106 protein-coding genes, 1 tRNA gene, 5 pseudogenes and 1 other annotated feature (1 of these 113 running past the window's edge) are annotated in these 113926 nt (G+C 55.8%); of the genes and pseudogenes, 41 read left to right on the top strand and 71 right to left on the bottom strand.

From position 1 onward, the window contains the following. A protein-coding gene (locus ENTHG_RS18160) for a solute:sodium symporter family transporter (protein WP_044183004.1) crosses the window boundary here: on the bottom strand, window positions 1-580 show its 5' end (the start). The gene continues 1136 nt to the left of window position 1, outside the view; 580 of the gene's 1716 nt are visible here — the first part of the coding sequence; its start codon is at window positions 578-580; its stop codon lies beyond the left edge, outside the window. Between the two features lie 167 nt (window positions 581-747). On the opposite strand from ENTHG_RS18160, the gene ENTHG_RS18155 reads away from it, so the two are divergent. After that, window positions 748-1641, top strand: a complete 894-nt coding sequence (locus ENTHG_RS18155; protein WP_044183001.1) for a helix-turn-helix transcriptional regulator — start codon at window positions 748-750, stop codon at window positions 1639-1641. Window positions 1642-1643: 2 nt separating this feature from the next. On the opposite strand, the gene ENTHG_RS18150 is transcribed toward ENTHG_RS18155, so the two are convergent. The 3 genes from ENTHG_RS18150 to ibpA form a co-directional block, all read right to left on the bottom strand. Then, on the bottom strand, window positions 1644-3305 hold the full coding sequence (locus tag ENTHG_RS18150; protein ID WP_044182998.1) for a putative transporter: 1662 nt from the start codon (window positions 3303-3305) through the stop codon (window positions 1644-1646). A 158-nt stretch (window positions 3306-3463) separates the two neighbouring features. Further along, complete coding sequence (ibpB, locus tag ENTHG_RS18145) at window positions 3464-3892, bottom strand: small heat shock chaperone IbpB (RefSeq protein WP_044182995.1); 429 nt, start codon at window positions 3890-3892, stop codon at window positions 3464-3466. 162 nt (window positions 3893-4054) lie between these two features. Then, window positions 4055-4468 carry a small heat shock chaperone IbpA gene (gene ibpA / locus ENTHG_RS18140; RefSeq protein ID WP_044182992.1) on the bottom strand — a complete coding sequence of 138 codons (414 nt, stop codon included), beginning with the start codon at window positions 4466-4468 and terminating at the stop codon, window positions 4055-4057. Continuing rightward, window positions 4462-4535, bottom strand: a sequence feature (ROSE (Repression Of Heat Shock gene Expression) occurs in the 5'-region of heat shock genes and acts as an RNA thermometer to modulate expression.). (Overlaps the previous gene by 7 nt.) Window positions 4536-4771: 236 nt before the next feature. Between ibpA and ENTHG_RS18135 the strand changes: the two genes are divergently transcribed. Next, entirely contained in the window at window positions 4772-5101 is a 330-nt protein-coding gene (locus ENTHG_RS18135; protein ID WP_044182989.1) for a YceK/YidQ family lipoprotein, read from the top strand. Between the two features lies 1 nt (window position 5102). Here the strand turns inward: ENTHG_RS18135 and ENTHG_RS18130 are convergent, their stop codons facing one another. Then, window positions 5103-6329 (bottom strand): YidR family protein, encoded by a 1227-nt coding sequence (locus tag ENTHG_RS18130; protein WP_044182986.1) that lies wholly within the window; start codon window positions 6327-6329, stop codon window positions 5103-5105. Between the two features lie 123 nt (window positions 6330-6452). Between ENTHG_RS18130 and cbrA the strand changes: the two genes are divergently transcribed. Continuing rightward, complete coding sequence (gene cbrA, locus ENTHG_RS18125; RefSeq protein WP_044182983.1) at window positions 6453-7559, top strand: colicin M resistance lipid reductase CbrA; 1107 nt, start codon at window positions 6453-6455, stop codon at window positions 7557-7559. Here the strand turns inward: cbrA and ENTHG_RS18120 are convergent. From ENTHG_RS18120 to dgoR, 5 genes are all read right to left on the bottom strand, one after another. Next, window positions 7556-8893 (bottom strand): MFS transporter, encoded by a 1338-nt coding sequence (locus ENTHG_RS18120; protein WP_071825903.1) that lies wholly within the window; start codon window positions 8891-8893, stop codon window positions 7556-7558. The genes cbrA and ENTHG_RS18120 overlap by 4 nt on opposite strands. 169 nt (window positions 8894-9062) lie before the next feature. Further along, window positions 9063-10211: a galactonate dehydratase gene (gene dgoD, locus ENTHG_RS18115; protein ID WP_044182980.1), complete on the bottom strand. Its 1149-nt coding sequence runs from the start codon at window positions 10209-10211 to the stop codon at window positions 9063-9065. After that, window positions 10208-10825 (bottom strand): 2-dehydro-3-deoxy-6-phosphogalactonate aldolase, encoded by a 618-nt coding sequence (locus tag ENTHG_RS18110; RefSeq protein ID WP_044182977.1) that lies wholly within the window; start codon window positions 10823-10825, stop codon window positions 10208-10210. The genes dgoD and ENTHG_RS18110 overlap by 4 nt, the downstream gene beginning before the upstream one ends. Window positions 10826-10897: 72 nt before the next feature. Then, window positions 10898-11812: a 2-dehydro-3-deoxygalactonokinase gene (locus ENTHG_RS18105; RefSeq protein ID WP_044182974.1), complete on the bottom strand. Its 915-nt coding sequence runs from the start codon at window positions 11810-11812 to the stop codon at window positions 10898-10900. Then, entirely contained in the window at window positions 11809-12498 is a 690-nt protein-coding gene (gene dgoR / locus ENTHG_RS18100) for a D-galactonate utilization transcriptional regulator DgoR (RefSeq protein WP_044182971.1), read from the bottom strand. Before dgoR ends, ENTHG_RS18105 begins: the two co-directional genes overlap by 4 nt. 317 nt (window positions 12499-12815) lie before the next feature. Between dgoR and ENTHG_RS18095 the strand changes: the two genes are divergently transcribed. Further along, window positions 12816-13472 (top strand): YidX family protein, encoded by a 657-nt coding sequence (locus tag ENTHG_RS18095; protein WP_044182968.1) that lies wholly within the window; start codon window positions 12816-12818, stop codon window positions 13470-13472. Window positions 13473-13498: 26 nt separating this feature from the next. Here the strand turns inward: ENTHG_RS18095 and yidA are convergent, their stop codons facing one another. The 7 genes from yidA to ENTHG_RS18060 form a co-directional block, all read right to left on the bottom strand. Next, complete coding sequence (gene yidA, locus ENTHG_RS18090) at window positions 13499-14311, bottom strand: sugar-phosphatase (RefSeq protein ID WP_044182966.1); 813 nt, start codon at window positions 14309-14311, stop codon at window positions 13499-13501. Between the two features lie 194 nt (window positions 14312-14505). Continuing rightward, window positions 14506-15855: a GntP family permease gene (locus ENTHG_RS18085; protein ID WP_044182963.1), complete on the bottom strand. Its 1350-nt coding sequence runs from the start codon at window positions 15853-15855 to the stop codon at window positions 14506-14508. Window positions 15856-15945: 90 nt separating this feature from the next. Continuing rightward, window positions 15946-17910 carry a YjhG/YagF family D-xylonate dehydratase gene (locus tag ENTHG_RS18080; RefSeq protein WP_044182960.1) on the bottom strand — a complete coding sequence of 655 codons (1965 nt, stop codon included), beginning with the start codon at window positions 17908-17910 and terminating at the stop codon, window positions 15946-15948. Window positions 17911-17918: 8 nt separating this feature from the next. Next, on the bottom strand, window positions 17919-18824 hold the full coding sequence (locus ENTHG_RS18075) for a dihydrodipicolinate synthase family protein (protein ID WP_044182957.1): 906 nt from the start codon (window positions 18822-18824) through the stop codon (window positions 17919-17921). Window positions 18825-18828: 4 nt separating this feature from the next. Next, window positions 18829-19617, bottom strand: coding sequence for an IclR family transcriptional regulator (locus ENTHG_RS18070; protein WP_044182954.1), 789 nt, complete (start codon window positions 19615-19617; stop codon window positions 18829-18831). A gap of 280 nt (window positions 19618-19897) precedes the next feature. Beyond that, complete coding sequence (locus ENTHG_RS18065; protein WP_044182951.1) at window positions 19898-20158, bottom strand: type II toxin-antitoxin system Phd/YefM family antitoxin; 261 nt, start codon at window positions 20156-20158, stop codon at window positions 19898-19900. Between the two features lie 123 nt (window positions 20159-20281). Then, window positions 20282-20569 carry a SymE family type I addiction module toxin gene (locus ENTHG_RS18060; protein ID WP_044182948.1) on the bottom strand — a complete coding sequence of 96 codons (288 nt, stop codon included), beginning with the start codon at window positions 20567-20569 and terminating at the stop codon, window positions 20282-20284. A 136-nt stretch (window positions 20570-20705) separates the two neighbouring features. Between ENTHG_RS18060 and ENTHG_RS18055 the strand changes: the two genes are divergently transcribed. After that, complete coding sequence (locus tag ENTHG_RS18055; RefSeq protein ID WP_044182945.1) at window positions 20706-20897, top strand: toxin-antitoxin system HicB family antitoxin; 192 nt, start codon at window positions 20706-20708, stop codon at window positions 20895-20897. A gap of 352 nt (window positions 20898-21249) precedes the next feature. Here the strand turns inward: ENTHG_RS18055 and ENTHG_RS26120 are convergent, their stop codons facing one another. The 9 genes and pseudogenes from ENTHG_RS26120 to ENTHG_RS18005 all read right to left on the bottom strand — a co-directional run bounded on the left by ENTHG_RS26120 (window position 21250) and on the right by ENTHG_RS18005 (window position 29189). Continuing rightward, entirely contained in the window at window positions 21250-21867 is a 618-nt protein-coding gene (locus ENTHG_RS26120) for a DUF2441 domain-containing protein (protein WP_044183978.1), read from the bottom strand. Window positions 21868-22461: 594 nt separating this feature from the next. Continuing rightward, window positions 22462-22797 (bottom strand): annotated as a pseudogene (locus ENTHG_RS24820) (Arm DNA-binding domain-containing protein); the annotation flags it as partial. Between the two features lie 195 nt (window positions 22798-22992). Next, window positions 22993-23087 (bottom strand) — tRNA-Sec (locus ENTHG_RS18035). A 220-nt stretch (window positions 23088-23307) separates the two neighbouring features. After that, a complete protein-coding gene (locus ENTHG_RS18030) occupies window positions 23308-24213 on the bottom strand; it encodes an EamA family transporter (protein ID WP_044182938.1) in 906 nt (301 codons plus the stop codon). A 90-nt stretch (window positions 24214-24303) separates the two neighbouring features. Beyond that, window positions 24304-25683, bottom strand: a complete 1380-nt coding sequence (locus tag ENTHG_RS18025) for a carbohydrate porin (RefSeq protein WP_044182935.1) — start codon at window positions 25681-25683, stop codon at window positions 24304-24306. 138 nt (window positions 25684-25821) lie between these two features. Next, window positions 25822-26124 (bottom strand): PTS lactose/cellobiose transporter subunit IIA, encoded by a 303-nt coding sequence (locus ENTHG_RS18020; protein ID WP_044182933.1) that lies wholly within the window; start codon window positions 26122-26124, stop codon window positions 25822-25824. A gap of 6 nt (window positions 26125-26130) precedes the next feature. After that, a complete protein-coding gene (locus ENTHG_RS18015; protein WP_044182930.1) occupies window positions 26131-27519 on the bottom strand; it encodes a glycoside hydrolase family 1 protein in 1389 nt (462 codons plus the stop codon). Window positions 27520-27533: 14 nt separating this feature from the next. Then, window positions 27534-28862: a PTS sugar transporter subunit IIC gene (locus ENTHG_RS18010; protein ID WP_044182926.1), complete on the bottom strand. Its 1329-nt coding sequence runs from the start codon at window positions 28860-28862 to the stop codon at window positions 27534-27536. A gap of 12 nt (window positions 28863-28874) precedes the next feature. Beyond that, window positions 28875-29189 (bottom strand): PTS sugar transporter subunit IIB, encoded by a 315-nt coding sequence (locus tag ENTHG_RS18005; protein ID WP_044182924.1) that lies wholly within the window; start codon window positions 29187-29189, stop codon window positions 28875-28877. Window positions 29190-29480: 291 nt separating this feature from the next. Between ENTHG_RS18005 and ENTHG_RS18000 the strand changes: the two genes are divergently transcribed. Then, window positions 29481-30434 (top strand): LacI family DNA-binding transcriptional regulator, encoded by a 954-nt coding sequence (locus tag ENTHG_RS18000; RefSeq protein WP_044182921.1) that lies wholly within the window; start codon window positions 29481-29483, stop codon window positions 30432-30434. Window positions 30435-30525: 91 nt separating this feature from the next. Here ENTHG_RS18000 and ENTHG_RS17995 read toward each other — a convergent pair whose 3' ends face one another. Next, window positions 30526-31080, bottom strand: a complete 555-nt coding sequence (locus tag ENTHG_RS17995) for an RNA 2'-phosphotransferase (protein WP_044182918.1) — start codon at window positions 31078-31080, stop codon at window positions 30526-30528. Between the two features lie 147 nt (window positions 31081-31227). After that, entirely contained in the window at window positions 31228-31764 is a 537-nt protein-coding gene (locus tag ENTHG_RS17990; protein WP_044182915.1) for a carboxymuconolactone decarboxylase family protein, read from the bottom strand. 122 nt (window positions 31765-31886) lie between these two features. Between ENTHG_RS17990 and ENTHG_RS17985 the strand changes: the two genes are divergently transcribed. Next, window positions 31887-32792 (top strand): helix-turn-helix domain-containing protein, encoded by a 906-nt coding sequence (locus ENTHG_RS17985; RefSeq protein ID WP_044182913.1) that lies wholly within the window; start codon window positions 31887-31889, stop codon window positions 32790-32792. Between the two features lie 9 nt (window positions 32793-32801). On the opposite strand, the gene nfsB is transcribed toward ENTHG_RS17985, so the two are convergent. Further along, window positions 32802-33455 (bottom strand): oxygen-insensitive NAD(P)H nitroreductase, encoded by a 654-nt coding sequence (gene nfsB / locus ENTHG_RS17980; RefSeq protein WP_044182910.1) that lies wholly within the window; start codon window positions 33453-33455, stop codon window positions 32802-32804. Window positions 33456-33654: 199 nt separating this feature from the next. Here nfsB and ENTHG_RS17975 point away from each other — a divergent pair, with 199 nt between their 5' ends. The 9 genes from ENTHG_RS17975 to ENTHG_RS17935 all read left to right on the top strand — a co-directional run bounded on the left by ENTHG_RS17975 (window position 33655) and on the right by ENTHG_RS17935 (window position 43334). After that, window positions 33655-34587: a LysR family transcriptional regulator gene (locus ENTHG_RS17975; RefSeq protein ID WP_044182907.1), complete on the top strand. Its 933-nt coding sequence runs from the start codon at window positions 33655-33657 to the stop codon at window positions 34585-34587. A gap of 93 nt (window positions 34588-34680) precedes the next feature. After that, window positions 34681-35442, top strand: coding sequence for an SDR family oxidoreductase (locus ENTHG_RS17970; RefSeq protein WP_044182904.1), 762 nt, complete (start codon window positions 34681-34683; stop codon window positions 35440-35442). 20 nt (window positions 35443-35462) lie between these two features. Further along, window positions 35463-36671, top strand: a complete 1209-nt coding sequence (locus ENTHG_RS17965; RefSeq protein WP_044182901.1) for an MFS transporter — start codon at window positions 35463-35465, stop codon at window positions 36669-36671. Between the two features lie 4 nt (window positions 36672-36675). Continuing rightward, window positions 36676-37611, top strand: a complete 936-nt coding sequence (locus tag ENTHG_RS17960) for a GlxA family transcriptional regulator (RefSeq protein ID WP_044182898.1) — start codon at window positions 36676-36678, stop codon at window positions 37609-37611. Between the two features lie 131 nt (window positions 37612-37742). After that, the gene (locus tag ENTHG_RS17955; RefSeq protein WP_044183975.1) at window positions 37743-38696 is read left to right on the top strand and encodes an aldo/keto reductase; all 954 of its coding nucleotides are present in this window, start codon (window positions 37743-37745) and stop codon (window positions 38694-38696) included. A 372-nt stretch (window positions 38697-39068) separates the two neighbouring features. Further along, window positions 39069-39944, top strand: a complete 876-nt coding sequence (locus tag ENTHG_RS17950; protein WP_275404623.1) for an NAD(P)-dependent oxidoreductase — start codon at window positions 39069-39071, stop codon at window positions 39942-39944. 98 nt (window positions 39945-40042) lie between these two features. Beyond that, the gene (locus ENTHG_RS17945; protein WP_044182892.1) at window positions 40043-40888 is read left to right on the top strand and encodes a transketolase; all 846 of its coding nucleotides are present in this window, start codon (window positions 40043-40045) and stop codon (window positions 40886-40888) included. Further along, complete coding sequence (locus ENTHG_RS17940; protein WP_044182889.1) at window positions 40888-41889, top strand: transketolase family protein; 1002 nt, start codon at window positions 40888-40890, stop codon at window positions 41887-41889. Before ENTHG_RS17945 ends, ENTHG_RS17940 begins: the two co-directional genes overlap by 1 nt. A 5-nt stretch (window positions 41890-41894) precedes the next feature. Further along, the gene (locus ENTHG_RS17935) at window positions 41895-43334 is read left to right on the top strand and encodes an MFS transporter (protein WP_237567505.1); all 1440 of its coding nucleotides are present in this window, start codon (window positions 41895-41897) and stop codon (window positions 43332-43334) included. 56 nt (window positions 43335-43390) lie between these two features. Here ENTHG_RS17935 and ENTHG_RS17930 read toward each other — a convergent pair whose 3' ends face one another. After that, the gene (locus ENTHG_RS17930) at window positions 43391-44281 is read right to left on the bottom strand and encodes a LysR substrate-binding domain-containing protein (RefSeq protein ID WP_052332732.1); all 891 of its coding nucleotides are present in this window, start codon (window positions 44279-44281) and stop codon (window positions 43391-43393) included. Between the two features lie 321 nt (window positions 44282-44602). Between ENTHG_RS17930 and ENTHG_RS17925 the strand changes: the two genes are divergently transcribed. Next, window positions 44603-45502, top strand: a complete 900-nt coding sequence (locus ENTHG_RS17925; protein ID WP_237567504.1) for a helix-turn-helix transcriptional regulator — start codon at window positions 44603-44605, stop codon at window positions 45500-45502. Between the two features lie 10 nt (window positions 45503-45512). On the opposite strand, the gene ENTHG_RS17920 is transcribed toward ENTHG_RS17925, so the two are convergent. Next, the gene (locus tag ENTHG_RS17920) at window positions 45513-46412 is read right to left on the bottom strand and encodes a LysR family transcriptional regulator (protein ID WP_044182886.1); all 900 of its coding nucleotides are present in this window, start codon (window positions 46410-46412) and stop codon (window positions 45513-45515) included. A gap of 118 nt (window positions 46413-46530) precedes the next feature. Between ENTHG_RS17920 and ENTHG_RS17915 the strand changes: the two genes are divergently transcribed. Further along, complete coding sequence (locus tag ENTHG_RS17915; RefSeq protein WP_044182883.1) at window positions 46531-47280, top strand: SDR family NAD(P)-dependent oxidoreductase; 750 nt, start codon at window positions 46531-46533, stop codon at window positions 47278-47280. A 66-nt stretch (window positions 47281-47346) separates the two neighbouring features. Here ENTHG_RS17915 and ENTHG_RS17910 read toward each other — a convergent pair whose 3' ends face one another. From ENTHG_RS17910 to ENTHG_RS17895, 4 genes are all read right to left on the bottom strand, one after another. Continuing rightward, window positions 47347-48504: an MFS transporter gene (locus ENTHG_RS17910; RefSeq protein WP_044182880.1), complete on the bottom strand. Its 1158-nt coding sequence runs from the start codon at window positions 48502-48504 to the stop codon at window positions 47347-47349. Then, window positions 48501-49781: a hypothetical protein gene (locus tag ENTHG_RS17905; RefSeq protein WP_044182877.1), complete on the bottom strand. Its 1281-nt coding sequence runs from the start codon at window positions 49779-49781 to the stop codon at window positions 48501-48503. Before ENTHG_RS17905 ends, ENTHG_RS17910 begins: the two co-directional genes overlap by 4 nt. A gap of 27 nt (window positions 49782-49808) precedes the next feature. Then, on the bottom strand, window positions 49809-50996 hold the full coding sequence (locus ENTHG_RS17900) for an ROK family transcriptional regulator (RefSeq protein WP_044182874.1): 1188 nt from the start codon (window positions 50994-50996) through the stop codon (window positions 49809-49811). Between the two features lie 440 nt (window positions 50997-51436). Further along, window positions 51437-52486, bottom strand: a complete 1050-nt coding sequence (locus tag ENTHG_RS17895) for an NAD(P)-dependent alcohol dehydrogenase (protein WP_044182871.1) — start codon at window positions 52484-52486, stop codon at window positions 51437-51439. Between the two features lie 202 nt (window positions 52487-52688). On the opposite strand from ENTHG_RS17895, the gene ENTHG_RS17890 reads away from it, so the two are divergent. Next, the gene (locus ENTHG_RS17890) at window positions 52689-53576 is read left to right on the top strand and encodes a LysR family transcriptional regulator (RefSeq protein ID WP_044182869.1); all 888 of its coding nucleotides are present in this window, start codon (window positions 52689-52691) and stop codon (window positions 53574-53576) included. On the opposite strand, the gene coaD is transcribed toward ENTHG_RS17890, so the two are convergent. From coaD to ENTHG_RS17855, 7 genes are all read right to left on the bottom strand, one after another. Then, window positions 53563-54048, bottom strand: a complete 486-nt coding sequence (gene coaD, locus ENTHG_RS17885) for a pantetheine-phosphate adenylyltransferase (protein ID WP_044182865.1) — start codon at window positions 54046-54048, stop codon at window positions 53563-53565. The genes ENTHG_RS17890 and coaD overlap by 14 nt on opposite strands. A gap of 3 nt (window positions 54049-54051) precedes the next feature. Continuing rightward, window positions 54052-54822, bottom strand: a complete 771-nt coding sequence (locus ENTHG_RS17880; RefSeq protein WP_044182862.1) for a glycosyltransferase family 2 protein — start codon at window positions 54820-54822, stop codon at window positions 54052-54054. Continuing rightward, complete coding sequence (gene waaA / locus ENTHG_RS17875) at window positions 54822-56096, bottom strand: lipid IV(A) 3-deoxy-D-manno-octulosonic acid transferase (protein ID WP_044183964.1); 1275 nt, start codon at window positions 56094-56096, stop codon at window positions 54822-54824. The genes ENTHG_RS17880 and waaA overlap by 1 nt, the downstream gene beginning before the upstream one ends. A 181-nt stretch (window positions 56097-56277) precedes the next feature. Next, the gene (locus ENTHG_RS17870) at window positions 56278-57912 is read right to left on the bottom strand and encodes a sulfatase-like hydrolase/transferase (RefSeq protein WP_044182860.1); all 1635 of its coding nucleotides are present in this window, start codon (window positions 57910-57912) and stop codon (window positions 56278-56280) included. Window positions 57913-57926: 14 nt separating this feature from the next. Further along, on the bottom strand, window positions 57927-58898 hold the full coding sequence (locus ENTHG_RS17865; RefSeq protein WP_044182857.1) for a glycosyltransferase family protein: 972 nt from the start codon (window positions 58896-58898) through the stop codon (window positions 57927-57929). 8 nt (window positions 58899-58906) lie between these two features. Beyond that, window positions 58907-59890 carry a glycosyltransferase gene (locus ENTHG_RS17860; RefSeq protein WP_044182854.1) on the bottom strand — a complete coding sequence of 328 codons (984 nt, stop codon included), beginning with the start codon at window positions 59888-59890 and terminating at the stop codon, window positions 58907-58909. Window positions 59891-60017: 127 nt separating this feature from the next. After that, the gene (locus tag ENTHG_RS17855; protein WP_081653643.1) at window positions 60018-61388 is read right to left on the bottom strand and encodes an O-antigen ligase family protein; all 1371 of its coding nucleotides are present in this window, start codon (window positions 61386-61388) and stop codon (window positions 60018-60020) included. A 237-nt stretch (window positions 61389-61625) separates the two neighbouring features. On the opposite strand from ENTHG_RS17855, the gene ENTHG_RS17850 reads away from it, so the two are divergent. Then, entirely contained in the window at window positions 61626-62729 is a 1104-nt protein-coding gene (locus ENTHG_RS17850; RefSeq protein WP_044183959.1) for a glycosyltransferase family 4 protein, read from the top strand. Here the strand turns inward: ENTHG_RS17850 and ENTHG_RS17845 are convergent. The 5 genes from ENTHG_RS17845 to rfaD are packed head-to-tail and all read right to left on the bottom strand — an operon-like array spanning window position 62708 to window position 67885. Continuing rightward, the gene (locus ENTHG_RS17845; protein WP_044182850.1) at window positions 62708-63817 is read right to left on the bottom strand and encodes a glycosyltransferase family 4 protein; all 1110 of its coding nucleotides are present in this window, start codon (window positions 63815-63817) and stop codon (window positions 62708-62710) included. The genes ENTHG_RS17850 and ENTHG_RS17845 overlap by 22 nt on opposite strands. Beyond that, a complete protein-coding gene (rfaQ, locus tag ENTHG_RS17840; protein WP_044182848.1) occupies window positions 63814-64917 on the bottom strand; it encodes a putative lipopolysaccharide heptosyltransferase III in 1104 nt (367 codons plus the stop codon). Before rfaQ ends, ENTHG_RS17845 begins: the two co-directional genes overlap by 4 nt. Continuing rightward, on the bottom strand, window positions 64910-65893 hold the full coding sequence (gene rfaC, locus ENTHG_RS17835) for a lipopolysaccharide heptosyltransferase RfaC (RefSeq protein WP_044182844.1): 984 nt from the start codon (window positions 65891-65893) through the stop codon (window positions 64910-64912). The genes rfaQ and rfaC overlap by 8 nt, the downstream gene beginning before the upstream one ends. 3 nt (window positions 65894-65896) lie before the next feature. Further along, window positions 65897-66943 (bottom strand): ADP-heptose--LPS heptosyltransferase RfaF, encoded by a 1047-nt coding sequence (gene rfaF, locus ENTHG_RS17830; protein ID WP_044182841.1) that lies wholly within the window; start codon window positions 66941-66943, stop codon window positions 65897-65899. Between the two features lie 9 nt (window positions 66944-66952). Beyond that, on the bottom strand, window positions 66953-67885 hold the full coding sequence (rfaD, locus tag ENTHG_RS17825; RefSeq protein WP_044182837.1) for an ADP-glyceromanno-heptose 6-epimerase: 933 nt from the start codon (window positions 67883-67885) through the stop codon (window positions 66953-66955). Window positions 67886-68100: 215 nt separating this feature from the next. Here rfaD and kbl point away from each other — a divergent pair, with 215 nt between their 5' ends. From kbl to ENTHG_RS17810, 3 genes are all read left to right on the top strand, one after another. Beyond that, entirely contained in the window at window positions 68101-69297 is a 1197-nt protein-coding gene (kbl, locus tag ENTHG_RS17820) for a glycine C-acetyltransferase (protein WP_044182833.1), read from the top strand. A gap of 11 nt (window positions 69298-69308) precedes the next feature. Next, window positions 69309-70334, top strand: coding sequence for an L-threonine 3-dehydrogenase (tdh, locus tag ENTHG_RS17815; RefSeq protein ID WP_044182830.1), 1026 nt, complete (start codon window positions 69309-69311; stop codon window positions 70332-70334). Window positions 70335-70561: 227 nt separating this feature from the next. After that, window positions 70562-71359 (top strand): glycosyltransferase family 2 protein, encoded by a 798-nt coding sequence (locus tag ENTHG_RS17810; RefSeq protein WP_044182827.1) that lies wholly within the window; start codon window positions 70562-70564, stop codon window positions 71357-71359. On the opposite strand, the gene ENTHG_RS17805 is transcribed toward ENTHG_RS17810, so the two are convergent. Genes ENTHG_RS17805 through gpmM form a run of 3 tightly spaced genes read right to left on the bottom strand, consistent with a single transcriptional unit; the run spans window position 71356 to window position 75111 of the window. Continuing rightward, window positions 71356-72288, bottom strand: a complete 933-nt coding sequence (locus ENTHG_RS17805) for a divergent polysaccharide deacetylase family protein (protein ID WP_044182824.1) — start codon at window positions 72286-72288, stop codon at window positions 71356-71358. The genes ENTHG_RS17810 and ENTHG_RS17805 overlap by 4 nt on opposite strands. A gap of 3 nt (window positions 72289-72291) precedes the next feature. Further along, entirely contained in the window at window positions 72292-73557 is a 1266-nt protein-coding gene (envC, locus tag ENTHG_RS17800) for a murein hydrolase activator EnvC (RefSeq protein ID WP_044182821.1), read from the bottom strand. 9 nt (window positions 73558-73566) lie between these two features. Continuing rightward, window positions 73567-75111: a 2,3-bisphosphoglycerate-independent phosphoglycerate mutase gene (gene gpmM, locus ENTHG_RS17795; protein ID WP_044183957.1), complete on the bottom strand. Its 1545-nt coding sequence runs from the start codon at window positions 75109-75111 to the stop codon at window positions 73567-73569. Window positions 75112-75355: 244 nt separating this feature from the next. Between gpmM and ENTHG_RS17790 the strand changes: the two genes are divergently transcribed. The 5 genes from ENTHG_RS17790 (at window position 75356) to cysE (ending at window position 78585) form a co-directional block, all read left to right on the top strand. Continuing rightward, window positions 75356-75787: a rhodanese-like domain-containing protein gene (locus tag ENTHG_RS17790; protein WP_044182818.1), complete on the top strand. Its 432-nt coding sequence runs from the start codon at window positions 75356-75358 to the stop codon at window positions 75785-75787. A 72-nt stretch (window positions 75788-75859) separates the two neighbouring features. Further along, window positions 75860-76111, top strand: coding sequence for a glutaredoxin 3 (gene grxC / locus ENTHG_RS17785; RefSeq protein ID WP_039080134.1), 252 nt, complete (start codon window positions 75860-75862; stop codon window positions 76109-76111). A gap of 87 nt (window positions 76112-76198) precedes the next feature. Then, entirely contained in the window at window positions 76199-76666 is a 468-nt protein-coding gene (gene secB, locus ENTHG_RS17780) for a protein-export chaperone SecB (RefSeq protein ID WP_044182812.1), read from the top strand. Continuing rightward, a complete protein-coding gene (gene gpsA, locus ENTHG_RS17775; RefSeq protein WP_044182809.1) occupies window positions 76666-77685 on the top strand; it encodes an NAD(P)H-dependent glycerol-3-phosphate dehydrogenase in 1020 nt (339 codons plus the stop codon). The genes secB and gpsA overlap by 1 nt, the downstream gene beginning before the upstream one ends. A gap of 78 nt (window positions 77686-77763) precedes the next feature. Continuing rightward, window positions 77764-78585, top strand: a complete 822-nt coding sequence (cysE, locus tag ENTHG_RS17770; protein WP_044182806.1) for a serine O-acetyltransferase — start codon at window positions 77764-77766, stop codon at window positions 78583-78585. 42 nt (window positions 78586-78627) lie between these two features. On the opposite strand, the gene trmL is transcribed toward cysE, so the two are convergent. The 3 genes from trmL to ENTHG_RS17755 all read right to left on the bottom strand — a co-directional run bounded on the left by trmL (window position 78628) and on the right by ENTHG_RS17755 (window position 82405). Then, window positions 78628-79101: a tRNA (uridine(34)/cytosine(34)/5-carboxymethylaminomethyluridine(34)-2'-O)-methyltransferase TrmL gene (gene trmL, locus ENTHG_RS17765; protein WP_044182803.1), complete on the bottom strand. Its 474-nt coding sequence runs from the start codon at window positions 79099-79101 to the stop codon at window positions 78628-78630. A 65-nt stretch (window positions 79102-79166) separates the two neighbouring features. Continuing rightward, window positions 79167-80894, bottom strand: coding sequence for an AsmA family protein (locus ENTHG_RS17760; RefSeq protein WP_044182800.1), 1728 nt, complete (start codon window positions 80892-80894; stop codon window positions 79167-79169). 119 nt (window positions 80895-81013) lie between these two features. Next, window positions 81014-82405: a nucleobase:cation symporter-2 family protein gene (locus tag ENTHG_RS17755; protein WP_044182797.1), complete on the bottom strand. Its 1392-nt coding sequence runs from the start codon at window positions 82403-82405 to the stop codon at window positions 81014-81016. 222 nt (window positions 82406-82627) lie between these two features. Here ENTHG_RS17755 and gltS point away from each other — a divergent pair. Then, a pseudogene (gene gltS, locus ENTHG_RS17750) lies at window positions 82628-83832 on the top strand (sodium/glutamate symporter). A 17-nt stretch (window positions 83833-83849) separates the two neighbouring features. Here the strand turns inward: gltS and recG are convergent. The 5 genes from recG to gmk are packed head-to-tail and all read right to left on the bottom strand — an operon-like array spanning window position 83850 to window position 89721. After that, the gene (recG, locus tag ENTHG_RS17745) at window positions 83850-85931 is read right to left on the bottom strand and encodes an ATP-dependent DNA helicase RecG (protein ID WP_044182793.1); all 2082 of its coding nucleotides are present in this window, start codon (window positions 85929-85931) and stop codon (window positions 83850-83852) included. Window positions 85932-85934: 3 nt separating this feature from the next. Beyond that, the gene (trmH, locus tag ENTHG_RS17740) at window positions 85935-86624 is read right to left on the bottom strand and encodes a tRNA (guanosine(18)-2'-O)-methyltransferase TrmH (protein ID WP_044182790.1); all 690 of its coding nucleotides are present in this window, start codon (window positions 86622-86624) and stop codon (window positions 85935-85937) included. Between the two features lie 5 nt (window positions 86625-86629). Further along, window positions 86630-88750: a bifunctional GTP diphosphokinase/guanosine-3',5'-bis pyrophosphate 3'-pyrophosphohydrolase gene (gene spoT / locus ENTHG_RS17735; RefSeq protein ID WP_044182787.1), complete on the bottom strand. Its 2121-nt coding sequence runs from the start codon at window positions 88748-88750 to the stop codon at window positions 86630-86632. An 18-nt stretch (window positions 88751-88768) separates the two neighbouring features. Beyond that, window positions 88769-89044: a DNA-directed RNA polymerase subunit omega gene (gene rpoZ / locus ENTHG_RS17730; protein ID WP_000135058.1), complete on the bottom strand. Its 276-nt coding sequence runs from the start codon at window positions 89042-89044 to the stop codon at window positions 88769-88771. A gap of 53 nt (window positions 89045-89097) precedes the next feature. Continuing rightward, complete coding sequence (gmk, locus tag ENTHG_RS17725; RefSeq protein ID WP_044182784.1) at window positions 89098-89721, bottom strand: guanylate kinase; 624 nt, start codon at window positions 89719-89721, stop codon at window positions 89098-89100. Between the two features lie 241 nt (window positions 89722-89962). Here gmk and ligB point away from each other — a divergent pair, with 241 nt between their 5' ends. Next, on the top strand, window positions 89963-91657 hold the full coding sequence (ligB, locus tag ENTHG_RS17720) for an NAD-dependent DNA ligase LigB (protein ID WP_425325304.1): 1695 nt from the start codon (window positions 89963-89965) through the stop codon (window positions 91655-91657). A gap of 5 nt (window positions 91658-91662) precedes the next feature. Here the strand turns inward: ligB and ENTHG_RS17715 are convergent, their stop codons facing one another. From ENTHG_RS17715 to ENTHG_RS17695, 5 genes and pseudogenes are all read right to left on the bottom strand, one after another. Beyond that, window positions 91663-92835: a phosphoethanolamine transferase gene (locus ENTHG_RS17715; RefSeq protein WP_237567503.1), complete on the bottom strand. Its 1173-nt coding sequence runs from the start codon at window positions 92833-92835 to the stop codon at window positions 91663-91665. Next, window positions 92775-93314, bottom strand: a complete 540-nt coding sequence (locus ENTHG_RS26115) for a hypothetical protein (protein WP_044182778.1) — start codon at window positions 93312-93314, stop codon at window positions 92775-92777. The genes ENTHG_RS17715 and ENTHG_RS26115 overlap by 61 nt, the downstream gene beginning before the upstream one ends. Window positions 93315-93436: 122 nt before the next feature. Next, window positions 93437-94352 (bottom strand): annotated as a pseudogene (locus tag ENTHG_RS17705) (bifunctional transcriptional activator/DNA repair enzyme AdaA). Next, the gene (locus tag ENTHG_RS17700) at window positions 94339-95100 is read right to left on the bottom strand and encodes an isocitrate lyase/PEP mutase family protein (protein ID WP_044182775.1); all 762 of its coding nucleotides are present in this window, start codon (window positions 95098-95100) and stop codon (window positions 94339-94341) included. Before ENTHG_RS17700 ends, ENTHG_RS17705 begins: the two are co-directional and overlap by 14 nt. Before the next feature lie 168 nt (window positions 95101-95268). Next, a complete protein-coding gene (locus tag ENTHG_RS17695) occupies window positions 95269-96132 on the bottom strand; it encodes a YicC/YloC family endoribonuclease (RefSeq protein ID WP_044182772.1) in 864 nt (287 codons plus the stop codon). Between the two features lie 124 nt (window positions 96133-96256). Here ENTHG_RS17695 and rph point away from each other — a divergent pair, with 124 nt between their 5' ends. Both rph and pyrE read left to right on the top strand, forming a co-directional pair. Then, window positions 96257-96973 (top strand): ribonuclease PH, encoded by a 717-nt coding sequence (rph, locus tag ENTHG_RS17690; protein ID WP_044182769.1) that lies wholly within the window; start codon window positions 96257-96259, stop codon window positions 96971-96973. Between the two features lie 103 nt (window positions 96974-97076). Further along, window positions 97077-97718, top strand: coding sequence for an orotate phosphoribosyltransferase (gene pyrE / locus ENTHG_RS17685; RefSeq protein WP_044182766.1), 642 nt, complete (start codon window positions 97077-97079; stop codon window positions 97716-97718). Window positions 97719-97752: 34 nt separating this feature from the next. Here the strand turns inward: pyrE and ENTHG_RS17680 are convergent, their stop codons facing one another. The 4 genes and pseudogenes from ENTHG_RS17680 to coaBC form a co-directional block, all read right to left on the bottom strand. Continuing rightward, window positions 97753-98769 carry an SMP-30/gluconolactonase/LRE family protein gene (locus ENTHG_RS17680; RefSeq protein ID WP_044182761.1) on the bottom strand — a complete coding sequence of 339 codons (1017 nt, stop codon included), beginning with the start codon at window positions 98767-98769 and terminating at the stop codon, window positions 97753-97755. A 180-nt stretch (window positions 98770-98949) separates the two neighbouring features. Further along, window positions 98950-99546 carry a nucleoid occlusion factor SlmA gene (slmA, locus tag ENTHG_RS17675; RefSeq protein WP_044182758.1) on the bottom strand — a complete coding sequence of 199 codons (597 nt, stop codon included), beginning with the start codon at window positions 99544-99546 and terminating at the stop codon, window positions 98950-98952. A gap of 119 nt (window positions 99547-99665) precedes the next feature. Then, window positions 99666-100097: a dUTP diphosphatase gene (gene dut, locus ENTHG_RS26110; protein WP_275404632.1), complete on the bottom strand. Its 432-nt coding sequence runs from the start codon at window positions 100095-100097 to the stop codon at window positions 99666-99668. Window positions 100098-100112: 15 nt separating this feature from the next. Then, window positions 100113-101314: pseudogene (gene coaBC, locus ENTHG_RS17665) on the bottom strand (bifunctional phosphopantothenoylcysteine decarboxylase/phosphopantothenate--cysteine ligase CoaBC); the annotation flags it as partial. 167 nt (window positions 101315-101481) lie between these two features. Between coaBC and radC the strand changes: the two are divergent. The 4 genes from radC to mutM all read left to right on the top strand — a co-directional run bounded on the left by radC (window position 101482) and on the right by mutM (window position 103669). Beyond that, window positions 101482-102150, top strand: a complete 669-nt coding sequence (gene radC, locus ENTHG_RS17660; RefSeq protein ID WP_044182755.1) for a RadC family protein — start codon at window positions 101482-101484, stop codon at window positions 102148-102150. 215 nt (window positions 102151-102365) lie between these two features. Then, a complete protein-coding gene (gene rpmB, locus ENTHG_RS17655) occupies window positions 102366-102602 on the top strand; it encodes a 50S ribosomal protein L28 (protein ID WP_002436699.1) in 237 nt (78 codons plus the stop codon). A 20-nt stretch (window positions 102603-102622) separates the two neighbouring features. Then, window positions 102623-102790: a 50S ribosomal protein L33 gene (gene rpmG, locus ENTHG_RS17650; RefSeq protein WP_002436700.1), complete on the top strand. Its 168-nt coding sequence runs from the start codon at window positions 102623-102625 to the stop codon at window positions 102788-102790. A 69-nt stretch (window positions 102791-102859) separates the two neighbouring features. Then, complete coding sequence (gene mutM, locus ENTHG_RS17645; RefSeq protein ID WP_044182752.1) at window positions 102860-103669, top strand: bifunctional DNA-formamidopyrimidine glycosylase/DNA-(apurinic or apyrimidinic site) lyase; 810 nt, start codon at window positions 102860-102862, stop codon at window positions 103667-103669. Between the two features lie 60 nt (window positions 103670-103729). On the opposite strand, the gene gyrB is transcribed toward mutM, so the two are convergent. The 4 genes from gyrB to dnaA all read right to left on the bottom strand — a co-directional run bounded on the left by gyrB (window position 103730) and on the right by dnaA (window position 109896). Next, on the bottom strand, window positions 103730-106144 hold the full coding sequence (gene gyrB, locus ENTHG_RS17640; RefSeq protein ID WP_044182749.1) for a DNA topoisomerase (ATP-hydrolyzing) subunit B: 2415 nt from the start codon (window positions 106142-106144) through the stop codon (window positions 103730-103732). Window positions 106145-106172: 28 nt separating this feature from the next. Continuing rightward, window positions 106173-107246, bottom strand: coding sequence for a DNA replication/repair protein RecF (recF, locus tag ENTHG_RS17635; RefSeq protein WP_044182746.1), 1074 nt, complete (start codon window positions 107244-107246; stop codon window positions 106173-106175). Window positions 107247-107393: 147 nt separating this feature from the next. Then, window positions 107394-108494, bottom strand: coding sequence for a DNA polymerase III subunit beta (gene dnaN / locus ENTHG_RS17630; protein WP_044182743.1), 1101 nt, complete (start codon window positions 108492-108494; stop codon window positions 107394-107396). Between the two features lie 4 nt (window positions 108495-108498). Continuing rightward, window positions 108499-109896, bottom strand: coding sequence for a chromosomal replication initiator protein DnaA (gene dnaA, locus ENTHG_RS17625; protein ID WP_044182741.1), 1398 nt, complete (start codon window positions 109894-109896; stop codon window positions 108499-108501). A 604-nt stretch (window positions 109897-110500) separates the two neighbouring features. Here dnaA and rpmH point away from each other — a divergent pair. The 5 genes and pseudogenes from rpmH to mnmE all read left to right on the top strand — a co-directional run. After that, window positions 110501-110641 (top strand): 50S ribosomal protein L34, encoded by a 141-nt coding sequence (rpmH, locus tag ENTHG_RS17620; RefSeq protein WP_000831330.1) that lies wholly within the window; start codon window positions 110501-110503, stop codon window positions 110639-110641. A 16-nt stretch (window positions 110642-110657) separates the two neighbouring features. After that, window positions 110658-111016, top strand: a pseudogene (rnpA, locus tag ENTHG_RS24415) (ribonuclease P protein component). After that, on the top strand, window positions 110980-111237 hold the full coding sequence (gene yidD / locus ENTHG_RS17615; RefSeq protein ID WP_044182738.1) for a membrane protein insertion efficiency factor YidD: 258 nt from the start codon (window positions 110980-110982) through the stop codon (window positions 111235-111237). Before rnpA ends, yidD begins: the two are co-directional and overlap by 37 nt. Before the next feature lie 2 nt (window positions 111238-111239). Continuing rightward, complete coding sequence (gene yidC, locus ENTHG_RS17610) at window positions 111240-112883, top strand: membrane protein insertase YidC (protein WP_044182735.1); 1644 nt, start codon at window positions 111240-111242, stop codon at window positions 112881-112883. 105 nt (window positions 112884-112988) lie between these two features. Then, the coding region (mnmE, locus tag ENTHG_RS17605) for a tRNA uridine-5-carboxymethylaminomethyl(34) synthesis GTPase MnmE (RefSeq protein ID WP_044183948.1) at window positions 112989-113926 on the top strand (938 nt) is incomplete at its 3' end.

Genomic DNA, 113926 nt, shown 5'->3' with positions numbered 1-113926 from the left:
CGTTGATAGAGTCGGCCACCGCCATCGCCCGCAGGCCGCCGATGACCGCATAGATAATGCCCGCCAGCCCAAGCAGGATAACCAGCAGCCAGATAGCCGCGCCCTGTGAAATACCCAGCGATTCGCCAATATGAAACAGGCTGTTCAGCGCCAGCGCGCCGGAATAGAGAACGATCGGCAGAAAGCAGACGCCGGTGGCGATCAGAAAGCAGAAGTCGATGATAATACGGGTCGTTTTATCGTAACGCTCTTCCAGGAAGTCGGGGATAGTGGCGATACCGCGTTGCAGATAGCGCGGCAGAAAGATCAGCGCCAGGAAGATGAGCGTTACCGCCGAGGTCACCTCCCAGCCCATTACCGACATCCCGCTTTTATAGGCCTGGCCGGATAGCCCCACCAGTTGCTCGGTGGAGAGGTTAGTTAACATTAGCGAAGCGGCAATAACAGGCGCTTTTAGCGAACGCCCGGCAAGGAAATAGCCCTGCTGGGACCCGGTATCGGTTTTGCGTACTTTCCACCAGGTTATTGCGGCTACCAATAGGGTAAAACCGACAAAACTCAAAATTTGTAACGTATTCATCTCATAGCCCTTTTAGTCATTATGTCCCGGCGGCAAGAGGTACAGAGCGAGGAAAAGCATGCCGGGTCAGGCAGTCAGATTTCTTAAAATATAAATGAGATATCCCTGAACGGATTGTTATCTGTTAAGTTCAGGTTGTGAGCATCATTCTCCGGCGGGAAATTAAAATGAATGGAAATTTGCAAAGTTCGCATGTAAAAAACGAAACTACATACAATATTCCCCTGTTGATTAACGAAAATGTGATCTCCAGCGGAATTTCATTGATTTCGCTATGGCATACCTACGCCGATGAACACTACCGGGTGATCTGGCCGCGCGATAAAAAGAAGCCGCTGATCGCCAACTCATGGGTCGCCGTCTATACCGTACAGGGCTGTGGCAAGGTTTTATTGAAAGATGGCGAACAAATTACGCTGAATGGCAACTGTATTATCTTTTTAAAACCCACGGATATACAGTCATATCATTGTGAAGGTTTAGTCTGGGAACAATACTGGATGGAGTTCACCCCGACCAGCGTCATGGATATTCCCATCAGACAGCAAAGCCTTATTTATAATGGTGAAATATATAATCAGGAACTGATGCAGGTCGCCGAATTAATTACCGCGCCGGAGCCGATGAAAAATAACCTTGCGGTGGCATTTCTGACAAAAATTATATATCAATGGATTTGTCTGATTTACAGCGAAGGTAAAAAGGACCCGCAAAGACAACAGATTGAAAAATTAATTGCCGCCCTGCACGCCAGCCTGCAACGGCGCTGGAGCGTAGCGGAAATGGCCGCCGCCATTCCCTGCAGCGAGGCCTGGCTGCGCCGCCTGTTTATGCGCTACACCGGCAAAACGCCCAAAGAGTACGTGCTGGATGCCCGGCTGGAGCTGGCGCTCTCGCTGCTTAAACAGGAGGGGAACACGGTGGGACAGGTGGCGGACACCCTCAACTTCTTTGACAGCTTTCACTTTAGTAAGGCGTTCAAGCACAAGTTCGGCTATGCCCCCTCCGCCGTTCTCAAGCATGCGGACCGGCAGCACGCTACCGGCCCCGAAAGCGCATGAGACTAGCCTATTCCCCAGAACAGCACCGCCAGCAGTTGCGGGGTGATGATGCGCAGGAACATCACCAGCGGGTAGACCGTGGCATAAGAGAGCGCCGCCGCGCCGCTGGTGGCGTGCAGCCCGTTGGCAAACGCCAGCGCTGGCGGGTCGGTCATTGAGCCTGCCAGCATCCCGCACAGCGTCAGGTAGTTCATCTTCGCCAGCAGCCGCGCCAGAATTCCCACTGTCAGCAGCGGAACCGCTGTAATAAAGATGCCGTAGCACATCCATTTCACGCCGTCGCCCTCGGTCAGGGTAGCAATAAAATCGCCGCCCGATTTAAGGCCGACCACCGCCAGAAACAGCACAATGCCCAGTTCGCGCAGCGCCAGGTTGGCGCTCGGCGGCATAAACCAGTAGAGCTTGCCAATGCTGCCGATACGCCCGAGGATCAGCGCCATAATCAGCGGTCCGCCTGCCAGCCCCAGCTTGAGTGCCACCGGAAAGCCTGGAATAAACAGCGGAACGGAGCCGAGCAGCACCCCAAGCCCGATACCGATAAAGACCGGCAGCATCTGTACCTGCTGGAGTTTGTGCTGCGCGTTACCCACCTCTGCCGCTACCGCATCAATGGAGGCCGGGCGACCGACGAGGTTGAGGATATCGCCAAACTGCAGGCTGGCGTCGCTGCTGGCGACCAGTTCAACCCCGGCGCGGTTTAGTCGGGAGATCACCACGTCATAGCGCTCTTTATACTCCAGATCGCGGATTTTCTTGCCGAGAACTCTCTCGTTGGTCACCACCACGCGCTCAACGCGCAGATCGGTGCCGCGGGTAGAGAGCGAGGCCTCTACCTCCTGGCCAATCATCAGCTGGGCGTCATGCAGATCTTTAGGCAGGCCAACGAGGTGGAGCAGGTCGCCGGGCTGAATAAGAGTGGTGGGAGAAGGCACCATCAGCCGCTCGTCGCGTTTCAGGCGCGAACAGATAATTTTGTCGCTATTGAGCAGGGGCACATCCTGAATGGCCATATTGTTAAGGTTGGGGTTTTCCACGCGGATATTCATGGTGCGGATAAGCGAATTGCCCGCGCTCACCCCCGCCTCATGCTGCTGCGCCTCCTGGTCGACATTGATGCGAAAAGCCAGGCGGATCAGCCACATGGTAAGCAGAATACCGCAGATGCCAAACGGGTAGGCCATGGCGTAGCTCATCCCCATCTGATCGAGCACGCTGGGCGGGGTGCCCAGGTCGAGGAGGATCTGTTGCCCTGCCCCCAGCGCGGGCGTGTTGGTGACCGCGCCTGAGAAGATGCCAAGGATCACCGGCAGCGGGATGTCGAAAAGTTTATGCAGCAGCGCGGCGACCGCGCCGCCCAGAATCACAATCAAAATGGCAAACAGATTGAGGCGTAACCCGGAGACCCGCAGGGAGGCAAAGAACCCCGGCCCGACCTGAATGCCGATGGTATAAACAAAGAGGATCAGGCCAAACTCCTGCATCACGTGCAGCATCGGGCTGCTGAGCGCCATGCCCGCCTGGTCGACAAAGTGGCCGACAATAATGCCGCCAAACAGCACGCCGCCAATGCCAAACCCCACGCCGCGTATCTTCACATTGCCTATCCACAAACCGACCACCGCGACAAGGGCCAGTATGCTGACGGTTAACGCGATATCACTCATGACCGCTCCCTGTGAATGCCCAGACAGTTATCAAGGATTCTGGCAGAGCGGCAGCGGGTTGTATGGGCGATGGCGCACAAAAAAGCCCCGACAAGGCGGGGCTTTACGTTGCTGAACGGCACGGATAAGGCGGGTCGCCGCATCCGGGGATGCCGACGTTAGCTATTCAGCGCGGGGCGTTCGCTAATGGCGATACGCTGCGGCGCGATGGCTTCCGGCACGTTGCGGACAATATCGATATGCAGAAGCCCGTTGGCGAAGGTCGCGCCGGAGACTTCCATATGCTCAGCCAGCGTGAAGCTCAGGGTGAAGGGTTGGATCACCAGCCCCTGATGCAGCCATTTCGGCTCGCTGGCGGGTTTTTCCGGGTTGCCTTTAATCATCAACCGGGTGCCTTCCAGCTGAATATCCAGCTCCTGCTGACTAAAACCGGCCAGCGCAAGGGTAATGCGATAGTGGTTATCGTCGCTCTTTTCAATGTTATAGGGCGGGAAGGTCTGGTTTTCGCTGGTGCTTTGCAGGGCATTAGCCAGTTTGTCAAAGCCGATCCACTGACGCAGCAGCGGGGATAAGTCGTAGTTACGCATAATGTCTCCTTCTGAGAAGCGAGTATCCCCGTCACACTTCACGCTGCGAAGCTCGCAACGCGAATTGTTTAGGGTATAAAGTGCCTGCAAATCCGCAGATTCGCATATGCTCCCTGACGGCAAGCATGGGTTTAACAGGCCGCGCTGTGCGGCCCGACGCAATTAGTTGATTTCGATGCGGCGCGGTTTTTTCGCTTCCGGAATCACGCGTTCGAGTTCGATATACAGCAGGCCATTTACCAGATTCGCCCCTTTCACGAAGATGTTCTCGGCGAGCTGGAATTTGCGCTCGAAGTTACGTTCGGCGATGCCCTGGTAAAGGTAGGAACGCTCTTTCTGTTCCGTCGCGTGGGCGCCTTTCACGATCAGCAGGTTATCCTGCGCGGTAATATCCAGTTCGCTTTCAGCAAAACCGGCGACCGCAATCGCGATGCGATAATGGTTTTCATCAACCAGTTCAACGTTGTACGGAGGGTAGCCGCCATTACTCTGGCTTTGATTGTTTTCCAGCAGGTTGAACAGGCGGTCGAAACCAATAGCGGAACGATAAAGCGGGGAAAGATCGAAGTTACGCATAAAAAAAGCTCCTGAAATCAGCGAGATTGTCGTTGCCTTCCACAATGGACAGGCCGCTGTAGCCCAACACCCTTCCGGCGTGTTTCCCGGCTACACTCTTAAAGTAGGGGTGGTGAAACACTTTTCAAGGGTGTTTGTCTGACTTTTTTTTGCAGTTTCGCGCGCATTGCTTAGACTGGGATCACAGCACAAAACGCCAAAGTGCGAATGCCGCCACAGAGCGGAGCATGGAGTCTGTTTTTTTCGGCCCTGAGCCGTTATAACGCCAGCAGCCTTCACATCGCCCATAACTATGATTAACTCATGATGAAAAATATTTTGGTTTCAGCGTTACTCAGCGGGATGGTACTACTCAGCGGCTGCTCCAGCGTGATGTCGCATACAGGGGGTAAAGAAGGCGTTTACCCGGGCACTAAGGCCAGTTCCACTATGCTGGCCAATGACAACACCGGCATCGGTCTGAAATCGCTGGTGGTGCTGGATATGCCCTTCACCGCGATCATGGATACGCTACTGTTGCCGTGGGATATCTTCCGCACCGACAAGTCGGTGAAGTCCCGCGTGGAAAAAAGCGAGCGGGATAGCCTGGCGACGAACAGCGTGATCCCGCCCGCCCCCATGCCCGTACGCTAATTCAGACGCCGGTTTCCGTTACGAAGAGTTGACGGAAACCCTCTACCTCCTCCATCCAGGCGACGCGCGTGCCGTCGGGTGAGAACACCACTGCGTCTGCGGAGGGTGGATTGCCGTGGCCGCGTGTCAGCAACGTGACCTCGCCGCTGGCGGCATCGCACAGGGCGATACGGTCATCAACCACGCAGCCCAGCCACTTGCCGGAAGGATGCCAGTTAAACGCCGACTGAATACCCGTCTCGCTCCGGGTCAGCTGGCGCGGCTCGCCCCCCTGCGGCGAGATGAGCCAGAGCTGCGCCACACCCGCTTCGTCACGCATCAGAAAAGCTATCTGCGTTGCCTGTGGGTTACAGCGCACCCAGTGGCGCGGCGCATTCACCAGCCCCGGGTACGCCCGGTGATGGGTAAAGGTCAGGCGCTGCTGCGCCACCCCGGCAGGCGGTGCGGGCAGGGACGTTGCTGTCCCCTGTAGCGGCGCGCTGCCCGGCTGCTTCCAGCCCGCTTCGTCGCGCGGCAGGGCCACAATAAACAGCTCCGGCACCTTTTCACCGCGTTCAGAGAGGGTATCGCCGATAAAAGCCAGCCTGTCATTACCTACCCAGCCCTCTTCATAGGCGCGGTTGATCTCATCGCTGCCGGGCACAGGGGCGGCGGTGGTGCGGCTGACCAGTACGCACCAGTGGCTCCCGGCGTACTCGCGCGGATGATCGCCACGGGGCGCGACCGGGCCGAACGGCACCGCCACGCCGACGTTGCGCAGATCCTGCGCCGGGTCGAACTCATGCATCACATGGTCGTTATAGGTAAAGCTGATGTTCTCGCCGTTGGGGCTATACACGTGCACATGACTGCCGCCGCGCAGCGCGCCCGGCGTAAAGGGGGCGGTGATATCCATCGCGTCCAGGTTCGCCGCCTGTCCGTTTTGTGCCACCACGCCCTGGCGGTGGTGAAAATCGTACTGCCAGCTGGCATCCGGGTGCTGCGGCCCGTGAATGAACACGTATTTATCTTCGCCCGGGTGAACCGTCACCACGCCGACATGCGCGCCGTTTTCCGCCCGGTAAATGATCTCCACCTCACCCGTTTCGACATTCACCCGCTCGATGGTTTCACCGGTAAACGACGCGCCGGAAGGGCGCACATCAAACGCCAGCCACTGGCTATCGGCCGTCCAGGTGTTGGTATTGGTAAGTTGATGATTGCGGGGGGCAAAAGTGACCTGTTTCATGTTCTTTTCCAGACGTTAGCGAGAAAGCAAAGTAGTACAGCATATTTTGCCAGCGGCGGCAGTAAAACTTCACCGCCACTTCATTTTCGTTTTCTACAGTAGCGGGAACAGGTTACGGGGGAGATGAAGAAGGAACATTTTGATGTGGCGATTATCGGACTGGGGCCAGCGGGTTCGGCGCTGGCCCGGCAGTTGAGCGGAACCATGCGGGTGCTGGCGCTGGATAAGAAGCGTCAGTGCGGCAGCGACGGTTTCACCAAGCCCTGCGGCGGCCTGCTGGCCCCGGATGCCCAGCGCTCTTTTATTCGCGCCGGGATCACCCTGCCGGTGAGCGTCATCGCCAACCCGCAAATTTTCAGCGTTAAAACGGTAGACGTGGCGGCCTCGCTGACGCGCAACTACCAGCGCAGCTATATCAACGTTAACCGTCACGCCTTCGATTTATGGATGAAGTCGTTGATCCCGGACGACGTGCAGGTCCATCACGACAGCCTGTGCCAGAAGATCTGGCGCGAGGGCGATAAATGGCACCTGACCTTCCGCGCCGACGGCCAGCAGCAGCAGGCGACCGCACGCTATCTGGTGGGGGCGGACGGCGCGAACTCGCTGGTGCGCCGCCACCTCTACCCAGACCATCAGATTCGCAAATATGTCGCTATTCAGCAGTGGTTCGCCGAACGCCATCCCGTCCCGTTCTACTCCTGCATTTTTGATAACGACGTCACGGACTGCTACTCCTGGAGCATCAGTAAGGACGGGTATTTTATCTTTGGCGGCGCTTATCCGATGAAAGACGGCCAGGCGCGGTTTGCGGCGCTGAAAGAGAAGATGGAACGCTTTCATTTCCGCTTTGGCGAGCCGCTGAAAAGTGAAAAATGCACGGTGCTGTTTCCGTCGCGCTGGGCCGATTTCGTCTGCGGCAAAGAGAACGCGTTTCTGATTGGCGAGGCAGCGGGCTTTATCAGCGCCAGTTCGCTGGAGGGAATTAGCTACGCGCTGGACAGCGCGGAAATCCTCAGTGAGGTTTTTCGCCAGCAGGCAGAGGATGCCAACCGCGCTTATCACAAGGCCACCCGGTCACTGCGCATTAAGCTTTACGGTAAGATTTTGAAAAGCCGGGCGTTAACCTCAGCGTCGAGCAGAAAGTGGATTATGCGAAGCGGCATCGCGCATGTGCCGCTGACTTATGAGGAGCAGCCCGCCATCGCTGACGGGCTGGTAAACCTTTAACCGACGCGTTTTACATCGCCCACCAGCAGGATGTAGGAGAGCGCCCCGATCAGCGCCACGGCGGCGATATAGACCAGCGCCGGGCCGAAACCGTAGTCCTGCGCCAGGTAGCCAATCACCAGCGGCACGGTGATACCGCCCAGCCCGCCGACAAAGTTAAACACGCCGCCGGTGAGGCCGATCAGGCGCATCGGCGCCAGCGATGAGACCAGCGACCAGGTGATTGAAGCAAAGCCGTTGCCAAAGAAAGCGACTGCCATCAGCACCATAATCCACACCGGGTCGTTGGTGTAGTTAGCGCCCATAATGCAGGTAGAGATCAGCAGGCCGCAGATGATTGGCGTTTTACGCGCCATCCCCAGCGAGAAGCCTTTTTTCACCAGCTTGTCCGCCAGCCAGCCCGACAGCAGCACGCCAAAGAAGGCGGCAAGGAACGGCACGGTGGTCATAAAGCCAGCCTTGAGCGCGGTGATGCCTTTCTCCTGGGTCAGGTAGTTCGGGAACCAGGTCAGGAAGAACCACAGCGTCGAGGTGACGGCGAACTGGCCGAGATAGACCCCGATAAGCTTACGGTGGAAGACCAGTTTCCAGTCTGCTTTGGTGAGCGGCTGACGCGCCTCTTTTTTCACCGGCGCATCGCCATCCACCAGCCCGCCGCCGTCGCGGATGTAGTCCAGTTCAGCCTGGCTGACGCTTTTGGTCAGGCGCGGCGGCTGGTAAACCTTAAACCAGATCAGCGACCAGATAATGCCGATACCACCGGTGACGATAAACACCCAGTGCCAGCTCAGCAGCTCCTGAATCCAGATCAGCAGCGGGGTCAGGAACGCCAGGCCGACAAACTGCCCGGAGGTATAGAAGCCCACGGCAGAGGCGCGTTCATGTTCCGGGAACCAGCTGGTCACCATGCGGTTATTGGTAGGGAAAGCAGGCGCTTCAAAGATGCCGGTGATGGCGCGCAGGCCAATCAGCGACATTAACCCGGTGGCAAAGCCCTGGAATAGCGTCGCTACCGACCAGCCAAAGATGGCGATGAAGTAGGTCAGGCGCGATCCCACGCGGTCAAGAAACCAGCCGCCGGGGATCTGGCACAAAGTATACAGCCAGGCAAACGCCGAGAAGACATAGCCCATCTCCGCTTTGGTAATGCCGAACTCTTCCTGAATATGCGCCGACGCCACCGCCAGGTTGGCGCGGTCAACGTAACAAATCACCACGGTAATAAAGATCATCACCAGCGTGAGATAACGCCGACGACCCACTTTTGTAGCAGAAACGGAAATATCCATCGTCATCTGTCTCCAGATTTTGGGCATAGCGAGGCCGCTCACCATGCCCTGTAATTTACAGAGGGTGTGTTTAATTTTTTATAGAGAGGGATGTCCTAAATAATTCGTGTCGCAGGAAGGCGGCAAGATTGCAAATCCCCAGGAGCTTACATGAGTAAGTGACTGGGGTGCGCAATCGCAGCCAACGCACCTGTGGCGCGAAGTATGACGGACATCACCATTCGGCTACAGAGCCATCCGCATGCCGCCACAACGGATTACGCCAGTCCTGCGCGCTCTTACTACGCTCAATCACCTGCGCTTCGTCAATTTCTACCCCCAGCCCCGGCTTCGTTAACGGTTTAAAGAAACCGCCTTCCATGCTGAAGTCCTCTTTGTTTTTCACAAAGTCGAGCAGCTCCGCGCCCTGGTTGTAGTGAATGCCCATGCTCTGCTCCTGGAACACCGCATTGCGCGACACAAAATCCACGTGCAGGCAGGCGGCAAGCGCGATCGGCCCCAGCGGGCAGTGCGGCGCCAGCGCCACATCATAGGCTTCGGCCATACCGGCAATTTTGTAGCACTCGGTGATACCGCCCGCGTGTGACAGATCCGGCTGCAGAATCGCCAGACCGCCCGCTTCCAGCACCCGCTTAAACTCAAAGCGAGAGAACATACGCTCACCGGCGGCGATAGGAATGTGGGTCTGCGCCGCCAGCTTCGGATAATATTCCGCCTGCTCCGCCAGCACCGGCTCTTCAATAAACAGCGGACGATACGGCTCCAGCTCTTTAATTAATACTTTCGCCATCGGCGCGCTGACGCGACCGTGGAAATCAAGACCAAACTCAATGTCATAGCCGAAGGCTTCGCGGATTTGCGCCACCACGTTTACGGCAGCGTCCACTTTACGGGAGTCATCAATCACCCCCAGCTCTTCACAGCCGTTGAGCTTGAAGGTATCAAAGCCGATGCCGCGCAGTTTGTTGATGCCGTCGATCACTTCCGCCGGACGGTCGCCGCCTACCCAGCTGTAGGCTTTAATTTTGTCGCGCACCAGGCCGCCCATCAGCTGCCAGACCGGCGCGTTCAGCACTTTACCTTTGATATCCCACAGCGCCTGGTCAATACCGGCGATGGCGCTCATCAGGATTGGGCCGCCGCGATAAAAACCGGCGCGGTACATCACCTGCCACAGATCGTTGATACGGGCCGGGTCCTGACCAATCAGGAATTCGCCCAGTTCATGCACTGCGGCCTCGACGGTGCGCGCACGCCCTTCGATCACCGGCTCGCCCCAGCCGACCACGCCTTCGTCGGTTTCAATCTTCAAAAACATCCAGCGCGGGGGTAAACGGTAGGTGGTAAGTTTGGTTATTTTCATTTCGCTGCCTCTTGATACGCCTTAACAAATGCGGTTGCCTGCTGCGCGGTGCGCTCTACGGTCTGCCCGGCGCGATAGAGATCGCTGCCCAGCCCTGCGCCAACGCAGCCTGCGTCAAGCCACTGCCCCAGGTTCTCCGGGGTGACGCCGCCCACGGCAAAGACCGGGATTTCCGGCGGCAGTACCGCTTTCAGCGCCTTGATGTACGCCGGACCAAATGCCGATGAGGGGAAGATTTTCAGCGCCTGCGCCCCCGCCTCCAGAGCGTTGAAGGCTTCGCTCGCCGTGGCGCAGCCGGGGCAGACGGTCATGCCGTAGCTCACCGCGCGGCGGATCACTTCCGGCTGAATATTGGGGGTGACGATAAGCTTGCAGCCCATCTGCGCAAGCTGGTCTACCTGTTCCGGCTTTAATACCGTGCCCGCGCCGATGAGCGCCCGGTCGCCATATGCCTGAACAACAGCGGGGATGCTTTTTTCCCATTCAGGGGAGTTCAGCGGGATCTCTACCGCGTCGAATCCGGCGTCAAGCACCGCGCCCACGTGGGCGATGGCTTCGTCCGGCGTGATGCCGCGCAGGATCGCGATAAGGGGAAGATTAGTTTGCCATTGCATGAGCGATGCTCCTTTGTTACGCAAAATCATTTAGCCTGCGTCGAGGCGGCAAGACGGTGAATCCCCAGGAACTTACTGAGGTAAGCGACTGGGGTGAGCTGGCGCAGCCAACAAAGAGGCAGACTGAATGATGAAGCGTATTCCTGCCTGAAATGCCGTGTCGCCCTCCACCGCCCGCACGTCCCGGCCAATGGCGCTGAACGCCTGGCGGTAACGTGCGGTCAGCGATGAACCCGCGACGAGGGTGATGGCCTGCTCGCCGGCGATAAAATCGCTCTGGCTGGCGACTTCTGCGCCGATCAGCAGGCCGGATAAAAATTCGCTGACCTGCTCGCGGGGGAGATTTCCCAGCACGTGGGCGGCGCGAACTTCGAACAGTTTTGGCAGCACATCGGGCGAGGCGAGACCGCGCTCAAGCCCGGCGGCAAAGGCATCCGGGGACGCCTCCTGCGCTGGCAAACCTGCGCCAATGAGCGAGTGATGCATCAGCAAATGGTGCAGTTCGCCGGTCATCACGGTGCGAAAATCGTGGATTTGCGCGCTATCCGCGTGTACCCACTTACAGTGGGTGCCGGGCATCACATAGACCGAAGAAGGCGAGAGGGTGCGGGCACCCAGCAGCTGAGTCTCCTCGCCGCGCATCACGTTGCGGTTATCCTCGCGCGAAACGCTCAGACCGGGAATGATCCACACATTGTCGGCAACGGCAGTTAACTGATGGCCAATGTCGGCGAAACGGACTGGAACCGACAGGTAGGGGACATTTTTCCAGCCCACGTTGCTGCCGACCATACCCGCCATTACCACCATTGTTTCGCCGTCGCGCCAGCCATCCGTCACTTCTGCTAACACCGCCGCCGGAGATTTGCCGTTCAGGCGCGTTACGCCTGCCTCTGATTGCCTGCTCTCCAGGCACGTATCGCCCTGGTAAAGCCAGGCGCGCAGATTGGTTGATCCCCAGTCGATTGCGATGTAGCGAGCTGTCATGTGAATTCCTTAAGCCTTCGTGTCGAGCTGGCGATCATGGTGAGCGCCGCCTGCTCTGCCGCATTGCTGTCCTGATGCCGGATCGCATCGAACAGCGCCTTATGTTCCTGGAGCGTTTTCGGCATGTTGCCCTCATCGCCCATCCAGGTTCGTTCAAATACCGCCCGCTGTAGCGAGCTGATCGCCACGCTAAGCTGCTGCAAAACCGGGTTATGCACCGAAGCCAGCACCGCTTCGTGGTAGCGAATATCCGCCTCATTGAACGCATCCCGGTCCTGGTTGTTGGCAATCATGTCGTTGAGCGCCGCTTCAATCTGCGCCAGGTCGCTGGAGGTCGCCCGTTCCGCCGCCCAGCGGGCAATGGCCGGTTCTACCAGGTTACGCACCTCGCTCATCGCACTGATAAGCCGGGGGTCGTAGTCATTTTCCAGCACCCATTGCAGCACCTCGGTGTCGAGGTAGTTCCACTGGTTGCGCGGTGCGACAAATGCGCCGCGATAGCGTTTCATTTCAACCAGCCTTTTCGCCATCAGCGAGCGAAACACCTCGCGGATAATGTTGCGCGAAGTTTCGAACTCCTCGCACAGTTCGGCCTCTGCCGGGAGGGCCGAGCCGGGCACGTATTTTCCGCTAACGATCTGTCTGCCCAGCGTAATAACGATGCGATCGGTTTTATTGAGAGTCATGGAGAGTCCTTGTGCTCTGTATGTCTTTCACTACTTTACCGTCGCCGCTGAATTCCGCCTCAACTTTGTACTACTAACGTGAGGCCATTCATCATTGCTATGGGTGCAATGTAGTACAACACAATTGAGTTGTACTACAATTTAGATCACAAAAAGAACAGCAGATCACAAAAATGAAATTTTTTGTGCCTGGGGACAGGCAGGTAGCGCACGGCTTAATCAGGATTTTTTCTAATTTTACCAGCACCTTGCGATTTACAGCGGGCGATTGGGCGGTATGATGAGGTCTGGACTGGCTTTTTATTAATGGACTAATTATGCGTTTATCTTCTTCAGGGTTCGCAAGAACACTGGTTACCGCCTCGCTATGCCTTTCACTGACCGGTTGCATGTCCTATACACTGCTTACGGCCAAAAGCCCTCGCACCACTAAAGACAAGTGGAAAACGGATACGATTCGCGGCATGTCGCTGGCTCAGGACAGCAACGGTACGCGCGGGTATGTGTTTATCGGGCAGGAGTTTGACTATTTACTGACGGCTGGCGGCGATAATGTCGTCAAAATTCTTACCGACCCGCTTATCGACAGGCATGAATTGCAGGTCGCCAAAGAGGCGCGTTTTGTTTTAAGCGGCAACAGGAAGAAGTTTAGCGGTGAGCTGGAGCTGAGCTATCGCTGGACCACGCCAGAGCAAAAACAGGCGGCGGAGGGATACGGTTTTAACTGCGAATCGAAGATTTGCTCTTATAAGGTCTCCTCTTTGCAGGGCACTATTCATAAGAAAGGCGACAACGAGAGCAGCATGCAGATGCTGGCCTTTTATCACCCTTTCACCGTGGGGTTCTATGAATATCACTCCCACATAGGGTTATCAGACGGCGTGAAAACCGTTCTGCTTCCCGTCACGCTGACGCTGGATCTGGTTACCGCGCCGCTGCAATTCATTGCGGTGCAAATTATCTATCGTCAGTAACGGGCAGGCGAGCCTGCCCGCGAACATCAGTTCAGGACAAATTTCTCAATGGCGTAAGCCACGCCATCTTCAAGGTTGGATTTGGTCACGAAATTGGCCACCTCTTTTACCGAAGGGATGGCGTTATCCATCGCCACGCCAAGCCCGGCGTACTCAATCATCGCGATGTCGTTTTCCTGATCGCCAAGGGTCATTATCTCGTCCGGCGTGATGTTCAGCGCATCGGCCAGCGATTTCACCCCCGTGCCTTTGTTGACCCGTTTATCAAGTATCTCCAGGAAGTACGGCGCGCTTTTCAGCACCGTGTACTTCTCTTTCACCTCGTCCGGAATGCGGGCGATGGCTTTATCGAGAATTTCCGGCTCGTCGATCATCATCACTTTCAGGAACTGCGTGTTCGGGTCCATCTTCTCCGCTTCGCAGAAGACCAGCGGAATAGTGGCGACATAAGATTCGTGCACGGTGTAGTAGCTGATATCGCGGTTAGCGGTATAGAGGGTGTTGCGATCGAGGGCGTGGAAGTGCGAGCCCACCTCGCGGGAGAGTTTCTCCAGATAGCGGTAGTCATCATAGCTCAGCGCCGTTTGCGCGACCGTGCTGCCATCGCTGGCGTTCTGCACTAACGCGCCATTGTAGGTGATGCAGTAATCCCCTTCCCCTTCCATATGCAGCTCTTTCAGGTAGGACTGCACCCCGGCGTAAGGGCGGCCGGTGGTCAGCACCACATTCACCCCACGTTCGCGCGCCGCGGTAATCGCGTTTTTAACCGCAGGAGAAATAGTGTGGTCAGGCAGCAGCAAGGTGCCGTCCATATCGATTGCAATAAGTTTGATAGCCATGAGATCCCCGGGTGAAATGAGTCCTTCCTCATGCTAACGCGATTTAGTTCAAAAAACAGCAAAGCCGTGGCGGTAAAGGAGGATAGGAAAAAGGTGCCGCTTCCTCTTTCCGCAGGGGAACGGCCCCGGATGCGCTGACGCTTATCCGGGCTACCCATCGTAGCTCCGGTAAGCGCAGCGCACCGGCGGCAGCGTTATATCACCATGCTGGCCAACAGGATAAACAGCAAGCCGCAAATGGAGAGCAGGGTCGACATCAGCGTCCAGGAGAGCAGCGTCTCCTTGGTGGTCAGGCCGAAAAAGTCCTTAATCATCCAGAAGCTGGCGTCATTGACGTGAGAACAGATACAGGAGCCTGCGCCTGTCGCCAGGGTAATTAACGCCAGGTTAATATTCGGATGGGCGGACAGCAGCGGGATCACCAGCCCGGCGGTGGAAATTGCCGCTACCGTCGCCGACCCGAGGCAAATACGCAGGAAGGCCGCCACGCCCCACGCCATCAGGATCGGGTTGATATCCATCCCTGACACCAGCGTCGAGATATACTGGCCGACGCCGGAGTCGATCAGCACCTGCTTGAAAGCGCCGCCGCCACCGATGATCAACAGCAGGCCAGCGATACCGGCAATGGCTTTACCACAGGAATCCATCAGCTCCACAATGGTTTTCCCGCGGCCCACGCCCATCGTGTAAATCGCAAACAGCAACGAGATCAGCATCGCAATGGTGGAGTTCCCCAAAAACAGGAACACGTTATACAGCATGCCCGGGTCGCCTGCGTCTTTCGGGCGGGCCATCTGCATAATGGTAACCAGCGCCATCAGAATAACCGGCAGCATGGCGGTTAAAAAGCTGATGCCAAAACCGGGCATTTCGCTTTCAGTAAAACTTTTTGTCGCGCCGAGAGAAGCAATATTGCCCTCTTTTTTAAACGCGTCCGGGATCAGGCGCTGGCACACTTTATTCAGCAGCGGGCCGCAGAGAATAAAGGTCGGAATACCCACGATAATCCCGTAAATCAACACCATGCCGACATCAGCGCCATATTCTCTGGCGATAACGGTCGGGCCGGGGTGCGGCGGCAGGAACCCGTGGGCCACCAGCAAACCGGAGAGCATCGGCACGCACATATACATCGGCGAGATTTTGGCCTCACGGGCGATGGCGAAGATAATCGGCACCAGCAGAATCAGACCCACTTCAAAGAAGAGGGCAATCCCGACGATAAAGGCGGAGCAGACCACCGCCCAGTCGAGCTTTCTGGCGCCGAAATATTTCAGCATCGTCAGGGCGATACGCTGCGCGCCGCCCGCGTCGGACAACAGCCGCCCCAGCATGACGCCAAAGCCAAATATCAATCCAATATGGCCTAAAGTCCCGCCAAGGCCGGATTCCACCGAGACAACGACCTTATTCAAATCCATTCCACTGGCGATGGCGACACCGAGAGAAACAATAATTAACGAAACAAAGGTATTTAATTTAATTCTTATGGTTAAAAGCAGGAGTACAGCAATACCTGCCACGACGATTAATAGTGGCATAAAATCCTCTCATTCCTGAATGCAGATATTATCCTTCGGCTGTCTGCCTCAGGCAGCCAAAGAATTAACGGTTAGATGTTCTTATTTCTTTCAGGGCTTATTAATAATATTTTGTAGTGCTTCACTTATTTTATTGACGTCATAAATACAGCCGCGCCAGGTGCCGCCGCTCACTGCCTGCAGCATCGCCCAAAGGCGGGTATCCTCCGGTAATTCCGGGTCCGGCATTAAGTCCGGATGGCTGCTGCGGGCATTTAAAAGTGCGGTCGCCTCTTCACGCGAAGGTAACGCATCTGAATCTGTTCCTAAGAAATTGACCTCCCCCTGTAGCTGTTTGCAGTCGATTTTAATTTCAACAATATCCCCGGTGCGTAATTTACCAATAGGGCCACCCGCTAATGCCTCTGGCCCGACGTGACCAATACAAGCGCCGGTTGAAACGCCGGAGAAACGGGCATCGGTAATCAGCGAGACATGCTTACCGTAAGAAAGGTGTTTCAACGCGCTGGTCACCTGGTACGTCTCTTCCATTCCCGTGCCGGATGGGCCTGCGCCGATAATCACCAGAATATCGCCCGCTTTAATTTTGTCGTGCTTGATATCGTAAATTGCCGCCTTCTCAGAGAGATAAACCTTCGCCGCGCCTTTATGGTAGTAGACGCCCTCTTCATTGATTACCGAGGCATCAATGGCGGTAGATTTAATCACTGAGCCTTCCGGGGCGATATTGCCCACCGGGAAGGTGATGGTTGAAGTCAGCCCGCGGCGCGCGGCCTGCTGAGGCGACATGATGACCTCTTCCGCCGCCACCTGCTCTTGTTCAAGCAGCAGCGCTTTGAAGCGCTGGCGACGCTCGGACTGCTCCCACCAGTCGAGATTCTCTTTCAGCGTATTGCCGGTTACCGTCATCACCTCTTCATGCAGCAGCCCCAGGCTGCGCAGGTGGAGCATCACTTCCGGCACGCCGCCCGCCATAAAGGCGTTGACCGTGGGGTGATAAACCGGCCCGTTTGGCAGCACGCTCACCAACCGCGGCACCTGTTTGTTAATGCGTATCCAGTCCTCCACCGTTGGGATATGGCACCCCGCCTGATGGGCAATCGCCGGGATATGCAGCAGCAGGTTCGTCGAGCCGCCAAACGCCGCATGTACCATCATGGCGTTCTCAAAGGCTTTATCGGTAAGGATATCTTTCGTCGTGATCCCTTTCTGGCACAGCTGCAGCGCGGCACGAGCCGAAGCGCGGGCGATCTCCTGCCAGACCGGTTCGCCGGAAGGCGCAAGCGCGGAATGGGGAATAGCCAGCCCCAGCCCTTCGGCGACCACCTGCGAGGTGCCTGCCGTACCCAGGAACTGACAGCCGCCGCCGGACGAGGCGCAGGCTTTACAACCTGCCTGACGCGCCCCCTGTAGCGTCAGTTCGCCGTTGGCGAAGCGTGCGCCAATGGTCTGAACCTTGCCGTTATCTTCACCGTGCAACGCCGGCAGGGTCGCCCCGCCGGGGATCAGCACCGTTGCTTTATGGTGCTGAGAAGCCAGCGCCATCATCGTGGCGGGAAGCCCTTTATCGCAGGTCGCCACGCCGATTACCGCTTTGGCGTCCGGCAGGGAACGGATCAGACGGCGCATCACCATCGAGGCATCATTGCGGTACGGCAGGGAGTCAAACATGCCAGTCGTGCCCTGAGTACGCCCGTCACAGGGGTCAGAGACGTATACCGCATAAGGCAGCGCATTGTGGGTTTTGATAACGTCCGCCGCCGCCTTCATCTGGATATCCAGCTCGTAATGCCCCTGATGCAGCGCCAGCGCGACAGGTTTTCCTTCCGGCCCGCGCAGCCCGCCCAGGGTGCTCAGCAGCAAAATCCCGTCGCGGTTCAGTTCATCCGGCGCCCAGCCCATCCCGGCATTCATGGTCATCCCGAAAATATCGCCGCTGGGGCGATTGATAAGCATCTCTGCCGTCAGCGGCAATTCACCCTGCGGACCGGCGGCGTGCGTTCTGACCCGGTAAATATCCCGGTTATCATCATCAAAAATAGCGCTTACAGACATACGACCCCCTATGAATTCATAATGTCCTGCGCGGCTAACAGTTCACGAACGCTCTTTTTAGCCTCGTCCGATGCGTCAAGGATGGGCGGCAGGCAGCGGGTATTTACCTTCAGACCGACGCACTGCATGGCATATTTAATAAGCGAGACGAACGGTGTTTCCAGCGCGTAAATCGCAGGCAGCTGCAGCAGTTTTTTATTGAGCGTGGCGGCTGTAGCGAGGTCATTTTCCTGCCAGGCGCGATAGATACCGACGGATAATTCCGGCGCAAAGTTGGCGCTGGCGGTAATCGCGCCGTCGCCGCCCAGCAGCAGCGTATTGAGCAGGTGATCATCGAAACCGCAGAACACAGAAAAGTCCGGGCGCACGGCTTTGACGGTATTGATCATGGCGCGCAGGTGGCCCACGCTGTCGATGGTGTCTTTGATGCCGACGATATTGTCGTTCTGCAATACCAGTCGTTTCACGATCTCGGGCGTTAAATCCTGCCCGGTAAGCCCAGGGAAGTTATAGATAATGACCGGCAGACTGACGCTGCTGGCGATACGGTGGTAATAATCATCCAGGTTATGGGCAGCGACTTTCCAGTAGTAAGGGTTGATAACGACGATGCCGTCCGCACCGTTGGCTTCGGCATGTTTCGCCAGTTCAACCGCTTCGTCAGTGGAGGTCGACCCGACGCCAATCAATACCGGAACACGCTTGTCAGCAATGCCGATAGCCGCTTCGGCTAACGCCATGCGCTGGGTGGCGTTCATCTGGCTGAATTCGCCGCCGGTACCCAGATAAAACAGCCCGTCGACGCCTTTTTTAATCAGATAATCGGCGACTTCTTTCATTGCGGTTTTATCGATATTTCCGTCGTTATCAAAGGTGCTTGAGACCGGCGGAATAATTCCCCTGAATTTTTTCATTACATCAGTTTCCTTTTCTTAAATTTTCACTTTCACTCCGGTATCCCAGCCCATACGATATTTGCCCGGCGCACTGCCGGAGCAATTCGAGATAACCATCGATCTTATTTCCTGAATACACTACCGGGTCGCCCGAGAGTGAGATCGCATAATTAACCCGGTTATACATATTGAACACCGGCATACTCAGACATACGGCACCATAGGTTGACTCTTCATTATCTATGGCCCAACCACGCAGTCGCGTTTTCTGTAACTCCTCACGAAATAACTTCTTATCGGTGAAGGTATTTTTGGTGTGCGGCGTCAGCGTCAACGCATCTAAAAAATAATCCATCTCTTCACGGGGCTTCCAGGCCAGCAACGCCTTGCCCAGCGCCGTGATATGCAGCTCTAACTTCTTGCCAATCCAGCTTTTTTTCGTTGGCACGGAGCCGGGGCTTTCCACTTTATCCAGATAGATGGCGTAACAGTCTTCAATCGCGCCAAGGTGACAGACCAGGCCGCTTTTTAACGACAACTCCTGCATCGGACGTTTCGTCACCTCAAAAATATTTTTGCGATGCAGCGCCTGGCAGCCCAGTTCATAATTTTTAATCCCCAGAGAATATTGGTTGCGATCGCTTTTTGTCAGAAATCCGCAATCCACCATGACATTTAATAAGTTGAGCAGGCTGCTTTTGGGATATTGAAATTCTCGCAATAATTCCATAAAAGTCGCCGCGCCAACATACGCAATGTACGTCAATATTTTCTCGGCCCGAATAAGTGAATTACACCCTTTACCGCCCATAACGGCTCCTGTTCTGATGGATAAAAGTCTAGCTGTCCCGAATAGATGAAAATACCACTGGTTCAACAGGCTGAACCGAGTTACGAGGGGGAAACGTGATCTGATGCGGGTTTTAGATATTCCCTGCCAGCGATATAAATTTTCGGCGGCGTCAGGAGGGTATTGCACGGGTACGATTTAGGCAGAATCTGATGGGTTAAAAAATAGAAATATGGCACGAGTCAATGAAAGCGTCTGCCGAGCCGTAGCCCGGATAAGGCGTAGCCGCATCCGGAATGAGTTATTCCTTGTTATCCCTGAACAATTCATTGAAGAACGCATCGCCATCGACAGTATTCCCTGTGTCGATATCATTACGGGCCCGCTGGATCTTCCCTTTCAAAAGAAGAAGCTTCATCGCTTCCATGCTTTCATAGTCTTCAATCGAGACAACCACCGCCACAGGCTTGCCGTTGCGGCTGATCTGCACGGGTTCGCGCTGTGCTTTTAACAACATATCGCCAAACTGCGTTTTGGCTTCATTTGCGGTAAGGGTGTGCATTGCCACTCCAAAATCGTATGAATCGTTCACTCTAACCTGGGTACGGTTCAATCTGCGACGGTTTACCGAACCTGTAAGGCTTACTTACAGGTTGCGATTTACACAGCTGGCGGACGTGATGGGTCACGCTACGGCCAGTGCCCCTTTGATCTCTTTTAACGCCTGCTTCGCCTGCTTAAGCTCCTGCGCTAGCATCTGCTCTTTTTCGCTATCCGTCATCAGCACAATGCAGCCATCCATCACTTTTACGCTTACCTGCCGCCCGGTATCAAAACCTGCTTCGCGCAGCCACTTGCCTGACAGCGCCAGGCTCGGCGTGTTTTTATCCCCGCCCTGCGGACGATATCCCACAATCAGCCTCCGATTGGTTCCAGCAGGGGTAGTGTCCAGGTTAGAATGCAAATCAGCCATAATCAACTCCTTGATAGTTGGTGAGGTTAGCTCGCGTCTGGTATTGCACGTACCCGATGAGAGCGCTTGAACATCAGGTCTGCTTGTATTTAGGTACGTACCTGAGTGGTGATATATTGCTCTTATAGGTACGTACATGTCAACAGCGAAACGCGATCCTATTCAGTCAAAATCCGGCAAAGCACCGACATTTCAGATTCGTATAACGCCGGAACTGAAAGCGCAGTTTGAAGCGGCTGCAAAGGATGCGGGGATGAGTCTGGGAAACTGGCTTAAAACCCTGGGCAGGAAAGAACTCAAAAATTTGGGCATTGAGCCTAAAGCATAATATTTCGTGTCGAACCAGCCGGAATTTCCAGATAGTTGAAATTACTACGGCCAAAATGAAAGAAAATTGCGAGAAGTTCTGCAAATGGGAAGCAAAGAATGAGATTCATTTTGGCGATCACAGGAGTCGCATTTGATGATTAACCTATTGATTTAAAATTTATATTTTTTGTTGGTTAAATCAGTAACCCCCATAAGCCCCCCCAAATGATTTTGCTTGTGGGGTTCGGGGTATCCTGAACTACTTTTTAGGCTCTGTCTTCCATTGCAACAAACCGGCAATAGCGTCCAAAATGCAGAATAATTGCTTGTGATCAGTTCACTGTTTTTCTATACAGTTTCCCCAGCATTTGTTAAATGGACACTTTGCTTTCAACTAACATTGTTCCTTCGAAGAGTATCTCCTGACGTAAGGGGTTATCAATTTCCCCCCTCCAGTATCGGCGGGATTTTTCGACGCTTTCCAGATAAGATTCAGCATCTCCTGAAAGATGAGACTCACTGGTAGTATGCATTCTTCCATCAGGAAGTACTTTGAATACGGTTATCTGCTCTGCGGGACGTCCAAGCCGCTCAATCCAGTAATGAAGATTGTCCTCCCCCTTTGTTAACCAAATGCATTTTTGGCGAGATGGCAGTTCTGGGAATTCTGATGCTCTTACTGATTCCCAGATTAGCTCTCTGGCATAAGTACAAAAATGTTTAGCTGTTTCGTGGCCGATACTTGCGACATATCGCATATCGCTATTATGTAGATTTCCTGAAGCAATGTGTTCCAGAAGGGCTATACGGCTGATATAGTGGGTGGCCCCATTTTGGATAAATGTTTCTGTGGGATATGGGTAAGATATGTAATAGTTAAAGAATGGGTTAACATCGGTCGTTTTTATGCTATTACCTACTGCCATTGGCTCGTTATTTGACCATGGAAGCCGGGTATTCAGCGTAATATGAAAATAATCATCTGCCATATATGTCACGTAGCTAATTTCTAAAAATATCATTTTATGACGATGTTATGCGTACATCTAGTTTCATGTCGTTAATAAGTATGTCGCCGCTAATGCGCTGCGTCAGGCAGGAGATTTCTGCGATTGGTTGCATCAGGGATGTGAGTTGCTGTAGTGCGTTCTGGCGAACGGTAACGATCCATTTAATGCTGGTGAAGCAAATAAGCTCGTTGTTATCGATTAAAATTTCAGCTTCTGTTTGCATAATTTTGTTCGTATAAAAGCAAACGTGCCTGCCGGGAGTGGCAGGCGCATTATGCGATGAAATAAAGGTGAATAAATATTGAGGGTGTAAATTAGGAAGGCGACTCGCAATAAATAATACTATCGCCTTAAATCAGGGATGGTGCTGTTAAATTAATTCGGAGGCTGCGGATCGACACCCATTACACTTTGCAGCACGTCGTTACTCGGCTCGCCGTAGGCTGCCCCCAGTGGAATTGACGCCAGACCGTTACCGTTTTCGTCCTGCTCAAGCAGACGAACAGATTCACGTTTTACCGTACTGATAACCTGCGGGCTATAGGTAGTGACAATAAACTGGATCAGTGGAAATGCGCTGGCAAGGTCGGGAGCGGGGTTATTGTCGGCCCTACCAGTGACTATTGCATAGCGGAACACCTTACCACAGCGCTGGCGGACCTTGCGCATTTTCTCCAGAGTGGCGAGAATTTTTCTGGCCTCGTTACGTTTCTCTCTTGCGTCGGCCAGTGAAACATCGGGGTATACGCCAATAGAAAGCATCTTTTCTTTACCGGCGAAGCGGTACTTCATTCGCCAGTATTTGGAACCATTAGCGTTAATCAGCAGATACATACCGCCGCCATCAGCCAGCTTATAGGGCTTTTCTTTTGGCTTCGCGGTTTTCACTTTAACATCGGTTAGCGCCATGACATCCTCCGGCTTTTGATGAATCTATCCTCCTGGGAGGATTTCCGCCAGTAACTAACCTGATACCCCCAATGCACCCCCAAAAACCGCTTAATGCAGGTTGAAGCCGATTGAACTCGGGATACAAGGAATGCCTGATATATAAGGGATTACAACGGGATTTATTGACTTGGGGAGAGTTCAGGAGAAGCAAACTGGCGGAAGATCACAGGAGTCGAACCTGCCCGGGACCGCTGGCGGCCCCAACTGGATTTGAAGTCCAGCCACCTCACCGGAGATGACGATCTTCCGCGCCTCGATTGCTACATGGAGGCGGGGCGCATTATAGCCACTTTCAACCCTTTACCACATACCTCGTCACACTTTTTTATCACTCTGCGGCACGCGTTTCGCAGGGTTTGTGATAAACCCGCGCGTTTTCCGTGAGTTAGCATTTTTTCCGTTTCAAAAAAAGAGGTTAACGTAGCCCGCATAAGGCGGTACGCCACATGCGGGGCCGTGTGAAAAGGCTCAGGCGTTCACTTTTACCCGCTTTCTTGAATCCAGCGAAATCAGCAATACCGACGAGACAATGAGCAGCGTGCCCAGCCAGTCCGGCAGGGTGAAGGTCACGCCCAGCAGCGCCACGGAGAGCAGGGCGCTGCTCAGCGGCTCGGCACAGCTCAGAATGCTTGCCCGTGAGCCGCCAATCATCTGCGCCCCTTTCAGGTAGAGGCTAAAGGTCAGCGCGGTGCCCACCATCACCAGATAAAAGAAGGCCATGAGCAGGTTGCCGTCGATCGTGAAATCATTCCCCTGGCCGCCGTAAAACGGCACCAGCATCAACCCGGCGAGGAACATGCTCCAGCCGACGATGGGCAGCGTGCCGTAACGGGCGATAAGCGCCGAAGGATAAGTGGCATAAAGCGCGGCGGAAAAGGCCGAAGCGATGCCCCAAACCAGCGTCTCGCCGGAAACAGAGAGCGAGGTCGGGTTGCCGTGAGTCACCAGCATAAAAGTGCCCATCAGCGAGGTAACAATCGCCGCACAAACCGGCAGGCTGGGGCGGGTTTTACGCGCCAGCCCGAACCAGGCCACGATGATCGTCGGCGACAGAAATTGCAGCACCGTCGCGGTCGCGGCGTTGGATTTCTCAATGGTGACCAGAAAGGTAAGCTGCACTATCAGCGCGCCAAACAGCGAGAAAAAGAGCAGGCTCAGCGTGTCCTTGCGATTTTTCATGATGGCGAAGATTTTATCGCCGTGGAAGAAAGAGATCGTCAGCAGAACCAGCCCGCCGGAGAGAAGCCGCACCATGGTGAGCCAGGGGGCGGCGATATGACTTTTTTCCATAATGTACTGCGCGCAAACGCCGGAACTGCCCCACAGCACCGCGGCTAACAGTACATTTATCATCCCTTGTTTTGTGGAACCCATCTTAATCCACTCTGCCTTACTGATTGTTGAAAAATAAGGCGGGCATCATAACACAGGGCCAGGCGGCATCCTTGCCGCCCTGTTAAGCCATTAGAACCAGGCTTCCCACATTGCGCCGACGTTGAACGAGTCGAGGGTGGTGTCGTCCGTACCGTTAACGCGCGCGGTACGTTTGTTATCCACTTCGCCGCCGGTCACGTAGAAGCGCAGCATTGGGCGGAACTCCGGCCCCATGGCGATAGAGATGTTCTGCGACAGGGTGACTTTCCAGCCTTTGTTGTCGCCGCCCTGGTCATAATCCACACGCTGCCAGCCCGCTTCCAGCCAGGTGGAGTGGACATCGTTCCACCAGTACATCGGACGCACGATGGCGTTGTAGTTACGACGGTTGTCGGTGTTATCCGCGCTGTTATCGTAGTCGTGGAAAGCGAGCAGGTACTCGACCTGCGCCTGCTGGGTGAATTTATGCAGCCCTTCAAAGCTGGCGTAAACGGTGGTCAGGTCATCGGTTTTGTTATAGACGCTGTTATCGGCGTTGTCGGAGTAGCGGGCGATCACTTTATTGACGCCGCTGTCATTAGTGTGGCTCAGCACCACGCCGCCCTGCCACGCTTTCAGGCGGTCGTCGCTGTCGATCGCTTTCGAGTCGAAGCCGTAGTTGGCGTAAATTTCCAGATCCAGCGGGCCGACTTTCATGCCGTGGATTTTAGAGGTGAGCGCGTAGTTACCTTTATCGCCGGTGCCGGAACCGCCGGTACAGGAGATACGCGACGGGTTATCGCCATCATCAACCATTTCCGGGTTACAGGATTCAACGGAGGCAACGGTCGCCACGTCAAACTGCACGCCGCCAATGTCGAAGTTTTTCACCCCGGCGCCCTGGCCATCGTGGTTCATCCAGAAGTAATCGTTGATGCCCTGTTGCGGACGCTGGTGGAAGTCGCGGCCCGCCCAGAAATAGGCGTTAGGGTTGGATTCCAGCAGGTTGGTAACGCCCGCGTAGGCTTTTTTCAGGTTAACTTCATCGCCCCAGTGGTCGAACATGACGTTAACGTCCCAGATAGCCCCGCGCTCGCTCTTAAACGCTTTGGAAAGCTGGAATTCGCCGCCATTGCCTTCGTTGCCCAGACGGCCAATAGCCGAGGAGCCGTTATAGGAGCCATCGACGCCAACGTATTTCTGATCGCCCGCCTGGAAGTGGGCGCCGTAGCGGGCATAGCCGCTGAATTTCACACCGTACGGAATGGCCATATCCGGCGTCTGGGCGGTGCTTTGCGGCTCGGTCACGATATCCGCTTTTTTGTTGATGGCGGCGTCCATTTTCGCCTGGCGTTCAGCCAGCGCTTTATCCACCGCTTTTGCCACAATGGCGTCAATCTGTTCCTGAGTAAATTCTTGTGCTATCACCGAACCAGAGCAAAGGGCAGCCGTCACCGCCAGTGTCACTGGCAATTTATTATATAATTTCATGGTTATCTCAATTTAATATTTAGTTTTCAGACAATAACCATCCCGTCCTGATTTGACAGAACAACGCGCCATTATCAAAACAAGCTGATTCTTTTAATTAGAGTACAGAGTATTTATTACCGTATGCTATTCATCATATTAACGTTGGTAGAGCTGAATAATCTCCTCCGATAATTCACGAGCCAGTAACGATGTCATTAAATGATCCTGTGCATGCACCATAATTAATGTCATGGGCTGCCGGGCTTCCCCGGCGTCCTGTTCAATTAATTTGGTTTGCATTTGATGAGCCTGACGTGAATAGCCATCGGCTTCACGCAGTAGGTTCTGGGCTTCGTCAAAGTTACCCAGCCGCGCGGCGCGCAGTGCTTCAAAGCACAGGCTGCGGGACTGACCGGCGTTGACAATAATCTCCATTACCGCTTCTTCTAATGCGACCATAATTATTTACTCTTCATCAAAGCCATTATTTTTGGCGGTGGCAGCGAACCACTCTCCGCTTTTCTTAATGGTACGTTGTTGGGTTTCCAGATCTAATTGCACAAAACCGTAGCGGTTTTTATAAGCATTACACCATGACCAGTTATCAATAAATGTCCACATGTGGTAACCAAGGCAATTACAGCCTTCGCTAATACCTTTATGCAGCCACTTTAAATGATCGGCAACGAAGGTGATTCGATACCGGTCGTTAACCTGACCGTCTTCAATAAAGCGCTGTTCGTTCTCAACCCCCATGCCGTTTTCGGAAATAAAGCAGCGTGGATTGCCATAATTATCACGAAGGTTGACCAGAATATCGTAAATGCCCGGCTCGTAGATTTCCCAGCCGCGATAAGGGTTCATTTTGCGCCCCGGCATTTCGTAGTAATCAAACAGCCACTCCGGCATAAACGGCGACTCAGGGTTAACCGCGCTGTCACGGCACTTCACCCGACGCGGTTGGTAATAGTTAATACCCAGCAGGTCGATTTTGCCGTCGGCGATCAGCGCCTTGTCTTCCGGCTGGCAGGCGGGCAGTTGATCGTACTCTTTCAGCAGCGCGACCAGATCGGCCGGGTACTCGCCGCGCAGAACCGGGTCAAGGAAGCTGCGGTTAAACAGCAGATCCGCATAGTGCGCCGCTTTCACATCCGCCGGGTTTTGCGAACGCGGGTAGGAAGGCGTCAGGTTCAGCACAATGCCGATCTCGCCGTCATAATGGCCGCTACGGAAGGCCCGCACCGCGAGGCTGTGCGCCAGAACCGTGTTGTAAGCCACCGTGGCCGCGCGTCTGAAATCCACCACGTTCGGGTAATGGAAGTCATACAGATAGCCGCCTTCTACCGGGACGATAGGCTCGTTAAAGGTGAACCAGTGCTTCACGCGGTTGCCGAACAGGTCGAAACACACCTGCGCGTAACGGCTGAACGCCTCAACCACTTCGCTGTTTTCCCAGCCGCCTTTCTCCTGCATCGACATCGGCATGTCGAAATGAAACAGGGTAATAAAGGGCGTAATCCCCTGCGCCAGCAGCTCATCTAACACATTGTTGTAGAACTCAACGGCCTGCGGGTTTACTTCGCCGGTGCCGTCCGGAATCAGGCGGCTCCAGCTTATCGACGTACGGTAACTGTTATGGTTAAGCTGCTTTAACAGGGCAATGTCCTGCTTCCAGTGCTGGTAAAAAGTGGAGGTGTTCTGCGGCCCCACCTGCTGGTGAAAGCGCCAGGGCTGGCTGGCGTACCAGGCGTCCCATGTGGTGGCACTTTTCCCACCCTGTAAACTTTCCCCTTCGGTTTGCTGCGCCGAACTGGCGCTGCCCCACCAGAAGTGCTCGGGAAATGCATATTTCATTCTCTTCTCCTTGTTCAGTTACTGCCGACGGTTTCCGCCACCGGCGCGCTGCTCTGCGCTTTTTGCTCTTCAGTCTTCATTAATGAGCGCTCATAAGCGCGCAGGAACGGCAGGTACATCAGGCCGGACACCACCATACAGATGACGCACATAATGACCGGGCTCAGCGCCCAGTTTGCCGCCCAGGACGCGCCAATCGGAGCAGGCGTGGTCCACGGCGTCAGCGAAACCACCTGTGCCAGCCAGCCCATGCGGGTTGCGCCGTAAGCCAGAATGGCGTTGATCAGCGGTACGCAGACGAACGGGATAAACAGCATCGGGTTCATGATAATCGGCGCGCCAAACAGAATAGGTTCGTTGATGTTAAAGAAGCTCGGCACAACGCCCATCTTGCCGATAGTGCGCAGGTGGGTGGCGCGGCTACGCAGCAGCAGGAAGGCCAGCGGTAAGGTAGAACCGACGCCGCCAATCAGCAGATAGTGGTCCCAGAAACCCTGCAGGTAGACGTGCGGCAGTACGGCGCCCGCCGCCAGCGCGGCCTGGTTGGCAGAGAGGTTCGCCATCCAGAAGGGGTTCATAATGCCGGTCACAATCAGCGAGCCGTGGATACCGGCGAACCAGAAGATCTGGCACAGCAGCACGGAAAGCAGAATGGCTGGCAGGGAGTCAGAGGCGGAAACCAGCGGCTCCAGCAGGTGCATAATCGCCTGCGGCAGAATCATGCCGGTCTGCGCTTCAATAAACAGGTTCAGCGGGTGTAGCGTGGCAATGATCACCAGCACCGGAATAAGAATTTCGAACGAGCGGGCCACGCCTGTCGGCACCTCTTTCGGCAGTTTAATCGTCACGTTGTGCTGTTTCAGCCAGGCGTAGACGCGTGCGGAATAGATAGAGGTGATAAGCGCGGTGAAGATCCCCTGACCAGAGAGATACTGGGTAGAGATCTGCCCATCTTTATAGGGCGCGGCGACCAGCAGGAAGGCCATAAAGGCCAGCAGGCCGGTCATTACCGGGTCGAGATTGAACTGTCGACCCAGGCTCGCGCCGATACCAACGGAAATGAAGAACGTCATGACGCCCATGCTGAGGTTAAACGGCAGCATCAGTTGTTCACGATATTGCGTGGAGAAATCCAGCCATGCGCGGGCAAAGCCGTTTGTGGTTTCCGGCGAGAACGGCGGAAAAATAAACACCAGCATGAACGAGCCAATGATCATAAACGGCAGCGCGGCAGTAAAGCCGTCGCGGATGGCGATGACATATTTCTGCTGCCCTAAACGTCCGGCAAGCGGCGTAATGGATTGCTCTATTACGCTAACCATTGACTGATATAACGAACTCATATGAACACCTTTTTAGTGTGCCGCTTCAATCAGCGACAGAGCAAAGTCCAGCACCTGATCGCCACGCTGCATTCCGTAATCCATCGGGTTGATGGGCTGTACGGGAATACCGGCGACGGCAGCCTTTTCTGAGAGTGTGTTTAACATATATTTGACTTGTGGTCCGAGAAGCACGACCTGATAACGCGGAAACTGCACATCAAATTCCGCCACGCCGTAGGCGTCAATCTGGACCGGTAAATTCCTTTCTTCCGCGGCTTCCACCATTTTCCTCACCAGCAGGCTGGTAGACATACCGGCGGAGCAGCACAACATGATCCTGTACATCGTATCTATCCTCGAATGTAAAAAGTTATTGCAAGGACGATTGGATAACATACGGAAACCGGTTTCCATCGGTAGGTTACTGAAGTGTGACAGTTATCAAAATCCGGACTTAATAAGGGCTTTTTTCTCGATTCACATCACAAATTTTACCTAAGCCATACGGAAAAAGAGTCCAAATGGAAAATCGGTTTCCATGAAAAAAAGAAAGGATATACTTCGATCGGTTATATTATGAACCGTTGTTGCATTTGGAATTTGCGGGCGCATTTTGTCGCCCCCCTGGGGAGAAAGATGTCTACAATCAACGATGTATCACGTTTAGCTGGGGTGTCCAAAGCCACAGTGTCGCGGGTGTTGAGCGGTTCGCGCGGCGTTAAGGAAGCCAGCCGCCAGGCGGTGTTAAAAGCAGTCGAAGAACTGAACTACCGACCTAACGTTATCGCGCAATCCTTACTCAGCCAGTCGACAGGCTGTATCGGCGTTATCTGCGCGCAGGACAACATCAACCAGACCACCGGCTATCTTTACGCGCTGGAAAAGCACCTCAGCCAGAGCCAGAAACATCTGCTGCTGCGCTTTGCGAATACCAAAGCCGGGGTAATGAACGCGCTGGAAGAGCTGACCTGCGGGCTGTGCGACGATATTTTAATCATCGGCGCGCGTTTTCCATTGGATATCAGCGATGAGAACATCGTGCTGGTGGACTGCGCCGAAGCGGATACGCTCAACAGCATTCAGTTCGATCACGCCTTCGCCGCTGAAACCGCCTGTAATTTTTTGATAAGCCAGGGGCGGCGGCAGATAGCGCTTATCCACCCGGATATCAGCGGCTCTGCCGATCAGGTGCTGCTTGGCTATAAGCACGCCCTGGAAAAGAGTTTCCTGCCGTTCAACCGCAACCTGGTCTTTATGGATGACACCACCTCTTCGGTGGCGTTGCAGGTGCTGCTCAATAATGCCACTACGTTGAATTTTAACGCGTTACTTTTGGCGGACGAGCAGGAAGCGCAGCGCGTCATTCCGCAACTGCAGGCGTTTAATAAATCGGTGCCGGGGGACATTATGGTCTTTAGCCTGGCCGGTTCGCTCCAGCTGCCGGGGATTCCCAAAATTCCGGCGATTGAATATTCAATGGACGCGATGGCGGCGCGCATTGTGACGTGGCTGAACGAAAAAACCCAGAGCGTACTGGGTTCCTGCGTTGTGCGCGGGGATCTGATTATTCCTGAGATGGTGAAGCGTTAACGCATTCCTGGATGCGCTTATCCGGGCTACGCGCTTTGTGGCCCGGCGTTCCCGGATAAGGCGCTGATGCGTCTTATCCGGGCGCTATCATTCACGGGCAGGGCGCCTGGGCGATAAACGTTATGGGAACGTGTTTCGTTAACCACACGCCGTTTTCGGCCTGGTAAAATATAAAACCCTGCTGATACATCGTTAACGCGTCAATTTTTAAAATAACCGGCAAGCCATAACGCTCGCCAACCTGGCGCGCAGTCGCCGGATCGGCTGACAGGTGCACATATTGCCGTGATTGCGGCGTTAGCCCTCCGGCAAGAATCGATGCCATAAAGCGGCTTGCCGTGCCGTGATATAAAATAGCAGGCGGTTTTTGTTCACTAAATTCGATACTTACCTGCTGTGTTGAGTGTCCCTGTACAGCACGGATCTTTAAACCATCGGTCGAAATCGCAAAACGCTTTTTATCATTATTTTCTACCACTGACTCGATAAGCTGCTTATTCAATTCCCGGCCCTGCTTTGCCGCGCCGATAATTAACGACTCGATGCTGGCCCATCCTTCGCTATCCAGCGTCAGCCCAATAGATTCAGGGCTATGACGCAGTACGTAGCTAAGAAATTTACTGATCTCATTGTAGTGTTTCTGCATTTTCGCAAACCTGAACTGAATCCATGAACAAAAGTATCCTGTTGTTGATTAAATCAGCTTTCGTTTGCTTCTGCGAGAAATTGCGCTCCACTTAACCGAGCTACCAGACTCGTAACCCGGATAAGCGAAGCGCATCCGGGGAAACGGTCAGCTTACTTTCGGGAAATCCACGACCGTATCGTTCACCCGGTTGATCATATTGGTGAACAGAATCGCGCTGACGGCGCTGATGGTTTCCACGACCTGGCGGTCGGTAAAGCCTGCGTCGCGGAACGCGTTTACTACCGCCTCCTCCAGCGTGCCGCGGGTAGTGACCAGCGTGCGCACAAATTTCACCAGCGCGTCCAGCTGCACATCCTGCGGATAGTCAGCATGACGCAACTGCCGCGTCTCCTCCTCGCTAAAACCTGCGCCTTTTGCCATCAGGGTGTGTGCCGCCAGGCAATAATCACAGCCTGTCGCTTCGCTGACCGCCAGGTTGATGGCCTCCCGCTGGCGGGCGTTGAGGCTGCTTTTGCCCAGCATCGCGTTGTGTTGCAGCGCCTGGCCGAGTACTTCCGGCGCGTTGCTGCCAATGGTGACATAGGCGTTAGGCACTTTGCCCATTCCCCGTTTAATCGCGCCGAACAGGTCTGCGGTTTTGCCGGTGGCGTCGTCTGGCTGAATGAAAGATAAACGGCTCATGATATGCTCCTCTGGTTGTTTGGGTTCCGCCGTAGTGGCGATGGGCACATCATACGGCCCCGTTAACGCCCCGAATCGCGGTCTTCGTCTCTATTTTTTGTCTTATCGTCTCAGAGGAAATCGTGGACAGCCTCAGCCAGTTGCTAAACATGCTTAATCCGCGTTGCGAGGTAAATTTGCACTGCCGTTTCGCGGGGCGCTGGGAAGCAGACCACCCGCAGCTCGGGCCGGGCATGGTGCCATGGCATGCGATACTGAAAGGCGAAGCGCGGCTGCAGATAGCCGGCGCGGCTTATGACGTTCGCCCCGGCGACGTGCTGCTGTTACCGCAGGGATCTGCCCATACTTTACAGGGGTTGATTGACTGGGGGCATCTGTCGCCGGTAGCAAAGCGCCATAATGGTGCCGTTACCGAAGTGCGTGCCGAAGGTGAAGGCGAAGCGGTTGAAGTGTTGTGCGGCGAGTTTAATTTTGGCCCGGACAGCCGCTGGCTTTTCGCCGACGCGACGAAACTTATTGTCCTGCATACCCGCGATCGGCAGGACTGCCCGGAACTTGAGACGCTGCTTGCCATGCTGGTGCGCGAAAGCCTTGCCGCTCAGCCGGGCGGCGCGAAGCTGGTACAGCATCTGGCGGCTACCTTCCTGACGCTGCTGCTGCGGATCCTGTTATCGCAGCATACCCCGCCTGCTGGCCTGCTGCGCCTGATGACCGATCATCGCCTGACCCCCGCCGTCATGGCGGTGCTGGCCGACCCGGCGCAGCCCTGGACGATAGAAAGTCTGGCGCAACGCTGCTTTCTTTCCCGCGCGACGTTTGCCCGCCATTTTGCGCAGGCCTATCATCTGACGCCGCAAACCTGGCTGACTCACCTGCGCATGGCGCAGGCGGCGCGACTGCTAAAACAGGCATCCACCTTAACAGTGGAGACCATCGCCGGGCGCTGCGGTTTCGCGTCGCTGGCCTCATTCAGCCGGGCATTTAAAGGCATCTATGGTATGACGCCGGCGCGATACCGGCGCTATTAATCGGCAGACTTAGATGAACGTGAACACCTCGTCACGGGAGAGACGCGACTTCGGCAGCGCGGCGTTGAAGTCTTTGTCGCTACGATAGCCAAGCGACACCAGCACCACGCTGGTCAGCCCTTTTTCGCGCAGGCCGAGCGCGCGGTCCAGCGCCGCCGTATCAAACCCCTCCATCGGCGTGGCGTCGATACCGAGCATCGCCGCGCCCAGCAGTAAACCACCCAGCGCCAGATAGACCTGTTTTTCCATCCACTGCGGCATATCGCGCAGTTCGTAACGGTGCATATCAACATACGAGCGGCGGCTCTTGTCCTGGCCCGCCTGCGCCCCTTCGGCCACAAAGCGCCCGTCAGCGTTCTCCTGGGCGAGCACCTTTTGCAGATGCGCGTCATCAATGTCCGTACGCATGCACAGGGCGATAACGTGCGAAGCGTTCAGCACTTTCGGTTCGTTATAGACAAACGCGCCGGTGGTGGATTTAGCCATCGCTTCACGCCCTTCCGGCGTAGAGGCTACAACAAAATGCCACGGCTGGGAGTTTACGGATGAGGGGCTGTTATGCAGCACATTGAGCAGGGTTTCAATCTGCTCCTGCGGCAGCGTTTTGCCGGGTTCGAACGCTTTTACGGTATGACGGGCAATCACAGCATCATCTAAAGTCATGGTGTTTCTCCTGGCGAAAAAAATAGGGGGCTTGCCGCCCCGTCTGGTGGGGGCAGAATAACCATAAAAACAGGGGAGATAAATTACCGTTATCATGCAGCACTTTCCCTTTTGCCGTGAAAATAGCGCAGCGGCGCTATGCCGCCGGCGCGTTTTCTGGCAAAAAAGAGGGTTCGCCTTTTCAGTCCCGGAAAAAACCATGATTCGCCTTGAAGATGTCACGCTGTTTGTCCGCTCGGCGGCGCTGGGCAGTTTTTCTAACGCCGCGCGGGAAGCGGGGCTGTTGCCAGGCCAGGTGAGCGCCGCCGTTCACCGGCTGGAGCGCGATCTTGATAAACGGCTGTTTGCCCGCTCGACCCGTAGCCTGCGGCTGACGGCGGAAGGGGAAAAATACCTCCCCTTCGCTCAGGAGATGCTGGCCGTGGTGCAGGCAGGCGCGGAGAGCCTGCACAGCGGCGACGGCGATATTCAGGGCGAGCTGCGCATGGCGGTCCCCTCCGACCTCGGGCGCAACGTACTGCTGCCGCTGATTACCCGCTTTTGCGAACAGCACCCTAAAATCAGCCTGCGGCTGTCGCTCTCCGATCAGGTGAGCGACGTTTTTCGCGATCCGGTGGATATCGCCATTCGCTATGGCGTGCTGGAAAACAGCAGCTACGTCGCCCTGCCGCTGGCGGAGGACAACCGCCGCGTGCTGGCGGCCTCGCCTGCGTACCTCGCCAGACACGGCAGGCCGCGAACGCTCGACGATATCGTCAACCACCACTGCCTGCTCTTTACCATGAACAACCATGTTTATGATAAGTGGAGCTTCCCGGAGAACGGCATGCGCCGCCAGCTGATTGTCAAAAGCCGTCTGCTGTGCGATGACGCGGACGTCGCTCGCCGCTGGGCGGTAGAAGGGATGGGGCTGGTGTACAAATCCTGGATCGACATCAGCGCAGATGTGCTGGCGGGCCGGCTGGAGGTGCTGTTACCGCAGCATCCGGGGGAGGCCGCGCCGCTGAATCTGATTTGCCCGCACCGTAAACAGTTTTCCCCGGCGATCCGCCAGCTGCACAGCGCCCTGCGTGAGCCGCTTCGCGCCATCACCGCGCTGCTGCATACCCATCCGGCGTTTGAGCAAACGTAGCAGGTTGTCCCAAATCACTACCCTATACGTCATTTAAGACATCACGTCCCGATTTATGCTGTTCTCACTGACAACACAACACGAGAGAACATCATGAAACTGACAGGCAATACGATTTTTATCACCGGCGGCACGTCGGGTATCGGGCGCGGGCTGGCAGAACGTTTCCACCAGCTGGGCAACCAGGTCATTATCTCCGGTCGTCGCCAGGCGCTGCTGGAGAGCGTGACCGCCGCCAATCCGGGAATGGATTACGTGGTGCTTGACGTCACCGACGCGCAGAGCATCCAGGCGGCGGCGCAAGAGGTGCTGAGTCGCTACCCGGCGCTTAACGTGGTGATTAACAATGCGGGCATTATGCCGTTCGATAATGCTGCCGGCGCGCTGGATGACGCTCAGGCGGTGACGCTGCTCAATACCAACCTGCTGGGCCCGGTGCGCATTAGCGCCGCGTTTATCGGGCACCTGAAACAGCAGCAGGATGCGGTGATGATCTACAACAGCTCTATTCTGGCGTTCCTGCCGCTGGCCACCAACGCGCTTTACTCCGCCACCAAGGCGGCGATCCACTCCTGGGTGCTGTCACAGCGTTTTCTGCTGCGCGAAAGCGGCGTACAGGTCATTGAGATTTCGCCGCCGTGGGTCGATACCGATCTGATCTACAAAAGCGGCGATTCGCGGGCGATGCCGCTGCATGATTTTATCAACGAAACCTTCGACAAGCTGGGAACGGATACCATCGAAGCGATTGTTGACCGGGTTCTGCCCGCCCGCGACAACCCCGGCGCACAGGAGCACGCGATGGTCACGGCGTTTAACCAGTCCGTCGCCGATAACCCGATTCCGGTAGCCTGAACCTTAAGGCGGAGCACCCCATGAACAGTCAGATAACCCCGGCGCAGCGCCGGGCGCTGTGGGCGTTAAGCCTGGCCTACTTTGTCCAGGCGACGGGCGCGCTGTCGGTGGCGGGAAGCCTCGCCGCCATCTCAACGCAGTGGGGGCTGAGCGACAGCGAAAGCGCCCGTCTGCTGGCGATATTCGGCGTAACCTTTGCCCTCGGCGCGCCGCTGGGGCAGGTATTTTTAGGCCACATGATGCGCCGTAACCAGGTACTCACGGGTATGGTCGTCTTCGGCGCTGGCGCGCTGATTTTCGCGCTTGCGCCGGATTATCGCACGCTGGCGCTCTCCCGGGTGGTGATGGGGCTGGGCGCGGCGCTGATTGGCCCGGTGCTGGTGGCCCTTGGCAGCGAACTGGTGAAGCAGGAAGATCGCGGAAGCGCCATCGCCACCGTTCTGCTCGGCGTATCGCTGGCGAGTATGGCGGGCATTCCGCTTGCCGCCTGGGTCGCTAACCTGTGGGGCGCTCGCGTACTGTTTATTGCTGTCGCCATTGCCAGCCTGGCGGCGGCGACAGCTATCTGGCTCGTGGTGCCGAATCAGGCGGCTGGCGTGCCGGTGCGTTTCAGACAGGTCGGGCAGGTGCTGGCGGACGGGAAGTCCCTCACCGCATTTCTGGTGGTCTTTTTTATTACCGCAGGCGTTTACGGCATGTACGCCTTTATTTCGCCCATTATCCGCGATAGCTGGCACGGCGATGCTAACCATGTTTCACTGGCGCTGACCATTATTGGCGTGGCCGGATGCGTAGGTAATCTGTTTGTCGGACGGGCGGCGCGCTATTTCCGCGCCGAGGCGCTGCTGATGTTCGGACTTGCAGTGCTGGTGGCGGATATGCTTATCATCATGACGCTGCCCGGCAAACTGGCGCTGTTGTACCTGGCGCTGGTGTTCTGGGCGTTCGCCACGGACATACTCTGGCCGACGCAACAGCGGCGCATTGTTGAAATCTCCAACGCCAGCCTGCGCGGCATTTCACTGGCGCTCACCAGCGCCTTTATGTTTTGCGGCATCGGTTTCGGCTCCGCCGTGGCCGCCTGGATCTACCCGGTCGCCGGTTTCTACGGCGTGATGATAAGCGCCATCGGCTTTCTACTGCTGGCGCTGGCAAGCCTGAAAGCGAGCGAATATTTACGGAGGCGCGAAGCGGCGCATCCTGACGCGAACGTGTGTCCGGCAAGGTGAGACTATGCACAAAATTGGTTTAATCATCGCAGACAATTTTCAGATGCTGGCCCTCTCAACACTCACGGTGTTTGAGTTCGCCAACGTGGTTTACGGCGAGCGCTTTTACCAGACCGCCGTCTGGTCCGAGCGCGGCGGTATTGTGCGTTCGTCGTCTGGCATCGGCGTTGACAGCCTGCCGCTGACGCCGCAGACGGTGACGGATAGCTGGCTGGTCGCCGGCGTGCTCGTTCCTCAGCAGGAGCAGGCCAGCGCGGGCATTATCGATTTTCTTAAGACCCATGCCCGGCAGGCGCGGCGCGTGGCGGGCGTCTGCACCGGGGCATTCGTGCTGGCGCAGGCGGGGCTGCTCGATAACCGACGCGCCACCACCCACTGGGCCCATGCGCAGAGCTTAAAAATGCTTCACCCCAGCGTGCAGCTCGAAGACGACCGTATTTTTATTATTGATGACGCTATCTGGACCTCGGCAGGCATGACCGCCGGGCTGGATATGGCGCTGGGAATGGTGGAGAACGATCTTGGCGCGGATATCGCCCGCCAGGTCGCGCACCGGCTGGTGATGAACCAGCGCCGTTCCGGCGGCCAGACCCAGCACTCTGAAATGCTGGCGCTTGGCCCCCGCTCGGACCGTCTGCAAAGCGCCCTGGAGTACGCGCGCAAAAACCTGCGCAAGTCGCTGACCGTGGAGGAGCTGGCGGATGCGGTTCACGTCAGCGCCCGTCAGTTAAGCCGCCTGTTTCGCGCCGAAACGGGCAAATCGCCAGCGAAGGCGATTGAAGGACTGCGGCTGGAAGCGGCGCGCCTGATGATTGAACAAAGCCGTCTGTCGCTGGACGCTATCGCCCGGGAAGCAGGCTTTCGCGACCGCCGCCATATGCGTGAGGTGTTTGTCCGGGGCTACGGCATCCCGCCGCAATCGCTGCGCTCAGGGCGGTAAAAAACTCACGCGGCGCCTTATTGACGACTATTGTGTAATACGTGGTTCGCATACAGGGAACGCGGCGAAAGGCTTGTGGACCGGGAAGGCAAGGAGCGTTGGGATCGGCCCATCACCGGAAAGGTATGCACATGGTTTTACGTTCATTAGGTGCGACGGGGTTGCAGATCCCGCCGCTGGTTTTCGGCGGCAACGTCTTTGGCTGGACCGTGGATGAACAGCAGAGCTTTAGTCTGCTGGATGCGCTGCTAGAGCGCGGTTTTACCGCCATCGACACCGCCGATGTGTACTCCGCCTGGGTTGACGGCAACAAAGGCGGCGAGTCGGAAACCATCATCGGCAAATGGTTTGCCGCCCATCCGGGCGTGCGGGATAACATTACGCTTTTCACCAAGGTCGGCTCAGATATGGGCGAACCGGGGAAAAAGGGCCTCTCCGCCCGCTGGATAGAACAGGCGGTGGATGAGTCTCTGCGTCGCCTGCAAACGGATTACATCGATCTTTACTTCTCCCACTGGCCGGATGACGCCACCCCCTATGAAGAGACGTTAGGGGCGTATGAAAAGCTGCTTAAGGCCGGGAAGATCCGCGCTGTTGGCGCCTCGAATCTCAACGCTGAACAGCTGCAGACGGCGCTTAACGTTGCCGATGAAAAAGGGCTGCCCCGCTATCAGGTGCTGCAACCTGAATACAACCTCTATGACCGCGATGGCTTTGAAGGCGTGTTACAGGACCTGACGGTACGGGAAAATATCGGCGTTGTGACCTATTTCAGCCTCGCGTCGGGGTTTTTGTCCGGCAAATACCGGAGCGAAAGCGATCTCGCCCAGAGCCAGCGCGGCAACGGTGTCGGTAAATACCTGAACGAGCGCGGCTTCGCCATTCTGGACGCGCTGGACAGCGTCGCCGCAAACCACAACGCGAAGCCCGCCGAAGTGGCGCTAGCCTGGCTTATCGCCCAGCCCGGCGTGACCGCTCCCATTGCCAGCGCCACCAAAATTGACCAGGTGGAGAGTTTTGTTACCGCCGTGGCGCTTGATCTCTCCTCTGAGGAGATCGCCGCGCTGAATAACGCCGGAAAATAGCGTTAATTACCGGATGGCACGACGCTATATTCGCCATCCGGTTTCTTTTGATTAATTTTTTGCATGCCTGTAATTAATTTCCACCCCACTTTATTATATAAAATAAAAATAGCCGCAGATCACACAATTCAAAATTCTTCTAAAATATCCGCCTTCGCCTGCCAGCCGTAAAACGTGATGTTCTTCAAACTTATTATTAAGAGAGACTTTGCTTCACTCACCAAAATAAACCAAACAAGCAAAATGCCTTATGAATTGCATTCACAAGCTAATGAATTCCATTCGGTTGACCCTCTTTCCCCAAACGACTTAAATAAAATCACCAGCAACAGGAGGTTATTAACTTATTGAAAGATTTGAATTCATAATAGTTTGATTTTCAGAAGGAGAAGCAGGATGAAGGTTGTTTTTGTTGGCGTAGGCGCAATTGGATTACCGATGGCGAGACAAATTAAAAAAGCCGGGCATATCATTACCGGTGTGGATGTCTCGGAACAGTCCATATCAAAAGCGGCAGAATATGATATCCAGGTAGTGAACAGCATTAAGCTGGCACCAGAAGCAGATGTTGTGGTTGTCATGGTGGCAACCCCGAAACAGCTTGCTGACCTTATTTCCGAAGCGGGCCAGAAACCCACTGGCCAGGCATGGGTGGTAATGTCTACTGTCGGGCCAGACGCGGTACGCCTTGCAGCACAACAGCTAGCCAGGGTTGGCGTAAACGTCATTGATGCGCCGGTCACGGGCGGAACCGCAAGAGCGGCCACCGGAGAGTTAGTTATTTTCGCTTCTGGCGATAAGAATGATATCGACTATGTGAAACCCGTCTTGCAGGCAATGGGAGATGTCAGAAACGTTGGCGAAAATATCGGCGACGGCCAGGCGATTAAAGTCATTAATCAACACCTTTGCTCTGTCCATATCGTCGCTGCCGCCGAGGCGCTGAGTCTCGCTGATTCGCTGGGAATTGACCCGAAAAAAGTCCTGCCTTTAGTCGAAAAAGGCGCTGCCGGATCGTGGATGCTCTCCGATCGCGGACCGCGAATGCTGAAAGGGACCGACGTTGAAGTCACCAGTACCATTAATATCTTTGTTAAAGATAGCGGGCTGGTTTCCGATGCCGCCAAAAGCTGCAATGCCAACGTTCCCCTTCTGGACATTGCTCACCAGCGTTATGTAGCTGCCGCTGCTGCCGGTCTTGCAACGAAAGATGACAGCCGCGTTATTGAGACATGGAATAAAAATTAATTATGAATCACAACCTCTTTTCTATTTAAAGAGAATATTTAATACCACCTTCGAATTTTATATTCGCATCTGTCTTATAACTTAAACGAGAATATATTATGTCACAGACTGAATTACAAAAAGTCGCGGCTGCGGCATGGCGAATTCGTCGCTATGCGCTGCGTATGGGGGAAGTTCAGGGACAAGGTTATATCGGCCAGGCGCTGGGCTATGCTGATGTCCTGGCAACCGCTTTTGCGCATATTATGAATTTCCGCCCGAGCGAGCCGGAATGGGAAGGGAGAGATCGTTTTCTTTTATCCCACGGCCACTATGCCATTGCCTATTATGCCGCGCTTATCGAAGCGGGAATTATTGCCGAAGAAGAGCTGGAAACCTACGGTTCAGATGACAGCCGCCTGCCAATGTCAGGCATGGCGACCTATACCCCGGCGATGGAAATTTCCGGCGGCTCGCTTGGACAGGGCTTAAGTATTGCGGTAGGCATGGCGCTGGGCCTCAAACAAAAACAGAGCCGCGCGCTGGTCATTAATTCTATGTCTGATGGCGAGCTTGATGAGGGGTCAACCTGGGAAGCCGCCATGTCAGCCGCCCATTATGGCCTGACAAACCTGATTAATATCGTCGATGTCAACAAACAGCAGGCCGACGGTGATTCCCGCAAAATTTTAAGCTTCGAGCCTCTGCATGAAAAATGGGCTTCTTTTGGCTGGTACGTACAACGGGTAGACGGTAACGATTTGCCTGCTGTCATCCAGGCTTTTGAAAATGCTAAAAACCACCCTGACAACCAGCCGCGCGTCATCCTTTGCGACACCCTGATGGGCAAAGGCGTACCTTTCCTCGAAACCCGCGACAAAAACCATTTTATCCGCGTCGATGCTGACGAATGGCAAAAAGCGATTGCAGTACTGGATGCAAACAAACCGGAAGGAGTTCTTTAATGAGCCAGACCACACAGAACAAACCGCGTTTAACCACCTCGGCAATGATTGCTTCAATTGCGGATGAAGGTCAGGAAACGCGCTCCGCGCCATTTGGTCACGCGCTGGTTAAGCTTGCCAAAGATCGCCCGGATATCGTGGGTATGACGGCCGATCTGTCAAAATACACCGATCTGCATATTTTTGCCCAGGCTATGCCCGAGCGCTTCTTCCAGATGGGAATGGCTGAACAACTGTTGATGGGCGCGGCGGGCGGTATGGCGAAAGAGGGCTTTACCCCTTTTGTCACCACCTATGCCGTATTTGCTACTCGCCGGGCCTATGACTTTATTCATCAGGTCATTGCCGAAGAGGGGCTGAACGTCAAAATCTGCGCGGCGCTGCCTGGGCTGACCACCGGTTATGGCCCCAGCCACCAGGCGACAGAGGACATTGCCATACTGCGCGGCATCCCTGGCTTAACCATCGTCGATCCTTGCGATGCGCTGGATATTGAACAGGCGGTACCGGCGATTGCTGAGCATAAAGGCCCGGTTTATATGCGCCTGCTACGCGGTAAAGTTCCCGTCGTGCTGGATAAGTACGATTACACATTCGAACTGGGCAAAGCCAAACTGCTGGAGGATGGCAATGACGTACTGATCATCTCGTCAGGCATCATGACCATGCGCGCCCTGGAAGCCGCAGATAAATTACGCAAAGACAACATCAGCGTAGCGGTACTTCATGTGCCGACCATTAAACCGCTGGATGAGCAAACCATTATTGCCCAGGCGGCCAAACCGGGGCGTTTGGTGGTCACAGCGGAGAACCACACCTGTGTAGGCGGCTTAAGTGAAGCCGTCGCCGCATTGCTCATGCGCAAAAAAGTAAGCTGCGATTTTGAAGTCGTTTCTTTGCCGGATGAGTTTCTGCACGCTGGCGCGCTTCCTACTCTGCACGATCGCTATGGCATTTCGACTACAGCCATGGTTGAAAAAATTAAGAACCGGATCGGTTAATCATTATGCCGCCATCTCTGGCGGCTCTTTTCACCTCTGTAACCCTGCGTGAGGTTTCTATGTCTTTAGATAGCATTGAGTCATTAAAAAACAAAAAGGCTCGCAAAAGGAGCAAATATCGCTGGTTTGTAATGGCGCTCATTTTTGTAATTTTTGTCGTCGCGCAAGCCGACAGAGCGAACATCGGCTTTGCCATTCCCTATATTCAGGATGAGTTCCAGCTAACCAATACGGATATAGGCGTTATTATCAGCCTGTTCTTTGCAGGCTATGCATTATGTCAAATTCCATCCGGATATCTGGTGAGAAAGAAAGGCGTACGCATTTCCTATACTCTTGGAATGGCGTTAACCTCAATTTTTACCTTTTTGATGGGCAGAGTCGACTCATTCGCCCATCTGAAAATATTGCGGACGTTTGTCGGAATAAGTGAAGCACCGGTCGTTATCAGCTCCACCGCCACGATTAACAACTGGTTTCCAAGCAAGGAAAAAGGCACCGCCACCGGAATATTTTTAGCAGGCTCTAAATTTGGCCCGTTTTTAGTTCCGCCGATTTGCGCGTGGATTTTAATTCACTATGACTGGCGCCACATTTTCTACTTCTTTGCGATCCCGGGCGCTATTTTATCCATCGTATGGTATGTTCTGGTCAGAAACAAACCCAGTGAAAGCCCGTTTGTAAACCAGGAAGAAGCTGACTATATCAACGATAATGCGCCTGAAAGTAATGAAACCGATGACGGTAAACAACCTAAGTTCCAGACCCGGCCTTTTAAATACGGACTGATTGACCGATTAATCAGGACCAAACAGCTTTCACCATTAAATACCACGCGGGAAATATTCACCAGTTGGGATATATATGGGGCCGCGATGGGCTATATGTGCATGGTGGGTATCGTTGATGGCGTACTGATGTCCTGGTTACCAAAATATCTGCTCCAGGAGCATGGGTTTAACATTATCAACTCAGCGATACTGGCTTCGACACCGTTTGCGGGCAACGTGCTGGGTAACCTGTTAGGCGGATGGTTATCAGACAACGTGTTCGGCAAGCGGCGCAAGCCCCTGATGCTGGTAAGCGCCCTGTGCACCATCATCATGATGGGCTTTATGCTGTTTGCACCACAAAACAAGTTAATGCTGGGCTTTATCTTATTCAGCATCGGCTTTTTGTTGTCGCTGGGCTACTCAGCCTATTCTGTCTATGCCATGGGTCGGGCATCGAAAGATTGCTATCCCGTTGCCTATTCCATTATCAATACCGGTGGGCAGATTGGCGCGGTCTGTATGCCGCTCATTGTCGGCATCTTACTTGATAAGTTTAACTGGGACGCGGTGTTTTTGAGCCTGTCCGTCGCTGCGTTTGTCTGTATGCTGGTGGTTCTGACCATCAGAGAGCCGTTACCGGTTGGCGCGACGCTGCCTGAAAATACCCGATAAAAATAGATTAAAAGAGGAATGCATTTGACCTGCATTCCTCTTTCACTTTTAACATATTAGCGATGATGAGCAATGTTCAGCTCATTGAGCAACCAGTTTTTGAACACGCCGGTGTAAGGGTGCTGCTGAAATTGTGGATAGCAAAAATAGTGGCCAATATAATGTATCTCTTTGGTTGTTTTCATTAGCGGACTGACCAGCGTACCGTTACGTATTTCTTGTTCAGCCATTAGCATCGACTCCAGCACAACGCCCAAACCATCCGCCGCTGCTTTAATCGCCATAAAACTACGGTCAAAACTAAGCCCATAACGCTCAGGCGGCACCAGATTATTTTCCTCAAACCAGCCACGCCATTGATAGAGCTGCACATCACACTGGATTAACGAACAGCCATATAAATCTTCTGGTGTTTTGATACGCTGTGCAAGTTCCGGGTTACAAAGGGGAGTAAGCTGTTCAACCGATAGCGGTATTTTATGACATACGGTTATCTTTGGCTCCCCGTAAATAATATCTATATCAAAGTCATCGTCTTCAAACCTGACAATATCCGTATTCGCCGAAAAGTTGAGTTCAACATTGGGAAAAGATTGAATAAATGAAGAGAGACGGGGGAGAAGCCATTGATGGGCAAAGCTGGGAGCCGTATGAATGCGTAGCGGGCGATCTTTTTTTTGCGCCAGCCCCTTAAACCCCTCTTCAATCTCCGCCAGCCCTTTTTGAATACATCTGAGTAGCGTTTCGCCATCGCGGGTCAAAGACATTTCGCGAGTGTTACGGTGAAATAACCGTACATCTAATTCTTTTTCGAGTTTTTTAATTGAATGGCTTATTGCGCTCGCGGTAAGCCCAAGTTCTGCGGCGGCAGCGGTAAAAGAGCAGGTCCTGCCCGCAGATTCAAATAATTTCAGCGATGTGAAGGGAACTTTTTTTAAGATTGTCATTAATGAATGTTGCTCATTATGGTTTTACATTTCCATCCGCATAAATATTACAACAATTTCCTTAATAAACATAATCTGTTTACCTCATTACTTTATATTGAGTAAACGCTTATGGCTTTATTAAGTTTTTTGAAAAATAAAAATATCATTAGTATTTATTATTCATCCATGTCTTCGCCCCTATCCACAGCCGCCCCTTCCTGAAAACTAACCTACCGCCACATGACTTAAGACAACTTTTTCCCACCTTTCAGTGGAGTTTTTACCATCCCTGCCGTTAACCAAAAAAGGAACACCAGGCGTTACGGCCAGGAGCTGAGGATGATGAAAAAGAGCGGCAAGCAAAAACACGATGTGCTGATTGAACGACTGTTTGAGATCTTCTCAGTGCTCTACCAGGGTAAAATTATCGATAAAACATGGCTATGCGAGCGTTTTGCCATAGCGGAACGTACCGCCTACCGCGACCTGGCGCGGCTGGGACATCTGCTGGATGAGGTTACGCCGGGCCGCTTCCGGTTAAATGCGCACCTGCTGCCTGCTTTACACAGTGGGCACCTTGCGCAGTTTGCTGATTTTACCGGCGTTGCGAAACTGTTTCCCCGCCAGGACGGCCCCGCGCTGCGGAAAAACCTTGAGCAGCGCGAAAACGTTATTTTTCACAGCGCCACAACCCGGGACAACCAGCTAATAGAAGCGCTGCTGGGCGAACTTAATCAGGCGACAGCCGCCCATGTTGAAGTGACCTACCATTACCAGGGGAAACCCCGGCGCGCGCAGCCTTACCGGTTAATCAATCACTACGGTTTATGGTATCTCGCCGCGGTGGAAGCAGGCAGGCTGAAAGCCTTCGAACTGGCGCTGGTCACCCGTTTTATGGTGACCGAAACGCGGTTCACCCCCTCGCCCGGCGTACTGGAGGAGCTGAACAGCACGCCGGGTATTTCGTTTGGCAGCAAAACAGAGACGCTGCTGAGCGTCTCGGCCCATGCGGCGAAGTTTGTGGGCCGTCGCCCCCTTTTTCCGGCTCAACGCCTGGTGGAACAGCATGAGGACGGCAGGCTGACTATCGCCTGCGAAACACGCGACCCGCAGGCGCTGTTCCGCTGGCTACGCTACTGGCTGCCCGATATCCACATCATCGCCCCTGTTTCGCTGCGTGATGCCTTCGAGCGTGACCTGCAGCAGCGCTGCGTCGCAGCCGATGAAATCACATTTTAAGCCCCTGGGCCTATAGCCCCGACAGCGACGCGAACGATGCCGCCAGGCTATCGATTAAGGCGCGGACGGCGGGCGGCAGGCCTTTTCGGGTGGTGAATACCAGATGCACAATTCCCGGCACGCTGCGCCACGCCGGGAACAGGCGGACCAGTTCCCCCTGCGCAATCGCCCGGCGGCAGTAATGTTCCGGCAGAAATGCGACGCCCAGCCCTGCCTGCGCCGCCGCGCGCACGGCGGCAAAATCACTGCAGCTAAAGCCGGGCGTATGGCGTAGCTGAAACGTCTCTTTCTCCGCGTTTTCAAGCACCCACTCCACTTCACGATCGTCATCGTTAGTGCTCAACGTCGGCAGCGTTCTCAGCGCATCGATCTCCTCCCCGGCGCGCTGCGCCAGCAGCGGGCTGGCAACCAGAATGCGATAAGAGACGCCCAGGGTGCGCATGATCAGCTCCGCGTCGCTGTTCAGGGCGGTACGCACCCGCAGGGCGACATCGATACGCTCATCAATCAAATCAACAGGACGATCCAGCGCAAGAAGTTGCAGACGCACCTTCGGATAACGGCGCATATAGGCGAGCAAGGTTTCGGAGATCACCTCCACCATGCCACCGGGACAGCTAAAGCGTACCAGCCCGTGGGGTTCAGCATGGGCGCTGGCAATCAGCGCTTCCGCCTGCTCCGCCTCATGCAAGAGGGCGCAGCAGCGCTGGTAGAACGCCTCACCCACCTCGGTGACGCGAAAGCGGCGGCTGGTACGCTCAATCAGGCGCACCCCCAGCCTGGACTCCAGTTCGGCGACCCGGCGGCTCAGCTTTGATTTAGGTTCATGCAACGCCCGGCCAGCGGCGGCAAACCCGCCGTGACGAACCACCTCAGCGAAATAGCGGTAATCATTTAGATCGGTACGCATATTCTTCTCATCGTCCTGTTAATAGAACGATGAGTAGCATATTTGCTGTCTTTTTGCACTATCGTTCCACTGGTATCGTCATCACCACTTACTCAATGCGACACATCAGGAGCGCAACATGAACAGATACAGCAACAAAGTGGTGGTAGTAACCGGCGGCACCAGCGGTATTGGTCTGGCGACGGCAAAGGCGTTCGCCAGCGAAGGGGCGCAGGTCTATATTACCGGTCGGCGTCAGGAGACGCTGGACAGCGCCGTTAAATCACTGGGCGGCAGCGTGACGGGCGTACGGGGCGACATGAGTCAGCTTGCCGACATTGACCGCCTTTATGATGTTATTCAGCAGCGGCACGGGCAAATTGATGTGCTGGTAGCGAACGCAGGCGGCGGAGATTTTGCCCCGCTTGGGGAGATAACTGAACAACAGTATGAAGAGACCTTTAATACCAATGTTAAAGGGGTTCTGTTTACGGTGCAAAAAGCGCTGCCGCTGCTGAAAGATGGCGCGTCGGTAGTCCTCACGGCCTCCACGACCAGCGTTAAGGGCACCCCGGCATTCAGCGTCTATTCCGCAACCAAAGCGGCGGTGCGCAACTTTGCCAGGAGCTGGATCCTCGATCTTAAACCGCGCCGTATTCGCGTTAACGCCATTAGTCCAGGGCTGACGGAGACCGCAGGCCTCAATACGCTGTTTGGCGGCGGCGAGCAGGCGGAGGGGACAAAAAACTGGCTGTCGGAACAGGTGCCGTCCGGTCGTATCGGCCAGCCTGGCGAAGTGGCCAGCGCTATTCTGTTTCTCGCCTCTGACGATGCAAGTTATATCAACGGGGTAGAGTTGTTTGTCGACGGTGGTCTGGCGCAGATTTAACGCAAAAAAAAGGGCGGCAGTTTTCAGGAGGTTGGAGAGATGGCTGCCGCCAAAAGGTACAAAAACTTATGCTTTTTCTTTAATCAGCAGGGCAAGAATAAAGAACACGCCGACAAAGGCGATGATGCAGTTAAAGCCTGTGGAGATACCATAGCTATCGGAGACCTGGCCAATGACCGAGCCCGCCAGCGCGCCGCCAAAGCCGGAGGCGACATAAATCAGCCCCATCACCGAGCCGCTCTTGCTGGTCAGGCGGGTGGCGATGGCCGCCGCGGTCGGGAACAGTACCGACATCGCAAAGCCAAACAGCATGAACAGATAGACAAACTCCACTACCAGCAGGCGGCTTACTACGATTGCCGCCAGCGACAGGAGGGAGAACCAGATTACCGTGCTGCGCTCGCCCAGTTTCAGGGTGATAAAGCCGCCAATGATACGCCCGATGGTGAACAGGCCCGCGAACGAGGAGATAACATATGCCGCTTTCGCCGCCTTGCCTGCCGCATCCAGCCCGTCAATATCCAGCGCCGCGTAGAAGATGGGGAAGAAGTTAAGGAAGGCCGCTTCCGCCGCAACGTAAAAGAGCAGGAAGGCGATGACCACCATAATTTTCTTCTGCGTCAGCAGCTCGAAAAAGTCGCTGATTTTCATGGTCGACTGTGCGGTGCTCTCCATTTTCAGCATGCTGAGCACCAGAACCAGCACCACCACGATGGCCGCAACGCCGACATAAAAGGCGCGCCAGGAGATATTGCTGGCAAACAGCTGATGCAGAATCAGCGGGGTGACGATCATCCCCACGCCGAACATGGCGTTAGAGATATTGAACATCATGCCGGCCTTCTCTTTGTAAAAGGTAGGAATAACGGTGACGATGGAGACCATCATCGAGCCGATACCCAGCCCGATAACCAGATAAAAACCGAAGAACAACGCCACGGTATAGGCAAGGCTGGTACCCGTCAGGCCCACGATCATCAGCAGCGAGCCGATAAGCATCATCACCTTCAGCCCTTTTTTATCGGTCAGGTAGCCGGTAAGCAGACTCGACACCAGAAAACCGATCTGGAAAAGGGTAATCAGCGTGCCGACCTGACCGAGATTAAGGTCGATGCTGTGCTGTACCTGCTCCAGAATCAGGCCTTTGGTGTTTTGAATCCCGCCCAGTAAAAACATGGTCATAAACAATAGAAAAAAGACTTTCCATTTCTGTGAGCTATTCATTTTGCCATTCCTTTGGGTTTTTCATTTTCGCCGACGGCGTCGAACAGCGCCTGGTCAGCCCATCCATAGCAGTAGTAAAGCAGGTCGTCGCAGGCGCTGGCTTTTGCGGCGCGCACCGCCTGGATCAGTTCATCAGGCGGCAGATTCCACATCTGGATGCCGCTAAAAATAAAAGTTCCCGCCTGCGATAGCTCGCGCACCCGATCGTTTTGTTCTTTTACAAAACTGATGGGAAAGCCGGATTGTTTAAAGGCGGCGTACGAGAGGTCGTAAGGCAGGCTAAAGAGCTTTTTAAAGCCGTGGAAAGCCGCCTCCTGCGCCGCCTCATTGGCCGAGAAAAAATCCACCAGGCCTTGTACATCCGCGCCGCCGCCCAGCTTGTGGTAAGGGAAATGCTTGAGCGTGCTGGCATGACGAGTAAGCGCCTGATAATCCTGCCCCAGAATCCAGCTGTAGGCAGGCGGCCACAGGTCGAGCCAGAAATTGATGCCGCCAATGTTTTCCCTGGCACGCGTCAGAATGCGCTCCACCAGGCCGGTCACACTCTGCTGACGAAACGCGACCCAGCGGGTAATCAGCGGGTTTTCGCTGAATGCCTGTGCGGGATAGTCGTAATCCCCTTCGGCAAGCGCCGCCGCTATCTTAAGCAGTTCCTCTTTGACCGCGTCCGGCTCAAGCGACTGCGCTTTCATTGCCTGCTGGCAGTGCGGACAAAAACAGGTAAACAGGCCCGCCGGATTAACTTCTTTACCTGCCCAGTCGGGAAAGCGAATACGGTCGATCAGGAAAGTGTCATAGCCGTAAATCTTTTTAATGCGGCTGAACGTTTTTTGCCAGTAGTCAGCCACATCCGGCGCGTTCGGGCACAGCCAGTACTTAATTACGCGGCCGCGATAATCAATGACCTGATTATTTTCAATATCGCCGCTAAAGTCGCCGTTGAGGATATTCACCCACGGAATCACTTTATAGCGGCTGCCGTCGGTAGCCTCTTTTATTGCCTGTAGCGGGTCATCCCCTGCCTGCACGCCCGGATCGATTTTTTGCTGAATGCGGGCGTCGCGAGTATCGATATTCACGTGCAGCATCCCATTGCCCATGACCGATTGATGGACAGGGTTATGCGGCAAAATGCCAACCGGGTAGGGGTTTCGCTCAAATATCGTATTCAGTTCAACAAACAAATGCTCAACGCTCTGCATACCGTCAATACGGCGCAGAATATTTTCTGCCCCTTCATCAAGAATATCATGAGGGTGCAAATGGATTCCTGCCATTATCTTCTCCTTATTCTTCGCAATCGGTTAATTTATTTGTTTTTCCGGCATAAACTGAATTGCGGGATAGAGTGCGGAGAGCGCCAGAATAGCAATGCCATACAGCGGTGCTTTTTCCCGTAGCTCCGATAACTCCACCGTGACGTGAGTATTGTTGAACAGCTGCCTGTCGAGAATTTCCTGCACGCGCGGCAGAAAATAATCTGCGGCATGAGTGACGCCGCCGGTTAATATCACCGTTTGCAGGTTTGCCATCGCGACAAGATTGATAATGCCCATCGCCAGATAATCGGCCATTTCGTCAAGCAGGGCGCAAAAAAGCGGGTCGCCGTTACGCGCGTTAATCATTATTTTTTCCAGCGGCAACGCGTTACCGGTCAGCTCTTTTACTTTTTCGCTGATGCCCGAGCCGGAGCAATAACTTTCAAAACAACCTTTATCGCGCCAGTTTTTATACAGCTGGTCGCGGTTGAAGATCATGTAGCCGATTTCACCGGCGGCGTTATTGGCCCCGCGAATAATTTTACCGTCCATCAACAGCGCTGAACCCAGCCCGGTGCCAATGCCAATCAGCGCGGCGCTGGCGCTGTTGCGGCACTTGCCGCACCACATCTCGCCCACCAGCGCGGCACGAATATCGTTTTCCAGTACCACGGGAATATTAAGCCGTTTTTTCAGTTCATGAGCGAGGGGCAGATCGCTCCACTGTGGCAGGTTTGGCGACCCTTCCAGCACAATCCCGTTATTAATATCGACAATACCAGGCGTCGCCAGGCCTATGACGCCAATTTTGCTGAGCGCTTCGCCGGTACTCACAATAAAGCTGGCGATACTATTGGTTAGCTGATCAAGAAATTCGTCCCGGTTAGCGGTTTTAAAGGTCGCCTCACGTTTTTCATAGAGGATTCTGGCGTCAAGATTAAACAGCGAAAGGGTGATTTTCGTCCCGCCTAGATCGACCCCAATACCCAGACGGGCATGAGGATCGAAATTAATTAAAATACCCTTTCGCCCCTGCCCCGGCTGCTCGCTGACCCCGCCTTCGAAGATAATCTTCTCCCGCAGCAGATCGGTGATAATTTCCGACACTGTGGCCTTAGTAATACCGCTAATTTTAGCGATTTGCGCGCGTGATAGCGGCCCGTGCTGACGAATTACGTTTAAAACCAGCGTCGCGTTTATCTGACGCAGATTATTGGGTACGACGGGTGTCATCCTGATAGCCCTTTAGTTTGCTTTCCATACTTAATGGCAGGTTTTGTCTGAATACTTTGTCCTATTTCGCTTATTTATCCCTAAACCACTTAGCCTTGTAAAGTAAATTTACCTATTTAGTTTGCATTCCATACTAATTTATTGAGTTAAATCACAGGCGAGTCTTTTTTGCCGCCCGTTAAATATAATTTCAATGAATTTTAACTAATCAAATATTTAACTAGTGAATTAATTTACCGCGAATAATAAAAAGCCGCTCTTAATAAGCGGCCTGAGGTTGTTGACAAACCGAGCGGCACAATGACGGTAGCCCGGATAAGGCGTTTCGCCGCATCCGGGAGTCCCGGGTGCGCAGTTGCTTACCCGGCTACGCCGTTCCATAAATTCCTGTTGGCTTTGTCAGCAGTCTGAAGCCGCTCTTAATGAGCGGCCTGGCGCGATTACGCGTTCAGCGTGGCGTTATCAATAACGAAGCGATAACGCACGTCGCCTTTGATCATCCGTTCCCAGGCTTCGTTCACCTGATCGGCGCGGATCATTTCAATATCGGCGACGATCCCGTGTTCAGCACAGAAATCGAGCATCTCCTGGGTTTCGGCAATGCCACCGATCATTGACCCGGCAATCGCACGGCGCTTCATGATCAGGTTGAACACTTCCGGAGGCGCATGCGGCGTGGCGGGCGCGCCTACCAGCGTCAGGGTACCGTCACGTTTCAACAGAGCGGTGAAGATATCCAGATTGTGCGGCGCCGCCACCGTATTCAGAATGAAATCAAAGCTCTTAGCGTGGGCAGCCATCTCTTCTGCATTGCGCGACACCACCACGTCGTCTGCGCCCAGCGCTTTTGCCGCCTCGCGCTTGGACTCCGAGGTGGTAAAGGCCACCACGTGCGCGCCCATTGCGTGGGCCAGCTTGATGCCCATATGGCCCAGCCCGCCAATACCGACCACGCCCACTTTTTTACCCGGCCCCGCCTGCCAGTGGCGCAGCGGCGAGTAGGTGGTAATACCGGCACAGAGTAGCGGCGCGACGGCAGCCAGCTGCGCCTCCGGATGGCGAATGCGCAGCACATAGTGCTCATGCACAACGATCTGCTGCGAATAGCCGCCCAGCGTGTGGCCTGGCGCATCCGCCGTCGGGCCGTTATAGGTGCCGACCATATGGTCGCAGTAGTTTTCCAGGTTATCTTCGCACTCGGCGCAGTGACGACAGCTATCGACAATACAGCCGACGCCAACCAGATCGCCCGCTTTAAAACCGCTGACGCTAGCGCCAGTGGCCACGACGCGGCCTACGATCTCATGCCCCGGCACGCAGGGAAAAAGGGTACCGGCCCACTCGGCGCGCGCCTGGTGGATATCGGAGTGACAAACGCCGCAGTAGGCAATATCGATCTGTACATCATGCGGACCCGGCGCGCGGCGGGTAATGTCCATCGGCTCCAGCGGTTGCGTACCGGAGTACGCGCCAATTGCTTTTATTTTCATGCAATAACTCCTGTTGTATCCGGCTGAATTCAGGCAAGCCGGGACCGTGCGCTATTCAAACATAGCGCGTACAAGTGAACGTTGTGGAAGGTGTGACTCAGGAAGACAGGAAAATTTTACACGCTGGACGCCGTCTGACTAGCTAATCAATGCTTAATGCGCTTATAAGTGTAACTAATAAATAAAACGTCAGGATACCGTCATGAAGCGCAACCTTAACGACCTGCTCTACTTTGTCACCGTTGCCCGCGAGGAAAGTTTTACCCGCGCCGCCGCGCAGCTTGGCGTCACGCAGTCTGCCCTCAGCCAGGCGATTGCCGGGCTGGAAAATCGTATGCAAATCCGCCTGCTGACGCGCACCACCCGTAGCGTCTCGCCCACCGCCGCAGGCGAGCGCCTGCTGCTGACCATTGGTAACCGCATTGATGAAATAGAAGCAGAGCTGGATATGCTGACCGAACTGCGCGACAAGCCTGCCGGCACGGTGCGTATCACCTGCGGCCCGAACGTGCTGCGTAACACGCTGATGCCTAAGCTGTTCCCGCTGCTGCGCGACTACCCGGATATCACCCTTGAGTTCGACGCTAACCACGGCTTTCGCGATATCGTAGCGGACCGCTTTGATGCGGGCGTTCGCCTGGGGGACACCATCGATAAGGACATGATTGCCGTCCCCATTGGTCCTAAGCTGCGGATGGCGGCGGCGGCCTCGCCCGACTATTTCGCCCGTCACCCCGCGCCGCAAACGCCCCAGGATCTGACGCAGCACCAGTGTATTAACCAGCGGATGGTCAGCTCAGGGGGTATTTATGTCTGGGATTTCGATGAGGATAACGGCAACCTGAACGTGCGGGTCAACGGACAGCTGATCTTCACGACCTCTGAACATATCGTCGATGCGGCGCTGGCCGGGATGGGGATAGCCTATCTGCCGGAGGAGGAGTTTGGTCCGCACCTTAAGGAGGGGCGTCTGGTCAGGGTGCTGGAACCGTGGTGCCGCCCCTTTCCCGGCTATTACCTTTACTACCCCAGCCGCAAGCAGCCTTCGCCCGCTTTCTCGCTGGTCGTGAACGCGCTCAGGGTGCGCTGAGTTTATTCAGCAGCGCCTGGTGAACATGTGGCGGCAGGAAATGGGTCACATCGCCTTCATGGCGCGCCACCTCTTTGACCAGCGTGGAGGAGATAAACGACCACTCTTTCGACGGCATCAAAAACACGCTTTCCAGTTCCGGCATCAGGTGGCGGTTCATATTGGCAAGCTGCATCTCATATTCAAAATCCGCCACCGCGCGCAGGCCGCGAATCAGGATATTAGCCTGCTGCGCACGGGCGAAGTTGGCCATCAGATCGCTAAAGCCCATTACCGTGACGTTAGGAAGGTGCTTTGTCGCTTCCTGCGCCAGCGCCACGCGCTCGTCGAGGGTGAACAGCGGCTTTTTGCTGGGGCTGGCGGCAATAGCCAGCACCACTTCGCCAAACATAGCGGCAGCGCGGGTCACAATATCAATATGGCCGTTGGTAACGGGATCAAACGTACCGGGATAGATCGCTTTTGTGCTCATCGCTTACGTTTTCTCGCTATAACCGTGGTTCAGCGCCCACAGTTCGGTGTATTTGTTGAAAGTATACTGCGCGTTCACCACCGCCAGTAACCAGCCCTGTTTGCCATCGAGCACGCCGCCGCGCAGCAGCAGCGTCTTCAGGAATGCGCCCAGCGTATGGGCAAAGATAGCGGCCAGCGAGGTTTTCTTCCCCTTCTGATGGCGTTCGCGGGCCCAGGCGGCGGCGTAATCAAGCTGCTTGCGCTGAAAACCGGCAAAGTCGCGGCAGGTGAGGTGCAGCAGATCGCCCTTAAGCTCAATAACCGGCGCGCCATGCGTCTCCAGCGACTCATGCACCAGATTCGCGTTGTACTGATAGCGGGCGCGCGGATAGAGGCGCATAACCCGGTCGGGATACCAGCCGCTGTGGCGCATAAAGCGGCCAAGAAAGTAGTTGCGCCGGGCAATACTGTAAACGGCGTCCGGCTGAGGGGCGGCCAGCACCGCGCGGATCGCTGCCGCCAGCTCCGGCGTGACGCGCTCGTCGGTATCGATCATCAAAATATAGTCGCCGGTCGCATAGCTCTGCGCGCGCTGGCGCTGAATGCCGTAGCCCTGCCAGTCGGCGGCGGAAAAAACCTTCACGCCAGCGGCGCGGGCGACCTCAAGGGTGTTATCCACGCTCCCGGAGTCGAGCAGCACGACTTCATCAGCAAAGGTGAGCGAGGCGAGGCAATCCGGCAGCAGGTCCGCCGCGTTTTTGGCAATCATCACCACCGACAGGCGCGGGGTCATCAATGGCTCCGCTGCGGCAGATAAGGCTGCAGAAGCTGCAACAGGCGGCTCAGCGCCCCCTGATTCTGATGCAGCACTTCCACCGCATGGCGGCCGCACCACAGGCGATAGTCTTCATCGGTCAGCAGCGTAGAGACCTCTTTGACCAGCGAATCGGCATCGGTCACGGTAATTAAGCCGTCTGCCTGCTGCAGACGGGCGCAGATATCTTTGAAGTTAAAGGTGTGCGGCCCCATCAGCACCGGGATCGCCTGAGCCGCAGGCTCCAGTGGGTTATGGCCGCCGCGCTCCACCAGGCTGCCGCCGACAAAGGCCAGATCGGCGATGCCGTAAAGGAGCATCAGTTCGCCCATCGTGTCGCCAACGACCACCTGGGTACTGCCGGAAGGAATTTCGCCGGAGCTACGCATCGTGAAGCTAAAGCCGCCCTTGCGCACCATTTCCCGTGCGTCAGGGAAGCGTTCCGGGTGGCGCGGCACCAGAATCAGCAGCAGATCCGGAAAAGTCTCCAGCAGCTTGCGATGCGCCTGCAGGATAATGGTCTCTTCCCCGTCGTGGGTGCTGGTGGCGATCCAGACCTGGCGGCGCGGCGCCCACTGGCGGCGGAGCGTAATCGCCTTCGCGGCTAATTCAGGGGTGACGGAGATATCAAATTTCAGGCTGCCGGTCACCGCGAGCTGGTTTCGCTTAAGCCCCAACTGCAGGAATCTGTCGCCATCTTCCTGCGTTTGCGCAGCGATCAGGGTAATTTTGCCCAGCAGACGGCGCATAAATTTGCCCAGCTTGCCATAGCCTTTGGCCGAGCGTTCCGACAGCCGCGCGTTGGCAATCACCAGCGGGATTTTGCGGCTGTGCAGCGCGGAAATCATGTTCGGCCACAGTTCGGTTTCCATGACGATGACCAGCTTCGGGCGCACGGTATTCAGAAAGCGGCTCATTGCGCAGGGCAGGTCATAGGGGAGGTAGACGTGGTGAACATCTTTACCAAAAGCGGACATCACGCGTTCAGAGCCGGTCGGCGTCATGGTGGTGACGGTGATGGGCAGCGTGGGATAGCGGTGGCGCAGGGCGCGCACCAGCGGAATAGCCGCCAGCGTTTCGCCAACGGAGACAGAGTGGAGCAATATACCGTCCGGCTTCACTTTGTTCTGGCAAAAACCGTAGCGTTCAGCCCAGCGCTTGCGGTAAGCGGGCGCTTTACGGCTGCGAAGCAGAAGCCGCAGCCATACCAGCGGCTGAATGAAATAGAGCAGGGCGGTATACAACAATTCCAAGCGATTATCCGTTTTTTTAGTTTCGGCGGGCAAATTCTAAGCATTTAGCCCGCTTAAAGCTACAGGTTTGGTTCTTTACAGATGACCCGGCCGGTATGGAACGGCATAGCCCGGATAAGCGTCAGCGGATCCGGGACTCCCGGATGCGGCGTGAACACGCCTTATCCGGGCTACATGTCCCTTAGCGCTCCGCCTCCGGCAGCGCGTTAAGATGGTACGTTACCCGCTCCGAAAGACCACGAATATCACCGCCGGTAATGAAATAGCTGTCATCTTTTTGATTAGGGTTGCTAATCGAATAGCCCAGCATTTTGTTAATCAGCGTGGCAAGCTGGTAATGGTTTAGCGGCATCTGCGGGCTGATAGCCTGCATGGAATAAGCCGGATCGTTACTGAAATAGAGCAGCGGGACCTGAGCGATCGGCATGGCCACCACGGAGTGACCAAACAGACCGCCGTCGCCTACGCGTTCGCCGTGGTCAGACGTAATAAACACCAGCACCGGCAGCTTCGATTTCGCCATTGCGGTACGAATTGCCGAGGCCAGCGCTTTGTCGTAGAGACGCACCGCATCGTCGTACTCGTTTTTCTTCTGCGTAACCTCATCGTCGGCCTGCGGCGTGGAGAATTTCGCAAAGCCTTCTGGAATATTGCGATCGTAGGGGATGTGCGGCGCGCGGCTGTTCAGCACCATCAGGAACGGTTTGTTCCAGTCCAGCTTCGCTTTTTCAACAGAAGGCGTCAGCACCACATCCGCGCCCACTTCCGGGGCCGGGCGAATTTGCGTGTCTTCCCACTGGTCGATATCGTGAATGCCGATCCAGTTGCTTAACCCCTCCAGCCCCTGGGCGGAGATGAAAGCCGTCTGGTAACCCTGTTTTTTCGCGTTGGCGAAAATATTGGTGGCCCGGGATTTATACGCGCCGTAGTTGTCCGGCTCGCGCAGGTTGTTGACCAGCATGGGAATCGCGACCCGGGTCGATACCGCGTTCGACACAATCAGCCGCCCTGTGCCGTGATACTGCTCCATCAGCGCTTTCAGTTCCGGCGTGGTCTCCCGCTCGTAGCCCAGCGCGCTGACATGGTGTGGGTTAAGGCTTTCGCCAATCGCCAGAATAATGGAGTATTTACCGGCCTGAGTGCCTTCAATCGGCGTCACCTGATAAGGCTGGTAGTGCGTCAGGTTCTGGTTTTCACCGGAAACGGCTTCCGGGATAAGACGAATGGCGCTAAAGCTCATTGCCGACAGGCCATTGCGCAGCAGCGAGTGGCGCAGATCGGGGTTGAACTTGTACATCTGACCGTCAATGGCTTTATAGAACTGGCCGACAAACATCACCACAATCGCCAGCAGGCAGGGCGCCGCCAGCCATTTATGCCACTGCGGAGCCATCCGCCGGGTGAACACCAGCGCGAATATTACCGCCACGATCATAATGACGAAGTAAATCCCCAACGTTCCCAGACTATCGGTGATGCCGCTGGCAATATCTTTGGTTTCGACAAAGGCCAGCCAGACCTCGCTGGGGCCGTAGAACTGGCCGTAAAACTGATAATAAATCGCCTCAGAGATCTGGACGATAAAGGTCACCGCCAGCAGCAGACGCGTCAGGAAGAAACGGGCGCTTGCCGCCGCCAGCAGCGAGATAATCAGGTACAACGAGATATCGCCCGCTTTCGGCTGATAAACATGATCTTTTAAAATGATGATGATTTCAGAGAGCGAAAACAGCGCTAAAAAAATCAGCGTAAGGATAAGGGTACGCGCCAGGTTACGACCTGGCGTAAAGGTTGACTGTAAACGTGGTTTCAACATGGATTCGATCTAACTCAGAACTTTTTCGTCAGCGGGCGTATAGCTTTACCAAAACCAAAGCGTACTGCGCGGAGCAGGGTTGGGCGGTTATGCAGTCCTTTCCGCCAGATTTCCTCAAACAGCCCATACCAGCGGGCGGCGACCGCCTCGCGGGAATAGACCAGAAGACGTTTCTCTCCCTGTTCACGCATCTGCTGATACAGCTCAGGAGAATTTTTCAGTTTCATGATCGCGTCAAATGCCTCATCCGGGTTCTTCGCAATCAAATAGTCCAGTTCGCTTTCGCGGATAGCGCGGAAAGAGGGCTCGTCATCGCAAATCATCACGGTTCTGCCCAGCCAGTTGTTAATCAGCTTGCTGGCTGGCTTACGCGCCAGTTTATGATCGTGGGATTTGCGGAAGCTGACGCACACGTCCACGTCCTGGTAGTTGGTCCAGTTATCAAATGAGATACGCAGGGTAATGCCCTGTTCAGCCAGCCGCTGTTTAAAGGCGTCGCTACGGTACTCTTCCGGGAAGCTGTCAACGCGGCCAAAATAGGCGACGGTCTGGACAGTGCTGTCGGTACGTTCTCTGGGCTTCACGCCAGGCTGGGGCCAGTAGGGGACAAAGATACGATTGCTATGCCCGTCAACCTCAGGGTTCTGATCAACAACATAATCGGCGCCGATAACAGGCGGGCGATCGGCGCGTGCGACAACGGTTACGCCTCTCCACGGTTTAACGCGCGAACCAAAGTCGTCGTTATGCATCAGGTTAATGGCGTCGGAACGGCATTCAGAACCAAATGAGCATTCAATATCATCGCCATAGTAGTGCTTAAGCGCGAGGGTGGTCTGGAATGTCCAGCCGCCGCGCCCACCGCAATAAAAGCGTTCCGGGATGCTGTCCGGATTAATGCGGTTATCCAGCAATGTCTGAAAATCAGAGTAGTTTTTAGCGATAAAGTCAGCGCGAGAAACTGCGTGGAGTTTAAGTTTGCTCATAATATCCGTTAGCCGATGATTTTTTTAAGACGGAAGTAGCGACGCCCCAGACGCCAGCGCTGGCGGAAACCGCGCGCGTTCTGCCAGATAAGCGTCCAGATACCGCGATCGAAGAGCTCCTGGGTTATCTCGCGCTTTTTCGCCATGTCTTCGATATTGTTGATGCTGTGCAGGATGCCCAGCCCCTCTTTGGCAATTTGCCACTGGCAGGCCGGTACGCGCTTCACCTGCTCCGGGTAGCGCTTGTTAATGGCATCCAGCATCTCAAGGATTTTCATATAGTGGCGGGAGGAGCGCATCCGCGTATCGTCGGTGCCGGGGGTATGGGACACCGACGCGGAATGGATAAGGTAGTCATAAAACACCTCATCTACGTACTGCACGCGCTTTGCGGTCAGCAGCACTTCGGTGGTCCACGGTATATCCTGATGGCGCAGGCCATGCTCAAACGTGAACCCCTGCCCTTTAATAAAGGCGTGCCGGTAAATATTGAGCCAGGTGACATGCAAGAACTTGCGCGACGCGAGGGCCATTTGCAGCCAGGTCGGGCCATCCAGCACCCCGGTGGAAGGGAGCTTGTCAGAGGGGAAGATTTTCTTCGCCGGACGCCCGTCATCGTAGATATAGGTGCCGTTGCAGGTGGCAACGTCAAGCTGCCCGGCATGGGCTATTTCCAGCAGGCGCGGATACATGCCCGGATAGATAACGTCATCGATATCCGGGAAGGCGACATACTCGCCTCTGGCAACGGCAAGACCGGCATTGCGCGCGGCGGACACTCCGCCATTCGGCTGGTCAATAATCTGGCAATAAGGAAACTCGCCGGCGTAATGCTTAATAATATTCGCCGAGTTATCGGTAGAACCATCATTAACAATAACCAGTTCAAGGCTGCTCAGATTCTGCTGTTTAATGCTGTCAAAAAAAGCGCTCAGGAATTTTTCGCCGTTAAAGACGGCGACAATGAGGCTTAATTGCGGCGTGTCAGACATGCTTTCTCCATATTACATCGCGCGCTGTTAGCGGTTCTTTATATACGCGATGTCATTATGACAGTTGACGTGCTTAAGAGTTCTGAACGCCGACCGGCCCGACAGGCCCGGCGGCGTAGCGACCTGCTTAGCGTGTTGCGTTGGGCTCGCGGTTCGGACGAAGCGCGCACATACCGATAAGTAGCCCGGTCAGCAGCATATATTGCTCAAGGTAGTGGTCTTTCAGATTGTGGTCGACCATTGTGCGCGAAAAGAACCCAACGGTAAACAGCAGCAAAAACATCCCCAGCATGGTGTTGCCATGGCGGAATTCACGCCAGCCGATGTACCAGCAGCACACCAGCAGAATCAGCCAGCCAGCGATGCCTGCGACGCCATTCTGGATACCAAACTCAATCAGACCGTAATGGCTATGGGGAATATTAATCCGTTGATCCTGGGTATCGCGCCGTAACACGTAGCGGAACGCCTCTTTGCGCGGCCCAATCCCGGCGGGGTGTTCTGCCACCAGCAGCCAGCCCTGATGGAAAAAGCTGGCGCGGCAGCCGTTAGAGTGGTTCATTGGCCGGCCCGACTCATTGACCGGCACGGTGCCGCTGGTTTTGTTGTAGCAGAAGCTGGTAAAGGGAGCATTCCAGCCGGTAACGGCGTCGCTCTCCAGATCCTGCCAGCGCGGGTCGGTTTTCCATGACGCGTAGCCGAGCAGAGCGGAGGCAATGACAATAGCGACCAGAATGCCCCCCGTCAGCACCACGCGGCTGCGGCGCATGCCGTGCACGCTCAGCAGGATAAACGTCGAGAAGAGGCTGCCCACCAGCCCAATGGTGCCCCAGCGGGTATCCACCAGCGCGGTGCACAGTAAATTGCTCACCACGATAACCACCAGCAGCGGCGTGCTCAGGCGTAAAAAGCGCTGATGTATCAACCCGCGCGCCAGCAGTTCCGCCAGCAGGAAGCCGGTGATCATATTGACCTGGAAACTCATTCGCGTGCGGTTATAGACGATGCGCGTTTCGCCCCAGTGTATGAAGCCATCACGCCAGTATAGCCACGCGGTATCCAGCAAATGGATACAGACAACCGCCCAGAAAAAGAGAATTACCAGCGTGAAAAAACGCGCCGCCGTAATAGAGGGAAAGCTGTTCTGAATAGCCGGTAATATCACCAGTCCCGCGCAGAACAGTAATACCGGCCGCAGCCATTGCCCGTTCCAGGTCGAAACCATTTCTTTAATATCAGGCGCGACGAAAAAGCCGTTGATAAGGATAAAAAGCGTCAGCACCCCTATGACGATGAGAACCAGCTTAATTTTACTTAAATCTACCCGTTCTCTGGCTGCCTTTGCGCTAAAAAAGAGACCAACCGCCAGAAGAATAACGGGATAAATCAATCCGTTACGGTGAAAAGGTATTTGGTCGTTAGGAATCGGCCAGACGAAACATAAAGCCAGTACAAACAGGACAAGCGCGCCCGTCATGATATTGCGAGTATTTGTCATAATTTTCAGGCTGGTTAGAATTCCACCATCTCTACAGACACGTTGAGGTCGTTGCTTCTTATTGCCGCGGCGAATAAAAGCCCGTGAAAATTACCATATCTACCCTGATGACAGAAGGCGAATGTTTGTAAGCGAGATTATTCTGTTGCGCATTTATGTAACTGTCGTTTGGACATAACGCGCCCGGCAACGTATATAATGCCCTGTCAGGCAGTATTCAGCCTCTACGGGAAATTTATGCACATCGTCCATACAGAAGCAGACGGCGGCAAAGGCGGGCAGCCCTTGCGCATCATTAACGAATCGCTGGGAATGATTGAACGCGGCCACCAGGTCACGATTTTGTGTCCTGAAACCGCGCCGCTACATGAGTTTGCGCGCAACGCCGGGCTGAATGTGGTAACGATGCCGCTAAAGCGTAAGAACCTTAAAAACCTGCAGCAGCTACGTCGCTGGATTATCAGCCACCGCGCTACTATTGATGTCATCAATAGTCACAACTCCGCCGACACCTGGCTGGTGGCGCTGGCGAACCTGACGCTTGCCAACCCCGTGCCGCTGGTGCGCACCCGTCATGCGTCAGGCGTGCCGCGTAATAACTGGACCACCCGCTGGCTGTTTCGCAAAGCCTGCGCCCATATCGTCACCACCGGCGAGGCGCTGCGTCATCAGATGGCTGATATCGGCGTGCCGATGGCGCAAAGCACCTCTGTCCCCAGCGGGGTAGACACGCGACGTTTTCAGCCGGGCGATAGGCAGGCCGCCAGGGCGCACTGTGGGTTAACGCAGGACGATTTCTGGCTGGGCGTGGTCTCTCACCTACGGCCAAATAAAGGCCACAGCGTACTGCTGCGGGCGCTGGCGCAAATCGATAACCCGGCGATTAAGCTGGCGATTGTCGGCGAAGGGCCGCACAAAGCGACGCTGGCACAACAGATTACGGAGCTGGGGTTAGCGCAGCGGGTAGTGATGGCAGGCCATCGCAGCGACCCGGAACAGTGGTTCCCGGCCTTTGATATCGCCCTCAGCCCCTCTCACGATATGGAAGGCGTGCCGCAGGGGGTGTTGCAGTCGCTGGCGTCCCGCATAGCGACCATTGCCACCGATGCGGGCGGTACCGCCGATGCGGTTATCAACAATGAGACCGGGCTGCTTATCCCTCAGCGCGATGAGGCGGCGCTGCGCGACGCGATTGTCAAACTGTACGAAGATGGCGTGCTGCGGGAGAAACTGGCGCAGCAGGGGTATGACTACCTGTGTGCCCATTTAACCCGCGAGCGGATGCTCGACGCGATGGAAAAAGTGTTTACCGACGCCGCTCAGCGCAGCAGGTCACGGTAGAGCGCCTGCAGCTCCCCCGCCATACGTTCGAGGGTGTAAGGTTCAGCGGTAGCCCGCGCCGCCGCTGCATAATCCACGCCCTGCACCCGCCCTGCAAGCCAGTGATGGAGCGCCTCGCGGTAGCCGTCAACGTCCAGCGCATCGCGCACCCAGCCGTTGACGCCTTCATCAATCCACTCCGCCGCGCCGCAGCCGTGGCTGGTAAGCAGCGGCAGGCCGCAGGCCAGCGCCTCAACGCAAACATTGGGAAACGGATCGTACAGCGTCGGCAAAATCAGCGCGTCCGCCGTGCCGTAGACCTGGCGCACGTCGGCAACCGGCCCCAGAAAACGTACCCTGGCGGCAACGCCAAGCGACTGCGCCAGCTTTTCAAATTTGCGCGCGTGCTTATCGCGCCCGGCGACAAGCAGCCAGACAGCGGAGTGGGGAACAATGGCCCGCAGCGCCGTCGCTACCCCTTTGCGGCTGAACCCTGACCCCACATAGGCCAGCACCGGCGCATCTGCCGGAATACCCCAGGCTTCACGCTGCGACAGCGTGCGCACGCCGGGGCTGAAATGGTCGGTATCAACACCGTTGTAAATGACCGTCAGTTTGTCGTCCGCCAGCGCGAAACGGCGGGCGATATCATCCCGCACCATCTTCGAATTACAGATCACTTTACGCAGCTGCGGATGGGTAAACATCTGCGCTTCGGCCTGCAGAATATAGCGATGGTAGCGGCTAAAGGATTGCCCCCAGCGCGCCAGCGGCGACTGAATGCGCCCGTACTGCGCAAGCCAGGTGGCGTGTACGCCGTCGCCCGCGCGGAAAATGGTCGCGCCGGGAATACGCTCATGGCTCTGGACAATATCAAAACCGGCGAAATGCGCGGCGGCTGCCTGCGCAAACCCGGCTTCCCGGCTAAGGCGGTTACGAAACGGCGGATTGACCGTCAGCGTCTGCCAGCCCGCGGCATCTTCCCACTGGCGCGCAATGAGCGTGACGTCCAGCGAGGCGTCCCGCGCCAGTACATTGAGGGCGCGGGAGACAAAACGCTCCGCGCCGCCGTTGGGATTGTAGGTCTGTCGGACAATCGCCAGCTTCATGCGGGGTTTTCCAGTAGCAGCGTGTCAATGGCGCTCAGCACCTGCTGCGGCGTAATGGCGGTAATACAGTCTGACACGCCGCTGTCGCCGCAGCCTGCTTTGCCGCAGGGCTGGCAGGTGAATCCGGCGACAATCACCCGGTAGTTAACCCCCCACGGCGCCCACTTAATGGCCCCGGTCGGCCCGAAGATGGCGACGGTTGGCGTACCTACGGCGCTTGCCAGGTGCATCGGCATAGAGTCGACGCCAAAAAAGAGCCGCGCGTGCTTCATCAGCGCGCCCAGCTCTTTTAAGTTGAGTTGCCCGCTTAAATCAAACACCGGCTGCGTCAGCGCGGCGCGCAGCTCGTCCATATAAGCCGTCTCTTCTTTCGACGGCGCGGCGGAGAGAATTACCGGCAGCCCGCGTGCGGCAAGGGTATCGATGGTCGCCGCCAGCTTGTCGATTTGCCACGCTTTAAACATCCAGCGCGAGGTGGGGTGCACCAGGATATAGGATTTGCTTTGCAGGACAAACCCGGCGAGCTTCTGCGCGACAGAGGCCTCCGCTTCGTCGCCGGGGACGAACAGGGTGTGCTTGTCCACATCGCTTTGCGGATGAATACCGATACGTCGGAGGGCATCCAGATTCACCTCCACCATATGGCGGCTGTTGTCCTGAATGGCCGGGTAGAGCGTGGTAAAGGATTTCACCCAGCGCCGACGGGCCAACCCGCCGCGTTTATCCGGCTTAAAGCCCACCGAAACCCGCGGCTTCAGGCGGCGCGCCAGCCGTGCGCCGTGCCAGTGCTCGGTCAGGTTGATCAGCACATCGTACTGCCGCGCCTTAAGCGTGTTGAGCAGGGCGCGGTAGAGGCGAAACTGGGCGAACCAGCCCTGTTTACGCCAGTTGCGGCCAATGGTATGCACCTGGTCAATCCACGGGTGGCTGGTAAGCATCGCCTGGGTATCGTCGTAGACCAGCGCATCCACTTCCACGCCCGGCCAGTTCTTTTTCAGCACGGTAAACACCGGCGAGGTGAGCAGGACATCGCCGTGGTGGCGCAGTTTAATAATCAGCACGCGCCTGGGCGGCTGCGCTGCGGAGAAAAAATCAGACATAGTCACTCTCTGCTGCCAGCAAAGGCTGTAATTGCGCAAAAACCGCAGCGGCGTTGAGATCGCTTAACTGCGATGAATGTTCCGGGCGGCAGATATATTGGTTTTTTCCGTAGCCGCCAATCAGCCCAGGATCCGTTGGGCCGTACAGCGTCAGGTTAGGTCGGTCGAGGGCAGCGGTCAGATGGCTCAGGCCGGTATCGACAGAGACCACAAACTTCGCGCCGGCCAGCACCCTGGCGACACTCTCCAGGCTCATGCGCGGCAGCACCTCAACAAAATCATAGCCTTCCGCCAGCCGTTTCGCCCGCGCCTCTTCATGGGGCGCGCCCCACGGCAGTTTAATACGCAGGCCGCTGTCGGCAAGCAGGGCAATCAGCGCGCGCCAGTGGCTTTCCGGCCAGTGTTTATCGTCGCGCGTGGTGGCGTGTAAAAAGACAGCGTAAGGCGATTGCGGGCCGTCGCCGGTCACAAAATGGCGGGCAATGGCGTAATCGCCCTGGGTTTCAGGCTTTGCATAACCCAGGCTTTTGGCGAACAGTTCGCGGGTGCGTTCAACAGCGTGCTGCTGTTTCGCAATGGCGTGGCGGCGGTTGTAAAACAGGCTCGCCAGCGGCTCGCGGGCGCTCTGCCAGTTCATGCCGTGCTTAATACCGTGGGCCAGGCGCGTTACCAGCGCGGCGCTTTTTACCAGCCCCTGGGCGTCAATGACGGCGTCGTAGCGCTCAGCCTGCAACGCCTGACGAAAGGCCAGCCGCTCCGCCTTTACCGGCGCGGAAAACCACCCCTTACGCCAGCGACGAATCGCCACCGGAATGACCCGGTCAACGGCTTCATGCCAGGAAGGTATCTGCGCGAAGCCCTCTTCCACCACCCAGTCAAAACGAATGCCGGGGATGGCGCGGGCGGCATCGGTGAGGGCCGGAAGGGTATGCAGCACGTCACCCATTGAAGAGGTTTTAACGATCAGAACCCGCATTAATTACCCTTCTTCGTTCAGGAGCAGCGCATTGAGCTCTTCGAGCACGCGCTGCGGCGTAATGTCGATCAGGCTCTGGTGATAACCTTCGGCGGCATCGCCTTTGCGTACTTTGTGGTAGCCGCTGATCAGGCGAATGACCCGCGCCTTATGGGAGAGCGGCGGGGTGAAATCGGGGCTGCTGGGGCCATACAGCGCCACCAGCGGGCGATCGAGCGCGGCGGCGACATGCATCAGGCCAGAGTCGTTGCTGACCACCGCTTTACAGGCTGCAATCAGCACGACCGCCTGCTCAAGCTCGGTTTCGCCTGCCAGATTGCGACACCAGGCCTGCTGCTCAACGCTGAGCGCGGCAAGAATTTCATTCCCGGCATCGTGATCTTTTTTCGAGCCAAACAGCACAACCTGAAAGCCTTCGTCAATCAGCTGCTTCGCCAGCTCCGCGTAGTGGTAGTGCGGCCAGCGCTTGGCCGGACCAAATTCCGCGCCGGGGCAGAAGCCAATCAGCGGGCGTTCGGCGCTGAGCGAAAACGCCGCGCAGGCTTGCGCTTTTTCAGCGTCGCTCACCTGCAACTGCGGCCAGAGCAGCGGCTGCGGCAGATCTTTCGCGCTTTGCATGACGCCTTTGTCATAAGCCAGCGCCACATAACGCTCCACCATCAACGGCCAGGCGGCTTTATCCAGCACGCGAGCGTCGTTCAGCAGGCCGTAGCGCATTTCGCCGCGCCAGCCGGTACGATGCGGGATACCGGCGAAGAACGGCACCAGCGCCGACTTAAAGGAGTTTGGCAGCACGTAGGCGCGATCGTAACGTCTTTCGCGCAGGCTATGGCCGAGCCTGCGCCGCTCGCCGAGTTCCAGCGCCCCGTGGCCGAGCGGCATCGGGATCGCCTCGTTGACTTCCGGCATCCGCGATAACAGCGGGCGGCACCATGCAGGCGCCATCACGTCGATTATCGCCTGGGGATAGCGCGCCTTGAGCGTGCGATAGAGGCTTTGCGACATCATCATGTCGCCTACCCAGGACGGGCCTACAACCAGTATTTTCATAGCGTTTTCTTACGCGTCGCGGTTCAGCCAGGCCATATACTCCGCAACCCCTTCGGCTACGGTTTTGAACGGTTTGTCATAACCGGCGGCGCGCAGGTTAGTCAGATCCGCCTGGGTAAACGCCTGGTAGCGGCCTTTCAGCTTGTCCGGGAAGGGGATGTATTCGAGCTGGTCTTTTTTGTGGAACGCCAGCGCGGCATCCGCCACGGCTTGGAAGGATTCCGCACGACCGGTCCCCAGGTTAAAGATGCCGGAGACGCCGTTTTCCCAGAACCACAGGTTCACCGCCGCCACGTCGCCAACGTAGACGAAATCGCGCTTAAAGTTCTCGCTGCCTTCGAACAGCTTCGGCGTTTCGCCATTGTTAAGCTGGGTATTGAGATGGAACGCAACGCTCGCCATGCTGCCTTTGTGGCCTTCGCGCGGGCCGTAGACGTTGAAATAGCGGAAGCCGACGATCTGCGAGTTCGCTTCCGGCAGGATCTGGCGCACGTATTCGTCAAACAGGAACTTCGAGTAGCCGTAAACGTTCAGCGGTTTCTCATATTCGCGGGATTCGATAAAGTCAGAGGTGCGGCCGCCATAGGTCGCCGCGGACGAAGCGTACAGGAACGGAATTTCGCGCTCCAGGCAGTAGTGCAGCAGTTCTTTGGAGTACTGATAGTTGTTATCCATCATGTACTTGCCGTCCCACTCGGTGGTGGAAGAGCAGGCACCTTCATGGAAGATGGCCTCGATATCGCCGAACTCTTCGCCCGCCATAATCTGGATCAGGAAATCTTCTTTATCCATATAGTCGGCAATGTTCAGGTCCACCAGATTAACGAACTTGGTGCCGTCTTTCAGGTTGTCCACCACCAGAATATCGGTGATGCCTTTGTCATTCAGGGCCTTAACAATGTTGCTGCCGATAAAACCTGCGCCGCCGGTAACGATGATCATAACTGTAACCTTTGAATTGTGGAGCTCCGAGACTATCTCAGACACTAATACTTCTTATCATACCATCTCATCGCCGACCCGACAGCCATTCACGGCCAGGCCCACCTGCCACACGTGATTTATGCTACAAAATGGACAATGGATGATGCGTCATCTCGTATCAATGTATAGCTTTGGGTAATATGTGCCGAAATTTGCCCAGTCTGGAGAATGCGATGCGTGGGGATTTTTATAAGCAGTTAACCAACGACCTTGAAACCGCACGGGCGGAGGGGTTGTTTAAAGAAGAACGCATTATCACGTCGGCGCAGCAGGCTGACATCACCGTGGCGGAGGGTAGCCACGTCATTAACTTCTGCGCCAACAACTATCTGGGGCTGGCTAACCACCCGGAACTGATTGCCGCCGCCAAAGCAGGCATGGACAGCCACGGTTTCGGCATGGCCTCGGTGCGCTTTATCTGCGGCACCCAGGACAGCCACAAAGCGCTTGAGCAGAAGCTGGCGACATTCCTCGGGATGGAAGACGCCATTCTCTACTCCTCCTGCTTTGACGCCAACGGCGGCCTGTTTGAAACGCTGCTTGGCGCGGAAGACGCGATTATCTCCGATGCGCTGAACCACGCGTCGATTATTGACGGCGTGCGCCTGTGCAAAGCGAAGCGTTTCCGCTATGCCAACAACGACATGGTTGAACTGGAAGCGCGGCTGAAAGAGGCGCGTGAAGGCGGTGCCCGTCACGTGCTGATCGCAACAGACGGCGTCTTCTCTATGGATGGCGTTATCGCCAACCTGAAAGGGGTCTGCGACCTGGCGGATAAATACGACGCGCTGGTGATGGTCGATGACTCGCACGCCGTGGGTTTTGTGGGCGAAAACGGCCGCGGCTCCCATGAATACTGTGACGTCATGGGCCGGGTGGACATTATCACCGGCACGCTGGGCAAAGCGCTGGGCGGCGCGTCCGGCGGCTATACCGCCGCGCGCAAAGAGGTGGTGGAGTGGCTGCGCCAGCGCTCCCGTCCTTACCTGTTCTCCAACTCCCTTGCGCCAGCCATTGTCGCCGCCTCCATCAAAGTGCTGGAGATGGTAGAAGCGGGCAGCGAACTGCGCGACCGCCTGTGGGCCAACGCCCGCCAGTTCCGCGAGCAGATGTCCGCCGCGGGCTTTACCCTGGCGGGCGCAGACCACGCCATTATTCCGGTCATGCTGGGCGAAGCTACCGTGGCGCAGGAATTTGCCCGCGAGCTGCAAAAAGAGGGGATTTACGTTACCGGTTTCTTCTACCCGGTGGTGCCGAAAGGGCTGGCGCGTATTCGCACCCAGATGTCGGCGGCCCATACGCCGGAACAGATCGCTCGCGCGGTGGAAGCCTTCACCCGCATTGGTAAACAACTGGGCGTTATCGCCTGAGAGGATGTGAGATGAAAGCGTTATCCAAACTGAAAGCGGAAGAAGGCATCTGGATGACCGACGCGCCGAAACCGGAAGTCGGTCACAACGATCTGCTGATTAAAATCCGTAAAACAGCCATCTGCGGCACTGACGTTCACATCTATAACTGGGATGAGTGGTCGCAAAAAACCATCCCGGTGCCGATGGTGGTTGGCCATGAATATGTCGGCGAAGTGGTTGGTATTGGGCAGGAGGTCAAAGGTTTTAAAATCGGCGATCGCGTCTCTGGCGAAGGGCATATCACCTGCGGCTACTGCCGCAACTGCCGCGCCGGTCGTACCCACCTGTGCCGCAATACGGTCGGCGTAGGGGTCAATCGTCCCGGCTCCTTTGCGGAGTATCTGGTTATCCCGGCCTTCAACGCCTTTAAAATCCCGGACAACATTCCCGACGAACTGGCCTCTATTTTCGACCCGTTCGGCAACGCGGTACACACGGCGCTGTCGTTCGATCTGGTGGGCGAGGATGTGCTGGTATCCGGCGCAGGCCCGATTGGCATCATGGCGGCGGCGGTGGCGAAGCACGTCGGCGCGCGTAACGTCGTGATTACCGACGTCAACGAATATCGTCTGGAGCTGGCGCGCAAAATGGGCGTCACCCGCGCGGTAAACGTCGCCAAAGAGAGCCTGAACGACGTGATGGCGGAACTGGGCATGACCGAAGGCTTCGACGTGGGGCTGGAGATGTCCGGCGCGCCGCCAGCGTTTCGTACCATGCTCGACACCATGAACCACGGCGGCCGTATCGCAATGCTCGGTATTCCGCCGTCGGATATGTCTATCGACTGGAATAAGGTGATTTTCAAAGGGCTGTTTATCAAAGGCATCTATGGCCGTGAAATGTTCGAAACATGGTACAAGATGGCGGCGTTAATTCAGTCCGGCCTCGATCTCTCACCCATTATTACCCACCGTTTCGCTATTGATGATTTCCAGAAAGGTTTTGACGCGATGCGTTCGGGCCAGTCAGGGAAAGTTATTCTTAGCTGGGACTGAGGCAATTAGACTTCCCCCGGTGCGCTAACGCTTACCGGGGCCCCGGGTACGTAATTACTTACGTCGGGCTACGTTGCTCAAAATAAGGCGTCTGCGGGCGCCTTTTTTACTGGCTGACTCACATTCCACGGCAGAAATAGCACGAATCGCACAATTTCAGTAACGTTTCCTTACATTACCCAGTAAAGTCTGTTGATACTCTGTTTAACTTTGCTTCGCGGTTAATTATGTTCAAACTTTCGGTTTGTCTGCTGACGTGCAACTCCGCACGCCTGTTACGGGAAGTTCTGCCGCCGCTGCTGGCGGTAGCAGATGATTTTGTTGTACTGGATTCCGGGAGCACCGACGCCACGCTGGATATTTGCCAGGAATATGGTCTTACCGTTCATCACCACCCCTATGCGATGCATGGCGCGCAGATGAACCATGCCATCAGCCTCGCGGCCCACGACTGGGTATTGTGTATGGATAGCGACGAGATTCTGGATGAACAGACCCTCAATTTTATTCTGGCGCTGAAAGCGGGTGAGGAGCCTGCTGCGGATCAGGCCTGGCGTCTGCCTCGCTACTGGTTCGTACTCGGGCAGGAAGTTCGCACTATTTATCCCGTCTCTTCCCCTGATTTCCCGGTGCGTTTATTTAACCGCCGCTGCGCACGTTTTAACGATCGCCCGGTGGACGATAAAGTCGAGGGTTTCTCACGCTCGGTGAAAATACCCGGTCGCGTACGCCACGATACATTCTATTCACTGCATGAAGTATTTAATAAGCTGAACGGCTACACCACCCGGCTGGTGAAATACCAAAAAGTACGCCCTTCAATAGGCCGCGGAATTACCAGCGCCATCGGCGCGTTCTTTAAATGGTATTTATTCAGCGGCGCATGGCGCTATGGAAAAGTGGGCGTGGTAACCGGCTTATATGCCACGTTCTATAGTTTTCTGAAATACTTTAAAGCGTGGTATGCCCATAGCGACACAAAAGAAGTCGCTACGGAAGAGAAGAAAAAGACCCGCACTATTTAAGCGCGATTTTTTCCCCACCCTTGCCACTGGTTGATGAAATATTTCGCCAGCGTGCTCTGGCTGACGCTCTCTTTCACTACCGTGAAGAAGTAGCCGGGGCTGACAGGCTGGGGCTTGCGTTTCGCTTTGCATAGCTTCACGCCGCGGAATGGATTACGCGGGGTTTTCTCAGGCGCTGCGCCATTGGGCACTGAGGTATCCGTCTGCGGCTCATTCAGCAAACTTCCGGCACGCACTAAAGTGATATCCGTCGGCAGGCTGTAAACCATCTGCTGCAGCACGCGCACCGTTGCCGGGTGCGGGTGGCCAATGGCGATGGCTGAACCGTTGCGACGTGCCAGCTCGACCGCCCGGTTGAACTGGCGGCGAATGTCCCCTTCGTTTTGCGTATCATCAAGGAACACCTTCCGTTTGATCACCTTCACGCCGGTGCCGCTGGCGGCGCGCATGGCCTGGCTATTGCCGATGGTCATGCTGTCCAGGAAGTAGAGATCGTAACGCGCCAGCGCCTGCATCACTTTTTGCATCCCAAACAGGCTGGAGGTCATGGCGCTGCCCATATGGTTATTAAGCCCGGTGGCAAACGGCACTTTGCTTACCGCTTCGCTGATGATGCGCTCAATCTCGGCGCTGCTCATCTCCGGGCGCAGGGTGTCTTTTTCCAGCGGCTGCTTGCTGATGGGCGCCATCGGCAGGTGAATCAATACTTCATGCCCGCTGTTATGGGCTTTGGTCGCCATTTCACGGGCGTGGGGAGCATTAGGCAACACGGCGACGGTTATCGCGGACGGCATCGCCAGCACCTGGTTTTCGTTGTGCGGACGGTAGCCAAAATCGTCAATAACGATGGCGAGTTTTCCGGCAAAAGCGGGCATGGAAATAGCCAGCAGGCTGGCGGCGACAACAACAACGCGACGAAATTGAGGCAAAACTTATCTTCCCAACCACGGCTGTGGATTGACTGCCTGACCCTGGCGACGAATTTCAAAATAGAGTGAAGGTCTGCCCTGACCGCCACTGCTGCCGACAAGCGCTATCGGCTGACCGGCGCGTACCTGCGCGCCTACGCTCACCAGCGCGCTCTGGTTGTAGCCATACAGGCTCATATCGCCTTTACCGTGCTCAACCACCACAACCAGCCCGTAACCCTGCAGCCAGTCGGCAAGGATCACCCGGCCATCGGCGATAGCTTTGACTTCGCTGCCCTCAGCCGCTCCGATAACCATCCCCTTCCAACGTAGCTCACCCTGCAGCTGTTCGCCATAACGATGTAGCGTTGGGCCGCGAACAGGCCAGTATGCCTGACCGCGCGGCGACCCCAGCCCGCCGGTGCGGGACATCAGCGAACGTTCGCTTTCGCTGGGGCGGTAGGTGGTGCCTTTGCGGGTTGCCTCTTTTTGCTTATCGCGCACCGCCTGGGCTTCGCGCGCCTCGCGTTCCGCGCGCGCTTTCGCCGCCGCTTCAGCGCGGGCCAGACGATCGCGCAGCCTGGATTCGTTCGCCCGCAGTTCGCTCAGTTGCTGCTGCCCCTGCTGAATAGACGATTCAAGACCGGCAAGGGTTTTCTTACGCTCGTTGCGCGCCTGCTCCAGCTTCGCCTGCTGCGCCTTCTGCTCATAGAGCAGCGTCTGCTGCTGGCTCTGCTTCTCTTCCAGATCGGCTTTTTGCGACGCAACCTCTTCACGGGTTTGCTTAAGCTGGGCGATGGTCTCCTGACGGGCCTGGTTTAAATAGCCAAAATAGGCCTGCAGACGCTGGGCGCGCTGGGTCTCTTCGCCGCTGAGGATAAGCTGAATACCGGTGTGCTCGCCCTGGCGGAAAGCGGCGTCCAGCTGCGCGGCAAGGTTGCGCTCTTGGGTCGCTTTCTGCTTCTCGAGCTTCGCGATGGAAGCGTTCATCACATCAATTTGCGAATTGAGCTGGGCGAGGGTGTTTTGCGTTTCGCGCAGCTTGCGCGCGGCGGCGGAGATCGCTACCTCCTGCGCCTTGAGTTGCGCAAGCAGAGCGGAACGTTGCTTTTGCTGCTGGCGGACCGCGCGCTCTTTGGCGGCAATGTCAGCCTGAATAGACTTTAACTGATCGCGGTCGTCCGCGTGGGCGGGAAATGCGCACAACAATGCGCCAGCGCTAAAAGCGCTGGCGCAGAGCAGGGACCGGAGCACGGCCCCCGAGACGGTAAAAATCGGCTTTCCCCTCATGGGGAGCGATTATTCCACGATGAACAGCGGCTTACCAGTCATCTCTTGCGGGATTTCCATGCCCATCAGCGTGAGCATGGTCGGCGCGATATCAGAAAGCTTGCCGCCTTCCACCGCTTTTACTGCTTTATCGCCAACGTAGATCAGCGGCACCGGCAGGTTGGTGTGCGCGGTATGCGCCTGGCCGGTTGCCGGGTCGCGCATCTGCTCGGCGTTGCCGTGGTCTGCGGTGATCAGCAACTGTCCGCCAACGGATTCCACCGCTTTGGCAACCTGCTCAACGCAGTGATCCAGCGCTTCTACCGCTTTGACCGCCGCTTCCATCACGCCGGTGTGGCCAACCATGTCGCCGTTCGGATAGTTACAGATAATGGTGTCGTATTTGCCGCTTTCGATAGCCGCCACCAGTTTTTCGGTCAGCTCGGCGGAACTCATTTCCGGCTGCAGATCGTAGGTCGCTACTTTCGGCGAGTTAATCAGAATGCGGTCTTCACCCTTGAACGGCTCTTCAACGCCGCCGTTAAAGAAGAAGGTAACGTGAGCATATTTCTCGGTTTCGGAGATACGCAGCTGGGTTTTGTCGTTTTTCGCCATCCACTCGCCGAAGGTGTTCGCCAGCGAGGCAGGCGGGTAGGCGACGGCGGTTTTGATATCCGCCGCGTATTCGGTCAGCATCACGAAATTGACGTTAACGGTTTTCTTACGGGCAAAGCCGTCGAAATCCGCATTCACAAACGCACGGGTAATTTCGCGGGCGCGGTCGGCGCGGAAGTTCATGAAAATCAGCGCGTCGCCGTCTTCCATTGCCGCGCTGGCCTGGCCTTCGGCGCGAATCACGGTCGCTTTTACAAACTCGTCGTTTTCATCACGCGCGTAAGCGGCCTGCAGACCGGCAACGGCGGTATCCGCCTGGAATTCACCCTCGGCCTGGGTCAGCAGGTCGTAGGCTTTTTCTACGCGGTCCCAACGGTTGTCGCGGTCCATTGCGTAGTAGCGGCCGATAATAGACGCCACGCGGCCTTTACCCAGCGCGGCAAATTTCTCTTCGAATTTTTTCAGTGAAGCTTCTGCGCTGCGCGGCGGGGTGTCACGGCCGTCGAGGAAAGCGTGCAGATAGATGTTTTCGGCCCCGCGCTCGGCGGCCAGTTCCACCATCGCCATAATATGATCTTCATGGCTGTGGACGCCGCCTGCGGAGAGCAAGCCCATGATATGCACGGCTTTACCGGCGTTTTTCGCCTGGTCCACCGCGCCGGTCAGCACCGGGTTAGCAAAGAAAGTACGCTCTTTAATTTCAACGTCCAGACGCGTCAGATCCTGATACACGATGCGGCCCGCGCCCAGGTTAACGTGGCCTACTTCGGAGTTGCCCATCTGGCGATCCGGCAGGCCCACTTCCAGCCCGGATGCGTTAATCAGCGTATGGGGGCGTTTCGCCCACAGCGCGTCCATAACCGGCGTTTTTGCGCTATAGATGGCATTATCCTGCTGGTCTTCACGGTAGCCGTAGCCATCCAGAATCACCAGTACCATAGGTTTTTTAGTAACCGACATTGCGACAACCTCATGCTCAAAGACAAAAATTTTGCGTAATTTTACTACAGCTGAATCGATCAAATAGCCGCAGAAGATCAAAGAAAAGCCTCTGGCGCCGGCGGGATTTTGTTTTGATACACTCTTTTTTTGTAACGCACCGCAGAAAATGCATTCCATCACGCTCGCTGGCTGTATTTGCCACACTCCGCAGGTATACTCCTTTCCTGGTTTTTAAACACTGATTCGGGAGCTGTTACCCCCCATGCAAGAAATTATGCAATTTGTTAGTCGCCACCCCATACTGTGTCTCGCCTGGGTTGTACTGTTAGGCGCGGTGCTGTTCATGACGTTTAAGGGTTTCGCGTCTAAAGTGAAAGTGATCACCCGCGGCGAAGCCACGCGTCTGATCAACAAAGAAGACGCCGTGGTCGTGGACCTGCGTCAGCGCGATGATTTCCGTAAAGGCCACATCGCAGGCTCGCTGAATTTGCTGGCAAACGATATCAAAGCCAATAATGTAGGTGAGCTTGATAAACATAAAAGCAAACCGGTTATCGTGGTGGACGGCTCCGGTATGCAGGCACAGGAACCCGCTAACGCGCTGATTAAAGCCGGTTTCGAGCAGGTATTCGTGCTGAAAGAAGGCATCGCAGGCTGGAGCGGCGAAAATCTGCCGCTGGTGCGCGGTAAATAATTTACCCGTCGCCTTCATGCCGCAGGACGCCTGCCACATGAAATCAACAGGGTAAAAAAGAGGAACGAAGTTATGGCCAATATCGAAATCTACACCAAAGCAACCTGCCCGTTTTGCCATCGCGCAAAAGCGCTGCTTAGCAGCAAGGGCGTCTCTTTTGAAGAGCTGCCGATCGATGGCGACGCGGTAAAGCGCGAAGAGATGATTAAACGTAGTGGCCGTACGACGGTACCGCAGATTTTTATCGATGCGCAGCACATTGGCGGCTGCGACGATTTGTATGCGCTGGACGCGCGCGGTGGGCTTGATCCACTGTTGCGTTAACGCATAGAAGTATCACGTTGCATCAAGGCTACACAGAGGCAGCCTGAAAATTACAGGTATTAAGGACAACACTTAAGGGTTTTTGACATGTCTGAACAAAACAACACGGAAATGACTTTCCAGATCCAACGTATCTATACCAAAGATATCTCTTTTGAAGCGCCGAATGCTCCGCATGTGTTTCAGAAAGAGTGGCAGCCAGAAGTAAAACTGGATCTGGATACTGCCTCTACTCAGCTGGCTGACGGTGTTTACGAAGTCGTGCTGCGTGTAACCGTAACCGCCTCTCTGGGCGAAGAGACCGGCTTCCTGTGCGAAGTGCAGCAGGGCGGTATTTTCTCCATTGAAGGTATCGAAGGCACTCAGATGGCGCATTGCCTGGGCGCGTACTGCCCGAACATTCTGTTCCCGTATGCCCGCGAATGCATCACCAGCCTGGTTTCCCGCGGTACGTTCCCGCAACTCAACCTTGCGCCGGTTAACTTTGATGCGCTGTTCATGAATTATCTGCAGCAGCAGTCTGGCGAAGGTGCTGAACAACATCAGGATGCCTGATGAACGCACGTAATGCTGAAATGACAGTGATCGGTGCCGGCTCTTACGGCACCGCTCTCGCCATCACGCTGGCGAGAAACGGCCACCAGGTGGTTCTCTGGGGGCACGACCCTAAACATATTGCGACGCTGCAGCATGACCGTTGCAACGCCGCTTTTCTTCCTGATGTTCCTTTCCCCGACACGCTTCACCTGGAGAGCGATCTCGCCACCGCGCTGGCCGCCAGCCGCAATATTCTGGTGGTGGTGCCAAGCCATGTCTTTGGCAACGTTCTCGGGCAAATTAAGCCACTGATGCGCAGCGATGCGCGGATTGTCTGGGCGACCAAAGGCCTTGAGGCGGAAACTGGCCGTCTGTTGCAGGATGTGGCGCGTGAAGTGCTGGGCGACGCCATTCCGCTGGCGGTGATTTCCGGGCCGACCTTTGCGAAAGAGCTGGCGGCCGGGCTGCCGACCGCTATTTCGCTGGCGTCGACCGATCCGGTTTTCGCCGACGACCTGCAGCAGCTTTTACACTGCGGCAAAAGCTTTCGCGTCTACAGCAACCCGGACTTTATCGGCGTGCAGCTTGGCGGCGCGGTGAAGAACGTTATAGCCATTGGCGCAGGCATGTCTGACGGTATCGGCTTTGGGGCGAACGCGCGTACCGCGCTTATCACCCGTGGGCTGACGGAGATGTCGCGCCTGGGCGCGGCGCTGGGCGCCGATCCTAATACCTTTATGGGCATGGCGGGCTTAGGCGATCTGGTGCTGACCTGTACCGACAACCAGTCGCGCAACCGCCGCTTCGGCATGGCGCTGGGGCAGGGAATGGACGTTCAAAGCGCGCAAAAGCAGATAGGTCAGGTGGTTGAAGGCTATCGCAATACCAAAGAGGTGCGGGCGCTGGCGCAGCGGTTTGGCGTCGAAATGCCAATAACCGAGGAAATTTATCAGGTATTGTATTGCGGAAAAAACGCGCGCGAGGCAGCATTAACGTTATTAGGTCGCGCACGCAAGGATGAGCTGAGCCGCAAGTAGCCGCAGGGAATAGCCTGAATAAAACGACCCGGCCCGTAAAACACTGGCCGGTCGTTCTTTTATCGCCTGGAGTATGCAATGCCGTGTGAAGAACTGGATCTGGTCTGGAATAATATTAAAGCCGAAGCCCGCGCGCTGGCGGACTGCGAACCTATGCTGGCCAGTTTTTACCACGCAACGCTTCTCAAGCATGAGAATCTCGGCAGCGCGCTAAGCTATATGCTGGCGAACAAACTGGCCTCCCCCATTATGCCCGCCATCGCCATTCGTGAAGTGGTTGAGGAAGCCTATGCGGCGGACCCGGAGATGATCGCCTCTGCGGCCTGTGATATTCAGGCGGTGCGGACCCGCGACCCGGCGGTGGATAAATACTCTACGCCGCTGCTCTACCTTAAAGGCTTCCACGCGTTGCAGGCCTACCGCATCGGCCACTGGCTGTGGAATCAGGGACGGCGCGCGCTGGCCATTTTCCTGCAAAATCAGGTTTCTGTTTCATTCCAGGTGGATATCCATCCGGCGGCGAAAATTGGCCGCGGCATTATGCTCGACCATGCGACGGGTATCGTGGTGGGTGAAACGGCGGTGATTGAAGATGATGTATCGATACTGCAATCGGTCACGCTGGGCGGAACCGGTAAAACCAGCGGCGATCGTCACCCGAAAATCCGCGAAGGCGTGATGATCGGCGCTGGCGCAAAAATTCTTGGCAATATTGAGGTGGGGCGCGGCGCGAAAATTGGCGCAGGCTCCGTGGTATTGCAACCCATCCCGCCGCATACCACCGCCGCTGGCGTTCCGGCGCGTATCGTCGGCAAGCCAGACAGCGATAAGCCATCAATGGATATGGACCAGCACTTTAACGGCATTCACCATACGTTTGAGTACGGGGACGGGATTTAATCACGCCTGCGCTTACCGTCCGGGTAAGCGTAGCCGACTCAATCAGCTGCGCAGCACCGCGCCAGGATATCCCAGCTGGCGCCAGGCTTCATATACCACCACCGACACCGCGTTAGACAGGTTCATACTGCGGCTGTCCGGCATCATCGGAATACGGATTTTTTGCTCTGCGGGTAGCGCATCAAGGATGGTCGCAGGCAGGCCGCGCGTCTCCGGGCCAAACATCAGGAAATCGCCGTCCTGATAGCTCACCGCGCTGTGGGCGGGCGTGCCTTTGGTGGTCAGGGCGAACAGGCGCGCAGGCTTTTCCGCTTCAATAAAGGCGGGGTAGTCTTTATGGCGCTGTACGGCGGCGAACTCATGATAATCCAGCCCCGCCCGGCGCAGCCGCTTGTCGTCCCAGGTAAAGCCCATCGGTTCAATAATGTGCAGCCGAAAGCCGGTATTGGCGCAAAGACGAATAATATTGCCGGTATTTGGCGGGATTTCTGGTTCGAATAAGACGATGTTAAGCATGCTGCCCCCTTAATTGCGGGGGGCAGAATAGCAGAAAATCCCCTGCCCCTCACGCGCGTGTCTTCTTAAGGGGCTGCGCTCTCCGGCTCAGGCTGCGGCGCGGAGGGCGCAGCCTCAGTGGATACCACGCCGCCCTGCATACGCTGCTTCACCTGCTGGCGCTGAGCGTTAAACGCCTGCAGTTCGCCATTCACCGTCGGTTTTAAAGGCGCGTCAGCCTGCACGCGCCCGCTAACGCTAAGCTGAAGGTTGCCATCGCCGCTAATGGGCAGCGCGGGCCAGCCCCACTCTTGCAATACGTTTACCGGCACACCGCGCCCGTTCAGGCTGATATTCACGCTGCGCTCGGGCGTTTGCGCCACGACGCCCGTGGCCTCCAGCATGCCCTTGCCGGTAAAAGCGCTCAGTTCGGTAATGTTGACCGTGCTGCCGTTGGCGCTGAATCCGAGTGAGGGACGACGCAGATCCACGCGGTTAAACGTCGCGGCGGCAGCGTTGAGCTTCGCGTCGCCATTCCACACGCCCCACTGATGGTTGCGCGCCAGCTGTAAATTACTGCCGTAGCCATCCAGCGCGGTCAGCTGCCACGGGAAGGTCGGGTCGATATCAATCACCAGATTGCGGCTGGCGCTGAATTTTTTCAGGATAACGCTATTGAGCCAGCCGGGCAGCGGCTTCATCCACGTCTGCTTCCAGTTATCCGGCAGGGTATATTCCAGCCCGACAATCGCCGCATCGTTCAGCACCAGCGTCTGGCCATTACGCGCCCAGTAGCCTGAGGTACGCACCATGCCATTTTCCCAGCGGGTAGTGAACTGCGACAGCGCAATACCCTGCGGCGTGAAGTCGGCGTTAAGAATCGGGTCGAAAAAGTGCAGCGAGCCGTAAATAAACTCAGCGGCGTTCATCGACAGTTTACCGTCGTCGGTTTGCCAGTCGCCGTTGGCAAGCGTCAGGTTGCGCAGGGTCAGATCAAGATCGGTTACTGCCCACTCGGGGCCCTGCAGGCGGGCGTCGGTAACGTCCAGCCGCCCGATTTTCAGCGAAGGCAGCGTGGTGAGCGGCGCGAAAAAGTCGCCCAGGGATTTGTCGCTCTGCAGGCGAATCTCGTTAAGGCGCAGGTTATCCACCACCCAGCCGCCGTCTGCGTTGCGCCGGGCATTGCCGGTGAGCGAGCCGCGCGCCATATCCGCGCCGATGGTCGTCAGGGTCACGGTGTTTTTATCAATGCTGCCCTGAATTAAGACATTGCTGGCAGGCACGCCGTTAAGCGTCAGCGAACCGGCGCTCATCTGGATTTGCGCCTGGTTGCCCAGCACATTGCCCGCCACCGGTTGCCACGGGCTGACGCCGCCGGTCACCCGCTGGGCGCTCAGATCCCAGCCTGTCGCCGGGCTGTTAAAGGCCATATTGCGCAACTGCAAACGGTCGGCTTTGAACGGCAACGGCGCGGTAGCCGGAGAGAGATTCAGGGTGCCATCCTGCAAAAGGATCGTGTCGGTATGCAGCGGGTCGGTAAACTGACGGCTGCTCAGCCCGATATCGACATACTTCGCCACCAGCGTGGCGGGCTGGCCCTTACGGCCAAAATTAACGTTGTGCAATTTCAGGTGGGAAGGGGATGAGAGGGAGTGATCCATCGCCTCAAACGTCAGCTGGTAATCACTGTTGGCGCTTATCCAGTGACTGGTTTGCGTCGCGCCCCAGCGCGTTTGCAGCAGGAAATAAGCGGCCACCACTACCAGTAGCAGGACGATAATGACGAAAAGAAGCAGCTTTCCAATAAATTTCATGATCTTCCATCCCCGAAATGCCTGTACAGGAGTTATGCACGATTTGTGCGCAATCCTCAAGGATGGAATCATTAAAGAGGGTTACAGCGCCAGCGGAAGAGGCCGCTGGCGCGCTGGCGTTACTGCTTATCGACGGGGAAAACCAGATTCAGCACAATCGCAGTAATACCCCCGGCTGCAATGCCGGAGGAGAGCAGGTTTTTCAGCCAGTCCGGGGCGAACTGCAGAATCAGCGGCTGCTGGGACACCCCCAGGCCTACCGCCAGCGACAGGGCGATAATCATGATCGCCCTGCGGTTCAGCGGCTCGCGGGAGACAATGCGCACGCCGGAGGCGGCAATGGTGCCAAACATCACCAGCGTCGCACCGCCAAGCACCGGTTCCGGGATCTGCTGCACAAAGCCGCTCACCGCCGGGAACAGGCCAAGCACAATCAGCATCAGCGCTACCACAAAGCCCACGTAGCGGCTGGCAACGCCGGTCAGTTGAATCACGCCGTTATTCTGACCGAAGCAGGAGTTCGGGAAGGTATTGAACACGGCGGAAACAAATGAGTTCAGGCCGTTGGCCAGCACCCCGCCCTTAAGGCGATTCATGTACACCGGGCCGGTGACCGGCTGCTCGGAGACATCCGACGTTGCCGTGATATCGCCGATAGTTTCCAGCGAGGTGATCATAAAGACCAGCATCAGCGGCAGCAGCAGGTTCCAGTCAATACCCAGCCCGTAATAGAGCGGCGTTGGGATCATAATCAAGTCATGGCTCACCGCCGCGTTGTTTTCCGGCAGCATCCCCATAAACATCGCCACCACATACCCGACCGCCATCGCAATCACCAGCGAGGCGACGCGCAGGTAGGGGTTACGCTGACGGTTAAGCAGAATAATGATGGCCAGCACCACGCCCGCCAGCAGCAGGTTTTTCGGCGCGCCGAAGGTGTGATCGTTCATCGCTGCGTAGCCGCCGCCGATGGAGGTCAGCCCAACCTGAATCAGTGACAGGCCGATAATCATCACGACCACGCCGGATACCAGCGGCGTAATGACGCGGCGGGCAAACGGCAGAATGCGGGAGATAACCATTTCAGTGCAGCTTGCCAGCATCAGGGTGCCAAACAGCGCAGCCATCATTGTCGGCACGTCTGCGCCGCCGGTTTTCAGCGCCGTACCGCCCATAATCAGCGGCGCGACAAAGTTGAAGCTGGTGCCCTGAATAGAGAGCAGACCTGAGCCCACCGGCCCCCAGGCTTTAATCTGAATAACGGAAGCAACGCCGGAGGCAAACAGGGACATACTGATAATGTGCTGCGTATCCTGAGCCGGTAATCCCAGCGCCTGGCAGATAAGCAGAGCGGGGGTAATCACCGCGACAAACATCGCCAGCAGATGCTGCAACGCTGCAAAAAGGGTCTGCGCCAGCGGCGGACGATCTTCAAGACGGTAAATCAGTTCACTCGGCTGGGAATGCGCAACCGATTGCGCATTTTCGGACTCGATGGTGTTAGCAGACATTACAGGCAATCCCCTGGTGGAAAAGCGGAGATTTTAGCCGACCATTCATTAAAAGCAAACGTTTGCCAGCAGGATTTTTTAAGATTTAAAATCGATAAGATCACCTTTTTATATAATTTTTGTAAGGAATACGCTTAAAATCGATGCGCTTACTCATGAAGAGTTGAAATCGCCCAGGAAATTTAGGTGCGTGAATGAATCATGCATACACAGGAGCTTTATATGTTTCACATCGATACCTTAACGACGCTTGTCGCGGCAACCCTGACGTTGTTGCTGGGGCGTAAGCTGGTTCAGTTAGTCCCCCTCCTGAAAAATACACTATTCCAGAACCTGTCGCCGGCGGCCTGCTGGTCGCGCTTGCCCTGTTGCTGCTGAAAAAAAGCATCGGCTGGGAAGTTAACTTTGATATGAGCCTGCGTGACCCGTTGATGCTGGCCTTTTTCGCCACTATCGGCCTGAACGCCAACCTGTCCAGCCTGCGATCCGGCGGGCGCGTTGTTGGGGTATTTTTGATTGTTGTGGTCGGCCTGCTGCTGTTGCAGAACGCCATCGGCATTGGCATGGCAAGCCTGATGGGCCTGGACCCGTTGATGGGCCTGCTTGCGGGCTCGATTACCCTCTCCGGCGGGCACGGCACCGGCGCCGCCTGGAGCAAACTGTTTGTTGAACGCTACAACTTTACGGGCGCCACAGAAGTGGCGATGGCCTGCGCCACCTTCGGGCTGGTGCTGGGTGGGCTAATTGGCGGCCCGGTGGCGCGCTATCTGGTCAGACGCTCCGCCACGCCGGACGGCATTCCGGACGATCATGAAGTGCCCGGCGCGTTTGAAAAGCCCGACGTAGGGCGGATGATCACCTCGCTGGTGCTGATTGAGACCATTGCCCTTATCGCTATCTGCCTGACCGTGGGCAAAGTCGTTGCGCAACTGCTGGCGGGAACGGTGCTGGAGTTGCCGACCTTTGTTTGCGTGCTGTTTGTCGGGGTAATCCTCAGCAACGGCCTGTCGCTGATGGGTTTCTATCGCGTCTTTGAACGCGCCGTCTCCGTGCTGGGCAACGTCTGCCTGTCGCTGTTCCTGGCGATGGCGCTGATGAGCTTAAAACTCTGGGAACTGGCCTCTCTGGCGCTGCCGATGCTGGCCATCCTCATCGTGCAGACTATCGCAATGGCGCTATATGCGGTGTTTGTTACCTGGCGGATGATGGGTAAAAACTACGATGCCGCCGTGCTGGCGGCAGGCCATTGCGGCTTTGGTCTTGGCGCTACGCCGACGGCTATCGCCAATATGCAGGCCATTACCGATCGCTTTGGCCCGTCACACGTGGCTTTCCTTGTTGTACCGATGGTCGGCGCGTTCTTTATCGATATCGTCAACGCGCTGGTGATTAAGCTGTATATGCTGCTGCCAATGTTTGCGCAGTAATGATGAGGGGCCGGGGATCAGGCGTTGGAATAGCGCTCGGTTTCCGGCATCCAGCGTTCGATAAGCGCTTCGGCCTGCTGCGGATAGCGCTCGTGAATATGGCGGGCGATGCGCTGCACTTCCGGGATTAACGCCTGGTCGCGCAGCAAATCCGCCACTTTAAATTCAGCGTTGCCGGTCTGGCGCGTGCCCAGCAGTTCGCCTGGGCCACGAATTTCCAGGTCCTTCTGGGCAATGACGAACCCGTCATTGCTGTCGCGCAGCACCTGCAGGCGTTTTTGCGCGGTTTTCGAGAGAGGGGATTTGTAGAGCAGTACGCAGTGGGAAGCAACGGCCCCACGCCCCACGCGCCCGCGTAGCTGATGTAGCTGCGCCAGACCAAGCCGCTCCGGGTTTTCAATAATCATCAGGCTGGCATTGGGCACATCCACCCCGACTTCAATAACGGTGGTCGCCACCAGCAGATGCACTTCGCCCTGTTTAAACTGCGCCATGACCGCCTGTTTCTCAGCGGGTTTCATCCGCCCATGCACCAGCCCGACATTCAGTTCCGGCAGCGCCAGCTTAAGCTCTTCCCAGGTGGCTTCCGCCGCCTGCGCTTCCAGCAGGTCCGACTCTTCAATTAACGTACAGACCCAGTAGGCCTGGCGGCCTTCCTGCATACAGGCATTGCGCACGCGATCGATGATATCGCTGCGGCGGGTATCCGGAATGGCGACGGTGGTGACCGGCGTGCGCCCCGGCGGCAGTTCATCAATCACCGAGGTGTCGAGATCGGCGTAGGCAGTCATGGCCAGGGTTCGGGGAATGGGCGTAGCGGTCATGATGAGCTGATGGGGGTGAAAGCCCTGCTGCTGGCCTTTCTCCCACAGCGCCAGCCGCTGATGAACGCCAAAGCGGTGCTGTTCATCAATGATCACCAGCGCCAGGCCATTAAACTGCACCTGTTCCTGAAAAATAGCATGGGTGCCAACCACCATCTGCACCTGGCCGCTGGCAATGGCTTCCTGTTGCGCAAGGCGCGCCTTGCCTTTCTGTTTACCTGCCAGCCAGCCCACCTCCACGCCAAGCGGTGCAAACCAGCTACGGAAGTTATTAGCATGCTGTTCGGCCAGCAACTCGGTCGGTGCCATCAGGGCCACCTGGCTGCCGTTAGCGATGGCGCGCAGCGCGGCCAGCGCCGCCACCAGCGTTTTACCCGAGCCGACATCGCCCTGCACCAGACGCATCATTGGCGTATCCAGCGCCATATCGTGTTCGATCTCCGCCACCACGCGCGCCTGCGCGCCGGTCGGCTTAAAAGGCAACGACGCAAGCAGCCGGTTTTTGAGTTCATCCTGCGCGCCAAGCGATCTGGCATGGTAGCGCTGCGCGCCTGCGCGCAACGCCAGCATACTCAGGTTGTGCGCCAGCAGCTCTTCGAGGATCAAACGCCGTTGCGCCGGATGCTTTCCGGCTTCCAGGTCGGCAAGCTGCAAAGAAGGCGGCGGCCGGTGCAGGGTGCGCAGCGCTTCCGGTAATGTCATCAGCCCCTGTGCCAGCTCAGGCGGCAGCAGTTCGGCAATGGCGCAGGTATCAAGCAGATCCAGCGCCTGATCGGTGAGTTTACGCAGCGTCGCCTGTTTAACCCCCTCGGTGGTCGGGTAGACCGGCGTTAATGTCTCCTGCAATTCAGGCGTGGAAAGATCGCCCTGCACGCGATATTCAGGATGAATCATCTCTGCGCCGTACTTTCCACGCTTCGCCTCGCCGTAGGCCAGCACGCGTCGCCCGGTGGCAAGGCTGTTTTTCATTGCCGCGTTAAAATTGAAAAAGCGCAGGGTGAGAATGCCGCTGCCGTCGCTAATCTGGCAGGTCATCATCCGGCGGCCGCCGAAGGTGATGTTGCAGTTCAGCACCTCACCTTCCACCGTGGCATAAACGCCAGGCAGCAGTTCGGCAATAGGGTAAAGATGCGTGCGGTCTTCGTAACGAAGGGGGAGATGTAACAGCAGATCCTGGACGGTATGCAGGCCAATTTTAGCCAGCTTGCTGGCCTGCGCCGCGCCAACGCCGGTCAGGGTATTGAGCGGAATGGCGTCCAGCAAACGGCCACGCATAATTTAGCCTGCCGCCTGCATGGTGGCCCACCATTCGCCATCGGCTTCGACTTCGCCCTGCTCATTAACATGCGGATAGGGCAGGCCTTTGCGTTTTGCCACTTTCGCCAGCACCGGGTAGCCGCCTTCAAACAGCAGGCGCTGCTGCTCTTCGTGCGCGAGCATGCTGTTTTCCCGCTTATACATTCCGGCATTCTGCCGCTGGCGTTGAGCTTCATAGAGGATTAACGCCGAAGCGACAGACACGTTCAACGACTGCACCATACCGATCATCGGAATGATGATATCCTGGTCCGCCAGTTCTAAGGCTTCCTGCGTAATGCCGGTCTTTTCCTGCCCCATCAGGATGCAGGTCGGACGCCTGTAATCTATCTCACGGAAATCAACGGCGTTATCAGAGAGGTGAGTCGCCAGTATCTGCATCCCCTGGCCTTTCAGATGAGTAACGGCATCTGCGATGGTGCGGTGCGTTTTTACCTGCACCCAGCTATTGCTGCCCGCCGCCGCCGATGCCATGGTGCGCATGCGGCTACCCGGCCAGACGGCGTGAACTTCATGGACGCCTACCGCATCTGCGGTACGGATGATCGCAGAAACGTTATGCGGCTTATGGACCTGCTCCATGCAGACGGTCAGATCAGGCTGCCGCCTGGCGAGCATTTCGCATATACGCGCATAACGTTCTGAATTCATAGTACTTAATTTCGGTTACGGGTGACTTTAATGACGTCCGGCATCACGCGGATTTTGCGCATGATATTCGCCAGATGCACGCGATCGCGGGCGGTAAGGCGAATAAAGGCGCTGTAGACGCGGCCATCTTTCTCTTCTGTATTCAGGCTCTGAATATTGGAAGAAGCGGTGTTAATCGCCGCCGTCAGGTTCGCCAGCGCCCCCTGGTGGTTGAACATATCTACCTTGATCTCGGTGATAAATTCCTGGGCGGTCTCTTTATCCCACTCTACCGCCATAAACTTCTCGGGCTCTTTCTGGTAGCCGCGAATATTACGACAGGACTCGTGGTGGATAACCAGCCCTTTACCGGGGCTGACGTGGGCCACAATCGGGTCGCCGGGGATAGGACGACAGCACTTGGCGAAGGTGATAAGCACGCCATCCGCGCCTTTGATCGGCAGATGCCCGCCGCTGGCGCTAACCGTAGTGGTAGCAGGCGTTGACGTCGCTTCGCCCTGCTGCAGGTTTTTGGCCACCACCACGCTCATGGCATTCCCGAGGCCGATTTCTGCCAGCAGATCATCAAGGCTCGCCAGCTTCATGCGGTCCAGTTCGCGCTGAATATGCTCCTGCGGGATCTCGGCCAGCTTCCGGCTGCCGCCCAGCGCGTGGTTAAGCAGACGGCGGCCAAGGCTCACCGAGTCGTCGCGCTTAAGGTTTTTCAGCAGCTGGCGAATCTTGGCGCGGGCTTTCGAGCTGACGACAAAGTTCAGCCAGGCCGCGTTCGGACGAGCGCCCGGCGCGGTAATAATTTCGACGGTCTGACCGCTGGTCAGCGGCTGCGACAGTGGGTAGGGCTGGCGGTCGACGCGCGCGCCAACGCAGGCATGGCCGATATCGGTATGCACCGCATAGGCGAAGTCCACCGGCGTCGCGCCAGCGGGCAGTTCGACGATGCGCCCTTCCGGAGTGAAAACGTAAATCTCATCCGGGAACAGATCGGATTTAACGCTCTCGATAAATTCAAACGAGCTACCGGCGCTCTGTTGCAGTTCCAGCAGGCTCTGCATCCAGCGCTGGGCGCGAATTTGCGCGGTAGTGCTGGTTTCACCGTGCTCTTTATAAGCCCAGTGCGCCGCGACACCCATCTCCGCCATCTGATCCATATCTTCGGTACGAATCTGCACCTCTACCGGCACGCCGTGCGGCCCGATCATTGAGGTGTGCAAAGATTGATAGCCGTTCGCCTTCGGAATCGCGATGTAATCTTTCATGCGGCCCGGGCGAGGCTTATACAGGCTGTGCATCTGGCCAAGCACCCGATAGCAGGTGTCGGAGTCATGGACAATCACGCGGAAAGCGTAGATATCCATAATGGAGTGGAACCGCTGCTCTTTCAGCACCATCTTGCAGTAGATGGAGTAAAGATGCTTTTCGCGGCCGCTGACGCGGCAGGGGATCCCCGCTTCCTGTAAACGCCCTTCGATTTCAGAGAGGATTTTTTGGATCATCTCTTTACGGTTACCGCGCGCGGCCTTCACCACCTCTTTAATCACCCGATAGCGGTTCGGATAGAGCGCTTCAAAGCCCAGCTCTTCCAGCTCGGTTTTGATGTGATGAATACCTAAACGGTGCGCCAGCGGGCTATAAATTTCCAGCGTTTCGCGGGCAATGCGGCGGCGTTTGTCGGGGCGTAAAGAACCCAACGTACGCATGTTGTGGGTGCGGTCGGCAAGTTTGATGAGGATGACGCGGATATCCTGCACCATCGCCATAATCATCTTGCGAAAGTTTTCGGCCTGCGCCTCTTTCTTGTCGCGGAATTTAAGCTTATCAAGCTTTGACACCCCTTCCACCAGCTCGGCAACGCTTTTGCCAAACAGCTGTTCCATATCCTGGTAGGTGGCGGGGGTATCTTCAATCACGTCATGCAGGAGCGCGGCCATTAATGTTTCATAGTCGAGCTTCATCTCGGCCAGAATACAGGCCACCGCAACCGGATGCGTGATATAGGGTTCACCGCTTGAACGTGTCTGGCCCTCGTGAGCGTCACGTGCAACGAGATACGCCTGCCGCAGACGCTTGATCTGGTCTTCCGGCAGGTAGGTTTGAATCAGCTGATTCAGGCTTTCAAACAGATACAAGGGCGACCCGCTTTGTGATTAACGACGACCTTCAGCAATAGCGGTAACGGCTTGTAATTCAGCGGCTTCCTGCTCTTGCTGTTCCTGGCGCTCGCGCACGTCGAGGATCTGGTTGTTGATCAGACCTTCTTCGATTTCGCGCAGCGCGATTACGGTAGTTTTATCATTCTCTTCCGGTACCAGCGGATCCTTTCCGCCTACCTGCATCTGACGAGCGCGACGCGCGGCGACCAGTACCAGGTCAAAACGGTTACCAATTTTCTCTACAGCGTCCTGAACAGTTACGCGTGCCATATTTACAATGCTCCACAGATGGTGATGGACTGGGCATGATACTGAATGTGGGTTCAGTCTGCCAATAGTTTGGTGATTAAAGCGTCATGTCGCTGCATCTGGCGGCCCATACGCAGACGTTCAGCGCGGATGATGGTTTTCAAATCGCCCAGCGCAGTATCGAAGTCATCATTCACAATAAGATAATCATATTCGGCGTAATGGCTCATTTCCGCAACGGCCTGCGCCATACGCTTCGCGATAACCTCTTCGCTGTCCTGGCCGCGCCCGCGAAGGCGGCGGTCCAGCTCGACCTTTGATGGCGGCAGAATAAAGATGCTGCGCGCCTGCGGCATTTTAATGCGAATTTGCTGCGCGCCCTGCCAGTCGATATCCAGAAAAACGTCGACGCCTGTTTTCAGCACTTGTTCAATCGCGGCGCGGGAAGTGCCGTAATAGTTGCCGAAAACTTCGGCGTACTCAAGAAACGCGTCTTCGTTAATCATGTTCTTAAATTCAGCGTGATTAACGAAAAAGTAGTGCTCGCCATGTACCTCACCCGGCCGCGGCGCACGCGTGGTGTGAGAAACAGAGACTTGCGTATCGTACAACGGTTGGGTTTTTAACAAAGCCTGAATGAGACTTGATTTACCCGCGCCGCTAGGGGCGGAAACAATATAAAGCGTGCCTTGAGCCATGAGCGTCTTTTTGTATGTGAATTACGAATGGAAACTTACATACGTGCCTATTATACACAACGGCGCAACGCGACGTAGCCCTCGTCACACTTTTTACCCTCGATAACGCCGTTTTGCGGCCCTTTTTCCTGAATGTTGGTGCTTTTTCTGTAACGCATTACAAACCTTACGGCCCTTCTCGCAATTCCTCTTTTTGTGTATCGAAACGCTTTTCTTTCCGGCGTATACCCATCGCATTGCAATAAGGAGCGGCAAAATGTGGAAACGGATATTCATTTTAATCAGCGCCCTGCTGGGCAACGTATGCAGCTTTGCCTCTTGCCCAAACTGGTCGCCCGCACAGGCGAAGCAGGAAATCACCCGGCTGGAACAGCAGCTTTCTCAATGGAACGACGCGTACTGGCGGCAGGGCGCAAGCGCCGTAAGCGATGAGGTTTACGATCGGCTAATGACGCGGCTAACGCAGTGGCGGCGCTGTTTCGGCGATGTACAAACACCATCCGACATGCCCCCACCCGTCAACGGCGATACGCGCCATCCGGTTGCCCATACAGGCGTCAGCAAGCTGGCGGACAAAACAGAGGTGGCGCGCTGGATGTCTGGCAAACAAGACCTTTGGGCGCAACCGAAAATCGATGGCGTAGCGGTAACCCTGGTCTATCGTGATGGCCAACTGGCACAGGCTATCAGCCGGGGCAACGGCCTTGCAGGGGAAGACTGGACGGCGAAGGCGCGGCAGATCCCCGCCTTGCCGCACACCACGCAAGGCGCGCTCGCCAATAGTGTCCTGCAAGGGGAAATCTTTCTGCGCCGCGAGGGGCACATCCAGAAAGAGAGGGGAGGAATGAACGCCAGGGCTAAAGTGGCCGGGCTGATGATGCGACAGGGCGCTACAGCGCCGCTGGACGAGCTGGGAGTATTTATCTGGGCGTGGCCGGACGGGCCCGCGAAGATGGGAGAGCGTCTTACGCTTTTAGCCGACGCGGGCTTTTCACTGACGCAACGCTTTTCAAAACCGGTGAATCTGCCGCAGGAGGTCGCAGCCTGGCGCGAGGAGTGGTTTACCTCTCCGTTACCCTTTGTCACTGACGGCATCATTATTCGCACGGCAAAAGAGCCTGTGGGCCGCTCATGGGTACCCGGTCAGGGGAGTTGGGTCGCCGCCTGGAAATACCAGCCGGTATCCCAGCTTGCAGAAATTAAAGCCATTCATTTTCGCACCGGGCGCACCGGGAAAACATCCGTTATCGCGGAGCTTGTGCCGGTGAAGCTGGACGACAAACAGGTACAGCGGGTAAATATCGGCTCCGTTAATCGCTGGCGCAGGCTGGATATCGCAGCGGGCGACCAGGTGTTAGTCAGCCTTGCCGGGCAAGGGATACCGCGCCTTGATAAGGTTGTCTGGCGTGGGCTTAATCGCCAAAAGCCACCGATACCCGCGTCCCGCTATACGCCCCTGACCTGCTTTTATTACTCTACTGCGTGCGAAGAACAGTTCATCGCGCGCCTGAACGGGTTGGGGTCGCCCCAGGCGCTGGATATTAAAGGCACAGGCGAGGCGGGCTGGAGACAACTCTCTCAGGCCCACCATTTCAGCCACATTTTTTCCTGGCTGTCGTTAACGCTGCCGCAACTGCAGAAGACGCCAGGCTTTAGCGCAAAACGCGCGCTGCAGTTATGGCATCGGTTTACGCTCGCCCGTCGCCAGCCCTTCCAAAGGTGGGTGAGCGCGCTGGGCGTCCCGCTACCGCGCGCTGCTTTACAGGCGCTGCGCGATAGCACGTGGCTGCAGTTTAAAGCCCGCAACGAGCAAAGCTGGCAAACGCTACCTGGAATAGGGCCTGAAAACGCCCGCAGGATGGTTGAGTTTATTCATCATCCCGACATCGATTCTCTTGTAAGCAAGCTCGGCGAGTTTGGCGTGAACGGTTTTTAATGGCCTTACAATGAGTCACTCTTCGCCTTGCGCCAGGGTATAGCCGTTTCCGGCGAGCTAAAGTTTTTGCGAAGCTGGCTGTAGTTAAATATGTGCCGCCCACCGTCCATTACAAAAATTTGAGATTGCGGCTGGTAGCAATGCTCCAGCAAAGAAAGGCAGTTTTCGGTACCGGTATCGATGCCAAGCCAGCTTAACATGAGCGAATAATTATTTGCCGTAGACCACGGTTCGCTGACCCAGCCCAGCCGACGTTTTTGGTTTTCCAGCGCTTGCGGGCTGTACCAGATAAATTGCGGGACATCGTAGGCTTCTTTACTCGGATTGCGGGAGCCGTGCATATACAACGATGCCAGCTCTGGATTTTTTTCCAGGCCATGATCGGAGAAATAGAGCAGGGAAGAGGCGCTGTCTTGTAGACGCCTGGCCACTTCACCAATAAAAAAGTCGGTAAAATGGATAGCGTTGTTATAGCAATCTTCATATTTATCGCCGGTATTAAGCACAGCGGCAGATTCAGGGTAGCGGTCACATGCGACTTCATGGCTACCATTGATATGCAAAAAGATAACCTTTCGGCCGGGTTTTTTTAATGCCTCGTCCAGCGCGGGCAGCAAGTCAGTGTCATAACGGGTCTGAATCCATTGATGCTTAGCGCTGGTGGAGGCGATAGCAACAATGTAATTGTTACTTTTGCCAGAATTGCCTTGCGCGCTAATCCACTCGGTGTAATAGCCTGATTTAGCAGCGATATTGACGACATTATCAGCAAGCCGGTCAACGGTGAAATGATCGGGGTCCGCGTTGCTAAGAATCATCGGTACGGCGAGAACGGTGGCGGAAGCAGGCGCGATAGCCTGGCTGAAAACCAGCGCATTGCGGGCAAAGGATGCTTCGACAGGTGTCGTCTGTTGTGCAAAACCATACAGCTGCATATTGCTACGGCGGGCAGACTCCCCAACGATGACGACATAGTTTTCAATACCGGTATCGTGAATTTGCAGTGCCGGGTAATGAGGATCGGCTTTGATAATCTGCTCCGCCAGCGCGTTATCGCGATGAGCAATGATTAACTCCGCTCCTGTATAGAGGGGGGTATAGACCAGTATTCGTGAACTCAGAGGGTAATAAACCTCCAGGTCTTGCTTTTTTTGATAAAGCAGGTTACGGCAAACCATCCCATAAATAGCACTAAAAGTATAACGCTGATGAATTTCACACGCGGCGTTATATTCACGCTGAGGCTTTTTACGGTGTACCAGGTGACAACAAAATAGAGGGCAACGACAGGGAGCAAATAAGCGTACAGGCCAAACATGCTCTTTGCTTCTGATGCATTGGTCGCCAGAATACTCATCGCAAAAACGGTATTAAATTCGCTCTGGTAGATATCCCAGCAGCTAAAAGCTACCGCGAAATTTAAGGTTAAAGCCAGCGTCAGGATAAACGTGATGATTTTACCCGGAACATAACGATAAACCGCAGATACACTGAGCAAAAGCAGAACGTTGCAGATGGCGATACGTAACGCAAAGCGAACAGGTTGGGTAAAAAATACCGGCCATAACTGCAGAAAAACAGAAACGATCAACAGGACTATAAAGTAGCCGCGAAATTTTTTATCAAAGGTCAGTGCAAGGCTTTTGGCAAAGGACATTGTCGCATAGCATGGGGTCAGAAAGAGTGAGGGGCGACATTATACGCCTCTTTTAACCGACGGTGAAAAATCTTAACGTGCTACCCGCTCAATAAATAAACGCGGATAGCTGGCAGACGGTATTAATTGTCCCTGGCGACAGATGCCTCATGGTTGATAAGCCATGCTTTGCGGGCAATACCGCCGCCGTAACCGGTCATCGAACCATCTTTACCAATAACACGGTGGCACGGAATGATGATAGCGATGCGATTAGCACCATTTGCTGATGCAACCGCTCGTGAAGCGCCAGGCTTGCCTATTCCTGCTGCAATCGACTGGTAATTTGTTATTTCGCCAAACGTGACGCATCGCAGCCCCTCCCAGACATAAAGCTGAAATTGGCTGCCGGGAGTATCAAGCGCCACGGTAAATTTCTGGCGCAGCCCCGCAAAATATTCGCCAATCTCTTCCTCCGCCTGCCGGGTATGGTTATTTTCTCCGGCGATGATACTGGCGTTGAAAAAACGTTGTAGATCCCTGAATTCAGTTTCCAGGGCGCGTCTATCAACAAACTCCAGCAGACAAATGCCTTTCTCCGTGGCGCAGACAAACATCGGTCCTAGTGGCGTGGTGAATCTGTGAATTAAGATCACCTGACCGCGTACACTCGGCGGCGAGCCAATAAGTTTCTTACAGGTGTAACCAAAGCCGCTTAATGACTCATAGCCATTGTCGAATGCAACGTCTGTTGCTGAGCGACCCGCTTTAAGCTCCTGCAGGGCCACATTAACACGCTGCATACGCTGAAAAGCCTGAAAGGTGATGCCGTAATGTTGTAAGAACCAGCGTCTTACCCTCTCCGGGCTAATATTATGCAGACGTAAAATCACTATAAAATTCGACGTTTTCCCGCTTTGGTTTACGCGCCCGGCAGACGGAGATACAAAATACCCCTGTAGTTTTGACGCCTACAAAAAACACGCCGGTAAATTCTACTGAACGAGCAAGTAACGCCTCATACCAAATATCGCAGCGGGACTTATCAGTGATTTTCATCGTTAAAAACGCCCTGGAAAGAGTGATGAGCCTGCACTTCATTAAACAGCGTTAAGAGCCGAGCCTGCAGTGCGGAATAGATAAAATTCCCCATAGAGATACGCTTTACGCCCAGTGAAGCCAGCGTCCTAAAATCAGCCAGCGCAGGCATGCACATCACATTTAAAGGCAACGGAACCTCACGGGCTATAGCGGCAATATCAGCAGGCTGTGTTACGCATGGGACGAAAAAACCGTCAGCCCCCATTTTTGCATATAACTGACCACGATAGAGCGTCTCCTCCAGCGCGTTATCGAGGTTAAGCAAAAACGTATCGGTACGCACATTAAAAAACAGATCGGGACAGGCCTGCGTTATTTCCAGAAGTTTTGCGGCAAAAATGGATGCATCGTCAAGACTTCTCGCCTGGTTTACCACATGGCTGTCTTCGATATTAATCCCCACCACGCCCAGTTGCCTCAGACGATGAATATTTTCGATAATCCGCTCCGTGGTATCGCCATACCCAGCTTCCAGATCAACACTTAACGGCAGTTTGGTTACAGCTTTAATACGCGCGACGACAAAAAACAGCTCATCAAAACTCATGCTCTCGCCATCTTCATATCCTGACGTCGAGGCGATCGCGGCGCTGGACGTGCCAAGAGCGTGATATCCGGCCTGTCCGGCGGCTAACGCGCTGGCCGCATCCCAGACATTGGCGATGAGCAAAGGCTGGCTCTGGTGGTGAAGTGCAGTGAAGCTCATGATGGTCTCCGGTTGTGTTGTTTTGCAACAATGTGCCGTTTTGCGCGGCGTTCTCACAACCGAAAATTGGATGAGTATTTTTGCGGACTGGAAAAAACAAAAAGGCCATGTTTCACATGGCCTTTGCACACTTATAGTGCTGTAAACAGGGGAGAACGGCCCTGGATATCACTCGATATTCTGAATCTGCTCGCGCATCTGCTCAATCAGCACTTTCAGTTCGATAGCTGAATTGGTGACATCCGCATTGATCGACTTCGACGCCAGCGTATTCGACTCACGGTTGAATTCCTGCATCATAAAGTCGAGACGGCGACCCACCGCCTCTTTCTTCTTGAGGATGTTATAGGTCTCTTTAACGTGCGCTTCCAGCCGGTCCAGCTCTTCGGCAACGTCAATACGCTGCGCCATCAGCACCAGCTCCTGCTCAAGACGGTTGTTTTCCAGCTGTACCTGGGCGTCTTCGAGTTTGGCCACCAGACGCTCGCGCTGCCACTGCAGAATTTCCGGCATATGGCCACGTACTTTGGCAACCTCGGCGCTCACTGCCTCCAGACGCTGCTCAATAAGCGTTTTCAGCGCCTGGCCTTCGGTTTCGCGGGCCACGATAAAGTCGTCCAGCGCGCCATCCAGCGCGGCGAGGATCTCAGCGGCAATCGCGTCCAGATCCTGTTCCTGAGCGGCCATAACGCCAGGCCAGCGCAGAATATCCACCGGGTTGATTTCGCCTTCGTCGCTTTGCAGTTTGACCCAGTTAGCGGCATTCACCAGCTGCTTCGCCAGTTTCTCGTTAAGGATCAGCTCGCCCTGAGCGCTGGAATCGGGTTCGAAACGCAGATTACATTCGATTTTACCGCGGGTCAGACGCGCGCGGATGCGCTCACGAACCACAGGCTCCAGGCTACGAAATTGCTCCGGCAGGCGGAAATAAGTTTCAAGATAACGCTGGTTAACCGAGCGCAGTTCCCATGAGGCGGAGCCCCAGCTACCCTTGATTTCACGCCGGGCGTAAGCGGTCATACTGCGGATCATAGTCGTTCCCGTTTTTAAAGGAGAGATGCGGGGATTATAGCTTTCACGGGCTTATCAGGATAGGAATAACCAGGCTAAGTCAGTATAATGCGCAGCCACATTCGTAACAGCCGGAGAAATTATCATGCGTCCAGCAGGTCGTAGCACCACCGAGGTGCGTCCCGTCACCCTGACCCGTAACTACACAAAACACGCAGAAGGTTCCGTGCTGGTCGAATTCGGCGACACTAAAGTACTGTGCACCGCAACCCTTGAAGAGGGCGTACCGCGCTTTTTGAAAGGCCAGGGCCAGGGCTGGATCACCGCAGAATATGGCATGCTGCCGCGCTCTACGCACACCCGCAACGCCCGCGAAGCGGCGAAGGGCAAGCAGGGCGGGCGCACCATGGAAATTCAGCGCCTTATCGCCCGCGCGCTGCGCGCAGCGGTGGATTTAACCGCGCTGGGTGAGTACACCATTACCCTGGACTGCGACGTCATTCAGGCCGATGGCGGCACGCGAACCGCGTCCATCACCGGCGCCTGCGTCGCGCTGGCCGATGCCCTGAACAAGCTGGTAGCGAACGGCAAGCTGAAAGCCAACCCGATGAAAGGGCTGGTTGCGGCGGTCTCCGTGGGTATCGTTAACGGCGAAGCGGTTTGCGACCTGGAGTATGTTGAAGACTCGGCGGCGGAAACCGACATGAACGTCGTGATGACCGAAGACGGGCGCATTATTGAAGTGCAGGGTACAGCGGAAGGCGAACCGTTCTCGCACGAAGAGTTACTGACCCTACTGGCGCTGGCGCGAGGGGGCATCGAAAGCATTATCGCGACGCAGAAGGCGGCGTTAGAAAATTGATTTTAAGGCGACTGAGAAGTCGCCTTTTTTTTGCGCTTTATTCTTCCTGCCGCCAGCGAAGAGAAAAGCCTTAATGATGAAAAGCAAGATAAGGAGCGAATCCATGAAACAATATCAGCGTCAGTTTATTGAGTTTGCGCTAAATAAACAGGTTCTTAAATTTGGCGAATTCACGCTGAAATCCGGGCGCAAAAGCCCCTATTTCTTCAACGCCGGCCTGTTTAACACCGGACGCGATCTGGCGCTGCTGGGCCGCTTTTACGCCGAGGCGCTGGTGGATTCGAAGATTGATTTTGACCTGCTGTTTGGCCCGGCTTACAAAGGTATTCCTATTGCGACGACCACAGCGGTGGCGCTGGCGGAACACCATGAGCGCGACGTGCCGTACTGCTTCAACCGTAAAGAGGCGAAAGACCACGGCGAAGGCGGCAACCTGGTGGGCAGCAAGCTGGAAGGCCGTGTGATGCTGGTGGATGATGTGATTACCGCGGGCACCGCGATTCGTGAATCAATGGAAATCATCCAGACCAACGGCGCAACGCTGGCGGGCGTGCTGATTTCACTGGACCGTCAGGAGCGCGGGCGCGGTGAGATTTCCGCCATTCAGGAAGTCGAACGTGACTACGGCTGCCAGGTCATTTCCATCATTACGCTCAAAGACCTGATTGCTTATCTGGAAGAGAAGCCGGAGATGGCCAACCACCTTGCAGCCGTTGAAGCCTATCGGGAAGAGTTTGGCGTCTGATACAACGCCCCCGGCCAGGCCGGGGGTACGTTAATTACACCAGCTTCGCGCCCTGCGTGTTCACGTAAAGTGAGTAAATCGATGTGCTGGAGGCCATAAACAGGCGGTTACGCTGCTCGCCGCCAAAGCAAAGATTGGCGCAGCGTTCCGGCAGCTGGACGATGCCGATATTTTTCCCCTGCGGGTTAAACACGCGCACGCCGTCAAGCTCTTCCGTCCCCGTCCCCCAGCCGCACCAGAGGTTGCCGTCCACATCGCAGGCGATCCCGTCCGCCGTACCGTTGCCGCAATCAATATGCACCCGCTTGTTTTTCAGGGTGTTGTCCACGACATCCCATGCCAGAATCAGACGGTTGGGCGTAGCCCTTCCCTCTACCACATAGAGGATTTTCTCATCCGGCGAGAAGCAGATCCCGTTTGGCCCTTTCACATCGCCCAGCATCACGCTCAGCTTGCGGGTTTCCGGGTCCAGCCGATAGACATTCTGCGGCAGCTCCGGCGTGGCTTTGTGGCCCTCATAGAAGCCGGAAATACCAAACGGCGGGTCGGTGAACCAGATGGTGCCGTCTGACTTCACGGCAATATCGTTGGGGGAGTTAAGCGGTTTGCCGTCAAAGCTGTCGGCCAGAACGGTGATCGTGCCATCATATTCGGTACGGGTGACGCGCCGGGTGTCATGTTCACAGCTGATCAGCCGTCCCTGCCTGTCACGGGCGTGGCCGTTCGCATAGTTGGCCGGGTGGCGAAAAACGCTTGTTTCACCGGTGGCTTCGTCCCAGCGCATAATGGCGTTGTTTGGGATGTCGCTCCAGAGCAGCATTCGCGTATCGCCGAACCACACCGGCCCTTCCGCCCAGCGAAAGCCGGTGGCAATCTGCTCAACCTTCGCGCTGGCGAGCATATAGCCGCGGAAGCTTTCATCCACGGCAACGATACGCGGGTCCGGATAACGCGCGGACGGCGCCCACGCAGCGAAACTTTTTTGACTAAGCAGCAGTGATGCGGTCGCCACGCCGCCAAGTTTGAGCAAATCCCGCCGTGATGTCGCCATATAACCTCTCCTTGTTGCCAGGGTTTCTATTTATTGATTCTGGTTAGATAAAGATAAGATGCTAAACGGAGAGTAGAAGATGCCCTGAGCCGGAACATCTGGCATATCAACGAATTAAATTGGGCTTTTACACAGGAGAGGCGTCAGAATGCAGCCTTTGCAGGCTGCACAGGATTGAGATTATTGCAGCTGCGCCGCCAGCAGGGGCCAGCGCGCTTCAAACTCTTCCGTTGGGCTGTACCTGAACTCGCTGCGTACAAACCGGGAGAGCATACCTTCGCAAAACGCCAGCAACTGGCTTGCCAGCAGCGTTTCGTCGGTAACGTAGCCTTCGCCTTCGCGCATCTTCTTTTCACGCAATACCTGGCGAAGCTGCGCTTCAATGCGTTCGAACAGCTGGTTGATACGCCCCTGCAGACGATCCTGCTCGAACATCAGCGCATGGCCGGTGAGGATGCGCGTCAGGCCGGGATTACGCTCGCCGAACCCCAGAATGAGCTGCACGATAAGACGCAGGCGTGTCGTGGTGTCCTTTTCATCTTTCAGAATCAGGTTAATTCGGGTAATCAGGCTATCTTCGATAAACTCAATAAGGCTATCGAACATGCGCGTTTTACTGGGAAAATGACGGTACAGAGCCGCTTCGGAAACGCCCACGGACGCCGCCAGCTTCGCCGTTGTAATGCGTTGACTGCCATCGCTGGATTCAAGCATCAGCGCCAGAGATTGAAGTATTTCTTCGCGACGATTCCTTTTCGCGGTTTGTTTTTCTGCCATGTTGCAAAATACCCCTGAAATAAGCTCTTATCAGGCGAACATCCACGCGGCGACCGCAAACCGGAGTTTGCGGAAATGTTATGACGTTATTTCGCCGCGAGATGCGTTAAGCGGGCTGCTTATTTACGCCCGGAATGGCCGAAGCCGCCTTCGCCGCGATCGGTGGCGTCGAAAGCTTCAACCAGGTTAAATTCTGCCTGCACAACCGGAACAAAAACCATCTGCGCGATGCGTTCGCCCGGCTCAATAGTAAAACTGTCCTGACCACGGTTCCAGACGGAGACCATCAGCTGCCCCTGGTAGTCGGAGTCAATAAGCCCCACCAGGTTGCCCAGCACAACACCATGCTTATGACCCAGCCCGGAGCGCGGCAGAATAACCGCGGCAAGGGAGGGATCGGCAATATGAATCGCCAGCCCGGTCGGCAGCAGCGTAGTGGCCCCCGGCGCCAGTTCTACGGCGTCATCCAGGCAAGCGCGCAGGTCAAGGCCGGCCGAACCGGCGGTAGCGTAAGTCGGCAACGGAAATTGCTGCCCGACGCGCGGGTCCAGAATCTTAACGTCGATTTTTTCATCATATCGGGTAACGATCTCGTCCAGTAATAAGTGGCCTAACTGTTCCTTGCTCTCCAGCGGTAAACGCTTATCGCCATCCTGCCAGAAGAGATGCAAAGCGTTATTATCGCTATTAAAGCCCTGATTGGCTTGCGAAACATCATTCGCGCAGATCAAATCAAGATTTTTGCGGGCGCGTTTTTGCCGGGCATATTCTTCCACATTATTTGTTTCGGCGGCAAACCCAACAACATAGGGGCGATGCTCAGCAAGCGCGGCAACCCCGGCGACAATATCGGGGTTTTTAACCATTTTTATCGTTAATTCATCGCCTTGCTTTTTAATTTTCTCATCGGCGATAGCGGCAGCGCGGTAATCCGCAACGGCGGCGCAGCCGATGAAAATATGCTGCTGCTGCGCGAGTCCCTGCACGGCGGCCTCCATCTCCAGCGCGGTGGTAACGTCAATCCGTTTTACCCGCGCGGGCGTTGCCAGCGAAACCGGCCCGGCCACCAGCGTGACGTTCGCGCCGCGGCGAGCGGCGGCGGCGGCGATAGCGAAGCCCATCTTGCCGGAGCTATGGTTCGTGATATAGCGCACGGGATCCAGCGGTTCGCGGGTCGGACCGGCAGTAATCATGATGTTCAGATGTTGCAGATCGTTGACAGGGGAAAAGTGCGCGGCGGCGAGATCCACTATCGCCAGCGGGTCGAGCATACGCCCCGGCCCCACATCGCCACAGGCCTGGCTGCCGCTGTCCGGTCCCCACAGTAACAGGCCGCGCGATGCCAGCACCTGTAAATTATGCTGGGTAGCGGCAGCGCGATACATCTGCTGGTTCATGGCGGGCACGACGGCGACAGGCGCTGGCGTGGCAAGACAGATGGTTGACACCAGATCGTTCGCCATACCGGCAGCGACGCGGGCAATCAGATCCGCCGTAGCAGGCGCGAGAATCACTAAATCCGCCCACTTACCCAGCTCGATATGCCCCATAGCGGCTTCGGCAGCCGGGTCCAGCAAACTGTCGGAAACAGGATAGCCTGACACGGCCTGCAGACTCATCGGCGTAATAAAGGCTTTTGCCGCTTCGGTCATCGCTACCCGGACATCGGCGCCCCGGTCGCGCAGACGACGCACCAGCTCAGGCGTTTTATACGCAGCGATACCGCCGCTCACGCCAAGAACGATTTTTTACCCGCCAGACTGATCATGATTCTTTCCTGTTGGATGTCGCCAGAAGGCGGGCATTTTATCACAAACCTGGCGTTGGCGTGTTTTTGCCCCCGTGCTGTTTGCGAGCGGCTACGCAAGAGTGATTCGCCAGCGTCGCGGATACAGGAAGCCTGTGGCAGCATGCTAAAACGAAGGAGGGCTGGACATGGAAACGGATTTTACCCCGCAGATGCCGCGGGAAAAAATGCTGCAATTCGGCATTGAGTCGCTAACAGATGTAGAACTGCTGGCGCTTTTTTTACGCACCGGCACCCAGGGGAAATCCGTTCTGACGCTTTCCCGCGACCTGCTGCAGCATTTTGGTTCACTTTACGGGCTGCTATCGGCAAATTACAACGAATTCAATCAATTAAACGGTATTGGCGTTGCCAAATACGCGCAGCTAAAGGAAATAGCCGAGCTGGCCAGGCGCTACTACAGCGCTCGTCTGATGGAGGATACATCACTCTTAAGCCCTTCGTTAACGCGAGAGTTCCTGCAAAGTCAGCTCACCGGCGAGGAGCGGGAGATCTTTATGGCGATCTTTTTGGATAATCAAAACCGGGTGCTAAAACACTGTCGGCTTTTTTCCGGCACCATTAACCAGGTGGAGGTGCACCCGCGGGAAATTGTTCGGGAGGCGATAAAAGTTAACGCCGCCGCCGTGATCCTTGCACATAATCACCCTTCGGGTAGCGCAGAACCCAGTAAAGCGGATAGAATTATCACCGAAAGGGTGGTGAAGAGCTGTCAGTTCATGGACATTCGTGTGCTGGACCACCTGGTGATTGGTCGTGGAGAGTACGTTTCGTTTGCGGAACGGGGCTGGATTTAGCCCTCTTTACGCGATCCACCGGGATCTTTGTCTGTTCGGGACTTGAGCACATCGCCGACTCAGCGTATACTACGCCACCTTTGAGAATCTCGGGTTTGGCAATTGGGCCTGGCTACACGAGTTCGCTTAGAACCGTCAGACCAGGCTGAGAAAGCCTGACGAGGCGCCAATACCCCATACGAAGCTCGAGCTAATTTGATTTTTGGAGAATAGACATGTCCCGAGTCTGCCAAGTTACTGGCAAGCGTCCGGTGACCGGTAACAACCGTTCCCACGCACTGAACGCGACTAAACGCCGTTTCCTGCCGAACCTGCACTCTCACCGTTTCTGGGTTGAGAGCGAGAAGCGTTTTGTCACCCTGCGCGTATCTGCTAAAGGTATGCGTGTAATCGATAAAAAAGGCATCGATACAGTTCTGTCTGAACTGCGTGCCCGTGGCGAAAAGTACTAAGTACTTAGAGGAAATAAATCATGGCTAAAGGTATTCGTGAGAAAATCAAGCTGGTTTCTTCTGCTGGTACTGGTCACTTCTATACCACCACGAAGAACAAACGTACTAAGCCGGAAAAACTGGAACTGAAAAAATTCGATCCAGTTGTCCGTCAGCACGTTGTTTACAAAGAAGCAAAAATTAAATAATTTTCGCTCTCTTGTACGAAAACCTCGCTCCGGCGGGGTTTTTGCGTTTTCAGGCCGGGAGAATGCAACATGCCAGAATTACCTGAGGTAGAAACCAGCCGCCGCGGTATTGAACCGCATCTGGTGGGCGCGACAATTCTTCATGCGATTGTCCGTAACGGCCGCCTGCGCTGGCCGGTTTCAGAAGAAATCCATAGTCTGAGCGATAAGCCGGTACTGAGCGTACAGCGTCGCGCCAAATATCTGCTGCTGGAGCTGCCGGACGGCTGGATTATCATCCACCTGGGGATGTCCGGCAGCCTGCGTATTCTTCCCGAAGAGCTCCCGGCGCAAAAACATGACCATGTCGACCTGGTGTTAAGCAACGGCAAAGTGCTTCGCTATACCGACCCACGCCGTTTTGGCGCCTGGCTCTGGACCAAAGAGCTGGAGGGGCATAACGTGCTGGCGCACCTGGGGCCGGAGCCGTTAAGCGATGCGTTCAGCGCTGATTACCTGCTGCAACGCTGCGCGAAGAAGAAAACCGCCATTAAACCGTGGCTGATGGATAACAAGCTTGTGGTCGGCGTTGGTAATATCTACGCCAGCGAGTCGCTATTTGCCGCCGGTATTCATCCTGACAGGCTGGCCTCTTCGCTTTCACATGACGAATGCGAACTGCTGGTCCGCGCCATCAAAACGGTGCTCCAGCGTTCAATAGAGCAGGGCGGAACCACCCTGAAAGATTTTCTGCAAAGCGACGGCAAGCCTGGCTATTTTGCCCAGCAGCTGCAGGTCTATGGCCGCAAAGGCGAACCGTGCCGGGTTTGCGGTACGCCCATTATGGCGGCGAAGCATGCCCAGCGTGCGACGTTTTACTGCCGCCAGTGCCAGAAGTAGTGAAGGGACGTAAAAAAGGGGATTAAATAATCCCCTTTTTACTATGCCGGATGGCGGCGATTAAATATCGATATTCGCCGCTTTCAGGGCGTTCTCTTCGATAAAGGCGCGACGTGGTTCAACGGCGTCGCCCATCAGCGTGGTGAACAGCTGGTCGGCGGCAATCGCGTCCTTCACGGTAACGCGCAGCATACGACGGCTTTCCGGGTCCATAGTGGTTTCCCACAGCTGATCCGGGTTCATCTCGCCAAGGCCTTTATAACGCTGGATAGCCAGACCGCGACGGGACTCTCTCACCAGCCACTCCAGCGCCTGTTCGAAGCTGGCGATCGGCTGACGACGTTCGCCGCGTTCGATGAAGGCGTCGTCTTCAATCAGGCCGCGCAGTTTCTCGCCCAGCGTGCAGATGCGACGATATTCAGGCCCGGCGATAAACTCGTTATCCAGAGGATAATCGGTATCCACGCCGTGAGTACGAACCCGAATGACCGGTTCGAAATGGTTCAGCTCCGCATTAACGCGAATATCGTATTTCCACACGCTGCCGTGCGTCTCTTTCTCATTCAGCTCAGTAACCAGCGCATTGACCCAGCGCGTTACGGTCTGTTCATCAGAAAGGTTGGCTTCGGTCAGCGTTGGCTGATAAACCAGCTCTTTCAGCAGCGCGCGCGGGAAGCGGCGCTCCATGCGGCCAATCATCTTCTGGGTCGCATTGTACTCAGAGACCATTTTTTCCAGCACTTCGCCAGACAGCGCCGGCGCGCCTTCTGTGGTGTGCAGCGTCGCGCCGTCCAGAGCGATAGCGATTTGGTACTGATCCATCGCTTCATCGTCTTTAATATACTGTTCCTGCTTGCCTTTCTTCACCTTGTACAGCGGCGGCTGAGCGATATAAACATGGCCGCGCTCGATGATTTCCGGCATCTGACGATAGAAGAAGGTCAACAGCAGGGTACGGATGTGCGAGCCGTCGACGTCCGCATCGGTCATGATGATGATGCTGTGATAGCGCAGCTTGTCCGGGTTGTACTCGTCGCGGCCGATGCCGCAGCCCAGCGCGGTAATCAGCGTCGCCACTTCCTGGGAAGAGAGCATCTTGTCGAAGCGCGCTTTCTCTACGTTAAGGATTTTACCTTTGAGCGGCAGAATCGCCTGGTTCTTGCGGTTACGTCCCTGCTTGGCAGAGCCGCCCGCGGAGTCCCCTTCCACTAAGTACAGTTCAGAGTGGGCGGGGTCGCGTTCCTGGCAGTCCGCCAGCTTGCCCGGCAGACCGGCTAAGTCCAGCGCGCCTTTACGGCGGGTCATTTCACGGGCGCGGCGGGCGGCTTCACGGGCACGGGCCGCGTCGATGATTTTACCGACCACGATTTTGGCATCGGACGGGTTTTCCTGCAGATAGTCGCTCAGCAGTTCGTTCATCTGCTGCTCAACTGCCGATTTCACCTCAGAGGAGACCAGCTTGTCTTTGGTCTGGGAGGAGAATTTCGGGTCCGGCACTTTTACAGAGACAACGGCAATCAGGCCTTCACGGGCGTCGTCGCCGGTAGCGCTGACTTTCGCTTTTTTGCTGTAGCCTTCTTTATCCATGTAGGCGTTCAGGGTACGGGTCATCGCCGCACGGAAGCCAGCCAGGTGCGTACCGCCGTCACGCTGCGGAATGTTGTTGGTAAAGCAGTAGATGTTTTCCTGGAAACCGTCGTTCCACTGTAGCGCCACTTCCACGCCGATACCGTCTTTTTCGGTCGAGAAATAGAAAATGTTCGGGTGGATCGGCGTTTTGTTCTTATTGAGGTACTCAACAAACGCCTTGATGCCGCCTTCGTAGTGGAAATGGTCTTCTTTACCGTCGCGCTTGTCGCGCAGGCGAATGGAGACGCCGGAGTTCAGGAATGACAGCTCACGCAGGCGTTTCGCCAGGATCTCATATTCGAATTCGGTCACGTTGGTGAAGGTTTCGAGGCTCGGCCAGAAACGCACCATGGTGCCGGTTTTCTCGGTATCGCCAGTTACCGCCAGCGGTGCTTCCGGTACGCCATGCTGGTAAATCTGGCGGTGAGTTTTACCCTCACGGTTAATCACCAGTTCCAGTTTTTGCGACAGGGCGTTAACCACGGAGACGCCTACGCCGTGCAGGCCGCCGGAAACTTTATAGGAGTTATCGTCGAACTTACCGCCCGCGTGCAGGACGGTCATGATCACTTCCGCCGCCGACACCCCTTCCTCAGGGTGAATACCGGTCGGAATACCGCGCCCGTCATCCTGTACGGAAACGGAGTTGTCGGCATGGATGGTAACGATAATATCTTTACAGTGACCCGCGAGCGCTTCGTCGATAGCGTTATCTACCACCTCGAATACCATGTGGTGCAGACCGGTGCCGTCATCCGTGTCGCCGATATACATACCCGGGCGCTTACGCACCGCATCCAGCCCTTTCAGGACTTTGATACTGGAGGAGTCATAAGAATTCGACATCAACGTTTCTCGCTCATTTAATCTTGGGTTAATCCGTTATTTTACCCTTTTCCACGGTGAACATCTTCGAATTTTTGTCCGACATGTCCAGAACGTGTTCAGCGCTGATTGCGCTGACGAAGACCTGGGATTGCGTCGCTTTTAAGCGGCTGGCTAACAGCCCGCGTCGCGCATCATCCAGTTCAGAGGCAAAATCATCAATCAGGTAGAGACACCGCCGCCCGCTTTCACGGGTGAGGAACTCCCCTTGCGCCAGTCTCAGGGCGCACATCAGCAGCTTAAGCTGCCCGCGAGACAGGGTATCTTCTACCGGCGCGCCGTCAGCACGAATGCGGAAATCCGCCTTGTGCGGGCCGTGCGCGGTGTAGGTCAACATCCGGTCGCGCTCGAAGCTTCTCTCCAGCACCTCGGCATAGTCAGTCTCTTTCTCCCAGCCGCGCTGGAAAGAGAAGGTGAGGGAGAACTCCGGTAAAAACTGTTTGCAGGTGTCCGCCATGTCTTCCGCAATGGCCGCGCTGTATTCGGCGCGCCAGCGGCTGATCTGCTCCGTCAGGGGCACCAGCTCTTTGTCCCACGGGCGCAGTTGCCCGTAATGGCTGACCTGGCGAAGCGCGGCATTACGCTGCTTAAGCAGCCGCTTGAGGTTACTCCAGGCGGTAAAGAACCCGGCTTCGTTATGAAAGCATCCCCAGTCGAGGAACGCTCTTCTGTATTTGGGGCCGCCGTTGAGCAAAGTAAACCCTTCCGGCGTAATAAGCTGCATGGGCATCAGCAGCGCCAGCTCCGCCACTTTGTGGCCATCGGTGCCGTCGATGCGCACCGTACTGTCGCCCTGTTTGTCTTTGGTCAGGCCGATAGAGATTTCACGCTCGTCGCCCTGGAGCCGCCCGTGCAGAATGAACGACTCCTGCTCATGGCGAATAACGCGGCCAATCTGCAAACTGCGAAACGCCCGGCCGTGGCCAAGCGTGTAGATGGCTTCCAGCACGCTGGTTTTGCCGCTGCCGTTGGCGCCAACCAGGAAGTTAAAGCCGGGGGATAAAGCGAGATCCGCGTTTTCAATATTGCGGAAATCTTTGATAAGAAGGCGCGTCAGTGACATATCAGAGATTCTTCAGGCCAGGGCGTAATCGGCGCAGCCAGTTTCAACGCGGACTGCGCGCAGACCCTGGAGCGTACACGAAGTACGTGACAGGGGCGAGCACAGCCCAGGTTGAAAATGGCAAGTAAGATAGCCCGATATTTTCCACTACAAACGCATGGGCATGACAACGTAGGCTGCGGATTGGGATGCCGCATCTTCAATCTGTACGCTCGACACCGAATCGGTCAGCATAATGCGCACGTTTTCGCATTTCAGCGCATTCAGCACATCCAGCACATAGCTGACGTTAAAACCAATTTCCATCTCCGTGCCGGCGTAGGTGACGTCCAGAATCTCTTCTGCCTCTTCCTGCTCCGGGTTATTAGCGGTGATTTTGAGCTGGTTTTCGCTGACATACAGACGCACGCCGCGAAACTTCTCGTTCGAGAGGATCGCCGCGCGGGCAAAGGCCTGCTTAAGAATATCGCAGCCCGCTTCCAGATGTTTGTCCGGGTTCTTCGGCAATACGCGACGATAATCCGGGAAACGGCCATCAACCAGCTTCGAGGTGAAGATAAAGTCGCCGACGTGCGCGCGGATATTATTGCTGCCGATCTGTACGCGCAGCGGGTTTTCACCGCCGTCGAGCATACGCATCAGCTCGATTACCCCTTTACGCGGCACGATCACCGAATGGTTAGGCAGCGAGGTGCCAATTGGCATCGAGCAGACCGCCAGCCGGTGGCCGTCGGTCGCTACGGTACGCAGCTCTTCGCCTTCGGTTTCGAACAGCATGCCGTTTAAGTAGTAGCGAACGTCCTGATGCGCCATGGAAAACTGCGTCGCTTCAATCAGGCGTTTCATCGTAGCCTGCGCCACGGTGAACTCTACCTCGCTCTGCCAGTCGTCCAGATTGGGGAAATCGGCGGCAGGCAGGGTGGAAAGCGAGAAGCGGCTGCGCCCGGAGCGCACCAGCATCCGTTCGCCTTCCAGCTGAACGGCGATTTCGGCCCCTTCCGGCAGACCACGGCAGATATCGAAAAATTTACGCGCCGGGACGGTCGTCGCCCCCGGCTCGTGCGGCTGAACCAGCGCGACGCGGGCAACCATTTCCATTTCCAGATCGGTACCGGTCAGCGAAAGCGTTCCGTCTGCCACCTGCAGCAGCAGATTACCGAGAATGGGTAACGTCGGGCGACCGCCCAGCGGGCCGCTTACCTGTTGCAGCGGCTTTAAAAGATGTTCACGTTCAACGGTAAATTTCATAGCGTCACGAAGATAATGTTCTGATTAAATTGGAGAAATCTTCTTTAATATCGTGGCTTTCTTCACGCAGCTGCTCAATCTTGCGGCAGGCGTGCAGCACGGTAGTATGGTCACGGCCGCCAAACGCGTCGCCAATTTCCGGCAGACTGTGGTTGGTCAGCTCTTTCGCCAGCGCCATCGCCATCTGGCGCGGACGCGCCACAGAACGCGAGCGGCGCTTGGAGAGCAGGTCGGCTACTTTTATCTTGTAGTACTCCGCCACCGTCTTTTGAATATTGTCGATGGTGACCAGTTTTTCCTGCAGCGCCAACAGATCCCTGAGCGCCTCGCGCACAAAATCAATGGTGATGGCACGGCCGGTAAAGTTGGCGTTAGCGATAACGCGGTTCAGCGCCCCTTCCAGCTCGCGCACGTTTGAGCGCAGACGCTTGGCAATAAAGAACGCCACCTCGCCCGGCAGACGAATGTCGTTCTCGTCCGCTTTTTTCATCAGGATCGCCACGCGGGTCTCCAGCTCAGGCGGCTCAATAGCCACCGTCAGCCCCCAGCCGAAGCGGGATTTCAGACGATCTTCAACGCCGTTGATCTCTTTTGGATAACGATCCGAGGTCAGGATGATCTGCTGATTGCCTTCCAGCAAGGCGTTAAAGGTGTGGAAAAACTCTTCCTGAGAGCGTTCTTTATTGGCAAAGAATTGAATGTCATCGATGAGCAGGGCGTCAACGGAGCGGTAGTAGCGTTTAAACTCTTCAATCGCGTTGTTTTGCAGGGCTTTTACCATGTCCTGAACAAAGCGCTCAGAGTGCATATAGACCACTTTCGCGTTGGGCTTGCGGGCCATGATGCCATTACCCACCGCATGTAAAAGGTGAGTTTTACCCAAGCCAGTGCCGCCGTACAGGAACAGCGGGTTATACGCGCCGCCGGGGTTGTCAGCCACCTGACGCGCCGCCGCGCGGGCCAGCTGGTTGGATTTACCTTCGACGAAGTTGTCAAAAGTGTGCTTGAGATTGACGTTAGAGCGGTAGGTCGGTTCCGCCGGGGCCGGTACGTTATCCCAGCCAGGACGGGCCGCAGGGGCAACGCGTTGCGGCGGAACCTGCGCCGCCTGTACCGGAGCGGCCACGTGAGCAGGCTCCCGGTGCAGCTGCGCAACAGGCTTTGTCCCAACCTCGAAACGCAGCTGTGGGGCGTCCGCACCACAGAAATCGTTCAGCAGCCCATTGATGTTATTGAGGTATTTGTCTCTTACCCAATCGAGCACGAAACGGTTTGGCGCATACAAAGCCAGCGTGTTATCGCTCAGTTCCGCCTGCAATGGGCGGATCCACATGCTGAATTCTGTGGCTGGTAACTCATCCTGCAATCGGGCAAGACACTGCTGCCAAAGCGAAAGTGACACGGCGGACTCCACTCGAACAAAAATCGATAAATAAAAGACAGAAACATTAATGATTGTTGACACACGTCGATAAGACCCAACAAGGGTGACGTGCGAACCGCTATTTGCGGTTATTGCCCGGCGCATGATCCTGGATCGCGATCGGGACCGCGGATCATAGCGTAAACTGCGCCAGAGATCTTCTGTTTATCACAGATTCTTCACGATTTATCCACAGGGAGAGTCGGAATCGGGTAAGTGTAATCGATCCCAGGGGGAGTGCGGCACGATTTAGGCCGCATATTGGAAAATTTAATGAGTAACCCTGAAATTCTGCCTAAACGATCTAACGAAGATCCCGCCCGATCCTTGCGCTTTCCCATTCGCCCCGTATAATCCTCCCCCCGGCGCGCTATGCTCGTTTTCAGTCGTCGAAGGTTGCCTGTTTTTCCAGCAAAACCGTGTAAAAATAGGCTGCTTATAAGGAAAGAGAATTGACTCCGGAGTGTACAATTATTACAATCCGGCCTCTTTAATCACCCACGGCTCTGGCGTCCGTCGTTCGATGTTTGTTCGGATATCCATTAAAGCCGTTGAATTTATCCAAGTTTAGGTAGAAATCGCCATGAAACGCACTTTTCAACCGTCTGTACTGAAGCGCAACCGTTCTCACGGCTTCCGTGCTCGTATGGCTACTAAAAATGGTCGCCAGGTTCTGGCTCGTCGTCGCGCTAAAGGCCGCGCACGTCTGACCGTTTCCAAGTAATAAAGCTAACCCCTGAGTGGTTAAGCTCGCATTTCCCAGGGAGTTACGTTTGTTAACTCCCACTCATTTCACATTCGTCTTCCAGCAGCCACAACGGGCTGGCACGCCGCAAATCACTATCCTCGGCCGCCTGAATTCGCTGGGGCATCCCCGTATCGGTCTTACCGTCGCTAAAAAAACGTAAAACGCGCCCATGAACGCAATCGGATTAAACGTCTGACGCGTGAAAGCTTTCGTTTACGTCAGCACGAACTCCCCGCAATGGACTTCGTGGTAGTGGCGAAAAAAGGGGTTGCTGACCTCGATAACCGTGCTCTTACGGAAGCGTTGGAAAAGTTATGGCGCCGCCATTGTCGCCTGGCTCACGGCTCCTGATAGCCCTGATTCGGGTCTATCAAATCCTGATTAGTCCGCTACTCGGGCCGCGTTGCCGTTTCACCCCGACCTGTTCGCACTATGGAATTGAGGCCTTACGCAGGTTTGGAGTGATAAAAGGCAGTTGGTTGACAGTGAAACGCGTATTAAAATGCCACCCTTTACACCCGGGTGGAGACGACCCCGTCCCGCCAGGACCCTTTAATACCAGAGAACACTAACGATGGATTCGCAACGCAATCTTTTTATCATCGCTTTGTTGTTCGTGTCTTTCATGATCTGGCAAGCCTGGGAGCAGGATAAAAATCCTCAGCCTCAGCAGCAGACCACGCAGACTACGACCACCGCAGCGGGTAGCGCAGCCGAGCAGGGCGTACCGGCCAGTGGCCAGGGGAAACTGATTACGGTTAAGACCGATGTGCTTGAGCTGACCATCAACACCCGTGGTGGTGATGTTGAGCAGGCACTGCTGTTAACCTACCCGAAAGAGCTTAAGTCCAACGAGCCGTTCCAACTGCTGGAAACGACGCCTGAGTTTGTTTACCAGGCGCAGAGCGGCCTGACCGGTCGCGATGGCCCGGATAACCCGGCTAACGGCCCGCGTCCGCTGTACAACAGCGAAAAAGATGCGTTTGTGATGGCCGATGGCCAGAACGAACTGGCGATCCCGCTGACCTATACCGATGCCGCTGGCAACACCTTTACCAAAACCTTCACGCTGAAACGCGGTGAATATGCGGTAAACGTGGGCTACAGCGTGCAGAACGCCGGTCAGAAACCGCTGGAAGTCTCTTCCTTTGGTCAGCTGAAACAGTCCATCAATCTGCCGTCGCATCGCGACACTGGCAGCAGCAACTTTGCACTGCATACTTTCCGCGGCGCGGCCTACTCCACGCCGGACGAGAAGTATGAGAAGTACAAGTTCGACACCATTGCAGATAATGAAAACCTGAACGTCTCCGCTACCAGCGGGTGGGTGGCCATGCTGCAGCAGTACTTTGCGACCGCATGGATCCCGCATACCGCCGGTACGAATAACTTCTATACCGCTAACCTGGGTAACGGCATCGCCGCTATCGGTTACAAATCCCAGCCGGTTATCGTTCAGCCGGGCCAGGCTGCTTCTCTGAACAGCACCCTGTGGGTGGGTCCGGAAGTGCAGGATAAAATGGCCGCCGTGGCGGATCACCTTGACCTGACCGTGGATTACGGCTGGCTGTGGTTTATTTCTCAGCCGCTGTTCAAACTGCTGAAATGGATCCATAGCTTCCTGGGCAACTGGGGCTTCTCCATTATCGTTATCACCTTTATCGTTCGTGGCATCATGTACCCGCTGACCAAAGCGCAGTACACCTCCATGGCGAAGATGCGCATGCTGCAGCCGAAGATTCAGGCGATGCGTGAGCGTCTGGGCGATGACAAACAGCGTCAGAGCCAGGAGATGATGGCCCTGTACAAAGCTGAGAAGGTTAACCCGCTGGGCGGCTGCTTCCCGCTGGTCATCCAGATGCCAATCTTCCTGGCGCTGTACTATATGCTGATGGGCTCCGTTGAGCTGCGCCACGCGCCGTTCGCTCTGTGGATTCATGACTTGTCCGCACAGGACCCGTACTACATCCTGCCGATCCTGATGGGCGTGACGATGTTCTTCATCCAGAAGATGTCGCCGACCACCGTGACCGACCCGATGCAGCAGAAGATCATGACCTTTATGCCGGTCATCTTCACCGTGTTCTTCCTGTGGTTCCCGTCAGGTCTGGTGCTGTACTATATCGTCAGCAACCTGGTGACCATCATCCAGCAGCAGCTGATCTACCGTGGTCTGGAGAAACGTGGACTGCACAGCCGCGAGAAGAAGAAGTCTTAATTCGGCGGTAAGCCGGATAAGGCGAAACCGCCATCCGGCAAACGGAACATAACCTGAAGGGCGGTCTGATGACCGCCTTTTTTATTGCGATGAAAGAGATAAACCATGAGCCATAACGACACGATCGTCGCCCAGGCAACCCCACCGGGACGCGGCGGCGTCGGTATTCTGCGCATCTCCGGCCTGAAGGCGCGCGAGGTAGCCCAAGCCGTACTGGGCAAACTGCCCAAACCCCGCTACGCCGACTATCTGCCGTTTAAGGACGCCGATGGTACCGCGCTGGACCAGGGGATCGCCCTGTGGTTTCCCGGCCCAAACTCTTTTACCGGCGAAGATGTGCTGGAGTTACAGGGGCACGGTGGCCCGGTTATTCTCGACCTGCTGCTAAAGCGTATCCTGACTCTTCCTGGCCTGCGCATCGCCCGTCCCGGCGAATTCTCTGAGCGGGCGTTTCTTAACGATAAGCTCGATCTGGCCCAGGCCGAAGCCATTGCCGACCTGATCGACGCCAGCTCTGAGCAGGCGGCGCGTTCAGCGCTGAACTCGTTGCAGGGGGCGTTTTCCGCCCGCGTTAACCATCTGGTGGAAGCGCTCACTCACCTGCGCATCTATGTGGAAGCGGCCATTGATTTCCCGGATGAAGAGATAGATTTCCTCTCTGACGGCAAAATTGAAGCGCAGCTCAATGGCGTCATGGCCGATCTCGACGCCGTACGCGCCGAAGCGCGTCAGGGCAGCCTGCTGCGCGAAGGAATGAAAGTGGTGATTGCCGGGCGTCCCAATGCGGGCAAATCAAGCCTGCTGAACGCGCTGGCAGGCCGTGAGGCGGCGATCGTGACCGATATCGCCGGCACCACCCGCGACGTGCTGCGCGAGCATATCCACATCGACGGAATGCCGCTGCACATTATCGACACCGCCGGGCTGCGCGATGCCAGCGACGAAGTGGAGCGCATCGGCATCGAGCGCGCCTGGCAGGAGATTGAGCAGGCGGACCGCGTGCTGTTTATGGTGGATGGCACCACCACGGATGCCGTTGACCC

This window comes from Phytobacter massiliensis JC163 (genome assembly GCF_000321045.1).
Taxonomy (GTDB): Bacteria; Pseudomonadota; Gammaproteobacteria; order Enterobacterales; family Enterobacteriaceae; genus Phytobacter_A; species Phytobacter_A massiliensis.
This window is presented reverse-complemented; position numbering and strand designations above follow the sequence as displayed.

Excerpts from the sequence above, each read along its gene's own strand:
- ENTHG_RS18155 (WP_044183001.1), top strand. The coding sequence starts at position 748 with ATGAATGGAAATTTGCAAAGTTCGCATGTAAAAAACGAAACTACATAC.
- ENTHG_RS18150 (WP_044182998.1), bottom strand. The coding sequence starts at position 3,305 with ATGAGTGATATCGCGTTAACCGTCAGCATACTGGCCCTTGTCGCGGTG.
- ibpB (WP_044182995.1), bottom strand. The coding sequence starts at position 3,892 with ATGCGTAACTACGACTTATCCCCGCTGCTGCGTCAGTGGATCGGCTTT.
- ibpA (WP_044182992.1), bottom strand. The coding sequence starts at position 4,468 with ATGCGTAACTTCGATCTTTCCCCGCTTTATCGTTCCGCTATTGGTTTC.
- ENTHG_RS18135 (WP_044182989.1), top strand. The coding sequence starts at position 4,772 with ATGATGAAAAATATTTTGGTTTCAGCGTTACTCAGCGGGATGGTACTA.
- ENTHG_RS18130 (WP_044182986.1), bottom strand. The coding sequence starts at position 6,329 with ATGAAACAGGTCACTTTTGCCCCCCGCAATCATCAACTTACCAATACC.
- cbrA (WP_044182983.1), top strand. The coding sequence starts at position 6,453 with ATGAAGAAGGAACATTTTGATGTGGCGATTATCGGACTGGGGCCAGCG.
- ENTHG_RS18120 (WP_071825903.1), bottom strand. The coding sequence starts at position 8,893 with ATGGTGAGCGGCCTCGCTATGCCCAAAATCTGGAGACAGATGACGATG.
- dgoD (WP_044182980.1), bottom strand. The coding sequence starts at position 10,211 with ATGAAAATAACCAAACTTACCACCTACCGTTTACCCCCGCGCTGGATG.
- ENTHG_RS18110 (WP_044182977.1), bottom strand. The coding sequence starts at position 10,825 with ATGCAATGGCAAACTAATCTTCCCCTTATCGCGATCCTGCGCGGCATC.
- ENTHG_RS18105 (WP_044182974.1), bottom strand. The coding sequence starts at position 11,812 with ATGACAGCTCGCTACATCGCAATCGACTGGGGATCAACCAATCTGCGC.
- dgoR (WP_044182971.1), bottom strand. The coding sequence starts at position 12,498 with ATGACTCTCAATAAAACCGATCGCATCGTTATTACGCTGGGCAGACAG.
- ENTHG_RS18095 (WP_044182968.1), top strand. The coding sequence starts at position 12,816 with ATGCGTTTATCTTCTTCAGGGTTCGCAAGAACACTGGTTACCGCCTCG.
- yidA (WP_044182966.1), bottom strand. The coding sequence starts at position 14,311 with ATGGCTATCAAACTTATTGCAATCGATATGGACGGCACCTTGCTGCTG.
- ENTHG_RS18085 (WP_044182963.1), bottom strand. The coding sequence starts at position 15,855 with ATGCCACTATTAATCGTCGTGGCAGGTATTGCTGTACTCCTGCTTTTA.
- ENTHG_RS18080 (WP_044182960.1), bottom strand. The coding sequence starts at position 17,910 with ATGTCTGTAAGCGCTATTTTTGATGATGATAACCGGGATATTTACCGG.
- ENTHG_RS18075 (WP_044182957.1), bottom strand. The coding sequence starts at position 18,824 with ATGAAAAAATTCAGGGGAATTATTCCGCCGGTCTCAAGCACCTTTGAT.
- ENTHG_RS18070 (WP_044182954.1), bottom strand. The coding sequence starts at position 19,617 with ATGGGCGGTAAAGGGTGTAATTCACTTATTCGGGCCGAGAAAATATTG.
- ENTHG_RS18065 (WP_044182951.1), bottom strand. The coding sequence starts at position 20,158 with ATGCACACCCTTACCGCAAATGAAGCCAAAACGCAGTTTGGCGATATG.
- ENTHG_RS18060 (WP_044182948.1), bottom strand. The coding sequence starts at position 20,569 with ATGGCTGATTTGCATTCTAACCTGGACACTACCCCTGCTGGAACCAAT.
- ENTHG_RS18055 (WP_044182945.1), top strand. The coding sequence starts at position 20,706 with ATGTCAACAGCGAAACGCGATCCTATTCAGTCAAAATCCGGCAAAGCA.
- ENTHG_RS26120 (WP_044183978.1), bottom strand. The coding sequence starts at position 21,867 with ATGGCAGATGATTATTTTCATATTACGCTGAATACCCGGCTTCCATGG.
- ENTHG_RS18030 (WP_044182938.1), bottom strand. The coding sequence starts at position 24,213 with ATGGGTTCCACAAAACAAGGGATGATAAATGTACTGTTAGCCGCGGTG.
- ENTHG_RS18025 (WP_044182935.1), bottom strand. The coding sequence starts at position 25,683 with ATGAAATTATATAATAAATTGCCAGTGACACTGGCGGTGACGGCTGCC.
- ENTHG_RS18020 (WP_044182933.1), bottom strand. The coding sequence starts at position 26,124 with ATGGTCGCATTAGAAGAAGCGGTAATGGAGATTATTGTCAACGCCGGT.
- ENTHG_RS18015 (WP_044182930.1), bottom strand. The coding sequence starts at position 27,519 with ATGAAATATGCATTTCCCGAGCACTTCTGGTGGGGCAGCGCCAGTTCG.
- ENTHG_RS18010 (WP_044182926.1), bottom strand. The coding sequence starts at position 28,862 with ATGAGTTCGTTATATCAGTCAATGGTTAGCGTAATAGAGCAATCCATT.
- ENTHG_RS18005 (WP_044182924.1), bottom strand. The coding sequence starts at position 29,189 with ATGTACAGGATCATGTTGTGCTGCTCCGCCGGTATGTCTACCAGCCTG.
- ENTHG_RS18000 (WP_044182921.1), top strand. The coding sequence starts at position 29,481 with ATGTCTACAATCAACGATGTATCACGTTTAGCTGGGGTGTCCAAAGCC.
- ENTHG_RS17995 (WP_044182918.1), bottom strand. The coding sequence starts at position 31,080 with ATGCAGAAACACTACAATGAGATCAGTAAATTTCTTAGCTACGTACTG.
- ENTHG_RS17990 (WP_044182915.1), bottom strand. The coding sequence starts at position 31,764 with ATGAGCCGTTTATCTTTCATTCAGCCAGACGACGCCACCGGCAAAACC.
- nfsB (WP_044182910.1), bottom strand. The coding sequence starts at position 33,455 with ATGACTTTAGATGATGCTGTGATTGCCCGTCATACCGTAAAAGCGTTC.
- ENTHG_RS17975 (WP_044182907.1), top strand. The coding sequence starts at position 33,655 with ATGATTCGCCTTGAAGATGTCACGCTGTTTGTCCGCTCGGCGGCGCTG.
- ENTHG_RS17970 (WP_044182904.1), top strand. The coding sequence starts at position 34,681 with ATGAAACTGACAGGCAATACGATTTTTATCACCGGCGGCACGTCGGGT.
- ENTHG_RS17965 (WP_044182901.1), top strand. The coding sequence starts at position 35,463 with ATGAACAGTCAGATAACCCCGGCGCAGCGCCGGGCGCTGTGGGCGTTA.
- ENTHG_RS17960 (WP_044182898.1), top strand. The coding sequence starts at position 36,676 with ATGCACAAAATTGGTTTAATCATCGCAGACAATTTTCAGATGCTGGCC.
- ENTHG_RS17955 (WP_044183975.1), top strand. The coding sequence starts at position 37,743 with ATGGTTTTACGTTCATTAGGTGCGACGGGGTTGCAGATCCCGCCGCTG.
- ENTHG_RS17945 (WP_044182892.1), top strand. The coding sequence starts at position 40,043 with ATGTCACAGACTGAATTACAAAAAGTCGCGGCTGCGGCATGGCGAATT.
- ENTHG_RS17940 (WP_044182889.1), top strand. The coding sequence starts at position 40,888 with ATGAGCCAGACCACACAGAACAAACCGCGTTTAACCACCTCGGCAATG.
- ENTHG_RS17935 (WP_237567505.1), top strand. The coding sequence starts at position 41,895 with ATGCCGCCATCTCTGGCGGCTCTTTTCACCTCTGTAACCCTGCGTGAG.
- ENTHG_RS17930 (WP_052332732.1), bottom strand. The coding sequence starts at position 44,281 with ATGACAATCTTAAAAAAAGTTCCCTTCACATCGCTGAAATTATTTGAA.
- ENTHG_RS17925 (WP_237567504.1), top strand. The coding sequence starts at position 44,603 with ATGATGAAAAAGAGCGGCAAGCAAAAACACGATGTGCTGATTGAACGA.
- ENTHG_RS17920 (WP_044182886.1), bottom strand. The coding sequence starts at position 46,412 with ATGCGTACCGATCTAAATGATTACCGCTATTTCGCTGAGGTGGTTCGT.
- ENTHG_RS17915 (WP_044182883.1), top strand. The coding sequence starts at position 46,531 with ATGAACAGATACAGCAACAAAGTGGTGGTAGTAACCGGCGGCACCAGC.
- ENTHG_RS17910 (WP_044182880.1), bottom strand. The coding sequence starts at position 48,504 with ATGAATAGCTCACAGAAATGGAAAGTCTTTTTTCTATTGTTTATGACC.
- ENTHG_RS17905 (WP_044182877.1), bottom strand. The coding sequence starts at position 49,781 with ATGGCAGGAATCCATTTGCACCCTCATGATATTCTTGATGAAGGGGCA.
- ENTHG_RS17900 (WP_044182874.1), bottom strand. The coding sequence starts at position 50,996 with ATGACACCCGTCGTACCCAATAATCTGCGTCAGATAAACGCGACGCTG.
- ENTHG_RS17895 (WP_044182871.1), bottom strand. The coding sequence starts at position 52,486 with ATGAAAATAAAAGCAATTGGCGCGTACTCCGGTACGCAACCGCTGGAG.
- ENTHG_RS17890 (WP_044182869.1), top strand. The coding sequence starts at position 52,689 with ATGAAGCGCAACCTTAACGACCTGCTCTACTTTGTCACCGTTGCCCGC.
- coaD (WP_044182865.1), bottom strand. The coding sequence starts at position 54,048 with ATGAGCACAAAAGCGATCTATCCCGGTACGTTTGATCCCGTTACCAAC.
- ENTHG_RS17880 (WP_044182862.1), bottom strand. The coding sequence starts at position 54,822 with ATGACCCCGCGCCTGTCGGTGGTGATGATTGCCAAAAACGCGGCGGAC.
- ENTHG_RS17870 (WP_044182860.1), bottom strand. The coding sequence starts at position 57,912 with ATGTTGAAACCACGTTTACAGTCAACCTTTACGCCAGGTCGTAACCTG.
- ENTHG_RS17865 (WP_044182857.1), bottom strand. The coding sequence starts at position 58,898 with ATGAGCAAACTTAAACTCCACGCAGTTTCTCGCGCTGACTTTATCGCT.
- ENTHG_RS17860 (WP_044182854.1), bottom strand. The coding sequence starts at position 59,890 with ATGTCTGACACGCCGCAATTAAGCCTCATTGTCGCCGTCTTTAACGGC.
- ENTHG_RS17855 (WP_081653643.1), bottom strand. The coding sequence starts at position 61,388 with ATGACAAATACTCGCAATATCATGACGGGCGCGCTTGTCCTGTTTGTA.
- ENTHG_RS17850 (WP_044183959.1), top strand. The coding sequence starts at position 61,626 with ATGCACATCGTCCATACAGAAGCAGACGGCGGCAAAGGCGGGCAGCCC.
- ENTHG_RS17845 (WP_044182850.1), bottom strand. The coding sequence starts at position 63,817 with ATGAAGCTGGCGATTGTCCGACAGACCTACAATCCCAACGGCGGCGCG.
- rfaQ (WP_044182848.1), bottom strand. The coding sequence starts at position 64,917 with ATGTCTGATTTTTTCTCCGCAGCGCAGCCGCCCAGGCGCGTGCTGATT.
- rfaC (WP_044182844.1), bottom strand. The coding sequence starts at position 65,893 with ATGCGGGTTCTGATCGTTAAAACCTCTTCAATGGGTGACGTGCTGCAT.
- rfaF (WP_044182841.1), bottom strand. The coding sequence starts at position 66,943 with ATGAAAATACTGGTTGTAGGCCCGTCCTGGGTAGGCGACATGATGATG.
- rfaD (WP_044182837.1), bottom strand. The coding sequence starts at position 67,885 with ATGATCATCGTTACCGGCGGCGCAGGTTTTATCGGCAGCAACATTGTT.
- kbl (WP_044182833.1), top strand. The coding sequence starts at position 68,101 with ATGCGTGGGGATTTTTATAAGCAGTTAACCAACGACCTTGAAACCGCA.
- tdh (WP_044182830.1), top strand. The coding sequence starts at position 69,309 with ATGAAAGCGTTATCCAAACTGAAAGCGGAAGAAGGCATCTGGATGACC.
- ENTHG_RS17810 (WP_044182827.1), top strand. The coding sequence starts at position 70,562 with ATGTTCAAACTTTCGGTTTGTCTGCTGACGTGCAACTCCGCACGCCTG.
- envC (WP_044182821.1), bottom strand. The coding sequence starts at position 73,557 with ATGAGGGGAAAGCCGATTTTTACCGTCTCGGGGGCCGTGCTCCGGTCC.
- gpmM (WP_044183957.1), bottom strand. The coding sequence starts at position 75,111 with ATGTCGGTTACTAAAAAACCTATGGTACTGGTGATTCTGGATGGCTAC.
- ENTHG_RS17790 (WP_044182818.1), top strand. The coding sequence starts at position 75,356 with ATGCAAGAAATTATGCAATTTGTTAGTCGCCACCCCATACTGTGTCTC.
- grxC (WP_039080134.1), top strand. The coding sequence starts at position 75,860 with ATGGCCAATATCGAAATCTACACCAAAGCAACCTGCCCGTTTTGCCAT.
- secB (WP_044182812.1), top strand. The coding sequence starts at position 76,199 with ATGTCTGAACAAAACAACACGGAAATGACTTTCCAGATCCAACGTATC.
- gpsA (WP_044182809.1), top strand. The coding sequence starts at position 76,666 with ATGAACGCACGTAATGCTGAAATGACAGTGATCGGTGCCGGCTCTTAC.
- cysE (WP_044182806.1), top strand. The coding sequence starts at position 77,764 with ATGCCGTGTGAAGAACTGGATCTGGTCTGGAATAATATTAAAGCCGAA.
- trmL (WP_044182803.1), bottom strand. The coding sequence starts at position 79,101 with ATGCTTAACATCGTCTTATTCGAACCAGAAATCCCGCCAAATACCGGC.
- ENTHG_RS17760 (WP_044182800.1), bottom strand. The coding sequence starts at position 80,894 with ATGAAATTTATTGGAAAGCTGCTTCTTTTCGTCATTATCGTCCTGCTA.
- ENTHG_RS17755 (WP_044182797.1), bottom strand. The coding sequence starts at position 82,405 with ATGTCTGCTAACACCATCGAGTCCGAAAATGCGCAATCGGTTGCGCAT.
- recG (WP_044182793.1), bottom strand. The coding sequence starts at position 85,931 with ATGCGTGGCCGTTTGCTGGACGCCATTCCGCTCAATACCCTGACCGGC.
- trmH (WP_044182790.1), bottom strand. The coding sequence starts at position 86,624 with ATGAATTCAGAACGTTATGCGCGTATATGCGAAATGCTCGCCAGGCGG.
- rpoZ (WP_000135058.1), bottom strand. The coding sequence starts at position 89,044 with ATGGCACGCGTAACTGTTCAGGACGCTGTAGAGAAAATTGGTAACCGT.
- gmk (WP_044182784.1), bottom strand. The coding sequence starts at position 89,721 with ATGGCTCAAGGCACGCTTTATATTGTTTCCGCCCCTAGCGGCGCGGGT.
- ENTHG_RS17715 (WP_237567503.1), bottom strand. The coding sequence starts at position 92,835 with ATGGTTTGCCGTAACCTGCTTTATCAAAAAAAGCAAGACCTGGAGGTT.
- ENTHG_RS26115 (WP_044182778.1), bottom strand. The coding sequence starts at position 93,314 with ATGTCCTTTGCCAAAAGCCTTGCACTGACCTTTGATAAAAAATTTCGC.
- ENTHG_RS17700 (WP_044182775.1), bottom strand. The coding sequence starts at position 95,100 with ATGAGCTTCACTGCACTTCACCACCAGAGCCAGCCTTTGCTCATCGCC.
- ENTHG_RS17695 (WP_044182772.1), bottom strand. The coding sequence starts at position 96,132 with ATGATCCGCAGTATGACCGCTTACGCCCGGCGTGAAATCAAGGGTAGC.
- rph (WP_044182769.1), top strand. The coding sequence starts at position 96,257 with ATGCGTCCAGCAGGTCGTAGCACCACCGAGGTGCGTCCCGTCACCCTG.
- pyrE (WP_044182766.1), top strand. The coding sequence starts at position 97,077 with ATGAAACAATATCAGCGTCAGTTTATTGAGTTTGCGCTAAATAAACAG.
- ENTHG_RS17680 (WP_044182761.1), bottom strand. The coding sequence starts at position 98,769 with ATGGCGACATCACGGCGGGATTTGCTCAAACTTGGCGGCGTGGCGACC.
- slmA (WP_044182758.1), bottom strand. The coding sequence starts at position 99,546 with ATGGCAGAAAAACAAACCGCGAAAAGGAATCGTCGCGAAGAAATACTT.
- radC (WP_044182755.1), top strand. The coding sequence starts at position 101,482 with ATGGAAACGGATTTTACCCCGCAGATGCCGCGGGAAAAAATGCTGCAA.
- rpmB (WP_002436699.1), top strand. The coding sequence starts at position 102,366 with ATGTCCCGAGTCTGCCAAGTTACTGGCAAGCGTCCGGTGACCGGTAAC.
- rpmG (WP_002436700.1), top strand. The coding sequence starts at position 102,623 with ATGGCTAAAGGTATTCGTGAGAAAATCAAGCTGGTTTCTTCTGCTGGT.
- mutM (WP_044182752.1), top strand. The coding sequence starts at position 102,860 with ATGCCAGAATTACCTGAGGTAGAAACCAGCCGCCGCGGTATTGAACCG.
- gyrB (WP_044182749.1), bottom strand. The coding sequence starts at position 106,144 with ATGTCGAATTCTTATGACTCCTCCAGTATCAAAGTCCTGAAAGGGCTG.
- recF (WP_044182746.1), bottom strand. The coding sequence starts at position 107,246 with ATGTCACTGACGCGCCTTCTTATCAAAGATTTCCGCAATATTGAAAAC.
- dnaN (WP_044182743.1), bottom strand. The coding sequence starts at position 108,494 with ATGAAATTTACCGTTGAACGTGAACATCTTTTAAAGCCGCTGCAACAG.
- rpmH (WP_000831330.1), top strand. The coding sequence starts at position 110,501 with ATGAAACGCACTTTTCAACCGTCTGTACTGAAGCGCAACCGTTCTCAC.
- yidD (WP_044182738.1), top strand. The coding sequence starts at position 110,980 with ATGGCGCCGCCATTGTCGCCTGGCTCACGGCTCCTGATAGCCCTGATT.
- yidC (WP_044182735.1), top strand. The coding sequence starts at position 111,240 with ATGGATTCGCAACGCAATCTTTTTATCATCGCTTTGTTGTTCGTGTCT.